The sequence below is a fragment of the Leclercia sp. TB492 genome (assembly GCF_049974505.2).
GTDB classification, from domain to species: Bacteria; Pseudomonadota; Gammaproteobacteria; order Enterobacterales; family Enterobacteriaceae; genus Enterobacter; species Enterobacter adecarboxylatus_C.
On the sequence record NZ_CM127572.1, the window covers coordinates 969,474 to 1,083,633 of the forward strand.

Sequence of the window (114,160 nt, forward strand, 5' to 3'; positions counted from 1 at the left end):
GCCTCGCCGCCGACGGTGCGCGAGCTGTTCGGCGCGGTGCGTCGCAACTATTTCCGCCTCTATTTCCACTACATGTACTTCAACATCGCCCGCATCCTTTATCTGCAGGTGGATAACGTTTTCGGCTTGTTCCTGCTGTTCCCGTCGATTGTGGCCGGTACTATCACCCTGGGTCTGATGACGCAAATCACCAATGTGTTTGGTCAGGTACGAGGTTCGTTCCAGTATCTGATCAGCTCATGGACCACGCTGGTGGAGCTGATGTCCATCTATAAACGTTTACGCAGTTTTGAACGTGAGCTGGATGGTCAGGATCTACAGGAAGTGACCCATACGTTGAGCTAATACAGGGAGTCGTTATGTCTTTTATCGTACCGCGTGCGTTACCCTTTTCGCTGCTTGCCGCCCTGGTGTTAGCCGGGTGTGCTGAGAGGGAAGCTGCGCCACTGAAAAAGGGCGAAAAGCCCGTCGATGTGGCCAGCGTCGTGCGGCAAAAAATGCCCGCCACGGTGAAAGACCGGGACCAGTGGGCCTCGGCGCTGGCAAAAACCTTTGAGAGCCAGAAGATTGCCCCCACCGAGGAGAATATCTGCTCGGTGTTGGCGGTGGCGCAGCAGGAGTCGCTGTATCAGTCCGATCCGGCGGTGCCGGGGCTGAACAAAATCGCCTGGAAAGAGATCGATCGCCGGGCAGAAAAGCTGCACATCCCGGCGTTCCTGGTCCATACGGCGCTGAAAATCACCTCGCCGAACGGGAAAAGCTACAGCGAGCGGCTGGATACGGTGAAAACCGAGAAACAGCTGAGCGCCATCTTCGACGATATGATCGGTACGGTGCCGATGGGGCAGACCCTGTTTGGCTCCCTGAACCCGGTGCATACCGGTGGGCCAATGCAGGTCAGTATCGCCTTCGCGGAAAAGCATACCGACGGCTATCCGTGGAAAATCGAGAATACGGTGCGTCAGGAGGTCTTTTCCCTGCGCGGCGGCCTGTGGTTTGGCACCTACCATCTGCTGAACTATCCCGCCAGCTACGATGTGCCGCTCTACCGCTTTGCTGACTTCAACGCCGGCTGGTACGCCAGCCGCAATGCGGCATTCCAGAGTGCAGTCAGCCGCGCCAGCGGGGTGAAGCTGGCGCTGGACGGAGATCTGATCGTCTATGGCAGCAGCGAGGCAGGGAAGACGGAACTGGCGGTGCGTAAGCTTAAAAGCAAGCTGGATATGAGCGACAGTGAGATTCGCCAGCAGCTGGCGAAAGGCGACAGCCTGGCATTTGAGAAAACCGAACTTTATCAGCAGGTGTACAAGCTGGCGGAGCAGAAGAGCGGAAAGAAACTCCCGAAAGCGATATTACCGGGCATCCAGCTTGAGAGCCCGAAAATCACCCGCAATCTGACTACCGCCTGGTTTGCCCAGCGCGTTGATGATCGCCGGGCGAAGTGTATGGCGCTAAATTAGCGGTAGCGGCGCCAGCGCCCGACCAGGGCAACGGCGCCCAACACCACCAGCCCCACAAGGAACGGGATCAGCCCGAATACGGTCCCGACGCCCAGCCCAATCTCCACGCGCGGGCGACCGGAGTCTTCGACCTGCATCAGGTGCTCATACACGCCGGGAGCATGCACAAGGATATTCAGCAGCTGTGAGCCTGCCCAGAAGCAGAACAGCACAAACAGAGCGTATGCGATATTTCCTGCCGTGGAGGTCTTAGGTTGTCTGGTGCTGAAAATCGGCTTCGACATAGTAAAGTCTGCCATAACTACCTCCGGAATGTTCTGCCTGGCTATATGCCTGTTGTACACGCTGAGTTTGACAGCTCATGGCGGATGTCAATATCGGAATGATGGTAATTTGGCCTGGAGAATTCTCCTGGATGTGCGATTTTTGCCGCGCATCACAGATTTTTTACTTAAGTGAAATTCACTCTCATTTCAGATTTTCCGCATACGCCGCAGACCTGACGACAAAACTGTGCGAGGATAGATTTTTTCTTCTGGAGCGACCATGAAACTGCCTGCCAAAATCCGCCGTGACTGGCACTTCTATGCCTTTGCTATTGGGCTGATTTTTATTCTGAACGGGGTGGTGGGGCTGCTGGGCTTCGAAGCGAAGGGCTGGCAAACCTATGCGGTAGGGCTGGTGACCTGGGTTATCAGTTTCTGGCTGGCAGGGTTTATCATTCGCCGTCGCCCGGAAGAGACGACGGCGAACGACGCGGATTAACCGTTAACGGAAATCTGTAGCGCGCTGTCAGCGGCATGTCGCTCCAGCGCCAGTTCAATCAGGCGGGTAATCAGATCCGGGTAGCTGAGGCCGCTGGCTTGCCACAGTTTCGGGTACATGCTGATGTTGGTGAAGCCTGGCAGCGTGTTGATTTCATTGATCACGACGCGATTATCCGATGTTAAGAAGACATCGACACGCGCCATGCCGCGACAGCCCAGCGCCTGATACGCCTCAATGGCAATGGCGCGGATCGTGTCGTTCACCTCTGGATCCAGCGCGGCGGGCACCACCACCTGCGCGCCCTGGTCGTCGATGTATTTGGTGTCGTAAGAGTAGAACTCGCTGTTCAGCACCACTTCACCACAGGTGCTGGCCTGCGGGAAATCATTCCCCAGCACCGCGCACTCAATCTCACGGCCTTTGATTCCCTGTTCCACCACCACTTTGTGATCGAAGGTAAAGGCCAGACGCACCGCGTCGCTGAACTGCGCTTCGCTGTTCACTTTGCTGACGCCGACGGAGGAGCCCTGGTTCGCCGGTTTGACGAACAGCGGCAGGCCAAAGCGGGCGCTGAGATCGGCAAAGGTATGCTGGTCGCGGTTGGCGCGGGTCAGGGTGACAAAGGGGGCCACGTTCAGCCCGGCATCGCGCAGCAGGCGCTTGGTGACGTCCTTATCCATGCAGGCGGCGGAACCGAGCACGTCGGAGCCGACGAACGGCAGGTTAGCCATCCGCAGCATCCCCTGCAGGGAGCCGTCTTCGCCCAGCGTGCCGTGGACAATCGGGAAAATGACGTCGATCTGCGACAGTGTCTGCCCGGTACTGGCATTGATCAGCTGGCCCTGCATCACGCCTGGCACAGTGGCAACGCTAATCTCAGACGGGTTCAGCGCGATGTGCGCCGGATCGTCAGCGTTGAGCAGATAGCTCTGCTCGTCGTTAATGTGCCATTGACCCTGTTTATCAATGCCTAACAGCACGACCTCAAAGCGGCTCTTATCAATCGCGTTAACGATATTTTTGGCCGATTGCAGCGACACTTCGTGCTCGGCTGATTTTCCCCCAAAGACAATACCTACCCGCAACTTCGCCATCACTTCGCTCATCCACTCTGACTCAAAACGCTTACCCTATCACGATGCCCGGCGGAATTCGCCGCCTTCTGCCATAATGTTTTGGCACATTGTTTCAGGAGGGTGAGTGAAAGGGAAAAGCCTGATTATCTGTCTTGCTGTCATTGCTGCGGCCATCGCAAGCTACCGCTGGCTGCCGTCGTATTACAACCCCTTTGCCCCGCTATCTCTCGACGATCCTCCCGGGACCCTGACCCAGTTTAAGCTCAGGCGCCTGTCCCCTGAGCATTGTGAAATACTGCTGGCGCAGGCCAATGCGCGCCAGCTGATCCGCACCCAGACGGTGGCCGACAGCACGGGAGAGTGTCCGCTGAGCGACGTGGTGCGCGTGCGTAGCTTTGGCAGCGTCAGCCTCAGCAGCAGCTTTCTCGCCAGCTGCCCGCTGGCGCTCAGCTCGGCGCTGTTCGTCAACCAGCAGGCCCGGCCCCTTACCCAAACCATGATGGGCAGCAGCCTGTCGCGCATTGACCATCTTGGCAGCTTTGCCTGTCGGAACATCTATCATCGTCCGAATGCCCGGCGCAGCGAGCATGCCAGCGCCGAGGCGCTGGATATCAGCGGCTTTACGCTGGAGAACGGGCAGCGGATCTCGGTCCTGCGCGGCTGGCAAAACGCCACCACCCAGCCATGGCTGCGGGCGCTGCTGGGGGCCAGCTGCGGCTACTTCGGCAATGCCCTCGGCCCGGATTACAATGCCGCCCACGCCAACCATTTTCATCTGGGCATGCGCGGTTTTGGCTACTGCCCGCAAAGTATAAACCACCAGACAAAAGGCAAAAATATGTGACATGTTTCACAGATATGATGACTGGGAAGATAAAACACCGAAGTCGCGGCAGGCGCATCTCTGATAACTTTCGGCGCAGCCTGAGTTGGTAATCTGATAGCGAATTCATGCAAAACGAAGACAGTATCCGCCTATGGAATCGTGGAAAGTTAACCTCATTTCGGTCTGGTTCGGTTGTTTTTTCACCGGTCTTGCCATCAGCCAGATTTTACCTTTTTTGCCGCTGTACGTGTCCCAGCTTGGCGTCTCGTCCCACGAGGCGCTGTCGATGTGGTCAGGCCTGACTTTCAGCGTCACGTTTCTGGTCTCGGCCATTGTCTCGCCAATGTGGGGCAGCCTGGCCGACCGCAAAGGGCGCAAGCTGATGCTGCTGCGCGCCTCGCTGGGAATGGCGATTGCGATCCTGCTCCAGGCTTTTGCCACTAACGTCTGGCAGCTGTTCCTGCTGCGTGCGCTGATGGGGCTGACCTCCGGCTATATCCCGAATGCCATGGCGCTGGTGGCCTCACAGGTGCCGCGGGAGCGCAGCGGCTGGGCCATCAGTACCCTGTCGACGGCGCAGATCAGCGGCGTGATCGGCGGCCCGCTGATGGGGGGCTTTCTGGCTGACCACGTGGGCCTGCGCGCGGTATTCCTCATCACCGCCGTCCTGCTGGTGATCAGCTTTCTGGTGACGTTGTTTCTGATTAAAGAGGGGGCTCGCCCGACGACGAGCAAGGCGGAGCGGCTGAGCGGTAAGGCGGTGTTTGCCTCGCTACCCTACCCATGGCTGATGATCAGCCTGTTTATCACCACTATGGTGATCCAGCTCTGTAACGGTTCGGTGGGGCCGATCCTCGCACTGTTTATTCAGTCGATGGCGCCCGACAGCAATAATATCGCCTTCCTCAGCGGGATGATTGCCGCCGTGCCGGGCATCTCCGCGCTGATGTCTGCCCCGCGTCTGGGCAAGCTGGGGGATCGCATCGGCACCGGTCGCATTCTAATGGCGACGCTTATCGTGGCGGTGGTGCTCTTTTTTGCCATGTCCTTTGTTACCACCCCCTTCCAGCTTGGGGTGCTGCGCTTCCTGCTGGGCTTTGCCGATGGAGCCATGCTGCCTGCCGTACAGACGCTGCTGATTAAATACTCCAGCGATCGGGTAACCGGGCGGATCTTCGGTTATAACCAGTCGTTTATGTATCTGGGGAACGTCGCCGGTCCGCTGATGGGGGCGGCAGTCTCGGCGATGGCCGGATTCCGCTGGGTTTTTGCCGCCACCGCGGTGGTGGTCTTACTGAATATAATCCAGCTGGCATGGGCCATGCGGCGGCGACGCCAGCAGGAAGCCAGCATTCGGGGGAATAAGCGGTTGTAGCCTTGCTGTATAATATATTTAAGCAGGGCTGTCATTATCTTTTATTTGAAATGGCGGTTCTGCTTTTATTTTGCACTGCCTCGACGCTTTAATTTAATTTAAAGTGCCTCTTTCCCGGTTGCCCGGCAGATTAATTTATCAGGAGTGTGTTGTCCGGCTAAAAATAGTACTTTTAACTACTTTGCAAGCCTCAGGCATAATGATAACGTCGGAAAAAATCTCATAAGGAAATAGCGCTGTGAAAAATCTCATTGCTGAGTTGTTGCTGAAGCTTGCACAAAAGGAAGAAGAGTCAAAAGAGCTGGTGGCCCAGGTCGAAGCGTTAGAAATTGTGGTAACCGCGCTGTTACGACAGATGGCGCAAAGTGAGCAGCAGGCGCTGATTGATAGCGTGGAAGGCGCGCTGGATGAGGCCCGACCAGACACACAGGTCTCTGAGCAGGACAGCGAAATGCTGCAGCAATACGTAAAAAAGCTGTTACGGCACCCGCGCAACTGAACGGTCATCTGACGTAATTTCATGTCATAGAACCGTCACATCGGTTGCCTATAGTCGCTCTGTTTTATTTTTTTATGTATTTCTACATGGAAAAAATAAGTGAAACAGAGCGCACTTTATATTGCATTACTGTCCCTGTTATTTACCCCCACAATTTATGCTGAAACTGTGGCATCGACCAGGGTTCTGGATAATCGTGCCGCTCAGGGTGATATCACCCAGCCTGCCCCTGACCGGGCAATATATCCACTATGTGCCTGATAAAAAATCCGGCAAGCCAGATGGCGTCACCGACTCCACTGCCCGGCACGAAAAAACACCTAACGGGTGGTTTTTTCAGCAGCACGAACCAGACTTACTGTGATCATCCACAGAAGGAAAGTGCTATGAAAATCACACTGCTGGTTACGCTGCTCTTTGGTCTGTTTTCTCTTACCCCGGTGGGGGCCCAGGATAAACAGCAAACCCCGCAGCAGCAACGTATGACCACTTGCAATCAACAGGCCACCGCCCAGGCGCTGAAGGGCGATTCCCGTAAGACCTATATGAGCGACTGCCTGAAAAACGCCTCCTCTAAACCCGGCGAAAAAAGCCTGACGCCGCAGCAACAAAGGATGCGCGAATGCAACAGTCAGGCGACCCAACAATCCCTTAAAGGCGACGATCGAAATAAGTTTATGAGTGCCTGTCTGAAGAAAAACGGCTAGTTCAAACGGGTGAGCGAGCCCGGTGGCTCACCCGAAATATCATACTTAGCCTTGAGTAAGCCTTTCTATAATTTGGGAAAATGCTTTTGAGTGTTCCCAAAAATTATGAATGATGAAAACTTTTACAGCAAAGTCTATGCCCGGGAAGGAATGAGTCAGGCGCATTCAGCGGATGAGTATCACCGTGCGGGTATCCGACTGGCTCGTCGGCTGCGTTGGCCGCGAGCGGTGGGTCTGGGCATTCTCTTCTTACCGATTGCCAGCGTGCTGGTCGCGCAGCCGGTCAACGGTGTCTGGTGGCTGCTGCTGGTTGGCTGGGCGTTTGTCTGGCCCCATCTGGCCTGGCAATTAGCTGCGCGTTCTACCGATCCCTATAACGGCGAGATGTTTAACCTCAAAGTCGACGCCATTGTGGCCGGGGTCTGGATTGGGGTAATGGGAATTAATGCCATGCCAAGTGCGGCGCTGGTCATGATGATAAGCATGAACCTTATTGGCGTGGGCGGGATCCGGCTGTACGGCCCCGGGGTGATGATGACCGCACTGGCGGCGCTGGTCTCCCTGCAGCTCACGCGCGTGACGCCGGACTACGTCAGCACGCCGCTGGAACTCTGGCTCGCGCTGCCGGTGATCGTCTTTTACCCGATGCTGTTTGCCTGGGTGAGTTTCCATACGACGAGTCGTCTGGTGGAACATAAGCGCCGGCTTGAGCTGATGAGTACTCTTGATGGCATGACGGGGGTGTTTAATCGTCGCCACTGGGAAGTTTTGCTGCGCACGGAATATGAAAACTGCCGCCGCTATCACCGTAGCGCCACGCTCCTGCTGATCGATATCGATCACTTCAAGAGCATTAACGATACCTGGGGCCACGACATTGGCGATCAGGCGATTGTCGCCGTCACCCGGCAGCTACAGCTCACGCTACGCGCCAGCGATATGATTGGCCGCTTTGGCGGGGATGAGTTCGCGGTGATCATGAGCGGCACGCAGGCGGAAAGCGCCATTGCGGCAATGTCGCGGGTACACGAACGGCTGGCAGATTTACATCTGCCGGGATCGCCCCAGGTAAAGATATCCATCAGCGTCGGCGTAGCGCCGCTCACGACGTCGATGGTGCATTATCAGGAGTGGCTTAAAGCGGCGGATATCGCGCTCTACAAAGCGAAAAATGCCGGACGTAATCGCACCGAAGTGGCGGCCTGACGTCCGGCAGTCGGTCAGGACTTACTCAGCAGCTCTGATTTTTCCATGCACTTATTCATGGCTTCAATGACGGCGGCACGGAAGCCGCGCTCCTCCAGCACCCGCACTGCTTCAATAGTGGTGCCGCCCGGGGAACAGACCATATCTTTCAGCTCGCCCGGATGTTTACCGGTTTCGAGCACCATTTTGGCTGAGCCCATCACCGCCTGCGCGGCAAATTTATAGGCCTGCGCGCGCGGCATCCCGCCGAGAACGGCCGCATCGGCCATCGCTTCGATAAACATAAATACGTAGGCGGGCGCCGATCCGCTGACCCCGACCACCGGGTGGATCATCGCCTCGGCAATCACCTCGGCTTCCCCGAAACAGCGGAAAATGTTGATCACATCGGCCACCTCTTCGGCGGTCACCAGCGCGTTAGGGGTGATGGAGGTCATGCCCGCATTGACCAGCGACGGCGTGTTAGGCATGGCGCGGACGATTTTACGATCATGGCCCAGCGCGCGCGCCAGTTGATCGAGGGTGACGCCTGCGGCGATGGAGACCACCAGCGTCTCTTTATTCAGGCTGGAGGTGATATCGCTCAGGACTTTCACCATCATGTTCGGCTTCACTGCCCCGAAGACGATATCGGCTACCTGCGCCACTTCCTGAGCGCTTTGCGCGGCGTTGATCCCGTACTGGTCGTGCAGGGCGGCGACTTTGTCCGGCGAGGGGGTATAGACCCAAATCTGGCCCGGCAGGACCTGACCGCTGGCAATCAGACCGCCGAGAATGGCTTTGCCCATATTACCGCAGCCGATAAAACCGATTTTCTTCTCCATCACGTCTCCCTCTTAAACTTTGTTATGATTGTGGAACTTTAGCCTATCAGGTTTTATTACGCAGCATTATATGCCGGAGAGAGAAGATGGCGATTTGGGTGGATGCCGATGCGTGTCCGAATGTCATTAAAGAGATCCTGTTTCGTGCCGCCGAGCGCGTCCAGATGCCGATGACGCTGGTGGCGAATCAGAACCTGCGGGTACCGCCGTCCCGCTTTATTCGCACCCTGCGGGTACCGGCCGGTTTTGATGTGGCCGATAACGAAATCGTGCGTCTGTGCAGCGCCGACGACCTGGTGATCACCGCCGATATCCCGCTGGCGGCAGAAGTGCTGGAGAAAGGGGCGGCCGCGCTGAACCCGCGCGGGGAACGTTACTCCCCGGCTACCATTCGCGAAAAGCTGACGATGCGCGATTTTATGGATACCCTGCGTGCCAGCGGCGTGCAGACCGGCGGGCCGGACAGTTTATCCCCGCGCGACAGGCAGCTGTTTGCCGCCGAACTCGATAAATGGCTGCTGGAAGTGAAGCGCCGCCAGGGTTAATCATCACCATGACATATGATTTGACCAGGATTACCCCGTTCCGGGGTTGTCAACAGCGGGTGGCTTCAGGTAAGGTGAGCGCACCATTCAGTGCCATTATTTCTTTACAGAATCCCCCTTTGTATATCTGGGGTTGACTGGAATGTCATTTTAATACCACATCTGGTGTAATAATATTTTTACGATTAACTTATGTACTAGTTTAATGGTATCATTGCACGCTTTTCGACTTTACCTACCGCATGTGCGCGGCCTCAAAGGGAACTCCTGGTTATGACCCAGCCTATTTTTTTAATTGGCCCCCGCGGCTGTGGAAAAACAACCGTTGGTCTGGAACTGGCTCGTCTGTGCCAGAGCGAATTTGTCGACACCGATCACTGGTTACAGACCCACGCCGGTCAAAGCATTGCCGAGATCGTTGAGCAGGAAGGGTGGGAGAGTTTCCGCGCCCGCGAAACGGCGACCCTCGAGGCGGTGACGGCGGGTTCCGGCATTATTGCTACCGGCGGCGGCATTATTCTGTCGGCATGGAACCGTCAGTTTATGCGCGAAAAGGGTACTGTGATTTACCTTAGCGCGCCGGTGCCGGTGCTGGTTGAACGCCTCGAAGCCTTCCCGGAAGAGGGCCAGCGCCCGACCCTGACCGGCAAGCCCATCAGCGAAGAGGTGAGTGCGGTGCTGGCAGAGCGCGACGCCCTCTATCGCGAAGCCGCTCACCACGTCGTCGATGCTTCGCTGCCACCGGCCCAGGTGGTACAAAACATCGTAACCGCACTGCATCTGGCATGCGCCAGCTAACTGATGTCTATACTGATAGTTCAGCCATTAAAAAAAGGATGAACTATGCCAACCAGACCTCCCTATCCGCGTGAAGCCCGTATCGTTGCCGTTGAAAAAGGTGCGACGGGCCAGACTGTCACCTGGTATCAGCTGCGTGCTGACCACCCAAAACCCGATTCGCTGATCAGCGAGCACGAAACGGAGCTCGAAGCGCAGGATGCCAAAGTGCGTTACGAAGACCCGGATAAGGCCTGATCAAAATCTGAAAGCGGAAAAAACCGAACGCTAATCACACTATTTAAAAAGCGATAGCCTTAAACGGAGGGTAATGTACAGGTTTTACAGACACATCCTGTCAGGCTCGCGGATCTTTACATTCCGGTACGTTAATCTGCTGCTACGCTTTTCAGCACTTTTTCCTGAACAGCGCACTGTACAGCGAAGCGAGCCTGTCTCTGTGTCACGGTCGGTGGTAGTAAAGAAAGGCGAGAATGATGAAAGCGACGTTGGCGATCCTCACCATTGGGGTAGTCCCGGTAAGCGAAGTGCTCCCGCTCTTAACGGAGCATATCTCTGAACAACAGATCACGCACCACAGTCTGCTCGGTACGCTGAGCAGGGAAGAGGTCATGGAAGACTACGCCCCTGAACCGGGTGAGGCGCTGCTGCCAACCCTGCTCAGCGACGGCGAGCTGGGCAACGTTTCGCTGCCAAAGATCGAACGCGCCCTGCAGAGCGTGATTGAAGTCCTCGATAACCGGGACTATGAGGTGATCCTGTTGATGAGCACGGCGCCTGTCACCGGTCTCGTTGCCCGTAATGCGATCCTGCTTGAGCCGATGCGGATCATCCCGCCGCTGGTGGGATCGATTGTCGACAGCCATCAGGTGGGGGTGATCGTGCCGATCCCCGAACTGCTGGAAAACCAGTCGCATAAGTGGCGTGGGCTGGTGAATACCCCACTGCTCGCCGTGGCCAATCCATTCTGGGACAGCGAAACAAAACTGATCGCCGCCGGGCGCGATCTGCTTGAGCGCGGCGCGGACGTGCTGATGCTCGATTGCCTCGGTTTCCATCAACGTCACCGCGATTTACTGCAAAAAACTCTGGATGTGCCGGTGCTGCTGTCAAACGTGCTGGTCGCCCGGCTGGCCTCGGAATTGCTGGTCTGATGATTTTGCGTGACAGGCATGGAGCGTCACCCCTATATTGGATTCACATCCAATGACAATAAGGACCCGTCCATGCTTCAGAGTAATGAATACTTTTCCGGTAAAGTGAAGTCCATTGGTTTTACCAGCAGCATTACTGGCCGTGCCAGTGTTGGCGTGATGGCGGAAGGGGAGTATGCCTTCGGTACCGCGCAGCCTGAAGAGATGACCGTGGTCAGCGGTTCACTGAAAGTGTTATTGCCGGGGGAAACCGAGTGGAAGGTCTATAACCCGGGCGATGTTTTCAACGTGCCAGGCCACAGCGAATTCCATCTGCAGGTGGCTGAGCCTGCGTCCTATCTGTGTCGTTATCTGTAAAAAAAAGAGCCGGGTTAACCCGGCTCCTGTTTCTGGCATAAAGCCTGGCATGAAGCATTAACGCTGTGCTTCGCCGCCTAGCCCTTCCACCACGCTCTGAATCAACGCCGCCAGTTCACCCGTCATCAGAATGAAATCAGCATCAAAACGCTGGGCATAGTCGTCCCGGTCGATATCGTCGTTCTGATCGCGCAGCTCATCGGAGAACTTCAGGCGCTTGATGGAGCCATCGTCACACATCATGAACTGAATACGCTGCTGCCAGTCGAGTGCCAGCTTGGTCACCAGCTTGCCGGCTTCGATATGCACCGCGATCTCGTCGCTGACCAGCTCCTGCTTCTTGGCGCGGATCACGCCGCCGTCTTCAAGGATCGCTTTCAGCTCGGCTTCGTCCAGCAGCTGGAAACCCTGCGGGACGTTGTTGGCCCGCACCCACTCGGTGAGGGTCAGCTCGATCGGGTTTTCCATCGTCAGCGGCACCACCGGCAGCGAACCGAGGCTTTTACGCAGCAATGCCAGCGTATCTTCCGCTTTTTTGGCGCTGGCGCAGTCGACCATAATCAGGCCGTTAACCGTGTCGATCCACATCATTGTCTGGCTGAAGCGGCTAAAGGCACGCGGCAGCAACGAATGCAGAACTTCATCTTTCAGCGAATCTTTTTCCGTTTTTTTCAGCTTACGGCCCTGTTCGGCTTCCAGCTTGAAAATTTTGGCTTCCAGCGCCTGTTTCACTACCGGCGTCGGCAGGATCTTCTCTTCCTTACGCGCGCAGATAATGATTTGACCATTGGTGGTGTGGGTCAGCGCATCGCTCTGTGATCCCATAGGCGGAACCCATCCGGTTTTCGCCATGTCCTGGCTACCACACGGGGTAAATGCGTAAAGGTCTAACTGTTTTTCCATCTCGTCGGCACGCAGCTCGATGTCGCGGCTGAGACGGTAAACCATCAAATTTTTGAACCACAGCATGATAATTTCCACGGTCTTGTCGTTTAATTCAGCGGGCATGATAGCGAATTGTCGCATCGCTTGCATTGCTAATCGGGTAGCAGGCTTCTACTCTGTTGATAATCAAAAAAATGAGGAACGTCCTGTGCGAATTGGTATTGATCTCGGCGGCACCAAAACAGAAGTCATTGCCCTGGGCGAGCAGGGGGAACAGCTGTTCCGCCATCGCCTGCCGACCCCGCGCGATGATTACCGGCAGACCATTGAAACCATTGCCAGCCTGGTGGAGATGGCCGAAAAGGCCACCGGCCAGACGGGCACGGTGGGCATGGGCATTCCAGGTTCGATTTCGCCCTATACCGGGGTGGTGAAAAATGCTAACTCCACCTGGCTTAACGGCCAGCCCTTCGACCGCGATTTAAGCCAGCGCCTGAACCGGGAAGTACGGCTGGCGAACGACGCCAACTGCCTGGCAGTATCGGAGGCGATCGACGGCGCGGCAGCGGGGGCGCAGACGGTATTCGCGGTAATCATCGGCACCGGCTGTGGGGCAGGCGTGGCCTTGGGTGGCCGGGCCCATATCGGCGGCAACGGCACCGCAGGCGAGTGGGGACATAACCCGCTGCCGTGGATGGATGAGGACGAGCTGAAGTACCGCGCCGAAGTGCCGTGCTACTGCGGAAAACAGGGCTGTATCGAAACCTTTATTTCCGGCACCGGCTTCGCCACCGATTACCGTCGTCTGAGCGGACATCCGCTGAAAGGCAATGAGATCATGCGTCTGGTGGAAGAGCAGGACGCCGTTGCGGAGCTGGCCTTCAGCCGCTACGAAATGCGGCTGGCTAAATCGCTGGCGCACGTAGTGAATATTCTCGATCCGGACGTGATCGTGTTGGGCGGCGGGATGAGCAACGTGGATCGCCTCTATACCACCGTACCGCAGCTGGTGAAGCAGTGGGTGTTTGGCGGCGAATGTGAAACGCCGATCCGCAAAGCGGTACACGGCGACTCCAGCGGCGTGCGCGGCGCCGCCTGGTTATGGCCACACTGATCGTGCGAATGCCGGGCGGCGCTGCGCTTGCCCGGCCTACGAAACGGCAAATTCTTTATCCAGTCTGCTGTACCCCAGCCCGTTAATTTTCTTCACTTTGATCTGTACCGGAATGCGCTCTTTCATCGCCTCGACGTGGCTGATGACGCCGATGGTTTTGCCGCTGGCATTCAGCGCATCCAGGGCATCCAGAGCGGTATCCAGCGTTTCGCTGTCCAGGGTGCCGAAACCCTCATCAAGGAACAGCGAGTCAATCTGCGTTTTGTGGCTCACCAGGTCGGAGAGCGCCAGCGCCAGCGCCAGACTCACGAGGAAACTTTCGCCGCCGGAAAGGGTGCGAGTATCGCGCACGGCATCCGCCTGCCAGGTATCTACCACTTCCAGCTCCAGCGCGTCGCTGGCCTTGCGTTGCAGGAGGTAGCGGCCATGCAGGCGGGTCAGCTGCTGGTTGGCGAGCCACACCAGGTTGTCGAGGGTTAAGCCCTGGGCAAACTTACGGAAGCGATCCCCCTCTTTAGAACCGATCAGCGCGTTGAGATAACCCCAGTCATCCGCCAGCCGGGCTGCGGCCGCAATTTCCTGCATCAGCGCCTGCTGGTGCAGGCGGTTATCGCTGTCCTGCTTGAGCTGCTGGCGGATCTCCCCCTGGCGGGTGGTGTTTTCACGCAGCTTCTGCACGAGCTGCTGTAGCTGCGCCTGTAAAAGCTGCACGTCTGTCGTCAGGTTGTCCGGGCGATGTTCCAGATGTTCCTTCAGCCGTTGGCCGGCCTGCTGGAGCAGCGCCGTGGCCTGCTGGATCTGATTCTCGAGGGTCTGCTTCTGCTGCTCCAGGCGGTGAAGGGTCGCGTCATCCAGCAGGGCCGCGAGAAACGCCTCGCGATCGCGGAAGACGCTGGCGGCCAGCGCGGCGGCAAACTGTTCCTGGGCGTGTTGCAGGCGTTCGCTTTCCAGCCTGAACTGCTGTTGCAGGGTGGCAAGCTGGCTGTGCAGGGAGACGCACTCGGTATGAATTTCGCGCCAGTTCTCAGGAATAACGCTTTCTGCTTCAATGGACTCCGCCGCCGGAAGGGTCTCCAGCAGCGGCGTCAGGGCAGCCATGCGTTCCCGCAGGGCGCTATGCTGGGACTGCAACGCCTGCCAGTGCTGCGCCTCTTTTTCACGTTCCGCGAGCCAGGCCGGCTCCCCGCCGTCCTCAGGCATCGCCAGCGACAATTCCTGGAGGGATTTCTCCATCGCGGTGCGGGTTGCCGCCAGCTGCTGGAGATAGCTTTGCTCCTGGGCTTCCTCATCTGTTAGCTGGTTTTGCAGCGCCAGGCGCTGGCTAAGCTGGTAAAGCTGCTGTTCGTACTGCTCCTGCTGATTCAGCCAGGGGGCGATATCATCCTGAATATTCAACGTCACCGTCAGGGAAGCGCAAACCTGCTGCCACTCCTCGGTGAGCGCCTGCGCGTCCCGGGCCAGCGTCTGCGCCTCGTCTGTTTCCCGCTGCAGCTGGGTGGTGAGGGCATTCACCTGGCCCAGCAGCAGCAGGCCTTCCTCTTTGAGGGCGGCGACCTCTTTTTCCATCGCGTCCCGGCGGCGCTGGTTTTCCGTGAGCGCTAAGGCCTGGTACTGCGCGATCGCCGGATGTTCGGTGGAGCCACAGAGCAGGCAGGGTTTTCCGGATTCCAGTTCGGCCCGATAGCTCTCCAGCTTCTTGATCTTCTCTTCCTGCTCGCACAGGACTTTCAGATCGAGATAGTGCTGGTTTTTCTCTTTGTACTGCTGGCGGCGCAGCGTCAGCGTGTCGTTGAGTTTTGCCAGCTCGCCCTGCGCCTTTTGCAGGCTTTCGTTATTCTGGCTGAGGCGCTTTTGCAGAGGCTGATAGCGGGCATGCAGGGTGGTCAGACGCTGGCGCGCCGCGCGGGCCTGGTTTTGCAGCGCCATTTCGGCGGTGACTTGTTCCGCCGTGAGCGTCAGCCTGTTTTCCGGCAGACCTGCCAGCTTCTGCCGTAATTCCGCAATACGCCGGGTCAGCGTCGCGAGCTGCGTTTTATCGCGATTCAGCTGGGTAAAGTGTGCACGCCAGCCTGCCATCTCCTGACCCCACTGGCGCAAGCGGTCGTGGTCGGCCAGCCACTGCGTCAGGGTGGTGAGCTCGGTCTGCAGCTGTTCCTGTGCGCGCAGCGCTCCGTTGCGGATCCGCGCGCGCAGCGCCTCGCTGGACTGTAAGCGAGTATTCACATCCAGCATCTGCTGTTCCGTTTGCGCCAGGCGGATGCTCTGCTCCTGCTGCCGCTCCCACTGCGGACGCAGCAGGGCGGCGGGCTGGGCCAGATGCAGCTTTTCCAGCTCTGGGGTAGCGTCGGCCAGGGCCTGCTGCGCCTGCTGCCGGGCGGCCATCGACCGCTGCTGCTCGCGCAACAGCTCATCGTGACGGGTCAGCCAGTGAAAATCTTTCTGCTGCGCTTCCTGTTGAGCCAGCAGCTGTTGTTCTTCGTCAGTGAGTACCTGCAAACCTTGCTGAAGTTGCAGTTGCTGCTCGTCGCTGAGTAATACCACGCCAGCGGCCTGGGCTTCACGCCTCTCCAGCTCGCTGCGCGCCGCTTTGTGTTTTTCAAACACCATCGCTGAGATCTGGCCGTAAATTTCGGTGCCGGTCAGCTCCTCCAGCAGCTCGGCGCGCTCTTTCGGCCTGGCGTTGAGGAAAGCGGCAAATTGCCCCTGGGAGAGCAGCATCGAACGGGTAAAGCGGTCATAGTCCAGCCCGGTCAGCGAGGCGACAAGCTCCAGCTTATCTTTCACTTTATCCGCGAGGATTTTGCCGTCCTCGCACTGGGCCAGCTCCACGCGCGGCACCTGGAGATTACCGTCCGGCTGATTGCGCGCCCGGTTCTGACTCCAAAAGGCGCGATAGGCCACCCCTTTCACCTCAAACTCCACCTCCGCCAGACACTCGGCGGTGTCGCGGGTCATCAGATCGTTCTGCGATTGCGAGACGGTGTTGAGGCGCGGCGTCTCGTGGTAGAGCGCGAGGCAGATGGCATCCAGCAGGGTGGTTTTCCCGGCACCGGTAGGGCCGGTGATGGCAAACAGGCCGTTGCTGAGAAAGGGCTCGGCGGTAAAATCGATTTTCCATTCGCCCTTGAGCGAGTTGAGGTTTTTCAGGCGCAGGCTGAGAATTTTCATGCGTTATCCTCCTCGTTATCCAGGGCGTGCAGCGCATGGCTGAACAGCTCGTTTAACCGGGTTCGCTGGGCGTCGTCGAGGGTCTCCTGCGCCAGGCGGCGTTCGAACACCTCTTCCACGCGCAGCTCACTGAGGGTTTCACGCAGGCTGTTGGCGAGGAGCTTCTCGCGCAGCTCGCGACTGCGCCGTACCAGCAGCACCTCCACCGGCAGATCTTCCGTCAGGCGCTGAATCTTACGCTGCATGTCGTGCAGGTACTCCTCGGTGGCAATTTCGATATCCAGCCAGACGGGGGGCGTCTGCTCCACGCCGCGCCACTGCTCCAGCTGGGCGGCGATGGCCGCCAGATCGCCCTTCAGCACTGCCAGCGGTTGGGTGATGGGCACCTCCAGAGATTCAACGGCGCTGAGCTTACCCTGGTCAAAACTCACCAGATGCACGCATTTGCTTTTGCCGGTTTCATCAAAGCTGAGGGGGATAGGGGAGCCGCAGTAGCGAATGTGGTCGCAGCCGCCAATCTTCTGGGCGCGGTGGATATGGCCCAGCGCGATATAGTCCGCCGCCGGGAAATGCTGGGCGGGGAAGGCATCCAGCGTCCCGATATAGATGTCACGTACTGCGTCACTTTTACTGGCACCGACGGTAGTGAGGTGCCCGGTGGCGATAATCGGCAGGACGCTGTCGCCGCGAAGCTGACAGGCGGCGGTATACTGATCGGCATAATAGTGGGTGATGGCGGCTAACAGCTGCTGCTGTTTCTCCATCCCCGAGAGGCCCGCCTGGCTTTTCATCACGTCGCGAGGACGTAAGAACGGGATCGGACAGAGCACCGCTCCGGGGGTACCGTCGCGTTTGCGCAGAATTTGCGGTCCGTGACCGGCGCAGGCGACCACGGTGGTGTTGAGAAACGCCAGAATCTCACGGGATTCATTCAGCGTGGCCACGGAATCATGATTGCCGGCCACAATCACCAGATGGCAGCCGGTCTTCTGCAGGTTGACCACGAAACGGTTATACAGCTCTCGCGCATAGCTGGGCGGCGATCCGGTGTCGAAGATGTCCCCGGCCACGAGGATGGCGTCCACCTGGTGGGATTGCGCCATCTCAAGCAGCCAGTTGAGGAACGCTTCATGTTCGGCGGCGCGGCTTTTACTGTAAAAGTTTTGTCCCAGATGCCAGTCCGAGGTGTGAAGTATGCGCATAACAGATCCGTGGCAAAAAAAAGTAAGCGGGATTATAAACATTCAGGGGAAGGAAGATAACCGCTACAATCAGGGCGGCCAGAAAACAACGGCTTGCCTTTATTGGTGGGCAGGTTTTTCATAAATCTGTCATAAATCTGACGCATAATGACGCCGTATTACAAACATGTAACCTAAATAAGACAGGGCTAAGTATGGCGAGACGTATTCTGGTCGTAGAAGATGAAGCACCCATTCGTGAAATGGTCTGTTTCGTGCTCGAACAAAATGGCTTTCAACCGGTGGAAGCCGAAGATTACGACAGCGCGGTGAATCAGCTCAACGAACCCTGGCCCGATCTGATCCTGCTCGACTGGATGTTGCCCGGCGGCTCTGGTCTGCAATTCATCAAACATATCAAACGTGAAGCCTTAACCCGCGATATCCCGGTGATGATGTTGACGGCCCGCGGCGAAGAGGAAGATCGCGTTCGCGGTCTGGAGACCGGGGCGGATGACTACATTACCAAACCTTTCTCCCCGAAAGAGCTGGTGGCGCGTATCAAGGCGGTGATGCGCCGTATTTCACCGATGGCGGTGGAAGAGGTGATTGAGATGCAGGGCCTGAGCCTGGATCCCACTTCGCACCGCGTGATGACCGGTGAAAATCCCCTCGATATGGGACCGACGGAATTCAAACTGCTGCACTTCTTCATGACCCACCCGGAACGCGTCTACAGCCGCGAGCAGTTGCTCAATAATGTCTGGGGCACTAACGTGTATGTTGAAGACCGGACGGTGGATGTGCATATTCGTCGTCTGCGTAAGGCCCTGGAAACCAGCGGTCACGATCGCATGGTACAGACCGTCCGCGGCACGGGTTATCGTTTCTCAACCCGTTTCTGAACAATGACAGGAGTGTGACGCGTGCTGGAACGTCTGTCATGGAAAAGGCTCTGTTTTGAACTGGTCCTTTGCTGTATCCCGGCCCTGATCCTCGGGGCCGTTTTCGGTTATTTACCCTGGTTTTTGCTGACAGCAGTCACGGGATTGCTGATCTGGCACTTCTGGAATCTGCTCCGCCTCTCATGGTGGCTGTGGGTTGACAGAAGTATGACCCCACCGCCGGGCAGCGGCAGCTGGGAACCCCTTCTGTATGGCCTGCACCAGATGCAGATGCGTAATAAAAAACGCCGACGCGAGCTGGGTAGCCTGATCAAACGCTTTCGCAGTGGTGCGGAATCTCTGCCGGATGCGGTGGTGCTCACCACCGAAGAGGGAGCGATGTTCTGGTGTAACGGACTGGCGCAACAGCTGCTGGGCCTGCGCTGGCCTGACGATAATGGACAGAACATCCTCAACCTGCTGCGCTACCCCGAGTTTGCGCAGTATCTGAAGAAACGCGATTTCACCCGCCCGCACAATCTGGTGCTGAACAACGGTCGCCATCTGGAGATCCGCGTCATGCCCTACAGCGACAAACAGTGGCTGATGGTGGCACGCGATGTGACGCAAATGCACCAGCTGGAAGGGGCGCGGCGCAACTTCTTCGCCAACGTCAGCCATGAGTTACGCACCCCACTGACGGTGTTGCAGGGCTATCTGGAGATGATGCAGGAGCAGACCCTGGAGGGCGCGCCGCGGGAAAAAGCGCTCCAGACCATGCGCGAGCAGACGCAGCGAATGGAAGGGCTGGTGAAGCAGCTGCTGACCCTCTCCCGTATTGAGGCTGCGCCAACCCTGGCGCTCAACGAAACCATCGACGTGCCGATGATGTTGCGGATGTTAGAGCGCGAGGCGCAAACCCTGAGCCAGCAGCAACATCAGCTCACCTTCGAGGTGGATAACAGCCTCAAAGTGCGCGGCAGTACCGATGAGCTGCGCAGCGCCATCTCCAACCTGGTTTATAACGCGGTGAATCACACTCCGGCGGGCACCCACATTACCGTGCGCTGGCAGCATGCGCCCACGGGGGCGGAGTTCAGCGTGGAAGACAATGGCCCGGGTATCGGTCCGGAGCACATTCCCCGTCTTACCGAGCGTTTTTATCGGGTGGATAAAGCCCGTTCCCGCCAGACGGGCGGCAGCGGACTGGGGCTGGCTATCGTGAAGCACGCCATCAATCACCACGACAGCCGTCTCGATATCGTCAGCACGCCGGGCAAAAGTACGCGTTTCAGTTTCGTGATCCCGGAACGTTTGATTGCCAGTAACAGCGCCTGACGACCCTCCTGTAATCAGATATTGCCACAGGCCAGCGTAAGCTGGCCTGTTTGCTTTGCAGTCAACCGAAGCGCGGGTAAATTTTATACGCCTGATGCTTTTTTGTTCGCATGATTAGCCATGGGTTTTTCTGATAATTGGTGTAATGTTTCAGGTCTTACTTTCAACCTGGCATATTGTTCTGGTTTTGCGATCCCATATTGCCTTTAAACGTTATAAGCGTTTAAATTGCCCTCCTGATATTGTCGGACAGACTGTATTTGCGTGGTAAATCGAAAAAATATTCCTGACCACGGCAGCAGGGGAGCATTTCCCGCTGAAATTGCACATTTTTTCCGCTGTTTTGTTCCGCATGGGATAGCGAAAAATTCAACGTTTTCAACACCACATCCACAGGCAGTAAGGTTTTATGACCCATCAATTGAAATCGCGCGATATCATCGCACTGGGCTTTATGACATTTGCGCTGTTCGTTGGCGCGGGCAACATCATCTTTCCACCAATGGTGGGTCTGCAGGCGGGTGAACACGTCTGGACCGCGGCGATCGGCTTTCTGATCACCGCTGTGGGCCTGCCGGTACTGACCGTCGTGGCGCTGGCGAAAGTAGGCGGCGGCGTCGACAGCCTCAGCGCGCCAATTGGTAAAGTCGCCGGGGTGATGCTGGCCGTGGTCTGCTACCTGGCGATCGGTCCGCTGTTTGCGACCCCGCGTACCGCGACCGTCTCCTTCGAAGTGGGAATTGCCCCGCTGACCGGCGATGGCCCGCTGCCGCTGTTTATCTACAGCCTGGTCTATTTCGCCATCGTGATCCTGGTGTCGCTCTATCCTGGCAAGCTGCTGGATACCGTGGGCAACTTCCTGGCCCCAATGAAGATTCTGGCCCTGCTGGTGCTGGCTGTAGCGGCGATTGTCTGGCCTGCTGGCCCGCTGAGCTCCGCCACCGAAGCCTATCAGAACGCCGCTTTCTCTAACGGTTTCGTGAACGGTTACCTGACCATGGATACGCTGGGCGCAATGGCATTCGGTATCGTGATCGTTAACGCTGCGCGTTCCCGCGGCGTGACCGAAGCGCGTCTGCTGACCCGCTACACCGTCTGGGCTGGCCTGATGGCGGGCGCTGGGCTGGCGCTGCTCTATCTGGCGCTGTTCCGTCTGGGTTCCGACAGCAGCGTGCTAGTTGACCAGGGCGCGAACGGTGCGGCTATTCTGCATGCCTACGTTCAGCACACCTTTGGCGGCGCGGGCAGCATGATGCTGGCTATCCTGATCTTCCTGGCCTGTCTGGTGACGGCGGTTGGCCTGACCTGTGCCTGTGCGGAGTTCTTTGCTCAGTACGTTCCGCTCTCTTACCGTACGCTGGTGTTTATCCTCGGCGGCTTCTCGATGGCGGTGTCGAACCTGGGGCTGAGCCATCTTATTCAGGTCTCTATTCCGGTGCTGACCACCATCTACCCGCCGTGCATCGTGCTGGTGGTGTTGAGCTTCACCCGCGGCTGGTGGAATAATTCCACACGAATTATCGCTCCGGCCATGTTTATCAGTCTGCTTTTTGGTATGCTTGACGGTATTAAGGCATCGGCAATCAGCGCCATGCTGCCCGCCTGGACACAGCGTCTGCCGCTGTCTGAACAGGGTCTGGCGTGGCTGATGCCTACCGTTGTTGCACTGGTACTGGCTATTATCTGGGATCGTGCTGCAGGGCGTCAGGTTACATCGAACGCGCACTAATCAACGGCTGAATGTTAAACCACGGGGCGTAATGCCCCGTGGTTTTTTGTTTTTTTTAGTCTGAATGGCATGACAACAAATGGAAAGCACTAACAAACTCAAGCGTGGATTGAGCGCCCGCCACATCCGCTTTATGGCGCTGGGTTCTGCAATCGGCACCGGTCTTTTTTATGGCTCGGCAGATGCCATCAAAATGGCCGGTCCCAGCGTTCTGCTGGCTTATCTTATCGGCGGTGTTGCCGCCTACATCATCATGCGTGCGCTGGGGGAGATGTCCGTTCATAACCCGTCGGCCAGCTCCTTCTCCCGCTATGCCCAGGAAAACTTAGGCCCGCTTGCCGGGTATATCACCGGCTGGACCTACTGCTTCGAAATCCTGATTGTGGCCATTGCCGACGTGACGGCCTTTGGCATCTATATGGGCGTCTGGTTCCCGACCGTGCCGCACTGGGTCTGGGTACTCAGCGTGGTGCTGATCATCTGCGCCATCAACCTGATGAGCGTGAAGGTGTTTGGCGAGCTGGAGTTCTGGTTCTCCTTCTTTAAAGTCGCCACCATCATCATCATGATTGCTGCCGGTATTGGCATCATCATCTGGGGAATTGGCAACGGCGGACAACCGACCGGGATCCATAATCTGTGGAGCAACGGCGGCTTTTTCAGTAACGGCTGGATAGGCATGGTGATGTCGCTGCAGATGGTGATGTTTGCCTACGGCGGGATCGAAATCATCGGCATTACCGCCGGTGAAGCGAAAGATCCAGAGAAGTCTATTCCGCGCGCCATCAACTCGGTGCCGATGCGTATTCTGGTCTTCTACGTGGGGACGCTGTTCGTGATCATGTCCATCTACCCGTGGAACCAGGTTGGTACTAACGGCAGCCCATTTGTGCTCACCTTCCAGCATCTGGGGATCACCTTTGCCGCCAGCATCCTTAACTTTGTGGTGCTGACCGCCTCGCTCTCCGCCATTAATGCCGATGTCTTTGGCGTGGGGCGTATGCTGCACGGCATGGCAGAGCAGGGCAGCGCGCCGAAGGCCTTCGCCAAAACCTCCAGCCGCGGCACGCCGTGGGTGACGGTGCTGGTGATGACCGTTGCGCTGCTGCTGTCGGTCTATCTGAACTACATCATGCCGGAGAACGTCTTCCTGGTGATTGCCTCCCTAGCGACCTTCGCCACCGTCTGGGTGTGGATCATGATCCTGATGTCGCAGATTGGCTTCCGTCGTCGTCTGTCGCCTGAAGAGGTAAAAGCGCTGAAGTTTAAAGTGCCGGGCGGCGTGGCAAGTACCGTTGGCGGTCTGATCTTCCTGGTCTTTATTATCGGCCTGATTGGTTACCACCCGGAAACCCGCATCTCGCTGTATGTCGGCTTCGCGTGGATTGCCCTGCTGCTGGTGGGCTGGGTATTTAAACGCCGCCGCGAGCGCCAGTTAGCGGAAGTGCAGTAATCAGAATGCCCGGCAAAAGCCGGGCATTTTTCTCCTCCCCCTTCCTCCTCCCCCAATAAACCTCTTCGTGAGGAGTGAACATCAACTACCCTGTGGCAAGGTGACCTCATTTCTGGGAAAGGGGATAAGAGATGTTGAATGCATGGCACCTGCCGGTTGCCCCATTTGTTAAGCAAAACAACGATAAACTCGTCATCACGCTGTGGCTGACGGGTGAGCACCTGCCTGAGCGGGTGACAATGCGCGCTGAATTCGATAATGAAGAGACCTCGCTGCCAATGCACAAGCTGCGCAGCCAGCCGCAGCCCGGCGTCACCGCCTGGCGGGCGACCATCGACACAACCAAAGGGCAGCCGCGCCACCGCTACAGCTTTAAAATGCTCTGGCATAACCGCCAGCTGTGGTTCACCCCGCAGGGGTTCAGTCGCTTTCCTCCCGCCCGGCTGGAGCAGTTCGCCGTCGACTACCCGGATGCCGGGCCAGAGTGGGTGGTGGAACAGGTCTTTTATCAGATCTTCCCGGACCGCTTCGCCCGCAGCCAGCAGCGCGATCCGGAGCGGGACAAAACGCACTATCACCATGCCGCCGGCCACGAGACCATCTTCCATGAATGGGATGAACCGGTCACCGCCCAGGCGGGGGGCTCAACCTTTTACGGCGGCGATCTGGACGGCATCAGCGAGAAGCTGCCCTACCTGAAAAAACTCGGCGTTACGGCGCTGTACCTCAACCCGGTGTTTGTCGCTCCCAGCGTGCATAAGTACGACACCGAAGATTACCGTCACGTGGATGAGCAGTTTGGCGGCGATGAGGCCCTGTTACGCCTGCGGGAAAACACCCACCGGGAAGGGATGCGCCTGATCCTGGACGGCGTGTTTAACCACAGCGGCGATTCCCACGCCTGGTTCGACCGTCATAACCGCGGAACCGGCGGCGCCTGCCATAACCCGGACTCGTCCCAGCGGGACTGGTACAGCTTTGACGACGAGGGCCGCGCCCTCGACTGGCTGGGCTATGCCAGCTTACCGAAGCTGGATTACCAGTCCCCGACGCTGGTAAACGAGATCTACGGCGGCGAGGACAGCATCGTCCGCCACTGGCTGAAAGCGCCGTGGAATATGGACGGCTGGCGGCTGGATGTGGTGCACATGCTGGGGGAAGGGGGCGGGGCACGCCATAACCTGCAGCACGTGGCCGGGATCACCCGTTCCGCGAAGCAGGCCCGACCCGATGCCTTCGTCTTTGGCGAGCACTTTGGTGACGCCCGCCAGTGGCTGCAGGCCGACGCGGAAGATTCGGCGATGAACTACCGCGGCTTCACCTTCCCGCTGTGGGGCTTCCTCGCCAATACCGATATCTCCTACGATCCGCAGCATATCGACGCTGAAACCTGCATGAAATGGATGGATAACTATCGCGCCAGCCTGTCGCATCAGCAGCAGCTCCGCATGTTTAACCAGCTCGACAGCCATGACACCGCTCGCTTTAAGTCGCTGCTCGGCAAGGATGTCGCGCGCCTGCCGCTGGCGGTCACCTGGCTGTTTACCTGGCCTGGCGTGCCGTGTATTTACTACGGGGACGAGGTGGGGCTGGACGGCAATAACGATCCGTTCTGCCGCAAGACCTTCCCGTGGGAGACTGAAAAGCAGGACCCGGTACTGTTTAAGCTCTATCAGCGGCTGATTAAACTGCGTAAACAGAGCCAGGCGCTGCGCTACGGCGGTTGCCAGGTGCTCTACGCCCATGACAACGTGGTGGTGTTTATGCGCGTCTACAACCAGCAGCGGGTGCTGGTGGCCATCAATCGGGGCGATGCCTGTGAGGTGGTGATCGACGATTCGCCGCTGCTGAAGGTCAAACAGTGGCAGCTAAAAGAGGGGAAAGGGGTGGCGCAGGAGGGCGTGCTCTCCCTGCCAGCGATCTCTGCCACCGTCTGGTTCGGCAATTAATCCTTTGCATTGCCGGGCGGCACTGCGTTTGCCCGGCCTACTAAGACGGGGGCTCCTAAACCGCCTCCATAAAAAAGGCCCGCATCTGCGGGCCTTTTTCGTAAACCTTGCCGATTACAGGCTGGATACGTTCTCGGTCAGGTATTTAGCAACGCCTGCTGGAGAAGCGGCCATACCTTCTTTACCTTTTTCCCACTGAGCCGGGCACACTTCGCCGTGCTCTTCGTGGAACTGCAGCGCGTCAACCATACGCAGCATTTCGTCGATGTTACGACCCAGTGGCAGATCGTTCACGACCTGGTGACGCACGATACCGTTAGCGTCGATCAGGAAGGAGCCGCGCAGGGCAACGCCCGCGTCCGGATGCTCGATACCGTAAGCTTGCTGGATTTCACGTTTGATGTCCGCAACCATCGCGTATTTCACTGGACCGATGCCGCCGTTGTCGACAGGGGTGTTACGCCATGCGTTGTGTACAAACTCAGAGTCGAAGGAGACGCCAACCACTTCCACGCCACGCTTCTGGAATTCTTCGTAACGCTTGTCGAACGCGATCAGTTCAGACGGGCAAACGAAGGTGAAGTCCATTGGCCAGAAGAACAGAACGGTGGCTTTACCGTTGGTGTGCTGTTTGAAGTTGAAGTTCTCAACGATTTCACCGTTGCCCAGAACGGCTGCAGCTGTAAAATCCGGGGCCGGACGAGTTACCAGAACCATATGATTCTCCTGTAGATACTAAGGTTATTTGGAACGCAACGCGGGCCAGTATAGAGAGTGTTCGCCCTAAAGACAAAGAGGCGCTGACAATCGTTAATCCAGCTTTTACCTATCAATCGCGGTTGTATTAAAGCTGCTTAGATTTCGCCTGCTCCATCATTCGCGGATAGAACTGCCAGAAGCGGGTCTCCAGCGCGTCGTAGTGGGCATCCAGATCCTGCCAGGAGTCGCGCAGGGCGTCGAGACGCGGGCGGCGGCTGGCCATCCCGTTAAGCACCCGCTGAATGAAGTCCATCTCGCTATAGCGCTCAAGCCAGCGCTCCGACCACAGGTAATTATTCAGATTCACAAAGCGCGGGGGAGAGTCCGGGAGAATGATTGCCACCTGGGCGTGGGCATAGCGTACGAACGCCGGCAGGGGCATCTCCGGGGAGAGCTGTTCCCAGTGGCGGGAGACGAAGTGATCCCACATCACATCCAGCGTAATGGGGGCGACACGGCGGGTCTCCGGGCGGAACCATTCCTTCGCTTCTTTTACTTCGGGCAGATTGTCGGTCATGACGTCGATCCGGCGATGCATAAAAATGCCCTCTACGACATCGGCGGGGTAATCCTCGGCGGGATTGCCGCGCACAAAATCGGCCAGCAAATTGCCGGAAAGAGAGCTGTCAGCGAGATGAGCGAGGTGCAGGTGAGCGAGAAAATTCATGCGATTCGTTATCCGGGGTCGGCTAGTTGTTGCAGCAAAGAGGTGTGAGCACTAGACTAAGCCGCCTGTTTTTAAGTCACGAGTATATGCCATGCGCGTCGCCGATTTCTCCTTTGATTTACCCGAGTCCCTGATTGCCCACTATCCTATGCCTGAGCGCAGTAGCTGCCGCTTATTGTCGCTGGATGGGCCGACGGGTGCGCTGACGCACGGTACTTTCACCGATTTGCTCGACAAGCTCAACCCAGGCGACCTGCTGGTGTTCAACAACACCCGGGTGATCCCGGCCCGTCTGTTCGGCCGCAAAGCCAGCGGCGGCAAGATCGAAGTGCTGGTCGAAAGAATGCTCGATGATAAACGTATTCTGGCACATATTCGCGCCTCCAAGGCGCCAAAGCCGGGCGCGGAGCTGCTGCTGGGCGATGACGAGAGCATCAACGCCACCATGGTGGCGCGCCACGACGCGCTCTTTGAAGTTGAGTTTAATGACGAGCGTACGGTGCTGGATATTCTGAACACCATCGGCCACATGCCGCTGCCGCCGTACATTGAGCGTCCGGATGAAGAGGCTGACCGCGAGCTGTATCAGACCGTCTACAGCCAGAAGCCTGGCGCGGTAGCTGCGCCGACGGCGGGCCTGCACTTTGATGAACCTTTGCTGGAAAAGCTGCGTGCAAAAGGCATTGAGATGGCGTTTGTGACCCTGCATGTGGGTGCAGGCACCTTCCAGCCGGTGCGGGTGGACAGCATTGAAGACCACATCATGCACTCCGAGTACGCCGAAGTGCCGCAGGAGGTTGTGGATGCCGTGATGGCGGCGAAAGCGCGCGGTAACCGCGTCATTGCAGTCGGTACCACCTCGGTTCGCTCGCTGGAAAGCGCTGCCCAGGCTGCCAAAAACGATCTGATCGAACCCTTCTTTGGCGACACACAAATCTTCATCTACCCGGGTTATCAATATCAGGTAATCGATGCGCTGGTGACCAACTTCCACCTGCCGGAGTCGACTTTGATCATGCTGGTGTCGGCTTTTGCTGGTTATCAAAACACCATGAATGCCTACAAGGCTGCGGTAGAACAAAAATATCGGTTTTTTAGCTACGGTGACGCGATGTTTATCACGTACAATCCGCAGGCTTTGAATGAACGTGTCGGGGAATAACGCCGCGGCACTGGTCTAACGCGCCGGACTGTTTTTCTGACGCTGGAGAAAAAATGAAATTTGAACTTGATACCACCGATGGTCGCGCTCGCCGTGGCCGTCTGGTGTTCGATCGCGGCGTAGTAGAAACGCCTGCTTTCATGCCTGTGGGTACCTACGGCACCGTAAAAGGAATGACGCCGGAAGAAGTTGAAGCCACAGGCGCGCAAATTATCCTCGGCAACACCTTCCACCTGTGGCTGCGCCCGGGCCAGGAAGTGATGAAGCTGCACGGCGATCTGCATGACTTTATGCAGTGGAAGGGCCCAATCCTGACCGACTCCGGCGGATTCCAGGTCTTCAGCCTCGGTGACATCCGTAAGATCACCGAAAAAGGCGTCCATTTCCGAAACCCTATCAACGGCGACCCGATCTTCCTCGATCCGGAAAAATCGATGGAGATTCAGTACGATCTCGGTTCCGATATTGTAATGATCTTCGACGAATGTACGCCATACCCGGCGGACTGGGACTACGCTAAACGCTCGATGGAGATGTCACTGCGTTGGGCGAAGCGCAGCCGCGACCGCTTTGATGGCCTCGGTAATAAAAATGCGCTGTTTGGTATTATTCAGGGCAGCGTTTACGAAGATTTACGCGATATCTCTGTTAAAGGTCTGGTAGAGATAGGGTTTGATGGCTACGCTGTCGGCGGTCTGGCTGTGGGGGAACCGAAGGAAGATATGCACCGTATTCTGGAGCATGTTTGCCCGCAAATTCCAACAGATAAGCCTCGATACCTGATGGGCGTCGGCAAGCCAGAAGATCTGGTTGAAGGCGTACGTCGCGGCATTGATATGTTCGACTGCGTTATGCCGACCCGCAACGCCCGTAATGGTCACCTGTTCGTGACCGACGGCGTGGTAAAAATCCGTAATGCGAAGCATAAAAGCGATACCAGCACGCTCGATGCCGAGTGCGATTGCTATACCTGTCGCAATTATTCTCGTGCCTATTTGCATCATCTTGATCGTTGTAATGAAATACTGGGCGCGCGTCTCAACACGATTCATAACCTTCGCTATTATCAGCGCTTAATGGCTGGTTTACGCAAGGCTATTGAAGAGGGTAAATTAGAGAGCTTCGTGGCCGATTTTTACCAACGACAGGGTCGGGATGTTCCACCTTTGAACGTTGATTAATTTATTTAATGAGGGAATTTTAATGAGCTTTTTTATTTCTGATGCGGTAGCGGCAACAGGTGCACCGGCGCAGGGCAGCCCGATGTCTCTGATTCTGATGCTGGTGGTGTTCGGTCTGATCTTCTATTTCATGATCCTGCGTCCACAGCAGAAGCGCACCAAAGAGCACAAAAAGCTGATGGACTCCATCGCGAAAGGCGATGAAGTGCTGACTAACGGTGGTCTGGTCGGTCGTGTGAGCAAAGTAGCAGATAACGGCTACATCGTTATCGCGCTGAACGATACTACTGAAGTAGTGATTAAACGTGACTTCGTCGCTGCCGTTCTGCCGAAAGGCACCATGAAAGCGCTGTAATTAACTTTTCCCAAAGGGAACTGCCGTGTTAAACCGTTATCCTTTGTGGAAGTACGTCATGCTGGTCGTCGTTATTGTCGTCGGCCTGCTGTATGCGCTTCCCAACCTGTATGGTGAGGATCCGGCTGTTCAAATCACTGGCGCGCGCGGCGTCGCCGCCAGTGAGCAAACGCTGATCCAGGTCCAGAAAACTTTACAAGAAGAAAAAATTACCGCTAAGTCTGTGGCACTGGAAGAGGGCGCTATTCTTGCTCGCTTCGACTCCACCGACACGCAGCTCCGCGCTCGTGAAGCGCTGATGGGCGTGATGGGTGATAAATATGTCGTGGCGTTGAACCTTGCTCCTGCAACCCCGCGTTGGTTAGCTTCTATTAACGCGGAGCCGATGAAACTCGGTCTCGACCTGCGTGGCGGTGTGCACTTCCTGATGGAAGTGGATATGGAAACCGCGCTTGGCAAACTCCAGGAACAAAACATCGACAGCCTGCGTAGCGATCTGCGCGACAAAGGCATCCCTTACACCACCGTGCGTAAGGAAGAGAATTACGGGATGAGCATCGCGTTCCGCGACAGCAACGCCCGCGATCAGGCGATGGATTACCTGACCCAGCGTCATCGTGACCTGGTGCTCTCCTCTCAGGGTAGCAACCAGCTGCGTGCGGTGATGACCGATGTGCGTCTGAAAGAAGCGCGTGAATATGCGGTTCAGCAGAACATCAACATCCTGCGTAACCGTGTAAACCAGCTTGGCGTTGCCGAACCGCTGGTGCAGCGTCAGGGGGCTGACCGTATCGTGGTTGAGCTGCCGGGTATCCAGGATACCGCGCGTGCGAAAGAGATTCTGGGCGCGACTGCGACCCTGGAATTCCGTCTGGTGAACACCAACGTCGATCAGTCTGCTGTTGCCTCTGGCCGCGTACCGGGCGACTCTGAAGTGAAACAGACCCGTGAAGGCCAGCCGGTTGTGATGTACAAGCGGGTGATCCTGACCGGTGACCACATCACCGACTCGACCTCCAGCCAGGACGAATACAACCAGCCGCAGGTTAACATCTCGCTGGATAGCGCGGGTGGTAACATCATGTCTAACTTCACTAAGGACAACATCGGCAAACCGATGGCGACCCTGTTCGTGGAGTACAAGGACAGCGGTAAAAAAGATGCTAACGGTCGCTCCATCCTGGTGAAAGAGGAAGAGGTGATTAACATCGCCAACATCCAGTCTCGCCTGGGTAACAGCTTCCGTATCACCGGTATCAACAACCCGAACGAAGCACGTCAGCTCTCGCTGCTGCTGCGTGCCGGTGCGCTGATTGCGCCGATTCAGATTGTTGAAGAGCGTACCATCGGTCCAACTCTGGGTATGCAGAACATCACTCAGGGTCTGGAAGCCTGCCTGGCAGGTCTGATTATCTCCATCATCTTTATGATCTTCTTCTATAAGAAGTTCGGCCTGATTGCGACCAGTGCGCTGATCGCTAACCTGGTGCTGATTGTGGGCATTATGTCCCTGCTGCCGGGGGCGACGCTCACCATGCCAGGCATTGCGGGTATCGTTCTGACCCTTGCGGTGGCGGTCGACGCCAACGTACTGATCAACGAACGTATTAAAGAGGAACTGAGCAACGGTCGCTCTGTCCAGCAGGCGATTGACGAAGGTTACCGTGGTGCCTTCAGCTCCATCTTTGATGCGAACGTAACAACACTGATTAAGGTTATTATCCTGTATGCAGTGGGTACCGGCGCGATCAAGGGCTTTGCTATCACCACCGGTATTGGTGTGGCAACGTCAATGTTTACCGCTATCGTCGGCACCCGTGCCATCGTGAACCTGCTGTACGGCGGCAAGCGCGTTAAAAAGCTGTCTATCTGAGGAGTGCGTTGTGGCACAGGAATATACTGTTGAACAATTGAACTACGGCCGTAAAGTCTGGGACTTTATGCGCTGGGACTACTGGGCCTTTGGCATATCAGGTTTTCTGCTGATTTTGTCCATCGCCATTATCGGTGTGAAGGGCTTTAACTGGGGTCTCGATTTTACCGGCGGTACGGTCATTGAGATCACCCTGGAAAAACCGGTCGATATGGACCAGATGCGTCTGTCGCTTGAGAAGGCGGGCTTTGAAGAGCCGCTGCTGCAGAACTTCGGCAGCAGCCGTGACATCATGGTGCGTATGCCGCCAGTGAAGGATGCCAACGGCAGCCAGGAGCTGGGCAGCAAAGTCGTTAACGTGATTAACGAAACCACCAGCCAGGAAGCGACGGTAAAACGTATCGAGTTTGTTGGCCCGAGCGTGGGTGCGGATCTGGCCCAGACCGGTGCGATGGCACTGCTGGTCGCGCTGCTCTGTATCCTGGCGTATGTCGGTTTCCGCTTCGAGTGGCGTCTGGCGGCCGGGGTGGTTATCGCTCTGGCGCACGACGTGGTGATCACCATGGGCGTTCTGTCGCTGTTCCATATCGAGATCGACCTGACCATTGTGGCCTCGTTGATGTCGGTTATCGGTTACTCGCTGAACGACAGTATCGTGGTATCGGACCGTATTCGTGAAAACTTCCGTAAGATCCGTCGCGGTACGCCGTACGAAATCTTTAACGTGTCGTTGACCCAGACGCTGCACCGTACCTTGATCACCTCCGGGACGACCCTGATGGTGATCCTGATGCTGTATCTCTTCGGCGGCCCGATTCTGGAAGGCTTCTCGCTGACCATGTTGATCGGTGTCTCCATCGGTACAGCCTCGTCTATCTACGTGGCATCCGCACTTGCACTGAAACTGGGCATGAAGCGCGAGCACCTGCTCCAGCAGAAAGTGGAAAAAGAGGGGGCGGATCAGCCGTCCATTCTGCCGTAAGACACTGTCTTTCGTGTTAATAAAATCCCGGTCAATTGGCCGGGATTTTTTTTGCCTGCTCCTGACAACACTCCTGACAGTATGCTGTCAGGAGGCCTGTCGTAGACTCCTTCTGAACCCAAACAACAGGCAGGAGGATGTATGAAAAGTGTGATTAACTGGTTTGAAATTCCGGTCGCGGATATGGATCGTGCCATCAAATTTTACGAGCCGGTGATGCAGGTGGCGCTGCGGCGCGAGAAAATGGACGTTGCAGAGCTGGCCGTTTTTCCCCATGAGGATCCGGCCACCGGCGGCGCGCTGGCAAAATTTGACGGCATTACACCCTCGTCGCACGGCGCTATTATTTACCTGCATACTGACAATCTGGCGGCCACGCTGGATCGCGTGGCGTCAGCCGGCGGCGCGTGCGTGTTTGGCCCGCTGGCGCTGCCGCACGGCATTGGCACTATTGCGTTGTTTACCGACAGCGAAGGCAACCGGGTTGGGCTGCATCAACCCGCCTGATTTTCACCTGTAAAGCGAAGAACCGATGACCCGACGCGCCGACCGTTTGTTCCAGATTGTGCAGATCCTGCGTGGCAGGCGACTGACCACCGCTGCGCATCTGGCAGAGAGGCTCGGCGTTTCTGAGCGTACGGTGTATCGCGATATCCGGGATCTGTCGCTCTCTGGCGTGCCGGTGGAAGGGGAGGCGGGGAGCGGCTATCGCCTGATGTCGGGTTTTGACCTGCCGCCGCTGATGCTGACCAACAAGGAGTCCGAGGCGCTGATGGTGGCGATCCGCCTGCTCAAAACCTGGGGCGGAGAGTCGCTGTCGCGTGAGCTGGAGTCGGCGCAGGAAAAAGTGCTGGCGATCCTGCCGGAGGAGAGCCGTCGCAAGGCGGAGCAGACGCGAATTTATGCGCCAGATATTGCTCTACAGCCGCATTCACGCAGCGGTTTCGATGTGATTCATCAGGCGATTTCTGCTCAACGGGTGCTGGGTCTGCATTATCGTGATGAGAGCGGGCAGCTCTCTTCGCGCGATGTCCAGCCGCTGGGGCTGTTCTTCTGGGGCGAGCACTGGCTGCTGGCGGCATGGTGTGAACGGCGGGATGACTATCGCTGTTTCCGGCTCGACAGGTGCCTGAATATCACCCTGACGGACAGGCGCTTTAGCGAAAGCGCGGATCGATCGCTGGCGGATTTTTTACGCAAGGTGAAGCAATAAAAAAGCCAGCTATTAAGCTGGCTTTTATGCCGTTATCAAGTTTTGTAGGCCGGGTAAGGCGTAGCCGCCACCCGGCACAACCTCAGAATCAGAAGTTGTAACCCACAACCAGGTAACCACCCCAGCCGGTAGAACGGACGCTGAAGTCGCCGTCGCCGAAGTTCAGGCTGGCGTCGTCATTCCACTGACCACCGTTGTGCCAGTAACGTGCCACAACAGAGTAATGCCAGTGATCGTAGTTCAGCGCCAGGATGTGGCTGGAGGCGATGGAGTCGTTGGTGCGCGCTTTCTTACCGTTCAGATCGCGGAAGTCGTTGTCGCCCAGGTCTGAACCCCAGTCAAAGTTGGTAAAGCCGATGTAGCTCAGGTTACCGCCCCACAGCTGGGTGATTGGCACAAAGTATTTCACTTTGAAACGGTAGCCATCCCACTCGTTTTCGTTCGCTGCGCCGTAGTTCTGCCACTGGTATTTGGCATACACGTTCATGGACAGGCTCATCGGCAGACCGGTGTCGATGTCAGTACCCAGACCCATGTACCAGGTGCTCTGGCGACCGGACTTGTTGCGGCCCATGTCGTAGATGTAGTTGTTTGCGAAGTACCACTCTTTGAACGGACCAAATGCCAGGCTGGTGCCGGTCAGCTTATCAATGGAGAAGCGTGGTTCGATCTCCATGAACAGCGGAGAACCGTGGTTCCAGATACCTTTCGCATCAGTGTTACCCCCGAAGAAGACCGGCGCATCCATGTAGCCGTAGAAATCAAACCAGTCTTTCTTGGCGAACGCTTCGTATTCCAGGTAGGTATCGTTGCGGATCTGTGGTCCAAAACGGGTGTGGTAGCTGCCGACGACGTTGACGCTCTGGTGCCACCAGTCGGAAACGTACTCTGGTTTATCATTTTCAGCTGCCTGCACAGCGAAAGTAGAGGAGAGTGCCAGCGCTGCACCGGCTGCCAGTAATGTTTTTTTCATAATAATGCCACTGATTTGAAATCCCTTACGGGAGTGAAAAAGGCGCGAATTGCGTTTCTAAATATTTCGTGTTTCTGGGAGCCTATTATAGGAATCCTTGCTCACAAAAATATGTGTTGTTTCACAGTTCTCTCACATACGTAATCGATTGCGTTCACGTTTGCGTATTTTTGACGGAGCGGATTGTAATGGCAAACATTTCTGTTGCCAATGTTTGTAACCAAAGAGGAGGGCGGAACATGTAACATGTTCCGCTGAGTGATTATTGCGTGACGGGCTGAATATCGTGGATACGGATAAAGCCGAGCTGATCGGGCGTCATGCCGTTTAGCTGTAGCGGAATGTCGACATCGCTGGGTGCCAGCACACTGGCCGGGGCATTAATCAGCTGGGTCTGGACATTCAACTCCTGGAAGCTATCGGTAGTGCCCTGAATCTGGCCCCACTCAACGGTGGCGCTGAAGGCCGGCAGCGGATCGTTTGATTCCCCCTGAATGCGCAGCGTGGCGCGGGTGCCGTCGGCGTTGGGCGCGACATTGACCAGCGACATCTTCAGCGTACCAATCTGACTGTTCAGTCGGGCAGGGGTGTTGGATCCCGTCAGCAGATAGACGCCGCTGGTGGATTTGGCGTTCAGCGCATTCTGCTGGGTAATCTTGACGGTTTCCTGATTCAGCTTGTTCATGGTCGTGTTCAGTGAACTGATGCTCTGGTTCATCTGCCGTACTTCGCTTTGCTGGGCGCAGGCGCTGAGGCTGAAAAGGCTTCCCAGTACCAGAACATGAAGGTAACGTCTTGTCATGGCGATTATTTCCCTGAAATAACGGATTCTGCTAAGGGTAGTCAACGAAGCTGACCTGCGTATAGATCCTTTATCTCAAAAACGCTCCTTCTTTGTTGTCAGCCCAGTTCAGGGTAAAATGGAGTTCAGTCAACCCGATAGCCAGGACACCGTATGCATTGCCCATTCTGTCTCGCCGTGGATACTAAAGTAATCGACTCCCGACTCGTGGGAGAGGGCTCATCCGTACGCCGCCGCCGTCAGTGCCTGGTGTGTAACGAACGCTTCACCACCTTTGAAGTGGCGGAGCTGGTCATGCCCCGCGTCGTGAAAAGTAACGACGTCCGCGAACCCTTCAACGAAGAAAAGCTGCGCAGCGGGATGCTAAAAGCACTGGAAAAACGGCCAGTCAGCGCAGATGACGTCGAAATGGCGCTTAATCACATCAAAACCCAGCTGCGCGCCACTGGCGAGCGCGAGGTGCCGAGCAAAATGATCGGTAACCTGGTGATGGAACAGCTTAAAAAGCTCGATAAAGTCGCCTATATCCGCTTTGCCTCTGTTTACCGCAGCTTCGAAGACATCAAAGAGTTCGGTGAAGAGATCGCCCGTCTACAGGACTAAGCACATGCAGGATGAGATTTACATGGCGCGAGCGCTGAAGCTGGCGCAACGCGGGCGGTTTACCACCCATCCCAATCCGAACGTCGGCTGCGTTATCGTTAAGGATGGCGAGATCGTCGGGGAAGGTTTTCACTATCGTGCCGGTGAGCCGCATGCTGAAGTCCATGCCCTGCGCATGGCTGGAGAGAAGGCGCGCGGCGCAACCGCCTACGTCACGCTGGAACCCTGCAGCCATCACGGGCGCACGCCGCCGTGCTGCGATGCCCTTATTGCGGCGGGCGTTGCACGGGTTGTTGCGGCGATGCAGGATCCCAATCCGCAGGTCGCCGGTCGCGGTCTTTATCGCCTGCAGCAGGCGGGCATTGAGGTCAGCCACGGCCTGATGATGAGTGAAGCCGAACGCTTGAACAAAGGTTTCCTCAAGCGGATGCGGACCGGTTTTCCCTATATCCAGCTGAAGCTGGGCGCCTCCCTGGATGGCCGCACGGCGATGGCCAGCGGCGAAAGCCAGTGGATCACCTCCCCGCAGGCAAGGCGCGATGTGCAACGTCTGCGCGCGCAAAGCCATGCTATCCTCACCAGCCATGCCACCGTGCTGGCCGACGATCCTGCGCTGACCGTGCGCTGGGATGAGCTAAACGCAGATACCCAGGCGCTCTACCCGCAGGAGAATTTACGCCAGCCGCTGCGGATTGTGGTTGATCGGCAGAATCGGGTCACCCCTGAGCACCGCATTGTGCAGCAGTCGGGCGAGACCTGGTTTGCCCGCACCCGGGAAGACGCGCGCAGCTGGCCGGAAGGCGTGCGCAGCATTCTGGTGCCGGAGCACAATGGGCATCTGGATCTGGTAGTGCTGATGATGCTGCTGGGTAAACAGCATCAGATCAACAGCATCTGGGTTGAAGCCGGCCCAACGCTGGCTGGGGCTCTATTACAGGCCGGGCTGGTGGATGAGCTGATTGTCTATCTGGCGCCTAAACTGTTAGGCAGCGACGCACGCGGCCTGTGCGTGTTGCCAGGGCTGGAAAAACTGGCGGATGCGCCCGCGTTTAACTTTAGCGAGATACGCCCGGTTGGACCGGATCTCTGTCTCCACCTGACCACCGCGTAAGGCTTGCCTAAATAGGGAAGCAGTGCGCAAAATATTATGATAAAATCCGCCCCCCTGCGGGGCCACCAAATGAACCCGTTAAGGAAGAGTATGAACATTATTGAAGCAGCCGTTGCTACCCCGGACGCTCGCGTCGCCATCACCATTGCGCGTTTCAACAACTTCATCAACGACAGCCTGCTGGATGGCGCGATTGACGCCCTGAAACGTATCGGCCAGGTGAAAGACGAAAACATTACCGTTGTCTGGGTTCCGGGTGCTTACGAACTGCCTCTGGCAGCGGGCGCACTGGCGAAAACCGGCAAGTACGATGCGGTTATCGCGCTGGGTACCGTGATTCGTGGCGGCACCGCGCATTTTGAATATGTTGCGGGTGGTGCAAGCAACGGTCTGGCGCACGTGGCACAGGATGCAGAAATTCCTGTCGCTTTCGGCGTACTCACCACTGAAAGTATTGAACAAGCCATCGAACGCGCTGGCACCAAAGCCGGTAACAAAGGTGCAGAAGCTGCACTGACCGCGCTTGAAATGATCAATGTATTGAAAGCCATCAAGGCCTGATTTTTTTGTAAGGGGAATTCCGTGAAACCTGCTGCTCGTCGCCGCGCCCGTGAATGTGCCGTCCAGGCACTTTACTCCTGGCAGTTGTCCCAGAACGACATCGCTGATGTTGAATACCAGTTCCTGGCGGAACAAGACGTCAAAGACGTTGACGTCGTGTACTTCCGTGAACTGCTGTCGGGAGTGGCGACTAATAGCGCGTATCTCGACGGTCTGATGAAGCCGTACCTGTCCCGTCTGCTCGAAGAGCTGGGCCAGGTTGAAAAAGCTGTGCTGCGTATCGCACTGTTTGAGCTGTCGAAGCGTGATGATGTGCCTTACAAAGTGGCCATCAACGAAGCGATCGAACTGGCGAAAACCTTCGGTGCTGAAGACAGCCATAAATTTGTGAATGGCGTGCTGGATAAAGCTGCACCTGCGATCCGTCCCCGTAAAAAGTGATCCGCAAGCCGGAGTTTCGTATCGCCTTCGGGCGGTGCGGGCTCCGGTTTTTTTATTTTCTTTGCTGAGGCATAACGTATGGCATGTGGCGAATTTTCCCTGATTGCCCGTTATTTTGACCGAGTCAGAAACTCGCGTCGCGATGTAGAAACCGGCATCGGCGACGACTGTGCACTTCTCAATATCCCCGAAAAACAGACCCTGGCGATCAGCACTGACACCTTAGTGTCGGGGCATCATTTCCTGCCGGATATCGATCCTGCCGATCTGGCGTATAAAGCGCTGGCGGTGAACGTGAGCGATCTGGCGGCGATGGGGGCCGATCCAGCGTGGTTAACGCTGGCGCTGACCCTGCCGAAGGTCGATGAATGCTGGCTTGAGGCCTTTAGCGACGCGCTGTTTGAACAGCTTAACTATTACGATATGCAGCTGATCGGTGGCGATACCACCGCCGGACCGCTGTCGATGACCCTGGCGATCCACGGCTATGTGCCGGTGGGGCGGGCGCTGAAACGCTCGGGCGCGAAACCGGGCGACTGGATTTACGTCACCGGTACGCCGGGTGACAGCGCGGCAGGGCTGGCTATATTGCAGAAGCGCCTGGCGGTCGATAACGACCGGGATGCGGCTTATTTTGTGCAACGCCATTTGCGCCCGACGCCGCGGATACTGCACGGCCAGGCGTTGCGCGATCGCGCCAGTTCAGCTATTGACCTCTCGGATGGCCTGATCTCCGATCTCGGCCATATCCTGAAAGCCAGCGGCGTGGGCGCGCGCATTGACCTGGATCTGTTCCCGCTCTCTGACGCGATGCGCAGGCACGTGGAGCCCGAACAGGCGCTGCGCTGGGCGCTCTCTGGCGGTGAAGACTATGAGCTGTGCTTTACCGTTCCCGAGCTGAACCGCGGCACGCTGGATGTGGCCTTAGCCAATCTTGGGGCCGGATTTACCTGTATCGGCCAGATTATGCCGGAAAGCGAAGGGATGCAGTTCGTGCAGAACGGCTCGCCGGTGACGCTCGACTGGAAGGGTTACGACCACTTTGCGTGATGCCGGGGGCGCTGCGCTTGCCCGGCCTAAAAAACCATGCACGCACCGTAGGCCGGGTAAGGCGAAGCCGCCACCCGGCTTTTTTATTACTTAAATCCCACCACCGGATGCTGCTTGTACGGCGTCTCCAGCTCGGCTATCTGTTCCGGGGTAAGGGTGATATCCACGGCGTTGATCAACTCGTCCAGCTGCTCTTCGCGCGACGCACCGATAATCGGTGCAGCAACGCCCCGCTTGCTCAGCACCCATGCCAGCGCCACCTGAGCGCGCGTTACCCCAAGCTCCTCTGAAATCCCGGTTAAACGCTCGGCAATCTGCGCGTTATTGGCTTCGGTTTCGTCATACAGCGTTTTGCCAAACTCATCCGATACCGAGCGGGCAGTGGTCTCTCCCCACGGGCGGGTTAACCGCCCGCGCGCCAGCGGACTCCACGGGATCACCGCCACGCCGTGCTGATAGCACAGGGGCAACATCTCGCGCTCTTCTTCGCGATAGATCAGGTTGTAGTGATCCTGCATGGTGACAAAGGGCGCCCAGCCGTGCTGTTCCTGCAGCGCCAGCGCTTCGGCAAACTGGGCGGCATGCATCGAGGAGGCGCCGATATAGCGCGCTTTGCCTGCTCTGACGACGTCGTTCAGCGCTTCCAGCGTCTCTTCAATTGGGGTGTTGTAATCCCAGCGGTGGATCTGCAGTAGATCGACGTGATCCATGTTCAGCCGTCGCAGGCTGTCATCAATGGAGCGCAGGATCTGCGCCCGGGAGAGGCCTTCCGGCAGATCGCCCACCTGATGGTAAACCTTGGTGGCGACCACCACCTCGTCGCGGCGGGCGAATTCGCGCAGTGCCCGGCCAACGATCTCTTCGCTGCTGCCGTCGGAGTAGCTGTTGGCGGTATCAAAGAAGTTAATGCCGCCCTCAAGGGCGTGTTTGATGATCGGACGGCTGCTCTCTTCCGGCAGCGTCCAGGCGTGCTTACCCCGGTCCGGTTCGCCAAAGGTCATGCAGCCCAGGCAAAGACGGGAAACCTTAAGATCCGTTTTTCCTAATGTATTGTATTGCATGGTTCCACTCCTGCTGATTACTTAAAACGTACCGTTAAGCATAGCAGGAGCGGAAAGGGGAGGGATTATGCCAGCCAGGCGTTAATACGGGATTCGATACCGGCAGCATCCAGGCCGATGTCGGCGCGGGCTTCGTCCTGCGTACCCTGCGGGATAAAGTGATCCGGCAGGCCGAGGTTCAGCACCGGCACGGCTTTACGCTTCGCCATCAGTACTTCATTCACACCGCTGCCTGCGCCACCCATAATGGCATTCTCTTCCAGCGTGATCAGCGCCTCGTGCCGTGACGCCATCTCCAGAATCAGCGCCTCATCGAGCGGCTTCACAAAGCGCATATCCACCAGCGTCGCGTTAAGGGACTCTGCCACTTTTGCCGCTTCCGGCATCAGCGTACCGAAATTCAGGATCGCCAGCTTCTCACCGCGACGTTTGACAACGCCTTTACCAATCGGCAGTTTCGCCAGCGGCTCCAGGGTGACGCCAACCGCGTTACCGCGCGGATAACGCACGGCGGTAGGGCCATCCTGATAGTGATAGCCGGTGAACAGCATCTGACGACATTCGTTCTCGTCGCTTGGGGTCATCACCACCATGTCCGGGATACAGCGCAGGAAGGAGAGATCGAACGCCCCCTGGTGCGTCTGGCCGTCGGCGCCGACAATACCCGCCCGGTCAATGGCAAACAGCACCGGCAGTTTCTGAATGGCGACGTCATGGATCACCTGATCGTAGGCGCGCTGCAGGAAGGTGGAGTAGATTGCCACGACCGGCTTGTAACCGCCAATCGCCAGGCCTGCGGCAAAGGTCACCGCATGTTGCTCGGCAATAGCGACATCAAAATATTGCGTCGGGTATTTGCGGGAAAACTCGACCATACCGGAGCCTTCGCGCATCGCCGGGGTCACGGCCATCAGTTTGCTGTCTTTAGCCGCGGTTTCGCACAGCCAGTCGCCGAAGATTTTAGAATAGCTCGGCATCCCGCCGCTGCTTTTTGGCAGGCAGCCGCTGGTCGGGTCGAATTTGGGTACCGCGTGGAAGGTGATCGGATCTTTTTCCGCCGGTTCGTAGCCCCGGCCTTTTTTGGTCATGATGTGCAGGAACTGCGGGCCTTTCAGGTCGCGCATGTTTTTCAGCGTCGAGACCAGCCCCAGCACGTCGTGCCCGTCCACCGGACCGATATAGTTAAAGCCCAGCTCTTCGAAAAGCGTACCCGGAACCACCATCCCTTTAATATGCTCTTCGGTGCGTTTGAGGAGCTCTTTAATCGGCGGCACGCCGGAGAAGACTTTTTTGCCGCCTTCGCGCAGGCTGGAGTAAAGCTTGCCGGAGAGCAGATTCGCCAGATGGTTGTTCAGCGCCCCGACGTTTTCGGAAATCGACATTTCGTTGTCATTGAGGACCACCAGCATGTCGGGTTTGATATCGCCCGCGTGGTTCATCGCCTCGAAGGCCATCCCGGCGGTGATTGCTCCATCGCCAATGACGCAGACGGTACGGCGCTGTTTGTTCTCTTTGGCCGCCGCAACGGCTACCCCGATCCCGGCAGAAATGGAGGTGGAGGAGTGGCCGACGCTCAGCACGTCGTATTCGCTTTCGCCTCGCCACGGGAAAGGATGCAGGCCGCCTTTCTGGCGAATGGTGCCAATTTTATCGCGACGGCCGGTGAGAATTTTGTGCGGATAAGCCTGATGGCCCACGTCCCAGATCAGCTGATCGAACGGCGTGTTATAGACATAATGCAGCGCCACGGTGAGCTCCACCGTGCCAAGCCCGGAGGCGAAATGGCCGCTGGAGCGGCTTACGCTGTCGAGCAGATAGCGACGCAGCTCGTCGCACAGCTTCGGCAGACTCTCTTTCGGCAACAGACGTAACTCCTGGGTGGAGTCAACCAACGCCAGTGTCGGGTATTTGGCAATATCAAAACTCATCAGAGACTCATCGTGGTGTTTTCGTTATTTATCACGCTGGATTATATAGTCCGCTAGCGCTTCCAGTGCCGAAGTGTCCAGTGACTGCGCGGCCAGTTGCTCAAGCGACTGGCGGGCATCCGCAATCAGGTCCCGGGCTTTTTGTTGGGCTTGCTCAAGGCCCAGAAGGGCGGGATAGGTACTTTTGCCAAGCTGCTGATCGGCACCCTGACGTTTACCCAATGTTGCAGTATCGCCCACGACATCCAGAATGTCATCCTGAACCTGGAAGGCTAAACCGATACTTTCTGCGTAGCGATCCAGAACCGGCAGGGCTTTGCGACCCTGCTCACCCGCGCTCAGCGCGCCCAGACGAACGGCGGCGCGAATCAATGCCCCGGTCTTGTGGCGATGAATACGCTCCAGCTGTTCCAGATTAACCTGACGACCTTCGGCCTCTAAATCCAGCGCCTGACCGCCGCACATGCCTGCCACCCCGCTGGCCATTGCCAGCTCGGAAACCATCGCCAGACGATCGCGATCCGCCACTTCCACCATCGGCGCATCGCTCAGAATCGAGAAGGCCAGGGTTTGCAGGGCATCGCCTGCCAGAATGGCGTTCGCTTCGCCAAACTTAATGTGGCAGGTCGGCTGGCCGCGACGCAGATCGTCGTCGTCCATCGCCGGCAGATCGTCGTGGATCAGCGAGTAGGCGTGAATACACTCGACCGCAGCCGCTGGTGCATCCAGCGTATCGGCGCTGATCCCGAACATCCCGCCAGTGGCATACACCAGAAAAGGACGCAGGCGTTTGCCGCCTAACAGTGCGCCATAATGCATGGCCTCAACCAGTGGAGTGTTCTGAAAAGGCTGCGGAGCGATAAAACGGCGCAATGCGTCGTCAGCACGCCCGACGCACGCCTGAAGCTGGTTCGAAAAGTCCATCTACTCGGCATCCGGTGTGAAGGGGGTCGTGGCGGCATCTTCGCTATCGGAGAGCAGGATCTGCACGCGTTGTTCCGCCTGCTGCAGCTTAACCTGACCCTGGCGCGCCAGCTGCACGCCGCGTTCGAATTCATTAAGCGCCTCTTCTAACGGCAGGTCGCCGCTTTCCAGACGGGTAACGATTTGCTCCAGTTCACTCAGCGCAGTTTCGAAACTGGCGGGTGCATCGTTTTTCTTCGGCATAGTGAATGTCTGACTCTCAGTTTTTATATCCCTGATATGGTATCGGACTCAGGGTAATTATCAAATAACGCGCAATGTGCACAGGAGCCACGCTATGGTGGTATACTTCCGCGCCTGGATGCAGCCCTGGAAATGTGGGCTGCTGTACTTTTCCATTACAAGCCTTATCGCTTGCCAAAGAAACATTGCCGCCATGAAGTTTATCATTAAATTGTTCCCGGAAATCACCATCAAAAGCCAATCTGTGCGTTTGCGCTTTATTAAAATTTTAACCGGGAACATTCGTAACGTTCTGAAGCACTACGACGAGACGCTGGCCGTCGTGCGTCACTGGGATCACGTTGAAGTCCGCGCTAAAGATGAAAACAAGCGCCTGGACATTCGTGATGCCTTAACCCGGATTCCGGGTATCCATCATATTCTGGAAGTGGAGGATGTTCCCTTCACTTCCCTGCACGACATCTTCGAAAAAGCGCTGGCGCAGTATCGCGATCTGATCGAAGGCAAAACCTTCTGCGTGCGCGCCAAGCGTCGCGGCAAGCATGAGTTTAGCTCCATTGAAGTTGAACGCTACGTGGGCGGCGGGCTGAATCAGCACGTTGAGTCTGCGCGCGTGCGTCTGACCAACCCGGAAGTGACCGTTAATCTGGAAATCGAAAACGACCGCCTGCTGCTGGTGAAAGGCCGCTATGAAGGTATCGGCGGCTTCCCGATTGGGACTCAGGAAGATGTGCTGTCGCTGATCTCCGGCGGTTTCGACTCTGGTGTTTCCAGCTATATGTTGATGCGTCGCGGCTGCCGCGTGCACTACTGCTTCTTTAACCTCGGCGGCGCGGCGCACGAAATTGGCGTGCGTCAGGTGGCTCACTATCTGTGGAACCGCTTCGGCAGCTCCCACCGCGTGCGTTTTGTGGCGATCAACTTTGAGCCTGTGGTCGGCGAGATCCTGGAGAAAGTGGACGACGGTCAGATGGGCGTAGTGCTGAAGCGCATGATGGTGCGTGCGGCCTCGAAAGTGGCTGAGCGTTACGGCGTGCAGGCGCTGGTCACCGGCGAAGCGCTGGGCCAGGTTTCCAGCCAGACCCTGACCAACCTGCGTCTTATTGATAACGTGTCGGATACGCTGATCCTGCGTCCGCTGATCTCTCACGATAAAGAGCACATCATCGATCTGGCGCGTGAAATCGGTACCGAAGACTTCGCCCGCACCATGCCGGAATACTGCGGTGTGATTTCCAAGAGCCCAACCGTGAAGGCGGTGAAGGCGAAGATCGAAGCGGAAGAAGAGAATTTCGATTTCAGCATTCTTGAGAAAGTGGTGGCTGAAGCCAATAACATCGATATCCGCGAGATTGCCCAGCAGACCGAGCAGGAGGTGGTGGAAGTCGAAACCGTTAACGGTTTCGGTCCTGACGACGTGCTGCTGGATATCCGTTCTGTTGATGAACAGGACGCGAAGCCGTTTGAGCCGGAAGGTGTGGAAGTGGCCTCGCTGCCGTTCTACAAGCTGAGCACCAAATTTGGCGATCTGGATAAGAGCAAAACCTATCTGCTGTGGTGCGAGCGCGGGGTGATGAGCCGTCTTCAGGCGCTGTATCTGCGCGAGCAGGGCTTTACCAATGTGAAGGTGTATCGCCCGTAGTTAAAATGCCCGGTGGCGCTACGCTTACCGGGCCTACAGGTTCGTTGCCCTTTGTAGGCCGGGTAAGGCGCAGCCGCCACCCGGCTTTTTTACACATTACGCTTCGTAATAGTTATAAATTCCTGCCGCCATCACCAGCGATGAGGCCACTTCATAGGCTTTTGCCCGCCCGACCAGCAGTTCAATAATCTTCAGCGCAAAATCAATCGACGTGCCCGGCCCCTGGCTGGTTAACAGGTTAACGCGCGGATCCCAGACCATGCGCTTATCCACCCACTGCTCTTCGGGGATTTTATTCTTCAGCGTCGGGAAACCGGTCATGTTGCCAATCGGGAAAATATTGTGCGGCACCAGTACGGTGGCCGCGGCCGCGCAGATGGCGGCGACAATTCGCCCGGAATGGTGGAACTGCCTGACCGTCTCGACCAGCAGCGGGCTGTCGCGAAAGCACTCCGCCCCCTTAATACCACCCGGCAGAACGATGACATCGTAATCACCGTCGGCGACCTCTACCAGCGGAGCATCGGCCACGAGCTTAACCCCGCGCGAGCAGGTGATGATCAGGTTGCCATCGCTGGCAACGCTTGCCGTCGTGACCTTAATGCCGGCGCGAACCAGCAGGTCGATAGTGGTGACCGCTTCGGTCTCTTCGCTACCAGGGGCGAGGCATACCAGTGCCGACACGCTCATACTCACTCTCCTTACGTTTAACCTGTTCATACAGACGGACATTTTCTGGCACATTGATACCGTGCGCGCGGGCGCGTTTTAGCAGGTAACCGGTAATGTAGTCAATTTCGGTATGACGTAGCCCGCGGATATCCTGCAGCATTGAAGAGATGTTCTGGGCAGTGCTCTCAATGACCTCTTCAACGTAATAGCGAATATCGTCATCCGAGGTGTGAATGCCTTCGCGTTCCACGACGGCAGCCACTTCGGCGCACAAGATCGCCACGGTCTGCGGATGATTTTTAAGCTCACCATTTGGGCAATCCAGCAGAGCGGTCAGCGGATTAATCACGCAGTTCACCGCCAGCTTGCGCCACATTTGCGGGCGGATGTTATCGTGCCAGGCGACATCCGGCAGCACCTGCTGAAAACGATCCGCCAGATAACTGTAGTCCCCCTCCTGTGCTCTGGCCGGGCCGATATGGGTCATCCCACTTGCGACATGGACAATCACGTTGCCGTCACGGCGGGCGGCATGGGTGGTGATGGCCATCAGCAGCGGTTGGGGAACGCTTTTGAGCTCTTCAATGGTGCCCATCCCGTTGTGGACTAACATAATCGGTGAAGAGGGGGGAAGGGTGGACGCCAGCGCCCGCACGGCATCCGAGACCTGCCAGGCTTTCAGGGTAACCAGCAGCAGATCGCTTTGCGCCAGGAAATCAGGATCGTTGGAAGTAAGAGATTCGTTAAAGATACTCCCGTCTTCTTCAATCAGGTTTACACTGCAATAGGGTTGTGGCACGCGCAACCAGCCCTGGACTTCGTGTCCCTGTTTGCAAAGTGCGGCGAGCCAGAGTTGTCCCAGTGCCCCGCATCCGAGCACGGTAATTTTCATCGTTCCTCCTCACCTGCAACTATGCCAGGTGTTACAACATATAGTATAGCGTCGACAACTAAGCTTCTGTTGAGTTATGCCCCGTAGCGGGTATTATGCAACGCAACAAAAGTGAAGGGAGAAGAAAAGATGCCATCTTTCGATATTGTTTCTGAAGTTGATATCCAGGAAGTACGTAACGGCGTGGACAACGCCAGCCGTGAAGTTGAGTCACGTTTCGATTTTCGTGGCGTTGAGGCCAGTTTTGAGCTGAACGACGCAAATAAGACCATTAAAGTGCTGAGCGAGTCCGATTTCCAGGTCACCCAGCTGCTGGACATTCTGCGCGCCAAGCTGCTGAAGCGCGGCATCGAAGGGACCTCCCTCGACGTGCCGGAGACCTTCGTACACAGCGGCAAAACCTGGTTTGTTGAAGCCAAACTGAAGCAGGGCATTGAGAGCGCGATGCAGAAGAAAATCGTTAAGCTCATCAAGGACAGCAAGCTGAAGGTACAGGCACAGATTCAGGGTGAAGAGATCCGTGTCACCGGTAAATCCCGCGACGATCTGCAGGGCGTGATGGCGCTGGTGCGTGGCGGCGATCTTGGCCAGCCGTTCCAGTTCAAGAACTTCCGCGATTAAGAAAAAGCCCGGCGATGCCGGGCTTTTTTTCAGGCTTTCAGCGCCTGCTCAACTTCAAACCGGTTTGTCACTTTACTGTCGATTTTGACATACAGACTGCGCTCTTCCGGCACCAGTAATACCTCGCTGACACCCTCTTTAGCTTCAAGGCGCTGTTTCAATGCCTCACTCACCTCGACATCATGCGGAATTTCAACCCGCAGGCTGCTGACATAACGCGGCTCTTTCATGGTGCTGGCGACTAGCAGCCAGACCGTTGCCAGCAGCGCACCCGCCAGGAATACGGTTTGTGAATCAAACATGCCATCGACCCAGCCTCCGAGAGATCCCCCGATCGCCACGCCGATAAACTGGCTGGTGGAGTAGATCCCCATCGCCGTTCCTTTATAGCCTGCCGGGGACTCTTTACTGATTAGCGATGGCAGCAAAGCTTCCATCAGGTTGAAGGCAAGGAAGAATAACTGCACACCCGCGACCAGTTCCCAGAAGTGCGGACCTGAGCCCCAGAGCACAATTTCGGCAATCAACAGCAGGGCGACGCACGCCAGGAAGACGCGCTTCATCCGGCGCTTCACTTCGGCATAAATAATAAACGGCACCACGGACACAAAAGAGATGAGCATGGTGAACAGGTAGATTTTCCAGTGCTCTGCCGCCGGAAAACCAGCCGCGGCCAGCTGGCCTGGGAGGGCGACGAAGGTAGACATCAGCAGGATATGCAGACACATGATGCCGAAGTTGAGTTTCAGCAGACGCGGTTCCGCCAGCACTTTGCTGAAGCAGCCTTTGACCATCCCCGATTCGCGGTTGAGCACATGATTTTTACTGTCCGGTACAACCCAGATTGTCAGGGCGATACCGAGGGTCGCCAGCACGGCGATCATCCAGAACAGGGCGTTTAGACCCAGCGCATGGGTAATGATCGGGCCGAGAACCATCGCGATAGCAAAGGTCACGCCGAAGCTCACGCCAATAAAGGCCATCGCTTTGGTGCGATTCTGTTCGCGAGTCAGATCGGAAAGCAGCGCCATGACCGCAGCGGCGATGGCGCCGGAACCCTGCAATGCACGTCCGAGAATGATGCCCCAAATGGAGTGGGAGAGGGCGGCAATCACACTACCAAGCACAAATACCAGCAGCCCGCCAACGATAAGCGGTTTACGGCCAACGCGATCGGAGAGCAAACCAAAGGGGATCTGAAAGACCGCCTGAGCCAGACCGTAAATACCGATGGCAAGACCAATTAACGCCTCGCTTGCTCCCTGTAATGCCATGCCATAAGTGGTCAGAACGGGCAGGACCATAAACATGCCGAGCATACGCAATGAGAAAACAGTCCCTAAACCCCAGGTGGCGCGTAACTCGCCTGGCGTCATTTTATAATCGTTCATTACCACCTCAACTCAAAAGCAGGCATTAGTGTAGTGCGGGGAAGGGGCGGGGTAAACAACCTGTTATTTAACAAATATTACATACGTTATTAATGGATTTTATGAATAAAAAAAGGGTGCCGAAGCACCCTTTTTATCTATCCGAATCTTACCAGACGTAAGTCAGCAGATTTTGTGAATCGGGCACCATAAAATCGACGGACATCATCACCGAGAGGGAAGTGATAGCGACAATCGAGAACACAAACAGTTTGCGTGCCCAGACTTTGTCGTCTTCCACTTTATAGCCTCGCAGTGCCATGCCGAGCCACCAGACGCTCACCGCCGCAGCAACCACCAGATATTTGTACCCAGCGTAACCGCCCAGAGAGAGCATCAGCGTAGCAACCGCAAAAGCAATGATGTAGAGCGTGATATGGTTCTTGGCGACGGAAATGCCTTTCACCACCGGCAGAACCGGGATGTTCGCTGCCTGATAATCCTTAAAGCGGAAAATCGCAATGGCATAGGAGTGCGGCATCTGCCACAGGCTAAAGATAGCCAGCAGGATAGCCGCACCGCTGTCGAACTCGTTGGTGACCGCGCAGTAGCCAATCACCGGCGGCGCAGCGCCGGAGAGCGAACCAATCAGCGTACCGTAGACGGAGTGACGTTTCATATACAGGCTGTAGACGCCCACATACACCACGAAACCCATCACCCCCAGCCAACAGGCCAGAGGGTTGGCGCCGAACCACAGCAGCATAAAGCCAGCAATACCCAGCAAGGTGGCGTACACCAGCGAGACGGCAGGGGACATCAGGCCTTTAACCAGCACCCGATTTTTCGTCCTTTCCATCTTCCTGTCGATATCCATGTCGATGTAGTTGTTAAATACACAACCGGACGCAACAACCAGTGACACCCCAATCAGCGTGTTAATAAAGAGGGTGTAATCAATGCTGCCCTTAGAGGCCAGCAGGAACCCTCCGATCACGGAGATCAGGTTGCCAAAGATGATGCCTGGTTTTGTGACTTGCAGGTATTGCTTAAACATACTCGCCGCTCTTAGTGAACCATCATGTTGTAGTTAAGGTTCCACATAATCCAGATGGAGCCGACTACCAGGATTGCGATGATAATCACGGTAAAGATGAATGCCGTCATGTTCCAGCCTTCATCGGACTTAGTGTTCATGTGCAGGAAGCAAACCAGATGCACGAGGATCTGAACGACGGCAGTCACCAGAATCGTGCCCAGAATGACCGCTTTAGAACCAGAACCGTTCATCACCATCCAGAACGGGATAAGCGTCAGGATGATCGACAGGATGAAACCTGTCATGTAGGTTTTTACGCTGCCATGGGAAGCGCCATGATCGTTTGAATGACTCATTACATCGCCCCCATCAGATACACTACAGAGAACACACAGATCCAAACCACATCCAGGAAGTGCCAGAACAGGCTCAGGCACATAATACGGGTGCGGTTAGTGCTGGTCAGGCCGCGACGGGATACCTGGAACATCAGTACCGCCATCCAGATCAGGCCGGAGGTTACGTGCAGACCGTGAGTACCTACCAGCGCGAAGAACGCTGACAGGAAGCCACTGCGGTCCGGACCGAAACCTTCCACGATCAGGTGGTGGAACTCATAGATTTCCATCCCGATAAATCCAGCACCAAACAGCCAGGTCAACGCCAGCCAGGAGACGACCTGGCTCTTGTTGTTCTTATACATGGCAATTGCGGCCATGCCGTAGGTGATGGAGCTGAACAGCAGCAGTGCGGTTTCAACCAGAACGAACGGCAGCTCGAAGATGTCCTTACCGGTCGGGCCGCCCGCTGTGCCGTTCACCAGAACGGCATAGGTCGCGAACAGACAGCAGAACAGGATGCAGTCGCTCATCAGGTAGATCCAGAAGCCGAAGACTTTCATCGGCCCTGTATCATGGTGCCCGTGTTCATGCGCATGGGCAGTCGCGTGGGTTAAAGTATCAGTTGCCATTTTTCAGCCCCGCTTTAGCAATCTCGTCGAAATGCTGTTTTTCCAGGATTTCAACTTCACGGACTGGTACGTAGTAGTCCACGTCCTCATCAAAGCTCTTCACAATCCAGCTGATCACGATGCCAGCGAAGCCGACGATCGCAAGCCACCAGATGTGCCAGATCATAGCGAAACCAAATACCGTAGCGAAGGCGGCGATAACCATGCCCGCTGCGCTGTTTTTCGGCATGTGGATCTCTTCGTAATGCGCTGGCTGCTTGTACGCTTCGCCTTTTTCTTTCATTTCCCAGAATGCGTCACGCTCATGAATGTGCGGCACAACGGCAAAGTTATAGAACGGCGGTGGAGAAGAGGTTGCCCACTCCAGCGTACGGCCACCCCATGGGTCACCGGTCAGGTCACGGTTCTGCTCACGGTCGCGAATTGAGACGTAGAACATATACAGCTGAGACGCGATACCACAGGCAATCAGCGCTGCACCCACGGCTGCAACAACCAGCATTGGGTGGAACTGCGGATCGATCTGCTGGCTCAGACGACGGGTCATACCCATGAAGCCCAGCACGTACAGCGGCATAAATGCGACGAAGAAGCCGATGATCCAGAACCAGAACGCGCGTTTACCCCATTTTTCATTCAGCGTGAAGCCGAACGCTTTTGGCCACCAGTAGGTTACGCCAGCGAAGCAGCCGAAGACGACGCCGCCGATGATAACGTTGTGGAAGTGCGCAATCAGGAACAGGCTGTTGTGCAGAACGAAGTCAGCACCCGGTACAGCCAGCAGTACGCCGGTCATCCCACCTACGGAGAAGGTCACGATGAAGCCGATAGTCCACAGCATTGCTGAGTGGAACTGGATACGGCCCTGGTACATGGTGAACAGCCAGTTGAAGATCTTAACCCCGGTTGGGATCGCGATAATCATGGTGGTAATACCGAAGAAGGCGTTTACGTTCGCGCCCGCACCCATAGTGAAGAAGTGGTGCAGCCAAACGATGAACGACAGAACGGTAATACACACGGTTGCCCACACCAGCGAGGTGTAACCAAACAGACGCTTACGCGAGAAGGTCGCTGCGATTTCGGAGAACACACCGAAGACCGGCAGAACCAGGATGTACACTTCAGGGTGACCCCATGCCCAAATCAGGTTGATGTACATCATCATGTTGCCGCCCATATCATTGGTGAAGAAATGGGTACCCAGATAGCGATCCAGGGTCAGCAGCGCGACGGTAACAGTCAGGATTGGGAAGGAGGCGATAATCAGGATGTTGGCGCACAGAGATGCCCAGGTAAATACTGGCATCTTGAACATCGTCATACCTGGGGCACGCATCTTCAGGATAGTCACGAAGAAGTTAATACCGGTCAGGGTCGTACCGACACCGGAGAGCTGCAGCGCCCAAATCCAGTAATCAACCCCTACACCAGGACTGTATTCAATTCCTGAAAGCGGCGGGTAAGCCAGCCAGCCGGTCTGAGCAAATTCGCCCACACCCAGTGACAGGTTAACCAGAATCACACCGACAACCGTGAACCAGAAGCTCAGGTTGTTCAGGAACGGGAACGCAACGTCGCGCGCGCCGATTTGCAGCGGCACAACCACGTTCATCAGACCGATAACCAGCGGCATCGCCACGAAGAAGATCATAATCACGCCGTGCGCGGTAAAGATCTGATCGTAGTGGTGCGGTGGCAGGAAGCCTGCTTCGCCAGCGGAGGCAAGCGCCTGCTGGCTACGCATCATGATTGCATCGGCAAAGCCACGAATTAACATGACGATACCGACGATGCAGTACATGATACCGAGTTTTTTGTGGTCGACCGAAGTCAGCCACTCATTCCACAGATAGCTCCACTTACCGAAGTAAGTGATCAGGCCAATTAAGGCTGCGCCACCAATGATAATTGCAGCAAGCGTAACCACGATAATTGGTTCATGGTACGGCACCGCATCCAGTGTCAATTTTCCGAACATTTTCTTCCTCGGCCCCTTAGTGAGAGGTTTCCGCGTGGCTCATGTCCATGCCTTCCATCCCTTCGTGCTTGCTATGCTCGCCTTCAGGTTGGGTCACGTCCATGCTCTTGCCGTGGTCCATAAATTTGCCAATAACGTCTTTGAACAAATTCGGTTTCACGTTAGAGAAGTACTCCACCTTGTTGTATTCGCTAGGTGTTGCCACTTTTTCGAACGTAGCCATGTCAGACATGGTGTTCGGAGACTGTTTCGCTTTAGCAACCCACTGGTCGAAAGCGGCACGGTCAGGCGTGGCAATGGCTTTGAACTTCATACCAGAGAAGCCCGGGCCACTGTAGCTGGCGGAGATACCATCATAGGTGCCTGCTTCATTCGCGATCAGGTGCAGGTTGGTCTGCATACCGGCCATCGCGTAAATCTGGCTACCCAGACGCGGGATAAAGAAGGAGTTCATCACGGAGTTAGACGTTACTTTGAACTGCACCGGGACGTTCGCCGGGAAGGCGATTTCATTTACGGTAGCAATGCCCTGTTCCGGGTAGATGAAGAACCATTTCCAGTCCATGGAGACGACTTCGATCGTAATCGGTTTCTCATCGTGAACCAGCGGTTTTGCAGGTTCGAGCGCGTGAGTGGTTTTCCATGTCAGTACGGCAAGGAACAGGATGATCAGAATCGGCACCGTCCAGACCACAGCTTCCACTTTATTGGAGTGTGACCAGTTAGGGCTATACTTCGCATCTTTGTTGCTCGCACGATACTTCCAGGCGAAACCAACAGCCATCAAGATGGCGGGAATCACGACGATCATCATCAGGCCAAAAGCCGTCAGAATGAGCGAACGTTGCTCCAGTCCAATCTGTCCTTTGGGGTCTAGCAGCGCAGAATCACAGCCACTGAGTAATACAGTGCCTGCAAATAACGACAACCATCCCAAACTTTTATTGTATTTCCTAAGTGTCATTTAACGACCTCAATTCCACGGGGACCTGGTGGCGTTTAAAGTGTGGGGGCATTTTACGGGAACGTTACATTACTGTAAACATCATTAGACCTGTGTCAGGAACGTGTTACCAGGTTCTGCCAGGGAAGTCACAGATGTTGCAAATTATAACCGTTTTTCAGACGCAAGCACCGCCAGACGGGCGTTATAACGAAACAGACTCTGTAGGTAGGGTAAAAAGGGCAATTGGTATAACCATTGCTGAAAACAAACAATTCATTAACAAATAATCATCAATAAAGAGACAAATAAAAAACGTAAAATTAATGTTTCGTTTGCTGAATCGGTTAACGAAAAATACCCTATATCCCATGCTCCAATAATTTCCGGAATTCTAAGAGGCACGAAACAACAAATATTATTTTTCCATGACCAAATTTATTTGCCGTTATAATTTACATGGGTGATTACAACGGAAAATAACATTTTGCGCCGGTTTTACACCCTCTGTCTCTCACGCATGGCCAGATAGTCAAGGAGGGCTCCCGTGAGGATCCCACTCAGCGCCAGCAGCGCGCCGATGTCCAGCAGGAGCAGGCTAAACGGCAGTACGAGGGCGGTGGTGGCATTGACGATCGTTACGATGAGCCACAGTGCGAGCGTCAGACATCCCACCAGCAATATTCTTAACGCGAAGCGATAGGCTGACGGGAAACGCGTCCTGACCATAAAGTGTTCCGTCTGCTGGGTATATTCCAGCGAGCGGCGGCATAGTAATAGCAACAGCAGTCCCGGAATGGCCGCAAAGACGGAGAAGAGATAAAACTCAGCCCAACCGTGCGCTTCCACAAACCAGCCCGCGATAGGGCCGACGTAAACCCGCCCCACGGCTGAGAGCGCAGAGAGCAGGGCGAACTGGGTAGCGGAGAAGGATTTGTTGCACAGGGTCATCAGCAGGGCGACAAACGCAGCCGTTCCCATCCCGCCGCACAGGTTTTCAAAGAATACCGCCGCCGCCATGCTGAGCATATGCTTATCGGTGATGGAGAGCAGCCAGTAACCAGCATTCGACACACCCTGCAGAATGCCGAAGATCAGCAGCGCGCGGAACAGGCTTAAACGCTGCATCAGGACTCCGCCATACAGCGCGCCGATAATAGTGGCGATTAATCCCAGCGTCTTGTTGACCACACCCACTTCACCGGCATCAAAGCCCACGCCGCGGATCAGAAAGGTGGTGGTCAGGCTCATGGCAAACGCATCACCGAGTTTATACAGCACAATCAGCAGCAGAATGATCCAGGCATTGTTGCGGCCAAAGAAGTCGCGCAGCGGTTCGGCAACCGCCTGCTCAAGTGAGCGGGGAACGGGAATAACATCGCTCGGTTCCGGCGCCAGGAAGGTCGCGATCATGCACGGGATCAGCAGGGTGGCCATCAGCCAGTACATGCCCTGCCAGCCGAGATAGCGGTCTGCCAGCCATAGCGCAAGCCCACCGGAGACCAGCATACCCAGACGGTAGCCCAGCACGCTGATGGCGGCCCCGGTCCCACGCTCTTTGGCCGAGAGCACATCCGTTTTCCAGGCATCAAAAACGATATCCTGCGACGCGGAGCAGAAGGCAATCACCACCGCCAGCGCGGCCATCCAGCGAAGCTGCGAGGCAGGTTCGAGGAAGCCCATCGCAGCAATCGCCAGCAGCAGCATCGCCTGGGTCATCAGCAACCAGCCACGACGCCTGCCGAGGAAAGGCGGGGTGTAGCGGTCCATCATCGGCGACCATAAAAACTTGAAGACATAGGCCTGGCCGACCAGCGAGAAGAAGCCGATAGTTTTAAGATCGATATCTTCTACGGTCATCCACGCCTGTAACGTGCCCGATGTCAGTGCAAGGGGTAAACCGGAGGCGAAACCAAGGATCAGCAGGATAGCTGATTTAGGTTGCTGGAAAATACGTAGGTATTGACTGGACATGGGCAGGTTAACTGACCCGACCGGAAGTCGGGTCAGCAGGCTGAATTAACGTGCGTTCTGCTTGATGAATTCGTGAATGCTGGTGTCCTGCGCCATATCGGCGATGGTGTCGGTCAGCACGCTGTTTACGGCATTAGCGATATTGGTGTTGGTGGCCTGGAAGGCGCCTTCAACAGAGTAGCTTGCACGGTAGTTCTTATTCATCTTGTTGCCGTTCTTCGCGGTGGCGATGATGGCGATATCCGCTTTGGTCGCGATGTTATAGCGCACGTTGCCCTGAGAGACGTCAGCGTACAGGTTGTTGACGATGATCTGCAGATCAACCGCGCCGCTTGGACCAACCATATAGCCGCGTGCGGTCATTTGCTTCTCAAGCACTTCCTGCAGCAAGAAACGCAGATCGCGAGAGGCCGTCAGGGTCACCAGCTGGTTGTCACGAGTGACTTTCGCCAGCGCCTGGTCTTTACGCTGATCTGCACCGTTGATGCTCACGGTGACGCCCATCAGGCTTGGATCCTGCTGCGGCAGAGAGATCTTCGGAGAAACATCAATGGTGGTGGGTGGGGTTGCACAGCCGGCCAGCATAAACAGGGCGACTAAAGGGAAAAAGAGTTTTTTTAACATGTTCAGGCTCTCAACGAATCGTAAGCATATATAGAAAAAAATTGCCGCCATCATAACATCGCCAACGGCAAGGGGAAGTGGTCAACGCATGTAAATTCATCGCCTTGTCTGAAAACTGACCAACTGAAACGCTTTTCCGTTATTCGGACGACAAAACGACTCCCCCCTTATAGGACTTCATTCGCTTGAATGAGAAAATCAGATGAAAGCTAAATTTTTGTTGTCTTCTTGTTATGCAAGCGGTAAAAGCGGCTAATATTTAAAGGGATGGGTGACATCTCAGCGTTGTCGGAGGAGTAATTTCATGATGATACGTGAACAGATTGAAGATAAGTTAAGGGCGGCCTTTGAACCTGTGTTCCTTGAAGTCGTCGACGAAAGTTATCGTCATAACGTACCGGCAGGCTCTGAGAGCCACTTTAAAGTGGTGCTGGTCAGCGATCGTTTCGCTGGTGAGCGTTTTCTTAATCGTCACCGTATGATTTACGGAACCCTGACGGAAGAGCTCTCGACCACAGTCCATGCGCTGGCGTTGCATACTTATACGATCAAAGAGTGGAAGGGCTTGCAGGATACGATTTTCGCGTCGCCACCATGCCGGGGGGCAGGGACGATCGCGTAACAAATCCTGTTTGCAACAGCGGGAGCTTTTCCAGTATGTTGCATAAAGATTACGTCAAAACGGCCTGAGGGCCGTTTTGTTTTGTCCGGGTTTTGAGCCGGTGGCGCGATTTTAAGGCCGAAAATAGCCTGAATTTGTGAAAAAAGCCGCAGCAACATGCGCCAACCGTTCTCGACTCACTAAAGTGATGCCGCTATAATGCCGCGTCTTAATATGAATGTCTTCGGGATGATTCTGGCGACAGGGAATGTGAATCTGCTAAGAGAGCATCCCGGTATTGCGAGGCAAATTCAGAGTTGACCGAGCACTGTGATTTTTTTGAGGTAACAAGATGCAAGTTTCAGTTGAAACCACTCAAGGCCTTGGCCGCCGTGTAACGATTACAATCGCTGCTGACAGCATCGAAAACGCTGTAAAAAGCGAGCTGGTCAACGTAGCAAAGAAAGTCCGTATTGACGGCTTCCGCAAGGGCAAAGTACCGATGAATGTCGTTGCTCAGCGTTATGGCGCTTCTGTTCGCCAGGACGTGCTGGGTGACCTGATGAGCCGCAACTTCGTTGACGCGATCATCAAAGAAAAAATCAATCCAGCCGGTTCCCCGACCTATGTTCCGGGTGAATACAAACTGGGCGAAGACTTCACCTACGCGGTAGAGTTCGAAGTTTACCCGGAAGTTGAGCTGAAAGGTCTGGACGCGATCGAAGTTGAAAAACCAATCGTTGAAGTGACTGAAGCCGACGTTGACGGCATGCTGGACACCCTGCGTAAGCAGCAGGCGACCTGGAAAGACAAAGACGGCGCTGCGGATGCAGAAGACCGTGTCACCATCGACTTCTCCGGCTCTGTAGACGGCGAAGAGTTCGAAGGCGGCAAAGCGTCTGACTTCGTACTGGCGATGGGTCAGGGTCGTATGATCCCAGGCTTTGAAGACGGTATCAAAGGCCACAGCGCAGGCGAAGAGTTCACTATCGACGTGACCTTCCCGGAAGAGTACCACGCTGAAAACCTGAAAGGTAAAGCCGCGAAATTCGCGATTACCCTGAAGAAAGTTGAAGACCGCGAACTGCCAGAACTGACTGCAGATTTTATCAAGCGTTTCGGCGTTGAAGATGGTTCTGTTGAAGGCCTGCGTGCTGAAGTGCGTAAAAACATGGAACGCGAGCTGAAAGGCGCCGTGCGTAACCGCGTTAAGTCTCAGGCGATCGAAGGTCTGGTTAAAGCTAACGAAATCGAGATCCCATCTGCACTGATCGACAGCGAAATCGACGTTCTGCGTCGTCAGGCTGCACAGCGTTTCGGTGGCAATGAGAAACAAGCTCTGGAACTGCCTCGTGAGCTGTTCGAAGAGCAGGCTAAACGCCGCGTTGTTGTTGGTCTGCTGCTGGGTGAAGTAATTCGTACCCACGAGCTGAAAGCTGACGAAGAGCGTGTTAAAGGCCTGATCGAAGAGATGGCTTCTGCCTATGAAGATCCGTCAGAAGTGGTTGCTTTCTACGGCAGCAACAAAGAGCTGATGGAAAACATGCGCAACGTCGCACTGGAAGAGCAGGCTGTTGAAGCCGTTCTGGCCAAAGCGAAAGTGTCCGAAAAAGCCACTTCTTTCAACGAACTGATGAACCAACAGGCTTAATTCTGCCTGCTTTGTTTAAAGTTTGAGCAAAAAACCCGTTGCCTCCCGGCGGCGGGTTTTTTTTATCACAGTTCCAGGCCGTGAAGCGTGATAAAACGCCTTTTCAGTGTTAGCGTTAAAACAAAAGATTGTTATGCTTGAAATAGGGCTGAGCCGCCCCCATTAGTGGGGAAGCAGTATTAAAGAGACTGGCTGATAATCCGTCCGCAAGGTTACAATCAGTACAGCAGGTATTTTCATTTTTTATCCAGGAGACGGAAATGTCATACAGTGGCGAACGAGATAACTTTGCACCCCATATGGCGCTGGTGCCAATGGTTATTGAACAGACCTCTCGAGGTGAACGTTCTTTTGATATCTACTCCCGTCTGCTTAAAGAACGCGTTATTTTCATGACCGGCCAGGTGGAAGACCACATGGCGAACCTGATCGTAGCGCAGATGCTGTTTCTGGAAGCGGAAAACCCGGAAAAAGACATTTACCTGTACATCAACTCCCCAGGTGGCGTGATCACTGCCGGGATGTCCATTTACGATACCATGCAGTTCATCAAGCCTGATGTGAGCACCATTTGTATGGGCCAGGCGGCATCGATGGGCGCATTCCTGCTGACCGCAGGGGCGAAAGGCAAGCGTTTCTGCCTGCCAAACTCGCGCGTAATGATTCACCAGCCGCTGGGCGGGTATCAGGGCCAGGCGACAGATATTGAAATTCATGCCCGTGAAATCCTGAAGGTAAAAGGGCGCATGAATGAACTTATGGCTCATCATACGGGTCAATCACTAGAGCAGATCGAGCGTGATACCGAGCGCGATCGCTTCCTGTCCGCACCAGAGGCAGTAGAGTACGGCTTAGTCGACTCCATTTTGACCCACCGTAATTGATGCCCACGGCGCGGGTGTGCCGCTATACTATGGTAGGGCGGCACCTGGCTTACGAGCAGCCTGCGTCTGAGAATGGCATTTGCGTCGTCATGTGCGGCACAAAGAACTTAAAAAGAGGTTTTGACTCATGACAGATAAACGCAAAGATGGATCGGGCAAACTGTTGTACTGCTCTTTTTGCGGCAAAAGCCAGCATGAAGTGCGCAAACTGATTGCCGGGCCATCCGTGTATATCTGCGACGAATGTGTCGACTTATGTAACGACATCATCCGCGAAGAGATTAAAGAAGTCGCACCACACCGTGAGCGCAGTGCGTTACCGACGCCGCATGAGATCCGTCATCACCTTGATGACTACGTCATCGGTCAGGAACAGGCGAAGAAAGTGCTGGCAGTGGCGGTGTACAACCACTACAAACGTCTGCGTAACGGGGATAACAGCAACGGCGTTGAGCTGGGCAAAAGTAATATTTTGCTGATTGGCCCAACCGGTTCCGGCAAAACCCTGCTGGCAGAAACACTGGCACGTCTGCTGGATGTTCCGTTTACCATGGCGGACGCCACCACCCTGACCGAAGCCGGTTATGTGGGTGAGGATGTGGAAAACATCATCCAGAAACTGCTGCAGAAGTGCGATTACGACGTCCAGAAAGCCCAGCGCGGTATCGTGTATATCGATGAGATCGACAAAATCTCACGTAAATCCGATAACCCGTCCATCACCCGTGACGTGTCCGGTGAAGGCGTACAGCAGGCATTGCTGAAACTGATCGAAGGGACGGTTGCCGCTGTTCCACCGCAGGGCGGTCGTAAGCATCCTCAGCAGGAGTTCCTGCAGGTTGATACGTCCAAGATCCTGTTTATCTGTGGCGGTGCGTTTGCTGGTCTGGATAAAGTCATTGCTAACCGCGTTGAAACCGGCTCGGGTATTGGCTTTGGCGCGACGGTGAAGGCGAAGTCTGAAAAAGCGAAAGAGGGCGAACTGCTGACCCAGGTTGAGCCAGAAGATCTGATCAAGTTTGGTCTGATCCCTGAGTTCATTGGCCGTCTGCCGGTTGTCGCCACGCTGACAGAACTGAGTGAAGACGCGCTGATTCAGATCCTGAAAGAGCCGAAAAATGCCCTGACTAAGCAGTATCAGGCATTGTTCAATCTGGAAGGCGTTGAGCTGGAGTTCCGCGACGAAGCACTGGACGCGATTGCTAAAAAAGCAATGGCGCGTAAAACTGGTGCACGTGGTCTGCGTTCAATCGTTGAAGCTGCCCTGCTCGATACCATGTACGATCTTCCTTCGATGGAAGAAGTCGAAAAAGTGGTTATCGACGAGTCCGTCATTGCCGGCCAAAGCAAGCCGCTGCTGATTTACGGTACCCCGGAAGCTCAGCAGGCCTCTGGCGAATAATTCACCAGGTCATACAAGCAGTTAATCAAAAAGGGGGGATTTAATCCCCCCTTTTATTTTTCCGTAAACATGGCGTTGAATGTGTGGGAATCATCCCCATATACTGGATTACATGTTAATGGTTGCATGAAGCACAGTCCTGCAACCTGATTACCTGGCGGACACTAAACTAAGAGAGAGCTCTATGAATCCTGAGCGTTCTGAACGCATTGAAATCCCCGTATTGCCGTTGCGCGATGTGGTGGTTTATCCGCACATGGTCATACCCTTATTTGTAGGGCGGGAAAAATCTATCCGTTGCCTTGAAGCCGCCATGGATCATGATAAAAAAATCATGCTGGTTGCGCAGAAAGAAGCATCAACGGATGAGCCGGGTGTAAACGATCTTTTCACCGTCGGGACCGTGGCCTCTATTTTACAAATGCTGAAGCTGCCTGATGGCACCGTGAAGGTGCTGGTCGAGGGGCTGCAGCGTGCGCGTATTACCACGCTATCTGATGATGGCGAACACTTCGCAGCAAAAGCCGAATACCTGGACTCGCCTCAGCTTGACGAGCGTGAGCAGGAAGTGCTGGTTCGCACCGCAATCAGTCAGTTTGAAGGCTATATCAAGCTGAACAAAAAAATCCCACCAGAAGTGCTGACGTCGCTGAACAGCATCGACGATCCTGCACGTCTGGCTGATACCATCGCAGCGCACATGCCGCTGAAGCTGGCTGACAAACAGTCCGTGCTGGAGATGTCCGACGTTAACGAGCGTCTGGAATATCTGATGGCGATGATGGAGTCTGAAATCGATCTGCTGCAGGTTGAGAAGCGCATTCGCAACCGCGTGAAAAAGCAGATGGAGAAATCTCAGCGTGAGTACTATCTGAACGAGCAGATGAAGGCCATTCAGAAAGAGCTCGGTGAGATGGATGACGCACCGGACGAAAACGAAGCGCTGAAGCGTAAGATCGACGCGGCGAAAATGCCGAAAGAGGCAAAAGAGAAGGCCGAAGCAGAACTGCAGAAGCTGAAAATGATGTCTCCGATGTCAGCGGAAGCGACGGTTGTACGCGGCTATATCGAGTGGATGGTTCAGGTTCCATGGAACGCCCGCAGCAAGGTCAAAAAAGACCTGCGTCAGGCCCAGGAGATCCTGGATACCGACCACTACGGTCTGGAGCGCGTCAAAGACCGTATCCTCGAGTATCTCGCGGTTCAGAGCCGTGTTAACAAGCTCAAGGGCCCAATTCTGTGCCTGGTGGGGCCGCCGGGGGTGGGTAAAACCTCCCTGGGCCAGTCCATTGCTAAAGCGACCGGACGTAAGTACATCCGTATGGCGCTGGGCGGCGTGCGTGACGAAGCGGAAATCCGCGGTCACCGTCGAACCTATATCGGTTCAATGCCGGGCAAACTGATCCAGAAAATGGCAAAAGTGGGGGTTAAAAACCCGCTGTTCCTGCTGGATGAGATCGACAAAATGTCCTCAGATATGCGTGGCGATCCGGCTTCAGCCCTGCTGGAAGTGCTGGATCCTGAGCAGAACGTGGCGTTCAGCGATCACTACCTGGAAGTGGACTACGATCTGAGCGATGTGATGTTCGTGGCGACCTCCAACTCCATGAATATCCCGGCCCCGCTGCTGGATCGTATGGAGGTGATCCGTCTTTCTGGCTACACCGAAGACGAAAAACTGAACATTGCCCGCCGTCACCTGCTGTCGAAGCAAATTGAACGTAACGCACTGAAAGAGAGCGAATTGACCGTTGATGACAGCGCGATTATCGGCATTATTCGTTACTACACCCGTGAAGCGGGCGTGCGTAGCCTGGAGCGTGAAATCTCCAAGCTGTGTCGTAAGGCGGTGAAACAGCTGCTGCTCGACAAGACGTTGAAGCACATTGTGATTAATGGCGACAACCTGCACGAATACCTGGGTGTCCAGCGTTACGACTATGGCCGTGCGGACAGCGAAAACCGCGTCGGCCAGGTGACCGGTCTGGCGTGGACGGAAGTGGGCGGCGATCTGCTGACCATCGAAACCGCCTGTGTGCCGGGTAAAGGTAAGCTGACCTACACCGGCTCGCTGGGTGAAGTGATGCAGGAGTCCATTCAGGCTGCACTGACCGTGGTACGCGCGCGTGCGGAAAAACTGGGTATTAATCCGGACTTTTACGAAAAACGCGACATTCACGTTCACGTGCCGGAAGGGGCAACGCCGAAAGATGGCCCGAGCGCGGGTATCGCAATGTGTAGCGCCCTGGTGTCCTGCCTGACCGGCAACCCGGTGCGTGCTGATGTGGCGATGACCGGCGAAATCACCCTGCGTGGCCAGGTTCTGCCGATTGGCGGCTTGAAAGAAAAACTGCTGGCAGCTCACCGCGGCGGCATTAAAACGGTCCTGATCCCGTATGAAAACAAGCGCGATCTGGAAGAGATTCCGGATAACGTTATCGCCGATCTGGATATCCATCCGGTGAAACGTATTGAGGAAGTTCTGACCCTTGCACTGCAGAACGAGCCTTACGGAATGCAGGTTGTAACCGCAAAATAGTGACCTCGCGCAAAGAGCGTCAATAAAAACAAGGCTGGTGAGCGATTTCGGGCTTGCCAGCCTTTTTTTGTATAGCTAATTTAGATTGCTGATTGGGCCAGCCATCAACAACGGGTGTTGTAAGGTCATGGCAGGCCTGATATAACTGCTGCGCGGTCGCGTTTTGAAGGATTCAGGCGCGATATAAATTATAAAGAGAGGAAGAGAAGAGTGAATAAATCTCAACTGATTGACAAAATTGCTGCGGGTGCTGATATCTCCAAAGCTGCGGCTGGACGTGCGTTAGATGCTTTGATTGCTTCTGTTACCGAATCTCTGCAGGCTGGGGACGACGTGGCGCTGGTAGGTTTTGGTACTTTTGCTGTTAAAGAGCGTGCTGCCCGTACTGGCCGCAACCCTCAGACCGGTAAAGAGATCACCATCGCTGCTGCTAAAGTTCCGGGCTTCCGCGCCGGCAAAGCGCTGAAAGACGCAGTAAACTGATCGCTTTCTTACGTCAGGGAAGTCGAAAAGTACAAGGGCGCATCATTTGATGTGCCTTTTTTGTTTGTCCAGGCCTGATTTATGTGAGTTTATGCGAGTTGTGGGCTGACAATCGCCCCGGTTTCTTGTCACAATACGTCTTTACGCGCTGCGGTCAGGATTTCCGCCAGCGTCAGGTCACCAGTCACCTACAGCGGAGTGTGGTTACACCATGATGGACAGCTTACGCACGGCTGCTAACAGTCTCGTGCTCAAGATTATTTTCGGTATCATTATCGTGTCGTTCATTTTGACCGGCGTGAGCGGATACCTGATTGGCGGTAGTGCAAACTACGCCGCAAAAGTGAACGACCAGGAAATCAGCCGTGGGCAGTTTGAGAATGCATTTGCCGGTGAACGTAACCGCATGCAGCAACAGCTGGGCGATCAGTTCTCTGAGCTGGCGGCGAATGAAGGGTACATGAAAAACCTGCGTCAGCAGACGCTTAACCGTCTTATCGACGAAGCGCTGCTGGATCAGTACGCTCGTGAAATCGGTCTGAGCATCAGCGACGATCAGGTCAAAAAAGCCATTTTCTCTACCCCGGCTTTCCAGAATGACGGCAAATTCGATAATACCCGCTATAACGCGATCGTGAATCAGATGGGGATGACGCCGGATCAATACGCTCAGGCGCTGCGTAACCAGTTGACCACTCAGCAGCTGATCAACGCCGTGGTGGGTACGGATTTCATGCTCAAAGGCGAAGCGGATGAGCTGGCGACGCTGGTTTCTCAGCAGCGCATCGTGCGTGAAGCCACTTTCGACGTTAACGCCCTTGCTGCGAAACAGCAGGCGAGCGACGAAGAGGTGAAAAGCTACTACGAGCAGAACAAAAACAACTTTACCTCCCCGGAGCAGTTCCGCGTGAGCTACATCAAGCTGGATGCGGCTGCGATGCAGGAAAACGCAACCGATGCGGAGATCCAGTCCTACTACGATCAGCATCAGGATCAGTTCACCCAGCCACAGCGTAACCGTTTCAGCATCATTCAGACCAAAACTGAAGCCGAGGCCAAAGCGGCACTGGACGAGCTGAACAAAGGCACCGACTTCGCGACGGTCGCGAAAGAGAAATCTACCGACATCATCTCTGCCAAAAACGGCGGTGATATGGGCTGGCTGGAAGAGGGCACCACACCGGACGAGCTGAAAAATGCCGGCCTGAAAGAGAAAGGTCAACTTTCTGGTGTGATTAAATCCTCCGTCGGTTTCCTGGTGGTGCGTCTGGATGACATCACCCCTGCGACCACCAAACCGCTGGCTGACGTTCGCGATGATATCGCGGCGAAAGTGAAGCAGGAGAAAGCGCTGGATGGTTTCTATGCGTTGCAGCAGAAAGTGAGCGACGCGGCCAGCAATGACAACGAGTCGCTGGTCGGCGCTGAGCAGGCTGCGGGTGCAAAAGCGGTGACTACCGGTTGGTTTGGTCATGACAACCTGCCGGAAGAGCTGAACTTCAAACCGGTTGCGGATGCCATCTTCAATGGTGGTCTGGTAGGCGAAAACGGCACCCCGGGCAGCAACTCTGACATCATCACCGTCGACGGCGACCGCGCCTTTGTACTGCGCGTGAGCGAGCACAAGCCTGAAGCGATCAAGCCGCTGGAAGAAGTGAAAGATCAGATTACAGCGCTGGTTAAGCATAACAAAGCCGTGCAACAGGCGAAGCTGGACGCTGAGAAGCTGCTGGCTGAGCTGAAAGCCGGTAAAGGTGACGAGGCGCTGAAAGCGGCTGGCCTGAGCTTTGGCGAGACGAAAACGCTGAGCCGTACCGGTCAGGATCCGATCAGCCAGGCGGCATTCGGTCTGAGCCTGCCGGCAAAAGACAAGCCAAGCTTCGGTATCGCCAACGATATGCAGGGCAACGTAGTGGTTCTGGCGCTGGACGAAGTGAAAGCGGGCACCATGCCGGAAGCGCAGAAGAAAGCAATGGTTCAGGGTATCACCCAGAACAACGCGCAAATTGCTTTCGAAGCACTGATGAGCAACCTGCGTAAAGAAGCCAAAATCAAGCTGGGCGATATCATCACCCAGCAGTAATTACGTTGCTGCTCGCAAATTTGAGCAACGTACTGCAACACTAAAAGGCCGCTTTCGCGGCCTTTTCCATTTCTGCAATCTGCTGTTTGTCCCGCAAAAGCGGCCCGTTTATGGTGAGTGGGCTGTCAACAAACAAGGAGAAAACAGCATGAAACCTGGAATCAAAGCCCTTTTTATTACGCTTGCCCTTGCGTCTGCAGGAATGAGCCACTGCGCGCTGGCGGCGACACCAGCCGCCAAAACGCAGGCCGCACAAGGCAAGTCTGATGCGCCACCCCTCGCCACATCACCCCAGCAGTCGAAAGCGGCGGAAGCGGAGAAGGGGCGGATCAGCATCAATTCTGCCTCGGCGGAGGCGCTGGCGCGGGTGATGAACGGCGTGGGGTTGAAGAAAGCCCAGGCGATCGTCAGCTACCGTGAAGAATACGGCCCGTTTAAAACCCTCGACGATCTCAAGCAGGTGCCCGGCATGGGCGGAGCGCTGGTGGAGCGTAACCTTGCGTATTTGACGCTGTAATCACTTGCACAGTGGCAAAAATTTGCCAGGATAAAGAGGTCATACCAGTTATGACCTCTGAATCTTATAAATAACAACTCTTAAGGCTATTGCGCTATGCAGACCCAAATCAAAGTACGCGGCTACCACCTTGATGTTTATCAACACGTTAATAACGCTCGTTATCTTGAGTTTCTCGAAGAGGCGCGCTGGGAAGGGCTGGAAAACAGCGACAGCTTTCAGTGGATGACCGAGCGGCGTATCGCCTTTGTGGTGGCGAACATTAACATTAACTATCGCCGTCCCGCAGTCCTCAGCGATCTCCTCACCGTCACCAGCCAGCTACAACAGCTGAACGGTAAAAGTGGAGTGTTGAGTCAGGTAGTAACTCTCGAGCCGGAAGGGCAGGTGGTGGCAGATGCGTTAATTACCTTTGTCTGCATTGATCTAAAAACGCAAAAAGCGCTGCCGCTGGAAGGAGAGTTACGTGAGAAGCTGGAGCTGTTAATCAAATAACGCCGCTTCTGATGCCGGGCGAAGCGGAGACTTCCCCCGGCAGACTGGCCCGGATCAGTTAAGACCGGTTTTCTTTTTCAGGGCCGCCATCACACCGGCTTTATCCGCCAGATAGTGGTTAAGGCCGTTGGCACGCAGGTTACAGGCAGCGCACTGGCCACAGCCATCGCCCTGAATGCCGTTGTAGCAGGTCAGCGTTTCGTTACGTATCAGCTCCAGCTTGCCCCAGTAATCGGCCAGCGCCCAGGTCTCGGCTTTATCGAGCCACATCAGCGGCGTTTCGAAGCGGATATCTTTGGCCATCCCCAGATTCACGGCATGGTTAAGGGCTTTCACAAACTCGTCGCGGCAGTCCGGGTAACCGGAAAAGTCGGTTTCGCACACGCCGGTAATGATCGCCTCGGCTTTCACCTGGTAAGCGTAGATGGCAGTCAGGGTCAGGAAGAGAATATTACGTCCCGGCACGAAGGTATTCGGGATCCCTTCGGCATCCGGTTCGTAATCCGGCACCGGAATGCTGTCGCGGGTGAGGCTGCTCACCGCCAGTTCGTTGAGCAGGGTGACATCCAGAACCTTATGCGCCCGTACACCGAGTTTCACCGCCAGTTTCTGCGCGACCTCAATTTCTTCGCTATGGCGCTGACCATAGTCAAAAGTCACACAGTGGACTTCATCATATTGCTGCAGAGCCTGAACCAGACAGGTCGTGGAGTCCTGACCTCCACTGAACACGACAACGGCACGTTTCATAAATCTTCCCAACTTGGACGGTTAAAAACCTATGGTAACGTCTGCCCGTGGCGGCGACCAGCTTCTTCACGTTTTCGGGGCCGGTAGCCAGGCCTCGGTAAAATCAAACCAGCCGCGCGGATTCAGGCGGATGCCGTTTACCCCCGGCGGGGCGCTGATTTGATACTGATAGTTAAAGAGCGGCGTCAGGACGGCACGCTCCATCAATTGGGAGAACACCTCTTTCAACGCCAGATGGCGCGCTGCGGCGTCGGGCAGAATCTGAACCGCATCCAGGGTCGCCATCAGATGCGCAAACTGCGGGGCGCTGAGCAGGTGCGGCCAGAGAGCATCGCAGCGCAACCACTGCTCCAGGGTATATTCCGGGGCCTCGCCAATCAACCTGTCGCCCATCATGATATCGGCATCCGGCAGGGCAGTGCAGCCATCCCAGGTTTTCGCGTCATGAAAAATCACCGTCAGCTGACAGCCTTCATGGGCCAGATAGCGTTTAAGCTGCTCCGCCATGGTGTGTAACTCCACCGGCAGGTGGTAAATCAGGGTGAGCGCCGTCGGCAGAGCGGTGGTGTGCGCCTGCGGCCACTGTGGGATTGACCAGCCCGGCAGCAACTCCTGGGTTGGGGTAATGAGATTCTCGTCCAGCGGTAGCGTATGCAGCAGCGAGGTGTGATGAATGATGTCGATCAGCCTGCGGGCCTGCACCTCGCTTAACCGACCGCTCTGCTTCAGCGTGAGATAACAAAAGCCGAGGCTGATGCTGTTACTGACCAGCCGCAAACTGGCAAGCTCCTCCGGTTCGCCAATGGCGATCTGCACTGGATGACGGCAGCTGGTGCCTAAATCCTGGTCAAAAAGCTGGGGGGTGATCCAGTATTCGATCGCTTTCAGCAGCGGATGTCCCAGATGATACTGCTCGTGGCTTTCCAGCCGGACCAGATCCGCGTCGAAGATCGCCAGCCGGAACGGCCCGCTCCCCGTCAGGGGCTGATCCGGATGGGCAACACGGCTGCAGTAGCTCGCCAGGCGGTGCGCCAGCCAGTAATCCGGCTGCTGTAACACGAAGGTCAGGCATTGCGGATGGGTTACCTCAATTTGCCTGACGCTGTTAAACAGTTTACGCAGCGCGGGCAGGGTGAGCAGACGCGTCAGCTGGCTCTGGAGCTGAGCCGCCTCGACTTTGTCCCCGTTATGCCAGTGCAGCGTGGAGCGAATGTAGAAGTGCCAGCGCAGCCCGTCTGCCGAGATCTCCCAGTGATGTGCCAGGTCGCCCCCCGGCTCGCTGCTGGTGTCGTTGAACCGCGTCAGGCCGGAAAAGATCTGCCCGACCAGATGCTGCTCGGCACGTCCGGGTAAAAAGCCCGGATGGAGCGGATCGAGTGGCCGGTAATAGGGAATGCGTAACGTCGGGGTGTTGTTCTGCCACTGCCCACCGAGAAAAGGATGCAGGAGGGCGCGCAGCGCCTGGGGTGCCAGCTGGGCCAGCTCCAGGGCATTGTGCTGCTGGCCGTTTTTCAGCGCCTGTTCCATCATCGTATTGCGCAATGATTCCGGCGTGACGTGAAAGCGCAGCTCGCCGCGCTTACCGCGCCCGGACTGGGCCTGCCAGCTTAGCCAGCCCGCCTCCTGGGCCTGACGCAAGAGCGTACGCACGTGTCGTTCACTGCAAAAACAGCGGCTGGCCAGTTCAGCCACGCTCACCTGCTGTGGCGCACCGGCTGAGGGTTGCCACAGCCGTTGGTACTGATTAAGTCGATTGAGCTGGCGCATAAGAAACCCGGAACAATAATTTTTATCTATTCAGTATTACTTCCGTATATATCACGCAATACTGATGCACAAGTTAACCCCCTCACATTTTTCGGAGTTCCCATGGCGCGGCTGGCTGCATTTGATATGGACGGCACCTTGTTAATGCCGGACCACCGTTTAGGCGACAAGACGCTGAGCGTGCTTAAGCGGCTGCACGAGCGCGACATTACGCTCACCTTTGCCACGGGCCGACATGTGCTGGAGATGCGCCACCTGATGGGCGCGCTCTGCCTTGATGCCTTTTTGATTACCGGCAACGGGACGCGCATTCACTCTCTGGAGGGGGAGGTGCTCTATCGTCAGGATCTCGCCCCGGATGTGGCGGAGCAGGTGCTGCACACCACCTGGGATACCCAGGCCAGCATTCACGTGTTTAACGACACCGGCTGGCTGACCGGAAAGGAAATCCCGGCACTGCTGGAGGCGCACGTCTACAGCGGCTTCCAGTATCAGCTGACCGATCTGCGCCGTATTCCGGCCCATGCGGTGACCAAAATCTGTTTTTGTGGCGATCACGACGATCTGTGCCGCCTGCGCATCCAGCTTAACGAGGCGTTGGGGAGTCGCGCGCATCTCACCTTCTCGGCGATCGATTGTCTGGAAGTGCTGCCGGTCGGGTGCAACAAAGGTTCTGCCCTGGCGGTGCTGAGCGATCATCTTGGCTTAACGTTGCAGGAGTGTATGGCGTTTGGCGATGCGATGAACGATCGCGAGATGCTGGGCAGCGTGGGCCGCGGCCTGATTATGGGCAATGCGATGCCACAACTGATCGCTGAGCTCTCGCATTTACCGGTTATCGGACACTGCCGCAACGAGGCCGTGTCCCATTTCTTAACCCATTGGCTGGATACACCCGATCTTCCTTATTCCCCCGAATAGTGAGACCCTTCCAGCAAGCCAGACGAGAGTCTGGCTTTTTTTATTTTACCAGCCGGGTAATCTCCGCCAGCCACGGCGTCACGTCGCCAATGTTGGTCTGCACCCACTCTGCATTGTAGTAGGTGTCCAGATAGCGCTCACCGCTGTCGCATAACAGCGTAACGATGGAGCCGGTTTGTCCTGCCTCCCGCATCCGCGCGGCCAGCTGCAACGCGCCCCACATATTGGTCCCGGTAGAGGCCCCAACCTTCCGGCCAAGCTGCGTTTCCAGCCAGTGGGCGGTGGCGACGCTGGCGGCATCCGGCACGCGGAGCATCTCGTCCACTACGTCAGGGATAAACGACGGCTCGACGCGCGGGCGGCCAATCCCTTCGATTTTGCTGCCCACCGGGCTGCGCAGGGCAGGGTCGCGCTGCTGCCAGTAATCGAGAAACACCGAGTTCTGCGGATCCACCACCATCAGGCGGGTATCGTAGCCCTGGCAACGAATATAGCGGCCAATGGTGGCCGAGGTGCCGCCGGTCCCGGCGCTCATCACGATATGGGCCGGCACCGGATGAGGCTCATTTTGCATCTGGCGGAAAATACTGTCGGCAATGTTGTTATTGCCGCGCCAGTCCGTTGCCCGCTCCGCATAAGTAAACTGATCCATATAGTGACCGTTCAGCTCCCGGGCCAGCATCTCTGAGGCGGCATAAATTTCGCAGGCGCTTTCAACAAAGTGGCAGCGGCCGCCGTAAAACTCGATCTGTTCGATTTTGCGTTTTGCCGTACGGGAAGGCATCACGGCGATAAACGGCAGGCCGAGCAGGCGGGCAAACCAGGCTTCCGAGACGGCAGTGGACCCCGAAGAGGATTCGATGATTGTCGAGTCTTCTTTGATCCATCCATTACATAGCCCGTAAATGAACAACGAGCGTGCCAGACGGTGCTTCAGGCTGCCGGTCGGGTGGGTGCTTTCGTCTTTCAGATAGAGCTGAATACCGGCAAAACCCGGCAGGGTCAGGCGAATGAGGTGTGTGTCCGCCGATCGCTGATAATCGGCGTTAATTTCACTGATGGCGTTTTTAACCCAGGCGCTATTCATCTCGGTAATCCGTTTGTCATTTTGTGCCCAGCATAGCGAAAAGCACAGAAAAAATTGTTGCTATCTGGCCTTTAAAATAGAATGTAAGGAGAAAAATTTTCTCTGGAGGGTGGATATGCTAGATAAAATTGACCGTAAGCTGCTGTCCTTACTGCAAAGCGACTGCACCCTCTCTTTGCAGGCGCTGGCGGATGCCGTTAATCTGACCACCACGCCCTGCTGGAAACGCCTTAAGCGACTTGAAGACGAAGGCATCCTGCTGGGACGCGTGGCGCTGCTCGATCCTGAAAAACTGGGGCTTGGACTGACCGCGTTTGTTCTGATAAAAACGCAGCACCACAGCAGCGACTGGTACTGCGGATTCGTCAGCGTAGTATCGGAGATGCCGGAAGTGCTGGGCTTCTGGCGGATGGCGGGCGAATACGACTACCTGATGCGCGTTCAGGTGGCGGATATGAAACGCTATGATGATTTCTATAAACGGCTGGTCAACAGCGTGCCAGGTCTGTCGAATGTCACCTCCAGCTTTGCGATGGAACAGATAAAATACACCACCGCCTTACCCATTGAATAACTTCCCGGCCCTGCCGGAATACGATCCTCAGGAAAAGACCGCGTGCGATTATTTGCTCAGTTAAGCTGGTACTTCCGCCGGGAGTGGCAACGCTATCTCGGTGCAGTGGCCCTGCTTATTATCATTGCCGTTCTGCAGCTCATCCCGCCGAAAGTGGTGGGCTATGTCGTGGATGGCGTAACGGAACAGCATTACACCACCGCACGGGTGATGATGTGGATTGGCACCCTGGTGCTGACGGCGGTGGTGGTCTATCTGCTGCGCTATGTCTGGCGCGTGCTGCTGTTCGGGGCCTCCTACCAGCTGGCGGTGGAACTGCGGGAAGATTTTTACCGCCAGCTCAGCCGCCAGCATCCGGAATTTTATCTGCGCCACCGCACCGGGGACCTGATCGCCCGCGCCACTAACGATGTGGACCGCGTGGTCTTTGCCGCCGGGGAGGGCGTACTGACCCTGGTGGACTCGCTGGTGATGGGCTGCGCAGTGCTGATTGTGATGTCCACGCAGATCAGCTGGCAGCTGACGCTGCTGGCCCTGTTGCCAATGCCCATTATGGCGCTGGCGATCAAACGCTACGGCGACCAGCTGCATGAACGCTTCAAGCTGGCGCAGGCGGCCTTCTCCTCACTCAACGACCGTACCCAGGAGAGCCTGACCAGTATCCGGATGATCAAAGCCTTCGGCCTGGAAGATCGCCAGTCGGCGCTGTTTTCCGCCGATGCCGCGGATACCGGGGCTAAAAACCTGCGCGTCGCCCGCATCGACGCCCGCTTTGATCCGACGATCTATATCGCCATTGGCACCGCCAACCTGCTGGCGATTGGCGGTGGCAGCTGGATGGTGATTAACGGTTCGCTGACCCTCGGCCAGCTGACCAGCTTTGCCATGTATCTGGGGCTGATGATCTGGCCGATGCTGGCCCTGGCCTGGATGTTTAATATCGTCGAGCGCGGCAGCGCGGCCTACAGCCGGATCCGCGCTATGCTGGCCGAAGCGCCAGTGGTCAACGATGGCAGCGAACGTGTGCCGGAGGGACGCGGCGAGCTGAAGGTTGCTATCCGCGCCTTTAGCTACCCGCACACGGAGCAGGCGACGCTCGAAAACGTCAGCTTCAGGCTGCAACCCGGACAGATGCTGGGCATCTGTGGCCCAACGGGCGCCGGAAAAAGCACTATCCTGTCGCTGATCCAGCGCCACTTTGATATTGACCAGGGCGAGATCCGTTTCCACGACATCCCTCTGCCGCAGCTGCAGCTGGATAGCTGGCGCAGCCGGCTGGCGGTAGTGAGCCAGACGCCGTTCCTCTTCTCCGACACTGTCGCCAACAATATTGCGCTGGGTTGCCCGCAGGCGACCCGGGAAGCGATCGAGCACGTCGCCCGTCTCGCTAGCGTGCATGAAGATATTCTGCGCCTGCCCCAGGGCTATGAAACCGAAGTGGGCGAGCGCGGCGTGATGCTCTCGGGCGGGCAGAAACAGCGTATCTCCATTGCCCGCGCGCTGCTGCTCAATGCCGAGATCCTGATCCTCGACGATGCCCTTTCCGCCGTCGACGGCCGCACCGAACATCAGATCCTGCATAACCTGCGCCAGTGGGGGGAAGGGCGTACGGTAATTATCAGCGCCCATCGTCTGTCGGCCCTGACCGAGGCGAGTGAGATTCTGGTGATGCAGCACGGGCATATTGCCCAGCGCGGGCAGCATGAACAGCTGGCGGACCAGCCGGGATGGTATCGCGATATGTATCGCTATCAACAACTGGAAGCGGCGCTGGATGACGTGCCGGACATAAACGAGGAGGCCGCCGATGCGTAGTTTTTCCCAGCTGTGGCCGACCCTTAAACGCCTGCTGGCGTATGGCTCGCCGTGGCGCAAACCCCTCTCGCTGGCGGTGGTGTTGCTGTGGATTGCGGCGATCGCCGAAGTGACCGGCCCGCTGCTGATCAGCTATTTCATCGACAATATGGTGGCAAAGAACTATCTCCCGCTCGGCCTGGTGACCGGGCTGGCTGTGGCCTATGTTGGCTTGCAACTGCTTGCGGCCGGATTGCACTATGCCCAGTCGCTGCTGTTTAACCAGGCCGCCGTTGGGGTGGTACAGCAACTGCGTACTGACGTAATGGATGCCGCCCTGCGCCAGCCGCTGAGCGAATTCGATACCCAGCCCGTCGGGCAGATCATCTCCCGCGTCACCAACGATACGGAAGTGATCCGCGATCTCTATGTCACGGTGGTCGCCACGGTGCTGCGCAGCGCCGCCCTTGTCGGCGCCATGCTGGTGGCGATGTTCAGCCTTGAGTGGCGCATGGCGCTGGTGGCGATGGCCATCTTCCCGGCGGTGATGATTGTGATGATTATCTACCAGCGCTACAGCACGCCGATTGTCCGTCGCGTGCGGGCTTATCTGGCGGATATCAACGATGGCTTCAACGAAGTTATCAACGGCATGAGCGTTATCCAGCAGTTCCGCCAGCAGGAGCGCTTTGGCGAGCGGATGGGCGAGGCCAGCCGCTCCCACTATATGGCCCGCATGCAGACCCTGCGGCTGGATGGTTTTCTCCTGCGCCCGCTGCTCAGCCTGTTCTCGGCACTGGTGCTGTGCGGACTGCTGATGCAGTTTGGTTTTGCCGCTGGCGGCACCATTGAGGTCGGCGTGCTCTATGCCTTTATCAGCTATCTGGGCCGTCTTAACGAGCCGCTGATCGAGCTGACCACCCAGCAGTCGATGCTGCAACAGGCGGTGGTTGCCGGCGAGCGCGTCTTTGAGCTGATGGATCGTCCGCGTCAGGCCTACGGTCATGACAATCGCGACCTGCAAAGCGGCACCATTGAGTTTGATAAGGTCTCTTTCGCCTATCGCGACGATCGGCTGGTGTTGCAGGATATCGATCTGAATGTCCCCTCCCGGAGCTTTGTGGCGCTGGTAGGCCATACCGGCAGCGGTAAAAGTACCCTCGCCAGCCTGCTGATGGGGTACTACCCGCTCACCGAAGGGGAAATTCGCCTCGACGGGCGTCCGCTCTCGACCCTGAGCCACGCCGCGCTGCGTAAAGGGGTGGCGATGGTGCAGCAGGATCCGGTGGTGCTGGCCGATACCTTCTTCGCCAACGTCACGCTCGGGCGGCCGTTTAACGAGGAGCAGGTTTGGGACGTGCTGGAGAAAGTGCAGCTGGCAGAACTGGCGCGTGGCCTGCATGACGGCATTCACACCCGCCTCGGCGAGCAGGGGAATAACCTCTCCGTGGGGCAAAAACAGCTGCTGGCCCTGGCGCGGGTGCTGATTGATACGCCGCAGGTGCTGATCCTCGATGAAGCCACGGCCAGCATTGACTCCGGCACCGAGCAGGCGATCCAGCAGGCGCTGTCCGCGGTACGTGAACACACTACGCTGGTGGTGATCGCCCACCGCCTGTCGACCATTGTTGAGGCGGATACCATTCTGGTGCTTCATCGCGGCCAGGCGGTTGAGCGCGGTACCCATAAGCAACTGCTTGAGGCGAAAGGGCGTTACTGGCAGATGTATCAGCTGCAACTGGCCGGTGAAGAGCTGGCCGCCAGCACGCGCGAAGAGTCGCTCAGCGCCTGATGCACTAAAATTAAGCAACCTGCCAGCCGCTGAATCGGTTGGTGCAAAAATGAAACGCATCATGCACTGTCATGGTGCGTTTTTTTTCGCCTTCTCTACGCCACGCCTCGTCCCCCCTCTCTTTTCAATTCTGGCACACCGCTTGCAATACCTAATCCGTTCGCGAGCCATTACCGAATTCTGACTGGAGAGATATATGAAGCTGGTTACCGTGGTCATCAAACCATTCAAGCTCGAAGACGTGCGTGAAGCACTCTCTTCAATGGGTATTCAGGGACTGACCGTCACCGAGGTGAAAGGCTTTGGGCGACAGAAAGGTCATGCGGAGCTGTACCGTGGCGCCGAATACAGCGTCAACTTCCTGCCAAAAGTGAAGATTGACGTGGCGATCGCCGACGATCAGCTGGATGACGTTATCGACGTGATTAGCAAAGCAGCCTACACCGGCAAAATTGGCGACGGCAAAATTTTCGTTGCTGAGCTGCAACGCGTTATTCGCATTCGTACAGGCGAAGCCGACGAAGCGGCACTGTAAAAAATCAGGCACACAGTGATAGGGATCGAGAAAATGAACACAACAACATTCAAAGCAGGTCTGGGGTCTCTGGCACTGCTGCCGGGGCTGGCAATGGCTGCACCAGCGGTGGCAGACAAAGCCGATAACGCCTTTATGATGATTTGCACCGCGCTGGTGCTGTTTATGACTATTCCGGGGATTGCGCTGTTTTACGGCGGCCTGATCCGCGGCAAAAACGTCCTCTCCATGCTCACTCAGGTGACGGTGACCTTCGCCCTGGTGTGCGTCCTGTGGGTGGTCTACGGCTACTCGCTGGCCTTCGGTGAAGGTAACGCCTTCTTCGGCAGCTTCAACTGGGCGATGCTGAAAAATATCGAGCTGACCGCGGTGATGGGCAGCTTCTATCAGTACATCCACGTGGCGTTCCAGGGCTCGTTCGCCTGTATCACCGTCGGGCTGATTGTCGGGGCGCTGGCGGAACGTATTCGCTTCTCCGCGGTGCTGATCTTCGTCGTGGTATGGCTGACGCTCTCCTATGTGCCGGTGGCGCATATGGTCTGGGGCGGCGGTCTGCTGGGCTCACATGGCGCGCTGGACTTTGCGGGCGGTACCGTGGTTCACATCAACGCCGCAGTGGCGGGCCTGGTGGGGGCATACCTGATCGGTAAACGCGTCGGTTTTGGCAAAGAGGCCTTCAAACCGCACAACCTGCCGATGGTCTTTACCGGCACCGCAATCCTTTACTTCGGCTGGTTTGGCTTTAACGCCGGTTCCGCCAGTGCAGCCAACGAAATTGCGGCGCTGGCCTTCGTGAACACCGTTGTGGCCACGGCGGGCGCTATCCTCTCGTGGATCTTTGGCGAGTGGGCGGTACGCGGTAAACCATCCCTGCTGGGTGCCTGTTCCGGTGCTATTGCCGGTCTGGTGGGCATCACCCCGGCCTGTGGTTTTGTCGGTGTCGGCGGTGCGCTGATCATCGGTATCGTCGCGGGTCTGGCCGGTCTGTGGGGCGTCACTGCGCTGAAACGTGTGCTGCGTGTGGACGATCCTTGTGATGTCTTTGGCGTGCACGGCGTGTGCGGCATCATCGGCTGTATCATGACCGGTTTCTTCGCCTCTACCTCACTGGGCGGCGTCGGCTACGCAGAAGGCGTGACCATGGGACATCAGGTTCTGGTTCAGCTGGAAAGTATCGCCATCACGGTGGTCTGGTCGGGCGTAGTGGCCTTTATCGGCTACAAACTGGCGGACATGACGGTGGGTCTGCGCGTGCCGGAAGAGCAGGAGCGTGAAGGTCTGGACGTCAACAGCCACGGCGAGAATGCGTATAACGCGTAATGTGAGGTATTGCCCGGTGGTGCTACGCTTACCGGGCCTACGGATTATGCTTTTGAAGGCCGGGTAAGGCGAAGCCGCCGCCCGGCTTTTTCACATCATCCCCGATTACGCATCACCCCTTCCTGCACCGTAGAAGCCACCAGCACGCCGTCCTGCGTATAGAACTCACCGCGAACAAACCCACGGGCGCTCGACGCCGACGTGCTCTCCACGCTGTACAGCAGCCAGTCGTTCATATCGAACGGACGGTGGAACCACATCGAGTGGTCGATAGTGGCAACCTGCATCCCTTTTTCAAGGAAACCTACGCCGTGCGGTTGCAGCGCGACCGGCAGGAAGTTGAAATCGGACGCGTAACCCAGCAGATACTGATGGACGCGGAAATCTTCCGGCACCGTCCCGTTGGCGCGGATCCAGACCTGACGCGCCGGCTCGGCGGTATGGCCCTTCATCGGGTTATGGAACTCAACCGGGCGGATCTCCAGCGGTTTGTCGCAGAGAAACTTCTCTTTCACCTGCGGGGGCAGCAGATGCGCCAGCGCGCGGGCAATATCCGTTTCAGACTTTAATTCGTCCGGTGCCGGGGCAGGGGGCATCGTTTTCTGATGCTCATAGCCCGGCTCCGGTGCCTGGAACGACGCCGTCATATAGAAGATCGGCTTACCGTTCTGCACCGCGGCCACGCGGCGGGCGCTGAAGCTGTTGCCGTCACGCAGGACTTCTACGTCATAAACGATTGGTTTCTGGCTGTCGCCAGGGCGCAAAAAGTAGCTGTGAAAGGAGTGCACAAAGCGTTCCGCAGGTACTGTCTCTTTAGCTGCGTAGAGGGCTTGCCCCACAACCTGACCGCCGAATACCTGGCGCAAGCCCAGATCTTCGCTTTGTCCCCGAAAGAGTCCTTCTTCAATTTTTTCCAGGTTTAATAATGTCAGCAGATTGCCTAGTGCCTGACTCATAGTCGTCCTCAATTAAAACGCCGTGGCGAAAGATAGGCAGAGTATAACGCAGAAATGGAAGTGGTCCGATGGGTGCAATAATCTGAATAACAGGGAGATTCCAGGCATAAATAATTGATGTGTGCCACACTTACTCTCGTTAACCTGGTATTAACCACTCATCTGGCGGTATCGATCCCGCTGGTGCATTGATGATAAGGAGAACTCAATGAAACTCGTGCACGCGTTAAGTGGTTTAGCGGTAGCGGTTGCTCTCTCTGCCTGTGCAGATAAAAGTGCAGACATCCAGACGCCAGCGCCAAACCCAAACACTGCTGCCGTGGCGGCTCAACCGACCATTCAGCAGCCAAATGTTTCCGGGACCATCTGGATCCGTCAGAAAGTGGCTTTGCCGCCGGATGCGGTATTAACCGTCACCCTGTCTGATGCCTCTCTGGCCGACTCACCGTCGAAAGTACTGGCGCAGCAGGCGACCCGTACCGAAGGTAAACAGGCTCCGTTCAAGTTTGAACTGCCGTTTAACCCGGCGGACGTGCAGCCTAACGCGCGTATTCTGCTGAGTGCCGCGATCACCATTAACGATAAGGTCGTACTGGTGACCGATATCGTGAAACCGGTAATTAATCAGGGCGGGACCAAAGCCGATCTGGTGCTGGTGCCGGTACAGCAGACCGAGTTGCCGTTACAGCCTGGCGGCGGTGCGCCCACGACCGTACCTTCCACTTCGCCAACTCAGGTGAGCCCGTCTACGGCCACCCCGGCACCTACCCAGCTTTAATGTCGCCAGCCCCTCTCGCCTGAGAGGGGCTGTTTAATACCGCCAGCGGTATTGCTGCAAATCAATCTCCCCGCTACCTGATACCTGTACCCCTTCGCTGAGCAAGGCCTGACGCTGACGCTGTAAATCAGGGCCGGTTAAGGAGATCGCCCCGTGGCGGTTCACCACCCGATGCCAGGGCAGGGTACTGCCTTCCGGTAGCCGTTTAAGTACGCCGCCTACCTGCCGTGCAGCGCGTGGAGAACCTGCCAGGCGTGCTACTTCGCCATAGGTGGTGACGCTACCTTCGGGAATTGAGGCTACTATCTGCCAGACCCGCTGAGGAAAAGAGTCGTGCTCATCCATTTTTTGCTCCTGTGTTGAGGGCATAATAAAGATTACCCGGCAAGACAGGAAGAAAGCGTGCACTCTGTAAACGCTTTGCGCAATAAACCATCACCCGGACGCCGTTAACTTGCAATTGCTATCTGGTACAGTGATAATGCGCCAGCGCGTTGGTTAACAACGCTCTCAATGGGGGCTCTGTTGGTTCTCCCGCAACGCTACTCTGTTCACCAGGTCAGGTCCGGAAGGAAGCAGCCAGGGCAGACGACGTGTGTGCCGGGATGTAGCTGGCAGGGCCCCCACCCATTTCTGCCTTCCGCAAAATTTTTCGTCTTCTCCCATCATTCAGCACTTTCATGCCACAGGCCCAACTTCTTTTCGTTTACCCATAGCAACCCTAAGCACATTATATATTTCTGAACTGACCTGTTTATTTCGTTAATTGTCATCATACTGAAATGTGGTTGTCATTATTCTGTCATAAATGTTGTGCAGGGTAAGTGTGACATTTTTATGATATATAAGCAGGCAATATATATCTGGATAATAATGATAACTTCGTGTATTAATTTAACAAATTGATGTCAAGGACGTAGCCACCATGACCACTGCCGTGCTGAATGTAAAAATCGACGAAGCGCTGAAAGAGAAGCTTCGTCATTACGCAGAAGTGAACAATGAGAATCTCAGCGTTACCACAGAGAAACTGCTGCAAATGGCCTTTGCTGTAGCAGACGAGGCGGGAGTAACGGAAGAGGATATCGACAATCAACATACGGAAGAAGAGAACGTAGCACCTTTTACTCCTAAAGAAATCAAAGCATTAAGAAAAATTCTGAAGAAGAAAAAATGAAACAATATCAGCAATCCACCGCCAGCAGCTACTCGGAAGCCTGCACGCTTCTGCGCTCTGGCTATGTCAAACATGTCCGCCTGGGCTGGGATGTTGGCAGTGATGAGTTCTTTCGAATTGCGTCTGACTGGTGTGATACCGGCGCAAAAATAAAGAAAGAAGGCGATAGTTTTGTTATTTCCCTGAAAGGTTTCCCTATCCCTGCTCAGCACTGACTTCTTTCCTGCTGAAAATGTCTGACTGTAACTATTACAGTCAGACATTTTTAAATCGTCGTTTTTACGCCGTTATTTGTGCGCCCGCTCACTTCTTCCCGGTAATAAATGTCGCTGTTACAGTCGCTCCTTTGCAGGCAGACGATTATACCAGGGGGCGTTTTAACTCTTGTCCGCTTTCATTCAACGCCAGCCACAGCGGCTTGATCCGCACCAGCGCGCTTTCCAGCTCCGCCGGCTCCAGCGAAAAGGGCATCCGCAGATAGCGATCAAAGGCCCCGGAAAGACCGAAGCGCGTACCGGTTCCCAGATGAATACCTGCCGCTTCGGCGCGGGTAGCCAGTTGGGTGGCTAACATATCCGGCAGCTCCACCCAGTAGGAGAGCCCACCTTCCGGCATCTGGAAACGCCACTGGGGAAAATGTTCCCTCAGTAACGTCGCACAGCGATCGCGGTGTTCACGCAGCATTTGACGCCGCGCCGGTAAAAATGCGTCGCCGTTCTCAATCAACCACAGGGTTGCCAGCTGCTCCAGCAGCGGCGAGCCGAGATCGAGGGTATCGCGGGTTTGCGCCAGGGTTGCGATAGTGCGCGCCGGGGCGCGAATCCAGCCCAGACGCAGGCCTCCCCAGAAACTTTTTCCCGCCGAGCCCAGCGTAATGACATTGCCGTTCGGGCAGAAGGCCGCCAGCGGCGGCGGTGGGGGAGCGTCGAACCAGAGATCGGCCATGGTTTCATCCACCACTAGCGTGGTGCGGGCCCGGGCAGCAATGGCGGCAATGGCCTCACGGCTGGCCGCGTCCATGCAGCGGCCGGTGGGATTGTGAAAGTCCGGCATCAGGTACGCCAGGCGAGGCGCGGTCTGGGCGAGGGTGGCGGCAAAGCCGTCGATATCCCAGCCGGTCTGCGGCAGCGACACACCAACTGGCCGGCAGGATGCTCCCTGAATGGCGGCGATAGCCAGCGGGTAGGTAGGGTGATCCACCACCACCCTGTCGCCGGGTCCGGTGAACATCCGCAGCACCAGCGCCAGCCCGCTGACCGCGCCGTTCACCACCATCACCTCTTCCGCCCGGGTAGGCAGTCCTCGTGCCCTGTAGCGCGCAGCAATGGCCTCGCGCAGCGCCAGCAAACCCAGCTGGTCGTAGCCGGTTTGCGTCAGATGCTGCGTAATAGCGGTCAGGGCGTGGGTATAGGCCTGATGGATCTCCGGTCCGGCGCCCAGTGCAGCAGTGGAGAGATCCAGCGCCGCGCTGGCATTGGCGCGGGTCGGAGGCGTGCGGCTGTCGGGCAGGATTACCCGGGATCCACTGCCATGGCGACTTTCGAGATAGCCTTCATCGCGCAGATGCGCAAGCGCGCTGCTGACGGTGGTACGGCTCACCTCCAGGGTTAAGGCCAGTTCGCGCTCGCCCGGCAGGCGCGTATCCAGCGCCAGCCTGCCGTCGAGGATCAGCAGGCGTAACGCATCGGCCAGCTGACGCCATAGCGGGGTACGGGAGGGCTCCTGCTGCCAGTGGCCCAACAGGCGAACTAATGACTGGCTTCCAAATCGACGCGATGACATAAGCAGTCCACTTTTTCAAAACTGGACATTAATCATAGTGCCATTTCAGGTAATGATGAAAGCACCGCTAACCGGAGAAAGATCATGTTGCGTCGATTAGTTCAGCTTTACGTCGGATTAAGCCTGTATGGCCTGTCAACGGCGATGTTTATACGATCGGATCTGGGGGCCGATCCCTGGAATGTCTTCCACCTCGGGGTGGCAAAACTGCTGGCCATGGATATTGGCACCGTCATCATCCTGACCGGCGTGCTGGTGCTGCTGCTGTGGATCCCGCTGCGACTGCGCCCGGGTCTCGGTACCATCAGTAACGTGATTGCCATTGGCCTGGCGGCCGACGTCGCACTGACGTTTATCCCGGCTATCGACTCCCTGGTGGCGCGCAGCCTGTTACTGGTGAGCGCGGTGATCGTCAATGCGCTGGCGACGGGCATGTACATTGGCGCCGGGTTTGGCGCCGGGCCGCGCGACGGCCTGATGACCGGGATCAACGCCCGTACCGGCTGGTCGGTACGCAGCGTGCGCACGGCGATTGAGGTTTCAGTCCTGCTGTTTGGCTGGGTGCTGGGAGGCACTTTTGGTGTGGGAACCGTGCTGTATGCCTTAAGCATCGGCCCGCTAATCCAGATTTGTCTGCCGTGGTTTCGTCAGAAGCCGCGCCTCTTAGCTCCGCAGCCTGAGCGCGTTATCTGATTTTGCGAAGCGCTCACATGCTTTACGCGATGGGTTATGACAGAATACGCGCATCAGTCATTGCAACGCGACGCGCATGAAAGCCATAACCCTTTACGATGTTGCCCGCCTGGCGGGCGTTTCCTATCAAACCGTCTCGCGGGTCATTAATGATGCGGCGCATGTCTCCGCCCGGACCCGGGAAAAAGTGCTCCAGGCGATGGCCGAATTGCACTATGTCCCCAACCGCGGGGCCCAGCAGCTGGCCGGAAAGCGCACCCGCACCCTGGGGCTGATCACCACCGACCTTGCCCTGCATGCCCCCTCGCAGATTGCCTCGGCGGTCAAGACCCGCGCAGGCGAGCGCGGGGCGAGCGTGCTGATCTCCATGGTCGAAAATCCGCAGCAGTGTCTTGCGGCAGTGCAGGAGCTGCTGGCGCAGCGCGTGGAGGGATTGCTGGTCAACGTACCGCTGGAGGACGAGCTGGCAGAAAGTTTGCAGGCGCAGGCCGCCCCGGTACCGGTGTTATTTCTTGATGTCTCGCCCACCGCCCGGGTGCACAGCCTGGTGTTTGATGCCGAACAGGGCGCAACGCTCGGCGCGCATCATCTGCTGGCGCTGGGCCATCAGCGGATCGCCCTCCTCGGTGGGCCACGAAGTTCCGTTTCGGCGCGTGCCCGTCTTGCGGGCTGGCTGTCCACTCTGGAGGCGGCAGGGGTAGAGCCCTGCGCCATCGCCCAGGGTGACTGGAGCGCTGCCTCGGGTTACGAGAAAGGCCATCAGCTGTTGGCCGGCGCCACGCTCCCGCAGGCGATTCTGGTGGCAAACGATCAGATGGCGCTCGGCGTGATGCGTGCCTGCGCCGAAAAAGGCATTACCGTGCCGGGCCAGCTCTCGGTGGTAGGGTTTGACGATACCACCGACAGCGCGTGGTTCACCCCGCCGCTGACCACCGTTCGCCAGGCCTTTCGCGAGGCCGGGCTGCGCAGCGTGGAGTGGCTGCTGGGACAGCAGGGTCACGCCGGGCAGGAGCCCGCACAAATCCGTCTCCCTGTCACCCTGGTCGAACGACACTCCACCGCCCGGGAAGGGATCCCACAGGGGAGTGAAGATCTCGCTCAGCAGCTAAAATCCCTGGCCCTGCTGGCTGAACAGCTGGCGCGCCGTTAACGCTTTTGTGATCGCCATCGCTTCATGACGCTCTCCTGCTTTACCCTGTCCTCCAGGCAGGGCATTGTAATAAAAATTGTGAGCGCTTCGCAAAGAGGTAATTATGTCCCATCCCGCTCCGCTGATTCTCAGCACTCTGCTTGCCCGTCGTGACTGGGAAAACCCCGGCGTCACCCAATGGAATCGACTCCCTGCCCACGTGCCCCTCAGCGGCTGGGGCGACGAGCAGACTGCGCGGGAGGAGGGCGACTCCTCCTCCATCCGCTCGCTGAACGGCGACTGGCAGTTCAGCTTCTTTGCCGCGCCGGAACAGGTTCCCGATAGCTGGACGCAGGAAGATTGCGCTGATGCGGTCGTGATGCCTGTTCCCTCCAACTGGCAGATGCAGGGCTTTGACACTCCGATCTACACCAACGTCACCTATCCCATCGCGGTCAATCCACCGTTCGTACCGGCAGAGAACCCGACTGGTTGTTACTCGCTCACATTCGACATGGATGCCAGCTGGCTGGAGAGTGGGCAGACGCGCCTGGTGTTTGAGGGCGTTAATTCCGCGTTTTACCTGTGGTGCAACGGGCAGTGGGTGGGCTATTCCCAGGACAGCCGTCTGCCTGCGGAGTTTGACGTTTCCTCGTTCCTGCGCGTGGGCAGCAACCGCCTGGCGGTGATGGTGCTTCGCTGGTGCGACGGCAGCTACCTTGAAGATCAGGACATGTGGCGCATGAGCGGCATCTTCCGGGATGTGACCCTGCTGCACAAACCTGGCACCCATATTGCCGATTACCATGTCGTGACCGAGCTGAACGCCGATTACGACCGCGCCCAATTGCAGCTGGCGCTGACCCTCGGTGGGGCCGGCTACAAGGACTGCGAGGTCAGCGTCAATCTTTGGTGGGCAGGGGAGTGTATCGCCAGCACCACCGGCACGCCTGGCTCGGCCATTGTCGACGAGCGTGGCCACTGGCAGGAGAGGGTGAATGTCTCTCTGAAGGTGGATCAACCTGCGCTGTGGAGCGCGGAGATCCCCGCCCTGTACCGCTTAACCCTTGTGCTGCGCGACAGGCAGGGCCAGGTGCTGGACGTTGAAGCCTGCGACATCGGTTTCCGCCGGGTCGAAATCAGCAACGGACTGTTGAAGCTTAACGGTAAGCCGCTGCTGATCCGGGGCGTGAACCGTCACGAACATCACCCTGAGCGCGGGCAGGTGATGGATGAAGCCACCATGCGCCGCGACATTGAGCTGATGAAGCAGCACAACTTTAATGCCGTCCGCTGCTCGCACTACCCTAACCACCCTCTCTGGTATCGCCTGTGCGACCGCTACGGGCTGTACGTGGTGGATGAGGCCAACATCGAAACCCACGGAATGGTACCGATGAGCCGTCTGGCTGACGATCCCCGTTGGCTGCCTGCCATGAGCGAGCGCGTCACCCGTATGGTGCAGCGCGACCGCAATCACCCGTCGATCATTATCTGGTCCCTGGGCAATGAGTCCGGTCACGGGGCCAGTCATGATGCCCTTTACCACTGGGTGAAGGCGACCGATCCCACCCGTCCGGTACAGTATGAGGGGGGCGGGGCCAATACGGCTGCCACCGATATCGTCTGTCCGATGTATGCCCGCGTCGATCAGGATCAGCCCTTCCCGGCGGTACCGAAATGGTCACTTAAAAAGTGGATCGGTATGCCGGATGAGACACGTCCGCTGATCCTCTGCGAATATGCCCACGCGATGGGCAACAGCTTTGGCGGATTCGCTAAATACTGGGACGCTTTCCGCAAACATCCTCGCCTGCAGGGCGGTTTTGTGTGGGACTGGGTGGACCAGGCCCTGACGAAGCATGACGAACAGGGCAACCCCTTCTGGGCCTACGGCGGCGATTTTGGCGATAAACCTAACGACCGACAGTTCTGTCTGAACGGGCTGGTCTTCCCCGACCGCACGCCGCATCCGGCCCTGTATGAGGCCCAGCGCGCGCAGCAGTTTTTCACTTTTACCCTGATCAGCCACTCGCCGCTGGTGATAGAGGTGCACAGTGACTATCTCTTCCGTCAGACCGATAACGAGCAGCTGCGTTGGTCGGTGATGCGTGATGGCGAGGTGCTGGCTTCTGATGTGGTGGTGCTCAATATCGCGGCGCAAAGTACACAACGGCTGGAGATCGCGCAGCCGCAGTGGGCGGCGGCCCCGGGCGAACTGTGGCTGAACGTTGAGGTATTCCAGCCCGCGGCCACGCCGTGGTCTGCGGAAAATCATCTCTGCGCCTGGGATCAATGGTCGCTTCCCGCCCCGTTACTCATTGCTCCGCCGAAAGTTGCCGGGTTAACCCCTCAGCTCACGCGTGAAGATGATGCGTTGGTAGTCACCCATCAGCAGCAGCGCTGGCAGTTTAACCGCGCCAGCGGCGACCTGACCCAGTGGTGGCGCGAAGGGGAGGCGACGCTGCTCGCGCCGCTGACCGACAACTTTACCCGCGCTCCGCTGGATAACGATATCGGCGTCAGCGAAGCGACCCGTATCGATCCGAATGCCTGGGTGGAACGCTGGAAGGCGGCCGGGATGTACAGTCTGTCGCCACGCCTGCTGCAGTGCGACGGCGAGCAGTTGGAGCAGGCAGTGGTCATCACCACCCTGCATGCCTGGGAGTACAACAACCAGGTGCTGTTCCTGAGCCGAAAATGCTGGCGCATCGATAACCATGGCGTGCTGCATGGCGATGTTGAGGTGCAGGTGGCAAGCGACATGCCGGAGCCCGCGCGTATCGGGCTGACCTGTCAGCTGGCGCTGGCACCGCAAACGGTGAACTGGAGTGGGCTCGGTCCCTGGGAGAACTACCCGGATCGCAAGCTTGCCGCCCGCCAGGGACGCTGGGAACTGCCGCTGGCGGCGTTGCATACTCCTTACATTTTCCCAACCGAAAACGGCCTGCGCTGCGATACCCGCCAGCTGAAGCTGGGGCAGCATCAGTTCGATGGCAACTTCCACTTCGGGGTGAGTCGCTATAGCCAGACGCAGCTGCGCGAGACCACCCATCACCATCTGTTACGGGAAGAGCCCGGCTGCTGGCTGAACCTGGATGCGTTTCATATGGGGGTCGGGGGCGACGACTCCTGGAGCCCCAGCGTGTCGCCGGAGTTTATCCTGCAGGGGAAAAAGGTGCGTTACGCCTTTAGCTGGCAACAGAACTAAACTTAATCGCTGATGCGGCCACACCATGTGGCCGCACATTCACTTCGGAGGTTTATCTGATGAAGTATGTCGATGGTTTTGTGGTTGCCGTTCCTGCGAATAATAAGGAGGCTTATCGCGAGATGGCAGCGAAAGCAGCGCCGCTGTTTAAGGAGTTTGGCGCGCTTCGCATCGTAGAGTGTTGGGCAGATGATGTACCCGACGGCAAATTAACGGACTTTCGCCTGGCAGTGAAGGCGGAAGAGAACGAAGAAGTGGTCTTCAGCTGGATCGAATATCCTTCAAAAGCGGTTCGCGACGAAGCGAATCAGAAGATGATGAACGATCCCAGAATGAAAGAATTTGGCGAATCGATGCCGTTTGACGGTAAACGGATGATTTATGGCGGCTTCTCGCCGCTGCTGGACGAATAGGCGTGGTGCCCGGCGGCGCTTCCCGCCGGGCGTTATTCGTATGATTCCGGGTCGAGATTCTGTTCAGCCCACTGAATAAAAGCCTCTTTTGGCAGCGCCTTACTGTAAAACCAACCCTGACCGTACTGCACACCGTGGCGGCGCAGCCAGGTCAGCTGACCTTCGGTTTCAATCCCTTCCGCCACCATCGCCAGATTGAGCGATCGGGCCATCTCAATGATATGCGGCGTCACGTTTTTATACTCCAGCGCGTCGACGAATGATTTATCAATTTTCAGGGTATCGATGTCCAGATCCTGCAGGTAGCTGAGACTTGAGTAGCCGGTGCCGAAATCGTCAATATAGACAGAGTGTCCTGCGCGCCGGAACCCGGCAATAGCGGGGGCACTGACGGTGGGGTCGGCAAAACCCCGCTCGGTAAGCTCCAGCGCAATCTGCGACGGCGGGAGCTGCCATTGATTCAGAAGACGGCTCAATAGCGGGGGCACTGCACCCGAGATCAAATCCGTGGGGGCAAGGTTAATCGAGATATGCTGGTCCGGATGCTGGCGTAGCCATTCGCCCATCTCCTCAAACACTTTTTCAACGATCAGGGCGGTTAACTGATTTATCAGGCCCGTCTGCTCCGCCAGAGAGACGAAAATATCGGGAGACAGATAGCTGCCGTCCTGCTGTGGCCAGCGGGCGAGCGCTTCCGCTCCGGTCAGTCTGCCGCTGTTCAGCGCGACAATTGGCTGAAAATGGACCTGGAATTCCCGGGCATTGATAGCATCCTGCAGGCGATGCCGGGGGGATTGCAGGCGGCGTAACACGCGCAAGACAAACCATGCCGTCAACAAACTGATCAACACGCCAAAAGGCAGCCAGAAATAGAGCTGGTGATGCCAGCTCTCTTTTAACGGCTTTAGGGAAGCCCACGCCACGATGGCAAACCCCAGGTCGGGCACATTATGCACATCATACATAGCGCCGTTATGTTGGAAGTGCGAGCTGCCATTGCGCTGCATTTCATTGAACACCTGCATATCCAGGCTGTTACTGCTGGCGAAAACAATATTTCGACGGATACCCACCAGCGCAACGTCGATCGGCCAGGATCCAAAGGGGATCACGTCGATCAGCGAGGCGGGGTCGATCATCACGATATAGTGGCCTGTACCAATGGCGGCCATATAACGTTTAAGATTCAGATCGTTGTGCGAGGTAACCCAGGCCCGATAGCCGTCGGGGGTGATGCGTAATGCTGGCGGAAAGGGGGCGGCGTGGCTCTCCTGTTCCAGGGAGGAACAGCGTGGCTTGAGATCGTCAACGTAGATCACTTCCTGGATATAGCGCCAGGAGAAAGAGGCGCGGCGCATTACCAGCGCATGTTCGCGACTACAGGGAATGCCTTTGAAGGATTGCATTTCGTTCAGAGCGGATTTGGCCTGGGTAATCACTCTGTCAGTACGGATCTGGACGCGGGCAGAGTAATCGTTCAGGTCATCAACAAACTTATCTTCCGCATTACGATGCGCCAGCCAGACGCTCAGGCAGACAGGAACAAGCACTGCAATAATCAGTACGCAGGTCACCACACTAACCAGGTGTCGGGTTGTCATGCTCCTGTTTCCTTTTTATAACGCCGGGCGTGGGGCGCACAAGTCGATGACATTAAAACGGAAAGCTATGCTGAAGTGTAGAACTATTTTAGATGAGTTTACGTGCCGCTTATTCGCCCTGAGTTGTTTTTCCACCGCCACTCGGATATGCTAATTGTTATGTTATAACAAATCATATTTGTAAGGGGTAAACATGCAGGTTCTTAATTCATTGCGCAGCGCAAAACAACGTCATGCGGATTGTCAGATCGTCAAACGTAAGGGGCGGCTGTATGTGATATGCAAATCCAATCCGCGCTTCAAGGCGGTGCAGGGGCGTAAGAAGAAACGGTAGGCCAGAACAGGAAGCTTGCCGCTAACAGCGAGGCTGTCGGCGGCAGGTCAGAGCGGACTTCAGGCAGCCACGCGGGCAAGGGTAAAGACGTCGTAGAAAGAGAGTTCGCCTTTGGTGGCGATCATTTTTTGCAGTTTCTCTTTTTGCTGGGATTCAACCTGAGGTGAATGCAGGATGCTGTCGATCAGCTGGTTGGGCACATAGCGCGTGTTGTACCACTCACCGTTGTAGCAGACGCGAAAATCGAGCACATCAATATCCTCATAGCGGTAGCGCGGATTAACGTCGAAGAAGAAGAAGGCGTTAAAGACGACGAATAATACCACCAGGAGCCAGACGGAACCGATCAGCGTGTCCGACTGCAGCATCACCACCAGCGTTGCCAGCCAGGCGGCATACATGGCAACAAACAGGCCCGGATGTTTGCGAATAAAGCTGATGCTAAAGCGCGGTTTGTTGTCACGCTTTTCGCGTACATTGAGGTCATCAATGGTCTCGGTAAGCAGGCGTTGTATCTCGGTCATCTTCTGCCCTTTCTCAAATCAACTTAAAACGGGGGATCCGTGTATTTTAAGTGACCACAATGTTTGTGGAAAGTAACAGTTACGCTAAGAAAAAACATAACAGTTGCCAGGAAAGGGCGGGTCAGATAATGCGGTGGATCTCTTCGGTATGACGCAGCGTCTCCGCTGGGCGATAAAACGGTCGCCCATCCGGGTGAGGAGCTGCATGCTGGTGGTCTAAAACAGCGTCTAAACGTCTAATGCGGTGTGATGTCCTCTGAAGTGTGTCACCCAATCAGCGTACGAATTTCCACACGGCGGTAGGAATTTTATCGTACAGCTTATTCATCGTGAGTTCAGCCAGGCGATGATCCGCTGCGGAATAGAATACCGCTAACTCATTATCAGAAAGCTCGTATTTATTTTTCTCAATCACACGTTCAAGGGTGTCAATTGACTGACAGCGTCGCAAACGCATCAAATAATCTGTCTTGGTTAATGGTTTATCAGACATAAATTCACCTAATTGTTTGTAATAATTTTAACCGGAGAAGCTAACGGGTTAGCCCTGCTTGCATTGACAAAACAACGAAAAAGCCGATTGCCCGATTTACGCCATTTCTGCAAATCCTGCGCGTTAATGCCGTAGCTGCTGAATAACATAAAAGTGTCATCCAGGTATTCGTCAATTTGCTCAATCAACTTATTATCTTCGTTATACTTAATTTTATAATTAAGGGCGAAGGTTGCTATATGCTCAATCAACTCGTTTAGCTGCAAATTAATGGCAGAAGTAGGGTCATTGACCCAGCCATGGTTGCTTTCATCGAGATTGGAAAGGCAGTCATGGTACAGGGATTCACAAAGGAATTTCAACTGTGCAATATCTTGCCTTTTGGGCGAGTATTCGTCCATAGCGCATCCCCTTTTTGAGTGATTTTTTACTCACCGAACATCGTTGTCGGGAAGGGTACATCTGACTTAACGTCAACGACTACTGTTATGCCTCTTGCCTTTAACTATAATCTACTCTGAATAGGATTTCACCGCGCTATTACGAAAAATTACAATTACGCAGCATCTTAAAGGGTTTCCCGAGCACTATGTTATATATTGTTTTATCCCGAGGCGGAGCGCTCTTATCAGCAGGCAACATTTTTCTACCGTTTCTATAATCGCTACCAGGCGCGATCATATACAAAAAAACACCAGGAATACTCTTAATAACTAAGAAGCCGCGCAACAATTTGAGAGTTTGTGTAAGAAGAATGGGCTAAATATGATAAGTCGTTTAAAGGTGACATAAAATATATAAACCGCCAATAAGCTTATTTTATGATTTTCAATTGCCAAAAAAAAGGCCGCATTAGCGGCCTTTTTAGCTGTTAACAGCAGGATGCTGGTCTCTTACACCGAATGTTTGTGTTCGATATCGTCGTTTTTACGGCTGAAACGGCGACGTACTACCACAAAGAATACCGGAACAAAGAAGATAGCCAGTACGGTTGCGGTAACCATCCCGCCCATTACGCCAGTACCTACGGCGTTCTGTGAACCGGAGCCTGCACCCGAACTGATTACCAGAGGCATAACCCCGAGGATAAACGCCAGGGAGGTCATCAGAATCGGACGCAGACGCATACGGACCGCCTCTAGCGTCGCTTCAATCAGCCCTTTGCCCTCTTTATCCATCAGATCCTTGGCGAATTCCACGATCAATATCGCGTTCTTCGCCGACAAGCCAATGGTTGTCAGCAGGCCCACCTGGAAGTAAACGTCATTACCGAGGCCACGGAACGTGGCTGCCAACAGGGCGCCAATGACCCCCAGCGGTACAACCAGCATAACGGAGAACGGAATAGACCAGCTCTCATACAGCGCTGCCAGACACAGGAATACCACGATCAGGGAGATGGCATACAGGGCAGGGGCCTGGTTGCCGGACAGACGTTCCTGATAGGACATCCCCGTCCAGTCGTAGCCGATGCCTGCTGGCAGTTTACCCGCCAGCTCTTCCATCAGGTTCATGGCCTCACCGGTACTTCTGCCCGGTGCCGCCTGACCGAGGATCTCCATCGATGGCAGACCGTTGTAACGTTCCAGACGCGGTGAGCCATATTCCCAGCGTGAGGTGGAGAAGGCGGCGAATGGCACCATCTGCCCGTTACTGCCGCGGACGTACCAGTTATTGATATCGTTCGGCAACATACGGTATTGCGCTTCAGACATCACGTACACCTTCTTCACGCGACCGCGGTCGATGAAGTCGTTGACGTAGCTACCGCCCCAGGCTGCGCCCAGCGTGGTATTGATGTCACTGATAGAGACGCCCAGCGCCTGTGCTTTTTCCTGATCGATATCCACTTTAAACTGCGGCGTATCTTCCAGGCCGTTAGGACGCACGCCCACCAGCAGCTCAGGATGTTTTGCCACCTCACCAAACAGCTGGTTACGCGCCTGAGTCAGTTTTTCATGGCCCAGACCGCCCTGGTCGATAAGCTGGAAGTCAAAGCCAGTTGCCGTACCCAGCTCGACGATCGCTGGCAGGTTAAAGGCAAAGACCATCGCATCTTTAATCTGCGAGAAGGTGCCCATCGCACGGCCAGTAATGGCTTCAACTTTATTCTCTTCGCCCGGACGCTCAGCCCAGTCTTTCAGAGAAACGAAGGCAATACCGGTGTTCTGGCCACGACCCGCAAAACCAAAGCCGTTAACCGCAAACACCGATTCAACGTTGGCTTTCTCTTTAGTGAGGTAGTAATCCGTCACCTCATCCAGCACTTTCTGGGTACGTTCCTGGGATGCGCCTGCTGGCAGCTGGGCCATGGTCAGGAATACGCCCTGGTCTTCGTCCGGCAGGAAGGAGCTTGGCAGACGAACAAACAGGTACGCCATACCGACCACGATGATGATATAGAGCAGCAGATAACGACCGGTGCTGCGCAGGATATTGCCCACGCTGTCGGTGTAGTGATGCGTGCTCTTATCGAACATGCGGTTAAACCAGCCGAAGAAGCCTTTTTTGCCTTCGCCGTGATCGCCTTTGGCTACCGGTTTCAGCATGGTGGCGCACAGTGCCGGGGTCAGGATCAACGCAACCAGTACCGACAGGGCCATTGCCGAGACGATAGTGATGGAGAACTGACGATAAATCGCACCGGTAGAGCCACCGAAGAAGGCCATCGGGATAAATACGGCGGACAGCACCATCGCGATACCGACCAGTGCGCCCTGGATCTGACCCATCGACTTACGGGTGGCTTCCTTCGGCGGCAGCCCCTCTTCGGACATCACACGCTCGACGTTTTCCACCACCACGATGGCGTCATCCACCAGCAAGCCTATCGCCAGTACCATCCCGAACATCGTCAGGGTGTTTATCGAATAGCCAAAGATCGACAGTATCGCAAAGGTACCCAACAGAACGACCGGAACGGCAATGGTAGGGATCAGCGTCGCGCGGAAGTTTTGCAGGAACAGATACATCACGATGAATACCAGGATGATCGCTTCGACCAGCGTTTTCACTACTTCGTGAATCGAGATCTTAACGAACGGCGTGGTGTCATACGGGTAAACGATTTTCAGACCTGACGGGAAGAAAGGTTCCATTTTCTTCAGTTCGGCACGGATCGCTGTTGCTGTATCCAGGGCATTAGCGCCGGTCGCCAGTTTAATCCCCAGACCGGAAGCCGGCTGGCCGTTAAATTTGGCGATAACGTCGTAGTTTTCACCGCCCAGCTCCACCTTCGCAACGTCACGCAGGCGAACCTGTGAACCGTCCGGATTCACTTTCAGCAGAATTTTACTGAACTCATCTGCTGAGGTCAGACGGGTCTGCGCGATGATCGAGGCGTTAAGCTGCTGGCCTTTAACCGGCGGCGTACCGCCTAACTGACCGGCTGCAACCTGGGCGTTCTGCGCTTTGATGGCGGTGATCACGTCTACCGGCGTCAGCTGGAAGTTGTTCAGTTTGTTCGGATCCATCCAGATACGCATCGCGTACTGGGAACCGAACAGCTGCACGTCACCCACGCCTGAAGTACGGCTGATGGCATCCTTCATGTTGGCGCCCACGTAGTCGGAAATATCCTCCTGCGTCATGGTGCCGTTGGTGTTGATAACGCCGACAACCATCAGGAAGCTACTGGAGGATTTCTCCACGCTCACGCCCTGCTGTTGTACTTCCTGCGGCAGTAACGGCATCGCCAGCTGCAGTTTGTTCTGCACCTGAACCTGAGCGATATCCGCATCTGTACCGGACTCAAAGGTCAGCGTGATCTGCACCGTACCGGTTGAGTCACTGTTGGAGGACATGTACATCAGGTTATCGATACCGTTCATGTTCTGTTCGATAACCTGGGTTACGGTGTCCTGCACCGTTTTGGCATCAGCCCCAGGGTAGGTTGCGGCGATTGAAATTGCTGGCGGCGCAATGGTTGGATATTGCGCGACAGGCAGCTTCAGGATCGCAAGTCCCCCGGCTAGCATGATGATTATGGCGATCACCCACGCAAAAATGGGGCGATCGATAAAGAAATTAGGCATGTCTTAACGGCTCCTGTTTAAGTTAAGACTTAGGTTGTTCTGACTGGCCGCCTGCGGAGGCTTGTTGTTGATTGTCAGACTTGACCTCTTGCGCTTTAACCTGGGCGCCCGGGCGAACTTTTTGTAAACCGGTAATGATGACGCGATCGCCATCTTTCAGACCGTCAGTGACCAGCCATTTGTCACCAATCGCCTGGGTGGCGGTGATCTGACGGACTTCGACTTTGTCTTCAGCGCCAATAACCATTGCACTGGCATCGCCGCGCGGCGTACGGGTCACACCCTGCTGTGGAACCAGCAGTGCGGTTGGGTTAGTCCCTTCTTCCAGGCTTGCACGAACGAACATACCCGGTAACAGCGTATGGTTCGGGTTCGGGAAGATGGCACGCAGGGTGATAGAACCGGTGGTCTGATCGACCGTCACGTCAGAGAACTCGAGGCTGCCGGCCTGTGGGAACTTAATACCGTCGCTGGTGACCAGTTCCACTTTCGCTTTGCCATTTTCCTGCTTCAGGGTGCCGTTCTCCAGCTCCTGTTTCAGACGCAGGAAATCATTGCTCGACTGGGTAACATCGACATAGATCGGATCAAGCTGCTGCACGGTAGCCAGCGCGTTGGTCTGGCCGCTCTGCACCAGGGCACCTTCGGTCACTGACGATTTACCAATGCGACCGCTGATAGGCGAGGTCACTTTGGTATAGGCCAGGTTAATGCGTGCAGTTTCTACCGCGGCTTTCGCAGCGGTAACGGCGGCGTTAGCCTGTTGAGCATCTGCCTGGGCGCTATCGTATTCCTGTTGGCTGATGTACTGGGTACCCAACAGTTTCTGATAACGGCTGACGGTCAGCTGGGCAATTTTTGCCGCAGCCTGGGCTTTAGCCAGATCGCCTTTTGCACTTTCGTAATTAGCCTGATAGGTAGCGGGATCAATCTGATACAGAGAATCACCTGCTTTAACATCACCACCTTCCGTAAAATTACGTTTCAGGATGATGCCACTCACCTGTGGACGCACTTCAGCAATGCGGTAAGCGCTGGTTCGGCCGGGTAATTCTGTTGTTATCTGGAGAGGTTCGGATTTGAGCGTCACGACGCCAACTTCTGGCACCTGCTGAGCCCCTTGTTGAGCCTGTTTTTCGTCACATCCTGTAAGCGCTAAGCTGCCTGAGAGCATCAGAACGATCGCCAGAGGCGTTAACCCTCTGTTTTTGTTCATATGTAAACCTCGAGTTTCCGATTTCAAATTGATCAATGGATCACGCGTCCACAAACCCATTGCTGCGTTTATATTATCGTCGTGCTATGGTACATACATTCATAAATGTATGTAAATCTGACTCCTGTAAATTCACCAAGGTATGGCACGAAAAACCAAACAACAAGCACTTGCGACACGCCAGCACATCCTTGATGTTGCTTTGCGCTTGTTTTCGCAACAGGGGGTCTCTTCCACTTCGCTGGCACATATTGCTCAGGCGGCTGGGGTAACCCGGGGAGCGATTTACTGGCATTTCAAAAATAAGTCAGATTTATTTGGTGAAATTTGGGAGCTTTCAGAATCCAGTATTGGAGATCTCGAGACTGAGTATCGGGCAAAATTCCCCGACGATCCACTCTCAGTTTTAAGAGAGATTCTGGTCTATATCCTTGAGGCGACTGTTATTGAAGAGCGTCGCCGCCTGATGATGGAGATCATTTTCCACAAATGCGAGTTTGTCGGGGAAATGGCCGTTGTGCAACAGGCACAGCGCAGTTTATGTCTGGAAAGTTACGACCGTATTGAACAGACCCTGATGCATTGTATTAAAGCTAAAATGTTGCCCGCTAATTTGCTGACCCGTCGCGCCGCTATCCTGATGCGCAGCTATATTTCCGGCATTATGGAAAACTGGCTTTTTGCCCCCCAGTCTTTTGATCTGCAACGGGAAGCTCGTGATTACGTGGCCATCCTGCTGGAGATGTACCAGTTCTGCCCGACGCTGCGCGCGCAGCCAGAGTCGCTCCCGGCCTGACTCCCAGGAATTGTCCAGGAGCCGACAGTTGATGCTATTTTGCACCCGATTGCCGTGATATTCTTCACGCCGGTCTTTTTTCGTCATTCATCACACGAATTACACATAACTATGTTGCACTACACACGCAAACAGCATCCTCTCCTGGCATTTATTCTGGTTTTCTTTTTCGCATTGATGGCTTCACCGGCTGCGTTGGCGCGTGCCGATAATAGCAACGACACGCCAACGCGGGCAGATATCCAGAGCCAGCTTGATGCCCTGAGCAAACAGAAAGAGCTCACTCCGCAGGACAAGCTGGTTCAGCAGGATCTGACGGAAACCCTGGAGACCGTCGACAAGCTCGAGCGGGTCAAAGCCGAAACCACGCAGTTACGCCAGAAGGTGGCTCAGGCACCGGAAACGATGCGCAAGGCGACCGAGAGCCTCAACGCGCTGGGCGATGTCGATAACGATGCGGAAACCCGCAAAACACTGGCGACCCTGTCCCTGCGTCAGCTGGAACTGCGCGTGGCGCAACTGCTCGACGATTTACAAACTGCGCAAAGCGATCTCGCCACCTACAATAGCCAGCTGGTATCTCTGCAAACTCAGCCGGAGCGCGTGCAGAATGCGATGTACACCGCGTCTCAGCAGCTGCAGCAGATCCGCAATCGTCTGAACGGGACTTCCGCGGGTGAGGCGGCGTTACGTCCCACGCAGCAAACGTTACTGCTGGCGCAGCAGCAGCTGCTGAATGCGCAGATTGAACAGCAGCGTAAGAGTCTGGAAGGCAACACCGTGCTGCAGGATACCCTGCAAAAACAGCGCGACTATGTCACCGCCAACATCAACCGTCTGGAGCATCAGCTGCAGCTGTTGCAGGAGGCGGTCAACAGCAAGCGACTGACCCTGACGGAGAAAACCGCGCAGGAGGCCGTTAACCCGGACGAAACCGCGCGTATCCAGGAAAATCCGCTGGTGAAGCAGGAGCTGGATATGAACCATCAGCTCAGCCAGCGTTTGATTACCGCCACCGAAAACGGTAACTCACTGGTTCAGCAGAACATCAAAGTCAAAAACTGGCTGGATCGTGCCCTGCAGTCTGAACGCAACATCAAAGAGCAGATTGCCGTCCTGAAAGGCAGTCTGCTGCTGTCGCGTATCCTTTATCAGCAACAGCAGACCTTACCTTCCGCCGATGAGCTGGAGGATATGACCAACCGCATTGCGGATCTGCGCCTGGAACAGTTTGAGGTCAACCAGCAGCGCGACGCCCTGTTCCAGAGCGATGCCTTTGTTGCGAAAGTGGAAGAGGGGCACAGCAGCGAGGTGAATGGTGAAGTTCACGATGCGCTGCTGCAGGTCGTGGATATGCGCCGCGAGCTGCTCGACCAGCTGAATAAACAGCTGGGCAATCAGCTGATGATGGCCATTAACCTGCAGATCAACCAGCAGCAGCTGGTGAGCGTCTCCAAAAGCCTGCAGGAGATCCTCACCCAGCAGATCTTCTGGGTAAACAGCAACAAGCCGATGGACTGGGACTGGATCAAATCCTTCCCGGGTATGCTGAAAGACCAGATTAAAGGGATGAAAATTACCGTTAACTGGGAAAAAGCCGGTCCGGCGGTGGCCTTTGCCTTCCTGGCGGGCCTGCCGCTGTTGCTGATTGCCGGGTTAATCCGCTGGCGTCTCGGCTGGCTGAAAAAGTACCAGGCGAAGCTGGCGAATGAAGTGGGGCAGTTGCGTAATGACAGCCAGCTTCATACGCCGAAAGCCATTCTAATCGATCTGATCCGCGCCCTGCCGGTCTGCCTGTTGATTCTGGCTGCGGGGCTGATCCTGCTCACCATGCAGCTCAACGTCAGCGATCTGCTGTGGGCCTTCAGTAAAAAACTGGCGCTGTTCTGGCTAGTGTTTGGCCTGTGCTGGAAAGTGCTGGAGAAAGACGGCGTGGCGGTAAGCCACTTCAATATGCCTGCCCAGCTCACCAGCCACTGGCGACGCCAGATTGTGCGCATTAGCCTGGCGCTGTTGCCGCTGCACTTCTGGTCGGTGGTGGCGGAACTCTCCCCACTGCATCTGATGGACGACGTGCTGGGTCAGTTCGTCATTCTGCTGAATCTGCTGCTGATCAGCGTCCTGATGTGGCCGATGTGCCGTGACAGCTGGCGCGATAAAGAGTCGCACGCTATCCGCCTGGCGACGGTCACCGTGCTGTCCATTATCCCGCTGGCGCTGATGGTGCTGACGGCCACCGGCTATTTCTATACCACCCTGCGTCTGTCGGGTCGCTGGATTGAAACCGTCTATCTGGTGATCCTCTGGAACCTGCTGTACCAGACCGTCCTGCGCGGGCTGAGCGTTGCCGCTCGTCGCATCGCCTATCGCCGCGCCCTGGCGCGTCGGCAGAATATGGTGAAAGAGGGGGCGGAAGGCGCTGAGCCGCAGGAGGAGCCGACCATCGCTCTGGAGCAGGTGAACCAGCAGACGCTGCGTATCACCATGCTGGTGATGATCGCCCTGTTCGGCGTGATGTTCTGGGCCATCTGGTCTGATTTAATCACCGTCTTTGCCTATCTCGACAGCATTACCCTGTGGCACTACAACGGCACCGAAGCGGGTGCGGCGGTGGTGAAAAACGTCACCATGGGCAGCCTGCTGTTTGCGCTGGTCTCGTCGATGGTGGCCTGGGCCTTGATCCGCAACCTGCCTGGCCTGCTGGAAGTGCTGGTGCTCTCGCGCCTGAATATGCGCCAGGGGGCCTCGTACGCCATCACCACCATCCTCAACTATGTGATTCTGGTAGCCGGGGCGATGACCGTCTTCGGTTCGCTCGGGGTTTCGTGGGATAAACTGCAGTGGCTGGCGGCGGCCCTGTCGGTCGGTCTCGGGTTCGGTTTGCAGGAGATCTTCGGTAACTTCGTTTCGGGTCTGATTATCCTGTTCGAACGTCCGGTGCGTATTGGCGATACCGTGACTATCGGCACCTTCTCGGGAACCGTCAGCAAGATCCGTATCCGTGCGACCACCATCACCGACTTCGATCGCAAAGAGGTGATTATCCCGAATAAAGCCTTCGTGACCGAGCGGTTGATCAACTGGTCGCTCTCCGACACCATCACCCGCGTGGTGATCCGTCTGGGCGTAGCCTACGGCTCCGATCTGGATGCGGTGAAAAAAGTGCTGCTGAAAGCGGCGATGGACCACCCGAAAGTGATGCACGATCCGGAGCCAGCCGTGTTCTTCACCACCTTCGGGCCGAGCACGCTGGATCATGAACTGCGTCTGTACGTACGTGAACTGCGTGACCGCAGCTACACGGTTGATGAACTGAACCGCACCATCGAGCGTCTGTGCCGGGAAAATAACATCAACATCGCGTTCAACCAGCTTGAAGTGCATCTGCGCAACGAGAAGGGTGACGAACATACGGAAGTGAAACGTGAAGTGAAGGGTGATGACCCGACGCCGGCGTAACATTACCCCTTGATCTGGCCCTCTCCCTTTTCAGGGAGAGGGCAGGGGAGAGGGGATTTTCCCCTCAAAATCCCGCTTCACAATCTCCAGCGCCTTCAGCACCGTCTCGGCCGGGATCGCATGATTCTCCAGCAACATGATCAGATCCACGGCCAGCTTTATTTCATCGGGGGCGTTTTCCAGTGACACACACTACTCCTGTTAACGGGTCAGACGCGCAATCACGCGCTCAATATCATCCAGTGCCTTACGACAGCGTTCCAGCCGCCCCTCCAGCGCGGTAATTTCGCGCATCAGCATCTGCTGCTCTTCCAGCGTTTCGGCCTGGTTCAGCCGCGTCTCGCGTTCAGACTTCATCTCACACAGCCGCCGCTCAAACTCCTGATGCTCCAGGCGCTTGCGCTGCCATTTTGTCGCTCCCGCAGAAGGGCTGTCCCAGACCCGTAAAGGCCAGGCGGCGATCTCCCGGTGCAGGGCGGCGATCTGTTCCGCCAGATGGGTAGCCAGCCAGTTGACCTGCTCCGTTTGCGCTTTCTCCACCGCGTGACCCAGCTCATCCAGATTGTGCTGGGCTTCATCCAGATAATCTTTAATGAGGGTGCTGCGGGTGCGGAACAGCTGCCGGTCAAAACGCGGCTTCAGGGTGGCGTGCTGCATCAGAGGGGCGGCCTGGGTTCGCAGGGCCGTCAGCTGATTTTGCAGCGTCTGTAAAAGCAAGGCTGTTTTCAATCCGCTCTCCAGTGGTACAGTAGCCGTTCAGTTTGATAACGATTCGCATTATGCAGCGTACTATTTTAATCATCATTGGCTGGCTTGCGGTAGTGCTCGGCACGCTGGGCGTCGTTTTACCCCTTCTGCCGACCACGCCCTTTATATTGCTGGCGGCCTGGTGCTTCGCCCGCTCCTCGCCGCGTTTTCACCACTGGCTACTGTACCGCTCATGGTTTGGCGGCTATCTGCGCCACTGGCAACAGTACCGTGCCATGCCGCCCGGGACCAAGCCGCGGGCTATTGCGGTGATCCTCGTGACCTTCGCCTTCTCATTATGGATGGTAAAAATCATGTGGGTGCGGATCCTGCTGCTGGCGATCCTCTCTTGCCTGCTGATTTTCATGTGGCGGATCCCCGTAGTTGATGAAAAGCAACAAAAGCAATAATCCGCTGACTGGCTGTTGCAATTCTTGTGCGCAGCCAGTAAATTCGACCGTTTTCGAGCACGGGCACGCCTGGTCAAAGGTTAAACAATTGTTACTTTGACCAATACTCTATCCGCTCCGTGAGTAACACCGTTTTCATCAGGCATCCATTTATGACCGCAACTGCGCAGCAGCTTGAATACCTTAAAAACAGCATCAAAAGCATCCAGGACTATCCGAAGCCTGGCATTCTTTTCCGTGATGTCACCAGCTTGCTGGAAGACCCGAAAGCGTATGCGCTCAGCATTGAACTGCTGGTCGAGCGTTATAAAAACGCCGGGATCACCAAAGTTGTCGGCACCGAAGCCCGCGGCTTCCTGTTTGGCGCTCCGGTAGCGCTGGCAATGGGCGTTGGTTTTGTGCCGGTGCGTAAGCCGCGCAAACTGCCGCGTGAAACCATCGCCGAGAGCTACGAGCTGGAGTACGGCACCGATCAGCTTGAGATCCACATTGATGCGATCAAGCCTGGCGACAAAGTGCTGGTGGTTGACGATCTGCTGGCAACCGGCGGCACCATTGAGGCGACCGTGAAGCTGATCCGTCGTCTGGGTGGCGAAGTGACCGATGCGGCCTTCATCATCAACCTGTTCGATCTGGGTGGCGAACAGCGCCTGGATAAACAGGGCATCACCAGCTACAGCCTCGTGCCTTTCCCGGGACATTAATCCCCCGCCCGCAACCTCGCCCAACGGGTGAGGTTGTGTTAGCATTACCCCCCTGAATATCCACCTTCCAGCGTTGCAGAGCCTGCCCATGAGTTATCAGGTGTTAGCCCGTAAATGGCGACCCCAAACCTTTGCTGACGTTGTCGGCCAGGAACATGTGCTGACCGCCCTGGCGAACGGCTTATCGCTAGGACGTATCCATCACGCCTATCTTTTTTCCGGCACCCGTGGCGTCGGTAAAACCTCTATCGCCCGTTTGCTGGCGAAAGGCCTCAACTGCGAAAGCGGGATCACCGCCACGCCGTGCGGCGTGTGCGATAACTGCCGTGAAATCGAGCAGGGGCGCTTTGTCGATCTGATTGAGATCGATGCCGCCTCGCGCACCAAAGTCGAAGATACCCGCGATCTGCTGGATAACGTCCAGTACGCCCCGGCGCGTGGCCGCTTCAAGGTCTATCTGATCGATGAAGTGCACATGCTGTCGCGCCACAGCTTTAACGCCCTGCTGAAGACGCTGGAAGAGCCGCCTGCACATGTCAAATTCCTGCTGGCGACCACCGATCCGCAAAAACTGCCGGTGACCATCTTATCCCGCTGCCTGCAGTTCCATCTGAAGGCGCTGGACGTCGGGCAGATCCGCGATCAGCTCGAACATATTCTGAATGAAGAGCAGGTGGCGCACGAACCGCGTGCCCTGCAGCTGTTGGCGCGTGCCGCCGACGGCAGCCTGCGCGATGCTCTCAGTCTCACCGATCAGGCGATTGCCAGCGGCGACGGACAGCTGACCACGCTTGCGGTCAGCACCATGCTCGGCACCCTGGACGACGATCAGGCCCTGTCGCTGATTGAGGCGGTGGTCGAGGCCAACGGCGAGCGGGTGATGGCGCTGATTAACGCCTCGGCGTCACGCGGCATCGAGTGGGAAGCCCTGCTGGTTGAGATGCTCAGCCTGCTGCACCGCATTGCGATGGTGCAGCTCTCCCCGGCGGCGCTGGGTCCGGACATGGCCGCGATTGAACAGCGGATGCGCGAACTGGCGCGAACCATTCCGCCGACGGACGTGCAGCTCTACTATCAGACCCTGTTAATCGGCCGTAAAGAGCTGCCGTTTGCCCCCGACCGACGTATGGGGGTTGAAATGACCCTGTTGCGCGCGCTGGCGTTCCATCCGCGCATGCCTCTGCCGGAGCCCGAGGTGCAGCAGCCGTCGTTTGCGCCAGTCGCGCCAACGGCAGTGCTCACGCCGCCGCAGGTGCCCGCGCAGCAGAGTGCGCCTCCACCGCCGCGCCACGATGCGCCGCTGTCGGATGCCACCAGTTCGGTGCTCGCCGCCCGCAGTCAGTTGCAACGCGCGCAGGGAGCAACCAAACCAAAAAAGAGTGAACCGGCAGCGCCTGCAAGAGCGCGGCCGGTAAATAACGCCGCGCTTGAACGTCTGGCCTCGGTCTCGGATCGCGTACAGTCGCGTTCTGCCTCGGCCACGCCTGAGCCGCAGGCTCCGGCGAAGAAAGAGGCCTATCGCTGGAAAGCCACCACCGTCGTCGAAGAAGTGAAGGTGGAGGTCGCCACGCCGAAGGCGCTGAAAAAGGCGCTGGAGCATGAGAAGACGCCGGAGCTGGCTGCCAAGCTGGCCGGGGAGTCCCTTGAGCGTGATGCCTGGGCGGCAGAGGTCAGTCAGCTGAAGCTGCCCAAGCTGGTGGAGCAGGTTGCCCTGAACGCCTGGCGTGAACAGGACGGCAACCGGGTCTGCCTGCATCTGCGGCCGGGCCAGCGTCACCTGAACTCGGCGAGCGCGCAACAGGTGCTGACTGAGGCACTCTCCACATTACAGGGCGCGCCGGTTGAATTGACCATCATTGAAGATGATAATCCGGCGGTGCGAACGCCGCTGGAGTGGCGCCAGGCCATTTATGAAGAGAAACTCGCGCAGGCGCGTGAGTCGATTATCGCGGATAATAACATTCAGACCCTGCAGCGTTACTTTGATGCAGAACTGGATGAAGAGAGTATTCGACCCATTTGATCGTGAGTCTGACTTACGGTTGTTATCTTTAACGTGAAAGAAGAGAGAAGCCTATGTTTGGTGGTAAAGGCGGTCTGGGTGGTCTGATGAAGCAGGCCCAGCAGATGCAGGAAAAAATGCAGAAGATGCAGGAAGAGATCGCGCAGATGGAAGTCACCGGCGAATCGGGCGCAGGTCTGGTCAAAGTGACCATCAACGGCGCACATAACTGCCGTCGCGTGGAGATCGACCCAAGCCTGCTCGAAGACGACAAAGATATGCTGGAAGATCTGGTCGCCGCTGCATTCAACGATGCTGCGCGCCGTATCGACGAAACCCAGAAAGAGAAAATGGCTTCTGTATCCTCCGGAATGCAGCTGCCACCGGGCTTTAAGATGCCATTCTGATGCAAACCAGTCCGCTGCTCACGCAGTTAATGGAAGCGCTACGCTGCCTGCCGGGCGTAGGCCCTAAGTCAGCGCAGCGCATGGCGTTTACCCTGCTGCAGCGCGATCGCAGCGGCGGCATGCGTCTGGCGCAGGCCCTGACCCGCGCCATGTCAGAAATCGGTCACTGTGCGGACTGCCGCACCTTTACCGAGCAGGAGGTGTGTAACATCTGCGCCAATCCGCGCCGCCAGGAAAACGGTCAGATCTGCGTGGTGGAGAGTCCTGCGGACATCTACGCCATCGAACAGACCGGGCAGTTTTCCGGCCGCTATTTTGTGCTGATGGGCCACCTGTCGCCGCTGGACGGTATCGGGCCGGATGATATCGGTCTGGACCGTTTAGAACAGCGTCTGAAATCGGAAACGATTTCTGAGGTGATCCTCGCCACCAACCCAACGGTGGAAGGGGAGGCGACCGCCAACTACATCGCCGAGCTGTGCGCCGAGTCCGGCGTGGACGCCAGCCGTATCGCGCATGGCGTTCCGGTGGGCGGCGAGCTGGAGATGGTGGACGGCACCACGCTGTCACACTCTCTGGCCGGACGTCACAAGATTATTTTCTGACCAAACGGAGGCTGCACCTGTGGCCTCCGCTTGAAAACCTTCTCGCTTATCCCCATCTCTCCCTCAACGCTTTTAAACCCCATTAAATGGCATTGTTGAGGTCGACTTAGTATGAAAGGACAAGAAACCCGCGGTTTCCAGTCAGAAGTAAAACAACTTCTGCACCTGATGATCCATTCTCTTTATTCCAATAAAGAAATCTTCCTGCGCGAGCTTATCTCTAACGCCTCTGATGCGGCAGACAAGCTGCGTTTCCGCGCGCTGTCGAAGCCAGAGCTGTATGAAGGTGACGGCGAACTGCGCGTGCGCGTCTCGTTTGATAAAGAGAACCGCACCCTGACCATCGCGGACAACGGCATCGGCATGACCCGCGATGAAGCCATTGACCACCTCGGCACCATCGCCAAATCCGGCACCAAAGCCTTCCTGCAGTCGATGGGTTCCGATCAGGCGAAAGACAGCCAACTGATCGGCCAGTTCGGCGTCGGCTTCTACTCGGCGTTCATCGTGGCGGATAAAGTCACCGTGCGCACCCGTGCGGCAGGCGAAAGCGCTGAAAGCGGCGTGTTCTGGGAATCCCACGGCGAAGGCGAATACACCGTGGCGGATATCACCAAAGCCGATCGCGGGACCGAGATCACCCTGCACCTGCGCGAAGGGGAAGACGATTTCCTCAACGACTGGCGCGTGCGCTCTATCATCAGCAAATACTCTGACCATATCGCCCTGCCGGTAGAGATCGAAAAACAGGAAGAGCAGGACGGCGAAACCGTTATTTCCTGGGAGAAGATCAACAAGGCGCAGGCGCTGTGGACGCGCAACAAGTCTGAGATCAAAGACGAAGAGTACACCGAGTTCTATAAACACATCGCCCACGACTTTACCGATCCGCTGACCTGGAGCCACAACCGCGTGGAAGGGAAGCAGGAGTACACCAGCCTGCTCTATATCCCGGCGCAGGCGCCATGGGATATGTGGAACCGCGATCACAAGCACGGCCTGAAGCTGTACGTCCAGCGCGTATTCATCATGGACGAAGCCGAGCAGTTCATGCCGAACTACCTGCGCTTTGTGCGTGGTCTGATAGACTCCAACGACCTGCCGCTGAACGTCTCCCGTGAGATCCTGCAGGACAGTACCGTGACCCGCAACCTGCGTACTGCGCTGAGCAAACGTGCCCTGCAGATGCTGGACAAGCTGGCGAAAGACGACGCGGAAAAATACCAGACCTTCTGGAAACAGTTCGGCCTGGTGCTGAAAGAGGGCCCGGCGGAAGATTCATCTAACGTGGAAGCTATTGCCAAACTGCTGCGCTTTGCCTCCACCCATAACGACTCCTCCGAGCAGACCGTGTCGCTGGAAGAGTACATCTCCCGCATGAAGGAAGGGCAGGAGAAAATCTACTACATCACCGCCGACAGCTATGCCGCGGCGAAGAGCAGCCCGCACCTGGAGCTGCTGCGTAAGAAAGGCATCGAAGTGCTGCTGCTTTCCGATCGCATTGATGAGTGGATGATGAACTACCTGACCGAGTTCAGCGGCAAAGCGTTCCAGTCCGTTGCCAAAGCCGATGAGTCTATCGACAAGCTGGCTGACGAAGTGGACGAAACCGCCAAAGAGGCGGAAAAAGCGCTGGAGCCTTTCGTTGAGCGCGTGAAGACCCATCTGGGCGATCGCGTGAAAGAGGTGCGTTTCACTCACCGTCTGACCGATACCCCGGCCATCGTCACCACCGAAGCCGACGAGATGAGCACCCAGATGGCGAAGCTGTTCGCCGCTGCGGGCCAGAGCGTACCGGAAGTGAAGTACATCTTTGAGCTGAACCCGGATCACGCCCTGGTGAAACGTGCGGCCGAGACGCAGGACGACGCCCGCTTTGCCGAGTGGGTTGAACTGCTGCTGGATCAGTCCCTGCTGGCCGAGCGCGGCACGCTGGAAGATCCAAACCAGTTCATCAAGCGCGTGAATGCGTTGCTGCTGGCTTAATTTCCCCTCACCCCGGCCCTCTCCCACAGGGAGAGGGTGAAAAAGTTCCCTCTCCCTGTGGGAGAGGGGTAGGGTGAGGGCAACAGCCCGCACCCTCTAATAAATTCCCCTCATTAACCGTTTCAGCCTCCCCGCCTTCCTTGAGCCACATCCGTTCTGATGGTATTGTTTAGCGCTTTTGAAAAATTGAACCAACTTTTGAGGGGATTTTCGCAATGCGTATTATTCTGCTTGGCGCTCCGGGCGCGGGTAAAGGAACTCAGGCTCAGTTCATCATGGAGAAATACGGTATTCCGCAAATCTCTACCGGTGACATGCTGCGTGCCGCTGTTAAATCTGGCTCCGAGCTGGGCAAACAGGCGAAAGATATTATGGACGCCGGCAAACTGGTAACCGATGAGCTGGTGATCGCTCTGGTTAAAGAACGCATTACTCAGGAAGATTGCCGCAACGGTTTCCTGCTGGACGGCTTCCCGCGTACCATTCCTCAGGCTGATGCCATGAAAGAAGCGGGCATCAACGTGGACTACGTGCTGGAGTTCGACGTACCGGACGAGCTGATCGTTGACCGTATCATCGGTCGTCGCGTACACGCCGCTTCCGGCCGCGTTTACCACATCAAATTCAACCCGCCTAAGGTTGAAGGCAAAGACGACGTGACCGGCGAAGAGCTGACCACCCGCAAAGACGATCAGGAAGAGACCGTGCGTAAGCGTCTGGTGGAATACCATCAGATGACCGCGCCGCTGATCGGCTACTACTCCAAAGAAGCGCAGGCGGGTAACACTAAATACGCCAAAGTCGACGGCACTAAGCCTGTCGCTGAAGTGCGTGCAGAGCTGGAAAAGATCCTCGGCTAATCGCACCTCTCTCACCCGGGTCCCCGGGTGAGAAAAATTCTCATCTTACCTCTTACTGCAATTGGTTCCGTTTACGCACTTTTCAGATACACTTATCAGCCTGTTAAAAGGTTATGAGGCGTGAATGAGTCAGGCGAAAACCGGCATCCTGCTTGCCAATCTAGGTACCCCCGAAGCCCCAACCCCCGCAGCGGTCAGCCGTTATCTGCGCCAGTTTCTGAGCGATACGCGCGTTGTGGATACCCCGCGCCTGCTGTGGTGGCCCTTGCTGCGCGGCGTGATCCTGCCGATCCGTTCGCCACGCGTGGCAAAACTCTATCAGTCCGTCTGGATGGAAGAGGGTTCGCCGCTGATGGTCTACAGCCGTCGTCAGGAGAAAGCCCTCGCCGCCCGCCTGCCGGATACGCCGGTCGCGCTCGGGATGAGCTACGGTAAACCGTCGCTGGAAAGCGCCGTTACGGAACTGCTGGCGCAGGGCGTGGACCATATCGTGGTGCTGGCGCTCTATCCGCAATACTCCTGCTCCACCGTAGCCGCCGTCTGGGACGAGCTGGCGCGCATTCTGGCAACCCGTCGCCGCATTCCTTCGGTGACCTTTATTCGCGACTACGCGGATAACGACATGTATATCAATGCCCTTGCCAGCAGCGCGCGCGCGTCCTTTGCAAAACACGGCGAGCCGGATCTGCTCCTGCTCTCCTATCACGGTATTCCGCAGCGATTTGCCGATGAAGGGGATGACTATCCCCAGCGCTGTCGCGATACCACGCGTGAGCTGGTTTCCGCGCTCGGCCTGCCGCCAGAGAAGGTGATGATGACCTTCCAGTCGCGCTTTGGCCGCGAGCCATGGTTGACCCCCTATACCGACGAAACCCTCAAAATGCTGGGCGAGAAGGGCGTGAAGCATATCCAGGTGATGTCGCCGGGCTTTGCGGCAGACTGTCTGGAGACGCTGGAAGAGATCGCGGTGCAAAACCGGGAGTTCTTCCTCGAAGCGGGCGGGGAAAAGTACGAGTACATTCCGGCGCTGAACGACGATCCTGAACACATCGAGATGATGGTCTCCCTGGTGACCAACAGCCGCTAATCGCACTCCGGGCCGGGTTTGTGCTACCATTTCCGGCCCATCCGTCACTCGTAGCCCTGAACATGAAATTTCCCGGTAAACGCAAATCCAAACACTACTTTCCCGTTAACGCCCGCGACCCGCTGTTGCAGCAAATTCAGCCGGAAAATGAGACCAACGCCGCCTGGGTGGTGGGTATCGATCAGACGCTGGTGGATATCGAAGCAAAAGTGGACGATGCGTTTGTCGCGCGTTACGGGCTGAGCGCCGGGCACTCGCTGGTTATCGAAGACGATGTGGCGGAAGCGCTGTATCAGGAGCTGGTGCGGGACAACCTGATCACCCATCAGTTTGCCGGTGGTACCATCGGCAACACCATGCACAACTACTCCGTGCTGGCCGATGACCGCTCCGTTCTGCTGGGCGTGATGTGCAGCAACATCGAAATTGGCAGTTACGCCTACCGCTATCTCTGCAATACCTCCAGCCGTACCGATCTGAACTACCTCCAGGGCGTGGACGGGGCGATTGGTCGCTGCTTTACGCTGATCGGTGAATCCGGCGAGCGGACCTTCGCCATCAGCCCGGGACACATGAACAAGCTGCGGGCAGAAAGCATCCCGGAAGAGGTGATTGCCGGAGCGTCGGCGCTGGTGCTGACCTCCTATCTGGTGCGCTGCAAGCCGGGCGAGCCGATGCCGGAAGCGACCATGAAGGCGGTGGAGTATGCGAAGAAATACAACGTGCCGGTGGTCCTGACCCTCGGCACCAAATTCGTTATCGCCGATAACCCCGAGTGGTGGCAGGCGTTCCTGAAAGAGCATGTCTCGATTCTGGCGATGAATGAAGAAGAGGCCGAAGCCCTGACCGGGGAGAGCGATCCGCTCCTGGCGTCCGACAAGGCGCTGGACTGGGTCGATCTGGTGCTTTGTACCGCCGGGCCGGTAGGCTTGTATATGGCCGGCTTTACCGAAGAAGAGGCGAAGCGCAAAACCCAGCATCCGCTGCTGCCGGGGGCGATTGCCGAATTCAACCAGTTTGAATTCAGCCGCGCCATGCGCCACAAAGATTGCGTCAACCCGCTGCGTATCTTCTCGCATATCGCCCCGTACATGGGCGGGCCGGAGAAGATCATGAACACCAACGGCGCAGGCGACGGCGCGCTGGCGGCGCTGCTGCACGATATCACCGCGAACGCCTTCCACCGCACCAACGTGCCGAACTCCAGTAAACACAAGTTTTCCTGGCTGACCTACTCGTCGCTGGCTCAGGTATGTAAGTACGCGAACCGCGTCAGTTATCAGGTGCTGAACCAGCACTCTCCGCGCTTAACGCGCGGCCTGCCGGAGCGGGAAGATAGCCTGGAAGAGTCTTACTGGGATCGATAGCAGAATTCCCCGGCGGCGTTGCGCCTGCCGGGGCGACAACCAGGCCTGCTAAGCGAAGCGCCAGCAGGCTTTTTTTTTACCCCGTCACCGCCACTTCAACCGGCGGTTTCTCCAGCAGCGACAGCATGGTATTGGCAATCTCACGCTCGCCCATCACCACCTGATTTGCGCCACGCTCCATGATGTATTCCACTTCGTCGTCGTAATGCGCCCGGGCGATAATCTCCAGGTGCGGATATTTTTCGCGGGCGGAAACCACAATCTCACCGGCTTCATAACCATTCGGGATAGTCAGCAGCAGCCAGCGCGCGCAGTCCAGATGCGCCAGGTTCATGATCTCTTCGTTCGCCGCATTGCCCAGCACCGCACGGATCCCGCGCTCGCGCAGCTCGTCCACGCGGGTACGGGAGGTCTCAATCACCACCAGCGGAATACCCTGGGCCAGCAGCTTCTCACCCAGCAGACTGCCGACACGGCCAAAGCCGACCAGCAGGGCATGGTTGCAGATATCCACCGGGATCTGTTTCTCTTCTTCCGTCGCCTCTTCCAGGGTCTGCTCTTCGAGGGTTTCGGTCTTCTCGAGGTATTTTTCCAGCAGCGCGAACAGCACCGGGTTGAGCATAATCGAGAGGATTGCCCCCGCCAGCACCAGGTTTTGTCCGGCCTGCGGCAGCAGATCCAGCGCCATGCCTAACCCGGCCAGGATAAAGGCAAACTCGCCGATCTGCGCGAGGCTGGCGGCGATGGTCAGGGCGGTACGCGGCGAGTGGCCGAACAGGCGCACCAGGAAGAACGCGGCAACCGACTTACCAAAGATGATGATCGCCAGGGTGCCCAGCACCGCCAGCGGCTGCTCAATCAGGATCATCGGGTTAAACAGCATCCCTACCGAGACGAAGAACAGCACCGCAAAGGCATCGCGCAGGGGCAGGGTATCGTGCGCGGCACGGTGGCTCAGCTCAGATTCGTTCAGCACCATCCCGGCGAAGAAGGCACCCAGAGCGAAGGAGACATCAAACAGCTCAACGGCGCCAAAGGCGATACCCAGCGCCAGGGCCAGTACCGCAAGGGTAAACAGCTCGCGGGAGCCGGTAGCGGCGCTGCGGGAGAGGATCCACGGCACCAGGCGGCGGCCCACCAGCATCATGATGGCGATAAAGGCCACCACTTTACCGATGGTGATACTCATATCCAGCGCCAGCGAGGCAAAGCCGACGTTATCTTTTTCGAGCATTCCGGCGACCGCAGGCAGCAGCACCAGAGTTAACACCATCACCAGATCTTCAACAATCAGCCAGCCAATGGCGATCTGCCCTCGCTGGCTGTCAATCAGCTGTCTCTCTTCAAGCGCGCGCAGCAGCACCACGGTACTGGCGGTGGAAAGACAGAGACCAAACACGATACCGGTCATCAGCGGCCAGCCCAGCATCGCTGAAAGCGCCATACCCAGCAACGTCGCCACGGCTATCTGGGCGATCGCGCCGGGAATGGCGATCGACTTTACCGCCATCAAATCCTTCAGGGAGAAATGCAAACCAACACCGAACATCAGCAGGATCACGCCAAGCTCCGCCAGCTCCGGGGCAAGTTTAGTATCAGCAACAAAACCTGGGGTAAAAGGACCGGCTAACACGCCAGCTAATAAATAGCCCACCAGAGGCGAAATGCGAAGTTTGTTGGCAAGCATGCCGAGTATAAATGCGAGAACAAGTCCACCGACAATGGTGGTGATAAGCGGTGTGGCGTGATGCATTCCGTCTCCTTTCGTTGCTGAGTTAATCCATTTTTGGTCCAGAAACCAAAAAGCCGAGTAATAGTTTATGACAAATTTAATGATTATGTTTATGAATAATTATTGAAATTTGCGTAAAACAGCAATAAGGGTTAAACGAAAGCAGAACAGGGCGATTTTCAAGAGGCTGTGCTAAGAAAGGCTTATGGCAGTAGGGAAGGTTGCGGCCAAACCTGGAGTTTAGCCGCAGATAAATCAGGCTTTATGCCGGTTATCAGGCAGGAATATAGTCAACATCCCGAGAAGTGGCAGGAAAGCACAGATTTTGTAGACCAAAAAGATGCTGGTATGGTCCGCAATCAGCCCTAACACGGCTGCGCCAAGGCCGCCCATCCCAAAGGCAAATCCAAAAAACAGCCCGGAAACCATGCCGATACGCCCCGGAAGCAGCTCCTGGGCATAGACCAGAATGGCCGAAAACGCCGAAGCGAGGATAAAACCAATGATCACGGTTAAAACACCCGTCCACCACAGGGTTGCATAGGGCAAAATAAGCGTGAAAGGCGCTACGCCGAGGATAGAGCCCCAAATCACATATTTACGCCCAATTTTGTCGCCTAATGGCCCGCCAATAAACGTCCCTGCGGCCACCGCAAACAGGAAGGCGAAGAGGTGGAACTGGGCGTTTTGTACCGATAATCCGAATTTTTCCATCAGATAAAAGGTGTAATAGCTGCTGATGCTAGCCATATAGAAATATTTCGAGAAAATCAGCATCAGCAGGATGCTGACGGCCAGAATGACCTTGTTACGCGGCAGGGGATTTATCACCGGCGTTTTTGGTTTACCCTTATTGACCTGATGCTGGGCGGCATACCAGCGGCTGATCTGCGCCAGTACCACAATCGCCAACAGCGCGGCGAGCACAAACCAGGCCACGTTGCCTTTACCGTACGGGGCGATAATCACCGCCGCCAGCAGTGGGCCGAGGGAGCTGCCAAAGTTACCGCCCACCTGGAACAGCGACTGCGCCAGCCCGTGACGGCCACCGGAGGCCATACGCGCCACGCGGGACGACTCGGGGTGGAAGACCGACGAGCCGGTTCCCACCAGCGCAGCCGCCACTAATACGCCCTCGAAGCTGCCCGCCATCGCCAGCAGGATCAGGCCGCTCAGGGTAAAGCACATGCCAATCGGCAGCGACCACGGCATCGGATATTTATCCGTCCAGTAGCCCACTACCGGTTGCAGCAGCGAAGAGGCCAGCTGGAAGGTGAGGGTGATCATGCCGATCTGTACGAAGGTAAGGGAGAATTCCGACTGTAATAACGGATAGATCGCCAGAATAAGCGACTGGATCATATCGTTAAGCAGATGCGAAAGACTGATTGCGCCGAGAATACCAAATGAGGTGCGAGCCTTAGCAGCCGACACCGGTGGAGTAGATTCACTGATTGCCATAAATACCACGTCGATTGTTATAGGAAATGCAGGATGTAATTATTATCCGACTAACATACCTTTCCCCGACATTTGAGGAAAGTCGCAATTCTGAAAACAAAGTTGTCTATTCTGCTTACTCGCTGTAATTTTTGCCTTTGTCTATGGATCAGGGAGTGAAGAAATGAAGTTAATGAAGCGAGGCGTCGCGCTGGCAATCATCGCGGCGTGCGGTCTGTTAAGCCTGCCAGCCCAGGCCTGGGAACAGGATAAAACCTATAACATCACCATCCTGCATACCAACGATCATCATGGCCACTTCTGGCGCAGCGAATACGGCGAGTATGGCCTCTCGGCGCAAAAGACGCTGGTGGACGGGATCCGTAAAGAGGTGGCGGCGAAGGGCGGCAGCGTACTGTTGCTCTCCGGCGGCGATATTAATACCGGCGTGCCAGAATCGGATCTACAGGATGCGGAACCCGATTTCCGCGGCATGAATTTGATTGGCTACGATGCGATGGCCGTCGGTAACCACGAGTTTGATAATCCTATTGAAGTATTACGCCAGCAGGAGAAGTGGGCCAAATTCCCGTTCCTCTCCGCCAATATTTACCAGAAAAGTACCGGGGATCGTTTATTTAAGCCCTGGGCTATTTTCAAACGCCAGGATATTAAAATTGCCGTGGTGGGGCTGACCACCGACGACACGGCGAAAATTGGCAACCCGGAATATTTTACCGATATCGAATTCCGTAAACCGGCCGACGAAGCGAAGCTGGTGATCCAGGAATTACAGCATAATGAAAAGCCGGACGTGATTATCGCCACCACCCATATGGGTCATTACGATAATGGCGACCACGGCTCGAACGCCCCGGGCGATGTCGAGATGGCGCGCAGTCTGCCGGCGGGCTCGCTGGCGATGATTGTGGGCGGCCACTCTCAGGATCCGGTCTGTATGGCCTCGGAAAATAAAAAGCAGGTGGACTACGTGCCGGGCACGCCGTGCGCACCGGACAAGCAGAACGGGATCTGGATTGTGCAGGCCCATGAGTGGGGTAAATACGTAGGCCGCGCGGATTTCGAATTCCGCAACGGCGAGATGAAGC

General features: G+C 56.3%; 108 protein-coding genes, 1 other RNA gene, 1 pseudogene and 1 other annotated feature (2 of these 111 only partly in view). Of the genes and pseudogenes, 70 read left to right on the plus strand and 40 right to left on the minus strand.

Annotated features, from left to right (window positions below; translation table 11 throughout):
- On the plus strand, positions 1-345 hold the end of the coding sequence (gene sbmA, locus ACP4QI_RS04455) for a peptide antibiotic transporter SbmA (protein ID WP_142488386.1). The gene continues 876 nt to the left of window position 1, outside the view; the window shows 345 of its 1,221 coding nt (coding positions 877-1,221); its start codon lies beyond the left edge, outside the window; the stop codon is at positions 343-345.
- A 14-nt stretch (positions 346-359) separates the two neighbouring features.
- Positions 360-1,460 carry a DUF1615 domain-containing protein gene (locus tag ACP4QI_RS04460; protein ID WP_142488387.1) on the plus strand — a complete coding sequence of 367 codons (1,101 nt, stop codon included), beginning with the start codon at positions 360-362 and terminating at the stop codon, positions 1,458-1,460.
- On the opposite strand, the gene ACP4QI_RS04465 is transcribed toward ACP4QI_RS04460, so the two are convergent.
- Complete coding sequence (locus tag ACP4QI_RS04465; RefSeq protein WP_285128599.1) at positions 1,457-1,759, minus strand: DUF2755 family protein; 303 nt, start codon at positions 1,757-1,759, stop codon at positions 1,457-1,459. The genes ACP4QI_RS04460 and ACP4QI_RS04465 overlap by 4 nt on opposite strands.
- A 247-nt stretch (positions 1,760-2,006) precedes the next feature.
- Between ACP4QI_RS04465 and ACP4QI_RS04470 the strand changes: the two genes are divergently transcribed.
- A complete protein-coding gene (locus tag ACP4QI_RS04470) occupies positions 2,007-2,225 on the plus strand; it encodes a DUF2754 domain-containing protein (protein ID WP_142488388.1) in 219 nt (72 codons plus the stop codon).
- Here the strand turns inward: ACP4QI_RS04470 and ddlA are convergent.
- Complete coding sequence (gene ddlA, locus ACP4QI_RS04475; RefSeq protein WP_285128677.1) at positions 2,222-3,322, minus strand: D-alanine--D-alanine ligase; 1,101 nt, start codon at positions 3,320-3,322, stop codon at positions 2,222-2,224. The genes ACP4QI_RS04470 and ddlA overlap by 4 nt on opposite strands.
- 106 nt (positions 3,323-3,428) lie before the next feature.
- On the opposite strand from ddlA, the gene ACP4QI_RS04480 reads away from it, so the two are divergent.
- The 6 genes and pseudogenes from ACP4QI_RS04480 (at position 3,429) to adrA (ending at position 7,917) form a co-directional block, all read left to right on the plus strand.
- Entirely contained in the window at positions 3,429-4,148 is a 720-nt protein-coding gene (locus ACP4QI_RS04480; RefSeq protein ID WP_156263063.1) for an extensin-like domain-containing protein, read from the plus strand.
- A 133-nt stretch (positions 4,149-4,281) separates the two neighbouring features.
- The gene (locus ACP4QI_RS04485; RefSeq protein WP_142488391.1) at positions 4,282-5,505 is read left to right on the plus strand and encodes a multidrug efflux MFS transporter; all 1,224 of its coding nucleotides are present in this window, start codon (positions 4,282-4,284) and stop codon (positions 5,503-5,505) included.
- A 238-nt stretch (positions 5,506-5,743) separates the two neighbouring features.
- Complete coding sequence (gene iraP, locus ACP4QI_RS04490) at positions 5,744-6,004, plus strand: anti-adapter protein IraP (RefSeq protein ID WP_142488392.1); 261 nt, start codon at positions 5,744-5,746, stop codon at positions 6,002-6,004.
- A 99-nt stretch (positions 6,005-6,103) separates the two neighbouring features.
- Positions 6,104-6,308: pseudogene (locus ACP4QI_RS04495) on the plus strand (alkaline phosphatase); the annotation flags it as partial.
- A gap of 82 nt (positions 6,309-6,390) precedes the next feature.
- Positions 6,391-6,711: a phosphate starvation-inducible protein PsiF gene (gene psiF / locus ACP4QI_RS04500; protein ID WP_142488393.1), complete on the plus strand. Its 321-nt coding sequence runs from the start codon at positions 6,391-6,393 to the stop codon at positions 6,709-6,711.
- 90 nt (positions 6,712-6,801) lie between these two features.
- Complete coding sequence (gene adrA, locus ACP4QI_RS04505) at positions 6,802-7,917, plus strand: diguanylate cyclase AdrA (RefSeq protein WP_426495160.1); 1,116 nt, start codon at positions 6,802-6,804, stop codon at positions 7,915-7,917.
- 14 nt (positions 7,918-7,931) lie between these two features.
- On the opposite strand, the gene proC is transcribed toward adrA, so the two are convergent.
- Positions 7,932-8,741, minus strand: a complete 810-nt coding sequence (gene proC / locus ACP4QI_RS04510) for a pyrroline-5-carboxylate reductase (RefSeq protein WP_142488395.1) — start codon at positions 8,739-8,741, stop codon at positions 7,932-7,934.
- Positions 8,742-8,827: 86 nt separating this feature from the next.
- Between proC and ACP4QI_RS04515 the strand changes: the two genes are divergently transcribed.
- From ACP4QI_RS04515 to ppnP, 5 genes are all read left to right on the plus strand, one after another.
- The gene (locus tag ACP4QI_RS04515; RefSeq protein WP_156263067.1) at positions 8,828-9,286 is read left to right on the plus strand and encodes a YaiI/YqxD family protein; all 459 of its coding nucleotides are present in this window, start codon (positions 8,828-8,830) and stop codon (positions 9,284-9,286) included.
- Between the two features lie 273 nt (positions 9,287-9,559).
- On the plus strand, positions 9,560-10,084 hold the full coding sequence (aroL, locus tag ACP4QI_RS04520; RefSeq protein ID WP_156263068.1) for a shikimate kinase AroL: 525 nt from the start codon (positions 9,560-9,562) through the stop codon (positions 10,082-10,084).
- A 45-nt stretch (positions 10,085-10,129) separates the two neighbouring features.
- Complete coding sequence (yaiA, locus tag ACP4QI_RS04525; protein ID WP_142488398.1) at positions 10,130-10,321, plus strand: protein YaiA; 192 nt, start codon at positions 10,130-10,132, stop codon at positions 10,319-10,321.
- A 239-nt stretch (positions 10,322-10,560) separates the two neighbouring features.
- Positions 10,561-11,238 (plus strand): AroM family protein, encoded by a 678-nt coding sequence (locus ACP4QI_RS04530; RefSeq protein ID WP_142488399.1) that lies wholly within the window; start codon positions 10,561-10,563, stop codon positions 11,236-11,238.
- A 72-nt stretch (positions 11,239-11,310) separates the two neighbouring features.
- Positions 11,311-11,595, plus strand: coding sequence for a pyrimidine/purine nucleoside phosphorylase (gene ppnP, locus ACP4QI_RS04535; RefSeq protein WP_106992107.1), 285 nt, complete (start codon positions 11,311-11,313; stop codon positions 11,593-11,595).
- Between the two features lie 57 nt (positions 11,596-11,652).
- On the opposite strand, the gene rdgC is transcribed toward ppnP, so the two are convergent.
- On the minus strand, positions 11,653-12,564 hold the full coding sequence (gene rdgC / locus ACP4QI_RS04540) for a recombination-associated protein RdgC (RefSeq protein WP_156263070.1): 912 nt from the start codon (positions 12,562-12,564) through the stop codon (positions 11,653-11,655).
- A gap of 124 nt (positions 12,565-12,688) precedes the next feature.
- On the opposite strand from rdgC, the gene mak reads away from it, so the two are divergent.
- On the plus strand, positions 12,689-13,594 hold the full coding sequence (mak, locus tag ACP4QI_RS04545; protein ID WP_307762157.1) for a fructokinase: 906 nt from the start codon (positions 12,689-12,691) through the stop codon (positions 13,592-13,594).
- 36 nt (positions 13,595-13,630) lie between these two features.
- Here mak and sbcC read toward each other — a convergent pair whose 3' ends face one another.
- Positions 13,631-16,762 carry an exonuclease subunit SbcC gene (gene sbcC / locus ACP4QI_RS04550; RefSeq protein WP_426495159.1) on the minus strand — a complete coding sequence of 1,044 codons (3,132 nt, stop codon included), beginning with the start codon at positions 16,760-16,762 and terminating at the stop codon, positions 13,631-13,633.
- Entirely contained in the window at positions 16,759-17,964 is a 1,206-nt protein-coding gene (gene sbcD / locus ACP4QI_RS04555) for an exonuclease subunit SbcD (protein WP_426495158.1), read from the minus strand. Before sbcD ends, sbcC begins: the two co-directional genes overlap by 4 nt.
- A gap of 194 nt (positions 17,965-18,158) precedes the next feature.
- Between sbcD and phoB the strand changes: the two genes are divergently transcribed.
- The 5 genes from phoB to malZ all read left to right on the plus strand — a co-directional run bounded on the left by phoB (position 18,159) and on the right by malZ (position 25,296).
- Complete coding sequence (gene phoB, locus ACP4QI_RS04560) at positions 18,159-18,848, plus strand: phosphate response regulator transcription factor PhoB (protein ID WP_032616792.1); 690 nt, start codon at positions 18,159-18,161, stop codon at positions 18,846-18,848.
- Positions 18,849-18,869: 21 nt separating this feature from the next.
- Complete coding sequence (gene phoR, locus ACP4QI_RS04565; protein ID WP_142488404.1) at positions 18,870-20,165, plus strand: phosphate regulon sensor histidine kinase PhoR; 1,296 nt, start codon at positions 18,870-18,872, stop codon at positions 20,163-20,165.
- Between the two features lie 409 nt (positions 20,166-20,574).
- Complete coding sequence (brnQ, locus tag ACP4QI_RS04570) at positions 20,575-21,894, plus strand: branched-chain amino acid transporter carrier protein BrnQ (RefSeq protein WP_142488406.1); 1,320 nt, start codon at positions 20,575-20,577, stop codon at positions 21,892-21,894.
- Positions 21,895-21,973: 79 nt separating this feature from the next.
- Positions 21,974-23,347 carry a proline-specific permease ProY gene (proY, locus tag ACP4QI_RS04575; protein ID WP_156263075.1) on the plus strand — a complete coding sequence of 458 codons (1,374 nt, stop codon included), beginning with the start codon at positions 21,974-21,976 and terminating at the stop codon, positions 23,345-23,347.
- A gap of 131 nt (positions 23,348-23,478) precedes the next feature.
- Complete coding sequence (malZ, locus tag ACP4QI_RS04580) at positions 23,479-25,296, plus strand: maltodextrin glucosidase (protein ID WP_285111460.1); 1,818 nt, start codon at positions 23,479-23,481, stop codon at positions 25,294-25,296.
- A gap of 114 nt (positions 25,297-25,410) precedes the next feature.
- Here malZ and ACP4QI_RS04585 read toward each other — a convergent pair whose 3' ends face one another.
- Both ACP4QI_RS04585 and acpH read right to left on the minus strand, forming a co-directional pair.
- Entirely contained in the window at positions 25,411-26,013 is a 603-nt protein-coding gene (locus ACP4QI_RS04585; protein WP_142488409.1) for a peroxiredoxin C, read from the minus strand.
- Between the two features lie 127 nt (positions 26,014-26,140).
- Positions 26,141-26,722 carry an ACP phosphodiesterase gene (gene acpH, locus ACP4QI_RS04590; protein ID WP_231312980.1) on the minus strand — a complete coding sequence of 194 codons (582 nt, stop codon included), beginning with the start codon at positions 26,720-26,722 and terminating at the stop codon, positions 26,141-26,143.
- 91 nt (positions 26,723-26,813) lie between these two features.
- On the opposite strand from acpH, the gene queA reads away from it, so the two are divergent.
- The 7 genes from queA (at position 26,814) to ACP4QI_RS04625 (ending at position 33,488) form a co-directional block, all read left to right on the plus strand.
- Positions 26,814-27,884 carry a tRNA preQ1(34) S-adenosylmethionine ribosyltransferase-isomerase QueA gene (gene queA, locus ACP4QI_RS04595; RefSeq protein WP_156263077.1) on the plus strand — a complete coding sequence of 357 codons (1,071 nt, stop codon included), beginning with the start codon at positions 26,814-26,816 and terminating at the stop codon, positions 27,882-27,884.
- Positions 27,885-27,937: 53 nt separating this feature from the next.
- Positions 27,938-29,065 (plus strand): tRNA guanosine(34) transglycosylase Tgt, encoded by a 1,128-nt coding sequence (gene tgt / locus ACP4QI_RS04600; RefSeq protein ID WP_426495157.1) that lies wholly within the window; start codon positions 27,938-27,940, stop codon positions 29,063-29,065.
- A gap of 22 nt (positions 29,066-29,087) precedes the next feature.
- Positions 29,088-29,420, plus strand: a complete 333-nt coding sequence (gene yajC, locus ACP4QI_RS04605; RefSeq protein WP_032616800.1) for a preprotein translocase subunit YajC — start codon at positions 29,088-29,090, stop codon at positions 29,418-29,420.
- 25 nt (positions 29,421-29,445) lie between these two features.
- Positions 29,446-31,293 carry a protein translocase subunit SecD gene (secD, locus tag ACP4QI_RS04610; protein WP_426495156.1) on the plus strand — a complete coding sequence of 616 codons (1,848 nt, stop codon included), beginning with the start codon at positions 29,446-29,448 and terminating at the stop codon, positions 31,291-31,293.
- A gap of 10 nt (positions 31,294-31,303) precedes the next feature.
- On the plus strand, positions 31,304-32,275 hold the full coding sequence (secF, locus tag ACP4QI_RS04615) for a protein translocase subunit SecF (RefSeq protein WP_426495155.1): 972 nt from the start codon (positions 31,304-31,306) through the stop codon (positions 32,273-32,275).
- Positions 32,276-32,416: 141 nt separating this feature from the next.
- Entirely contained in the window at positions 32,417-32,782 is a 366-nt protein-coding gene (locus ACP4QI_RS04620) for a VOC family protein (protein WP_426495154.1), read from the plus strand.
- Between the two features lie 25 nt (positions 32,783-32,807).
- A complete protein-coding gene (locus tag ACP4QI_RS04625) occupies positions 32,808-33,488 on the plus strand; it encodes a helix-turn-helix transcriptional regulator (protein WP_426495153.1) in 681 nt (226 codons plus the stop codon).
- 88 nt (positions 33,489-33,576) lie between these two features.
- Here the strand turns inward: ACP4QI_RS04625 and ACP4QI_RS04630 are convergent, their stop codons facing one another.
- Complete coding sequence (locus tag ACP4QI_RS04630; protein WP_039032359.1) at positions 33,577-34,461, minus strand: nucleoside-specific channel-forming protein Tsx; 885 nt, start codon at positions 34,459-34,461, stop codon at positions 33,577-33,579.
- A 262-nt stretch (positions 34,462-34,723) separates the two neighbouring features.
- Positions 34,724-35,263 (minus strand): SadB/YajI family lipoprotein, encoded by a 540-nt coding sequence (locus tag ACP4QI_RS04635; protein WP_426495152.1) that lies wholly within the window; start codon positions 35,261-35,263, stop codon positions 34,724-34,726.
- Positions 35,264-35,416: 153 nt separating this feature from the next.
- Here ACP4QI_RS04635 and nrdR point away from each other — a divergent pair, with 153 nt between their 5' ends.
- The 5 genes from nrdR to thiL all read left to right on the plus strand — a co-directional run bounded on the left by nrdR (position 35,417) and on the right by thiL (position 39,029).
- Complete coding sequence (gene nrdR / locus ACP4QI_RS04640) at positions 35,417-35,866, plus strand: transcriptional regulator NrdR (protein ID WP_032616812.1); 450 nt, start codon at positions 35,417-35,419, stop codon at positions 35,864-35,866.
- 4 nt (positions 35,867-35,870) lie between these two features.
- On the plus strand, positions 35,871-36,977 hold the full coding sequence (ribD, locus tag ACP4QI_RS04645) for a bifunctional diaminohydroxyphosphoribosylaminopyrimidine deaminase/5-amino-6-(5-phosphoribosylamino)uracil reductase RibD (protein ID WP_426495151.1): 1,107 nt from the start codon (positions 35,871-35,873) through the stop codon (positions 36,975-36,977).
- A gap of 90 nt (positions 36,978-37,067) precedes the next feature.
- Positions 37,068-37,538 (plus strand): 6,7-dimethyl-8-ribityllumazine synthase, encoded by a 471-nt coding sequence (ribH, locus tag ACP4QI_RS04650; protein WP_039032362.1) that lies wholly within the window; start codon positions 37,068-37,070, stop codon positions 37,536-37,538.
- A gap of 21 nt (positions 37,539-37,559) precedes the next feature.
- Positions 37,560-37,979, plus strand: coding sequence for a transcription antitermination factor NusB (nusB, locus tag ACP4QI_RS04655; protein ID WP_032616814.1), 420 nt, complete (start codon positions 37,560-37,562; stop codon positions 37,977-37,979).
- Between the two features lie 78 nt (positions 37,980-38,057).
- Positions 38,058-39,029 carry a thiamine-phosphate kinase gene (thiL, locus tag ACP4QI_RS04660; RefSeq protein ID WP_142488420.1) on the plus strand — a complete coding sequence of 324 codons (972 nt, stop codon included), beginning with the start codon at positions 38,058-38,060 and terminating at the stop codon, positions 39,027-39,029.
- Positions 39,030-39,115: 86 nt separating this feature from the next.
- Here thiL and ACP4QI_RS04665 read toward each other — a convergent pair whose 3' ends face one another.
- From ACP4QI_RS04665 to xseB, 4 genes are all read right to left on the minus strand, one after another.
- Complete coding sequence (locus tag ACP4QI_RS04665) at positions 39,116-40,090, minus strand: aldo/keto reductase (protein WP_426495150.1); 975 nt, start codon at positions 40,088-40,090, stop codon at positions 39,116-39,118.
- A 65-nt stretch (positions 40,091-40,155) separates the two neighbouring features.
- On the minus strand, positions 40,156-42,018 hold the full coding sequence (dxs, locus tag ACP4QI_RS04670) for a 1-deoxy-D-xylulose-5-phosphate synthase (protein WP_426495149.1): 1,863 nt from the start codon (positions 42,016-42,018) through the stop codon (positions 40,156-40,158).
- A gap of 24 nt (positions 42,019-42,042) precedes the next feature.
- Positions 42,043-42,942: a (2E,6E)-farnesyl diphosphate synthase gene (ispA, locus tag ACP4QI_RS04675; protein ID WP_142488423.1), complete on the minus strand. Its 900-nt coding sequence runs from the start codon at positions 42,940-42,942 to the stop codon at positions 42,043-42,045.
- Positions 42,943-43,185 carry an exodeoxyribonuclease VII small subunit gene (xseB, locus tag ACP4QI_RS04680; protein WP_156263086.1) on the minus strand — a complete coding sequence of 81 codons (243 nt, stop codon included), beginning with the start codon at positions 43,183-43,185 and terminating at the stop codon, positions 42,943-42,945.
- 193 nt (positions 43,186-43,378) lie between these two features.
- Here xseB and thiI point away from each other — a divergent pair, with 193 nt between their 5' ends.
- Entirely contained in the window at positions 43,379-44,827 is a 1,449-nt protein-coding gene (gene thiI, locus ACP4QI_RS04685) for a tRNA uracil 4-sulfurtransferase ThiI (protein WP_142488425.1), read from the plus strand.
- 96 nt (positions 44,828-44,923) lie between these two features.
- Here thiI and yajL read toward each other — a convergent pair whose 3' ends face one another.
- Together yajL and panE are read right to left on the minus strand one after the other, a co-directional pair.
- Positions 44,924-45,517: a protein deglycase YajL gene (gene yajL, locus ACP4QI_RS04690; RefSeq protein WP_426495148.1), complete on the minus strand. Its 594-nt coding sequence runs from the start codon at positions 45,515-45,517 to the stop codon at positions 44,924-44,926.
- The gene (panE, locus tag ACP4QI_RS04695) at positions 45,480-46,391 is read right to left on the minus strand and encodes a 2-dehydropantoate 2-reductase (protein ID WP_426495147.1); all 912 of its coding nucleotides are present in this window, start codon (positions 46,389-46,391) and stop codon (positions 45,480-45,482) included. Before panE ends, yajL begins: the two co-directional genes overlap by 38 nt.
- A gap of 129 nt (positions 46,392-46,520) precedes the next feature.
- Here panE and ACP4QI_RS04700 point away from each other — a divergent pair, with 129 nt between their 5' ends.
- Positions 46,521-47,012 carry a YajQ family cyclic di-GMP-binding protein gene (locus ACP4QI_RS04700; protein WP_333851047.1) on the plus strand — a complete coding sequence of 164 codons (492 nt, stop codon included), beginning with the start codon at positions 46,521-46,523 and terminating at the stop codon, positions 47,010-47,012.
- Between the two features lie 29 nt (positions 47,013-47,041).
- On the opposite strand, the gene ACP4QI_RS04705 is transcribed toward ACP4QI_RS04700, so the two are convergent.
- The 8 genes from ACP4QI_RS04705 to ACP4QI_RS04740 all read right to left on the minus strand — a co-directional run bounded on the left by ACP4QI_RS04705 (position 47,042) and on the right by ACP4QI_RS04740 (position 55,913).
- Entirely contained in the window at positions 47,042-48,403 is a 1,362-nt protein-coding gene (locus ACP4QI_RS04705; RefSeq protein ID WP_426495146.1) for an MFS transporter, read from the minus strand.
- A gap of 148 nt (positions 48,404-48,551) precedes the next feature.
- A complete protein-coding gene (cyoE, locus tag ACP4QI_RS04710) occupies positions 48,552-49,439 on the minus strand; it encodes a heme o synthase (RefSeq protein ID WP_142488429.1) in 888 nt (295 codons plus the stop codon).
- Between the two features lie 11 nt (positions 49,440-49,450).
- Positions 49,451-49,777 (minus strand): cytochrome o ubiquinol oxidase subunit IV, encoded by a 327-nt coding sequence (locus ACP4QI_RS04715; protein ID WP_142488430.1) that lies wholly within the window; start codon positions 49,775-49,777, stop codon positions 49,451-49,453.
- A complete protein-coding gene (locus ACP4QI_RS04720) occupies positions 49,777-50,391 on the minus strand; it encodes a cytochrome o ubiquinol oxidase subunit III (RefSeq protein WP_142488431.1) in 615 nt (204 codons plus the stop codon). The genes ACP4QI_RS04715 and ACP4QI_RS04720 overlap by 1 nt, the downstream gene beginning before the upstream one ends.
- Positions 50,381-52,372, minus strand: a complete 1,992-nt coding sequence (cyoB, locus tag ACP4QI_RS04725; protein ID WP_142488432.1) for a cytochrome o ubiquinol oxidase subunit I — start codon at positions 52,370-52,372, stop codon at positions 50,381-50,383. Before cyoB ends, ACP4QI_RS04720 begins: the two co-directional genes overlap by 11 nt.
- Positions 52,373-52,388: 16 nt before the next feature.
- Positions 52,389-53,336, minus strand: coding sequence for a cytochrome o ubiquinol oxidase subunit II (gene cyoA / locus ACP4QI_RS04730; protein ID WP_142488433.1), 948 nt, complete (start codon positions 53,334-53,336; stop codon positions 52,389-52,391).
- A 477-nt stretch (positions 53,337-53,813) separates the two neighbouring features.
- Positions 53,814-55,289, minus strand: coding sequence for a muropeptide MFS transporter AmpG (gene ampG, locus ACP4QI_RS04735; protein ID WP_426495145.1), 1,476 nt, complete (start codon positions 55,287-55,289; stop codon positions 53,814-53,816).
- Positions 55,290-55,334: 45 nt separating this feature from the next.
- Positions 55,335-55,913, minus strand: coding sequence for a lipoprotein (locus ACP4QI_RS04740; protein ID WP_142488435.1), 579 nt, complete (start codon positions 55,911-55,913; stop codon positions 55,335-55,337).
- Between the two features lie 304 nt (positions 55,914-56,217).
- Between ACP4QI_RS04740 and bolA the strand changes: the two genes are divergently transcribed.
- The 9 genes from bolA (at position 56,218) to ACP4QI_RS04785 (ending at position 66,568) form a co-directional block, all read left to right on the plus strand.
- Positions 56,218-56,535, plus strand: coding sequence for a transcriptional regulator BolA (bolA, locus tag ACP4QI_RS04745; protein WP_039032378.1), 318 nt, complete (start codon positions 56,218-56,220; stop codon positions 56,533-56,535).
- 331 nt (positions 56,536-56,866) lie between these two features.
- Positions 56,867-58,165: a trigger factor gene (gene tig / locus ACP4QI_RS04750; protein ID WP_142488437.1), complete on the plus strand. Its 1,299-nt coding sequence runs from the start codon at positions 56,867-56,869 to the stop codon at positions 58,163-58,165.
- A 260-nt stretch (positions 58,166-58,425) separates the two neighbouring features.
- Positions 58,426-59,049 carry an ATP-dependent Clp endopeptidase proteolytic subunit ClpP gene (gene clpP / locus ACP4QI_RS04755; RefSeq protein ID WP_032616835.1) on the plus strand — a complete coding sequence of 208 codons (624 nt, stop codon included), beginning with the start codon at positions 58,426-58,428 and terminating at the stop codon, positions 59,047-59,049.
- 127 nt (positions 59,050-59,176) lie between these two features.
- Positions 59,177-60,451: an ATP-dependent protease ATP-binding subunit ClpX gene (clpX, locus tag ACP4QI_RS04760; RefSeq protein WP_032616836.1), complete on the plus strand. Its 1,275-nt coding sequence runs from the start codon at positions 59,177-59,179 to the stop codon at positions 60,449-60,451.
- Between the two features lie 184 nt (positions 60,452-60,635).
- Positions 60,636-62,990: an endopeptidase La gene (gene lon / locus ACP4QI_RS04765; protein WP_142488438.1), complete on the plus strand. Its 2,355-nt coding sequence runs from the start codon at positions 60,636-60,638 to the stop codon at positions 62,988-62,990.
- Between the two features lie 210 nt (positions 62,991-63,200).
- Entirely contained in the window at positions 63,201-63,473 is a 273-nt protein-coding gene (gene hupB / locus ACP4QI_RS04770) for a nucleoid-associated protein HU-beta (RefSeq protein WP_002444653.1), read from the plus strand.
- A gap of 211 nt (positions 63,474-63,684) precedes the next feature.
- Positions 63,685-65,556: a peptidylprolyl isomerase gene (gene ppiD / locus ACP4QI_RS04775; RefSeq protein WP_426495144.1), complete on the plus strand. Its 1,872-nt coding sequence runs from the start codon at positions 63,685-63,687 to the stop codon at positions 65,554-65,556.
- A 148-nt stretch (positions 65,557-65,704) separates the two neighbouring features.
- Positions 65,705-66,073, plus strand: a complete 369-nt coding sequence (locus ACP4QI_RS04780; protein WP_142488440.1) for a helix-hairpin-helix domain-containing protein — start codon at positions 65,705-65,707, stop codon at positions 66,071-66,073.
- A 96-nt stretch (positions 66,074-66,169) separates the two neighbouring features.
- A complete protein-coding gene (locus tag ACP4QI_RS04785; protein ID WP_156263093.1) occupies positions 66,170-66,568 on the plus strand; it encodes a YbgC/FadM family acyl-CoA thioesterase in 399 nt (132 codons plus the stop codon).
- A 54-nt stretch (positions 66,569-66,622) separates the two neighbouring features.
- On the opposite strand, the gene queC is transcribed toward ACP4QI_RS04785, so the two are convergent.
- Entirely contained in the window at positions 66,623-67,318 is a 696-nt protein-coding gene (gene queC / locus ACP4QI_RS04790; protein ID WP_426495143.1) for a 7-cyano-7-deazaguanine synthase QueC, read from the minus strand.
- Positions 67,319-67,384: 66 nt separating this feature from the next.
- Positions 67,385-69,085 (minus strand): SgrR family transcriptional regulator, encoded by a 1,701-nt coding sequence (locus ACP4QI_RS04795; protein ID WP_426495142.1) that lies wholly within the window; start codon positions 69,083-69,085, stop codon positions 67,385-67,387.
- 102 nt (positions 69,086-69,187) lie between these two features.
- Between ACP4QI_RS04795 and cof the strand changes: the two genes are divergently transcribed.
- Complete coding sequence (cof, locus tag ACP4QI_RS04800) at positions 69,188-70,006, plus strand: HMP-PP phosphatase (protein WP_142488444.1); 819 nt, start codon at positions 69,188-69,190, stop codon at positions 70,004-70,006.
- Between the two features lie 40 nt (positions 70,007-70,046).
- On the opposite strand, the gene ACP4QI_RS04805 is transcribed toward cof, so the two are convergent.
- Positions 70,047-71,093, minus strand: coding sequence for a PLP-dependent cysteine synthase family protein (locus tag ACP4QI_RS04805; protein ID WP_426495141.1), 1,047 nt, complete (start codon positions 71,091-71,093; stop codon positions 70,047-70,049).
- 115 nt (positions 71,094-71,208) lie between these two features.
- Here ACP4QI_RS04805 and ACP4QI_RS04810 point away from each other — a divergent pair, with 115 nt between their 5' ends.
- The 5 genes from ACP4QI_RS04810 to amtB all read left to right on the plus strand — a co-directional run bounded on the left by ACP4QI_RS04810 (position 71,209) and on the right by amtB (position 77,108).
- Positions 71,209-71,667, plus strand: coding sequence for an Lrp/AsnC family transcriptional regulator (locus ACP4QI_RS04810; protein WP_106992153.1), 459 nt, complete (start codon positions 71,209-71,211; stop codon positions 71,665-71,667).
- Positions 71,668-71,709: 42 nt separating this feature from the next.
- On the plus strand, positions 71,710-73,482 hold the full coding sequence (locus tag ACP4QI_RS04815; protein ID WP_426495140.1) for a SmdA family multidrug ABC transporter permease/ATP-binding protein: 1,773 nt from the start codon (positions 71,710-71,712) through the stop codon (positions 73,480-73,482).
- On the plus strand, positions 73,475-75,253 hold the full coding sequence (locus ACP4QI_RS04820; protein ID WP_426495139.1) for a SmdB family multidrug efflux ABC transporter permease/ATP-binding protein: 1,779 nt from the start codon (positions 73,475-73,477) through the stop codon (positions 75,251-75,253). The genes ACP4QI_RS04815 and ACP4QI_RS04820 overlap by 8 nt, the downstream gene beginning before the upstream one ends.
- Before the next feature lie 196 nt (positions 75,254-75,449).
- A complete protein-coding gene (glnK, locus tag ACP4QI_RS04825; protein ID WP_142488449.1) occupies positions 75,450-75,788 on the plus strand; it encodes a P-II family nitrogen regulator in 339 nt (112 codons plus the stop codon).
- Positions 75,789-75,821: 33 nt separating this feature from the next.
- A complete protein-coding gene (amtB, locus tag ACP4QI_RS04830) occupies positions 75,822-77,108 on the plus strand; it encodes an ammonium transporter AmtB (RefSeq protein ID WP_142488450.1) in 1,287 nt (428 codons plus the stop codon).
- 95 nt (positions 77,109-77,203) lie between these two features.
- Here the strand turns inward: amtB and tesB are convergent, their stop codons facing one another.
- A complete protein-coding gene (gene tesB, locus ACP4QI_RS04835; protein WP_106992157.1) occupies positions 77,204-78,064 on the minus strand; it encodes an acyl-CoA thioesterase II in 861 nt (286 codons plus the stop codon).
- A 208-nt stretch (positions 78,065-78,272) separates the two neighbouring features.
- Between tesB and ACP4QI_RS04840 the strand changes: the two genes are divergently transcribed.
- Positions 78,273-78,842: a YbaY family lipoprotein gene (locus ACP4QI_RS04840; RefSeq protein ID WP_156263098.1), complete on the plus strand. Its 570-nt coding sequence runs from the start codon at positions 78,273-78,275 to the stop codon at positions 78,840-78,842.
- A 33-nt stretch (positions 78,843-78,875) separates the two neighbouring features.
- Here the strand turns inward: ACP4QI_RS04840 and ACP4QI_RS04845 are convergent, their stop codons facing one another.
- Positions 78,876-79,187 carry an MGMT family protein gene (locus ACP4QI_RS04845; RefSeq protein WP_142488452.1) on the minus strand — a complete coding sequence of 104 codons (312 nt, stop codon included), beginning with the start codon at positions 79,185-79,187 and terminating at the stop codon, positions 78,876-78,878.
- 178 nt (positions 79,188-79,365) lie between these two features.
- Between ACP4QI_RS04845 and ffs the strand changes: the two genes are divergently transcribed.
- The 3 genes from ffs to ACP4QI_RS04860 all read left to right on the plus strand — a co-directional run bounded on the left by ffs (position 79,366) and on the right by ACP4QI_RS04860 (position 80,234).
- Positions 79,366-79,462: signal recognition particle sRNA small type (gene ffs, locus ACP4QI_RS04850), an RNA gene on the plus strand.
- 305 nt (positions 79,463-79,767) lie between these two features.
- Positions 79,768-80,019, plus strand: coding sequence for a hypothetical protein (locus ACP4QI_RS04855; RefSeq protein WP_142488453.1), 252 nt, complete (start codon positions 79,768-79,770; stop codon positions 80,017-80,019).
- A complete protein-coding gene (locus tag ACP4QI_RS04860) occupies positions 80,016-80,234 on the plus strand; it encodes a hypothetical protein (protein ID WP_142488454.1) in 219 nt (72 codons plus the stop codon). Before ACP4QI_RS04855 ends, ACP4QI_RS04860 begins: the two co-directional genes overlap by 4 nt.
- A gap of 145 nt (positions 80,235-80,379) precedes the next feature.
- Here the strand turns inward: ACP4QI_RS04860 and yczR are convergent, their stop codons facing one another.
- A complete protein-coding gene (gene yczR / locus ACP4QI_RS04865; RefSeq protein ID WP_426495138.1) occupies positions 80,380-81,801 on the minus strand; it encodes a MocR-like transcription factor YczR in 1,422 nt (473 codons plus the stop codon).
- Between the two features lie 84 nt (positions 81,802-81,885).
- Between yczR and yczE the strand changes: the two genes are divergently transcribed.
- The 4 genes from yczE (at position 81,886) to ACP4QI_RS04885 (ending at position 87,247) form a co-directional block, all read left to right on the plus strand.
- Complete coding sequence (yczE, locus tag ACP4QI_RS04870; RefSeq protein ID WP_426495137.1) at positions 81,886-82,494, plus strand: membrane protein YczE; 609 nt, start codon at positions 81,886-81,888, stop codon at positions 82,492-82,494.
- A 76-nt stretch (positions 82,495-82,570) separates the two neighbouring features.
- Positions 82,571-83,644 carry a LacI family DNA-binding transcriptional regulator gene (locus ACP4QI_RS04875; protein ID WP_426495136.1) on the plus strand — a complete coding sequence of 358 codons (1,074 nt, stop codon included), beginning with the start codon at positions 82,571-82,573 and terminating at the stop codon, positions 83,642-83,644.
- A 103-nt stretch (positions 83,645-83,747) separates the two neighbouring features.
- On the plus strand, positions 83,748-86,834 hold the full coding sequence (locus tag ACP4QI_RS04880; RefSeq protein ID WP_426495135.1) for a beta-galactosidase: 3,087 nt from the start codon (positions 83,748-83,750) through the stop codon (positions 86,832-86,834).
- A 59-nt stretch (positions 86,835-86,893) separates the two neighbouring features.
- Positions 86,894-87,247: a DUF1428 domain-containing protein gene (locus tag ACP4QI_RS04885; RefSeq protein ID WP_142488459.1), complete on the plus strand. Its 354-nt coding sequence runs from the start codon at positions 86,894-86,896 to the stop codon at positions 87,245-87,247.
- A 32-nt stretch (positions 87,248-87,279) separates the two neighbouring features.
- Here ACP4QI_RS04885 and ACP4QI_RS04890 read toward each other — a convergent pair whose 3' ends face one another.
- The gene (locus ACP4QI_RS04890; protein ID WP_426495134.1) at positions 87,280-88,848 is read right to left on the minus strand and encodes an EAL domain-containing protein; all 1,569 of its coding nucleotides are present in this window, start codon (positions 88,846-88,848) and stop codon (positions 87,280-87,282) included.
- A gap of 193 nt (positions 88,849-89,041) precedes the next feature.
- Between ACP4QI_RS04890 and ykgO the strand changes: the two genes are divergently transcribed.
- The gene (gene ykgO, locus ACP4QI_RS04895; RefSeq protein ID WP_142488461.1) at positions 89,042-89,182 is read left to right on the plus strand and encodes a type B 50S ribosomal protein L36; all 141 of its coding nucleotides are present in this window, start codon (positions 89,042-89,044) and stop codon (positions 89,180-89,182) included.
- 59 nt (positions 89,183-89,241) lie between these two features.
- Here ykgO and ACP4QI_RS04900 read toward each other — a convergent pair whose 3' ends face one another.
- From ACP4QI_RS04900 to acrA, 5 genes are all read right to left on the minus strand, one after another.
- Positions 89,242-89,706: a YlaC family protein gene (locus ACP4QI_RS04900; protein WP_142488462.1), complete on the minus strand. Its 465-nt coding sequence runs from the start codon at positions 89,704-89,706 to the stop codon at positions 89,242-89,244.
- Positions 89,707-89,980: 274 nt separating this feature from the next.
- Positions 89,981-90,199 carry an HHA domain-containing protein gene (locus ACP4QI_RS04905; protein ID WP_032616864.1) on the minus strand — a complete coding sequence of 73 codons (219 nt, stop codon included), beginning with the start codon at positions 90,197-90,199 and terminating at the stop codon, positions 89,981-89,983.
- Between the two features lie 8 nt (positions 90,200-90,207).
- Positions 90,208-90,600: an Hha toxicity modulator TomB gene (gene tomB, locus ACP4QI_RS04910; RefSeq protein WP_142488463.1), complete on the minus strand. Its 393-nt coding sequence runs from the start codon at positions 90,598-90,600 to the stop codon at positions 90,208-90,210.
- Between the two features lie 492 nt (positions 90,601-91,092).
- Positions 91,093-94,233, minus strand: a complete 3,141-nt coding sequence (gene acrB / locus ACP4QI_RS04915) for a multidrug efflux RND transporter permease subunit AcrB (RefSeq protein ID WP_142488464.1) — start codon at positions 94,231-94,233, stop codon at positions 91,093-91,095.
- A 22-nt stretch (positions 94,234-94,255) separates the two neighbouring features.
- On the minus strand, positions 94,256-95,449 hold the full coding sequence (gene acrA / locus ACP4QI_RS04920) for a multidrug efflux RND transporter periplasmic adaptor subunit AcrA (RefSeq protein ID WP_142488465.1): 1,194 nt from the start codon (positions 95,447-95,449) through the stop codon (positions 94,256-94,258).
- A gap of 142 nt (positions 95,450-95,591) precedes the next feature.
- Here acrA and acrR point away from each other — a divergent pair, with 142 nt between their 5' ends.
- Positions 95,592-96,245: a multidrug efflux transporter transcriptional repressor AcrR gene (gene acrR, locus ACP4QI_RS04925; RefSeq protein ID WP_142488466.1), complete on the plus strand. Its 654-nt coding sequence runs from the start codon at positions 95,592-95,594 to the stop codon at positions 96,243-96,245.
- A gap of 111 nt (positions 96,246-96,356) precedes the next feature.
- Positions 96,357-99,704 (plus strand): mechanosensitive channel MscK, encoded by a 3,348-nt coding sequence (gene mscK / locus ACP4QI_RS04930; protein WP_142488467.1) that lies wholly within the window; start codon positions 96,357-96,359, stop codon positions 99,702-99,704.
- A 30-nt stretch (positions 99,705-99,734) separates the two neighbouring features.
- On the opposite strand, the gene rsmS is transcribed toward mscK, so the two are convergent.
- Both rsmS and priC read right to left on the minus strand, forming a co-directional pair.
- Positions 99,735-99,893: a pleiotropic regulatory protein RsmS gene (rsmS, locus tag ACP4QI_RS04935; RefSeq protein WP_142488468.1), complete on the minus strand. Its 159-nt coding sequence runs from the start codon at positions 99,891-99,893 to the stop codon at positions 99,735-99,737.
- Positions 99,894-99,905: 12 nt separating this feature from the next.
- Positions 99,906-100,433 (minus strand): primosomal replication protein N'', encoded by a 528-nt coding sequence (priC, locus tag ACP4QI_RS04940; RefSeq protein WP_142488469.1) that lies wholly within the window; start codon positions 100,431-100,433, stop codon positions 99,906-99,908.
- A 50-nt stretch (positions 100,434-100,483) separates the two neighbouring features.
- Between priC and ACP4QI_RS04945 the strand changes: the two genes are divergently transcribed.
- The 9 genes from ACP4QI_RS04945 (at position 100,484) to ACP4QI_RS04985 (ending at position 109,879) form a co-directional block, all read left to right on the plus strand.
- Positions 100,484-100,861 carry a DUF454 family protein gene (locus ACP4QI_RS04945; protein WP_426495133.1) on the plus strand — a complete coding sequence of 126 codons (378 nt, stop codon included), beginning with the start codon at positions 100,484-100,486 and terminating at the stop codon, positions 100,859-100,861.
- A 152-nt stretch (positions 100,862-101,013) separates the two neighbouring features.
- Positions 101,014-101,565 (plus strand): adenine phosphoribosyltransferase, encoded by a 552-nt coding sequence (gene apt, locus ACP4QI_RS04950; protein ID WP_142488471.1) that lies wholly within the window; start codon positions 101,014-101,016, stop codon positions 101,563-101,565.
- A gap of 88 nt (positions 101,566-101,653) precedes the next feature.
- A complete protein-coding gene (gene dnaX, locus ACP4QI_RS04955) occupies positions 101,654-103,588 on the plus strand; it encodes a DNA polymerase III subunit gamma/tau (RefSeq protein ID WP_285111497.1) in 1,935 nt (644 codons plus the stop codon).
- Positions 102,918-102,982: a sequence feature (DnaX frameshifting element), on the plus strand. (Overlaps the previous gene by 65 nt.)
- A gap of 53 nt (positions 103,589-103,641) precedes the next feature.
- On the plus strand, positions 103,642-103,974 hold the full coding sequence (locus ACP4QI_RS04960) for a YbaB/EbfC family nucleoid-associated protein (RefSeq protein ID WP_032616874.1): 333 nt from the start codon (positions 103,642-103,644) through the stop codon (positions 103,972-103,974).
- Positions 103,974-104,579: a recombination mediator RecR gene (gene recR / locus ACP4QI_RS04965; RefSeq protein ID WP_142488473.1), complete on the plus strand. Its 606-nt coding sequence runs from the start codon at positions 103,974-103,976 to the stop codon at positions 104,577-104,579. Before ACP4QI_RS04960 ends, recR begins: the two co-directional genes overlap by 1 nt.
- Positions 104,580-104,690: 111 nt before the next feature.
- Positions 104,691-106,565, plus strand: coding sequence for a molecular chaperone HtpG (gene htpG / locus ACP4QI_RS04970; RefSeq protein ID WP_426495132.1), 1,875 nt, complete (start codon positions 104,691-104,693; stop codon positions 106,563-106,565).
- Between the two features lie 215 nt (positions 106,566-106,780).
- Positions 106,781-107,425, plus strand: a complete 645-nt coding sequence (adk, locus tag ACP4QI_RS04975) for an adenylate kinase (protein WP_106992193.1) — start codon at positions 106,781-106,783, stop codon at positions 107,423-107,425.
- A gap of 124 nt (positions 107,426-107,549) precedes the next feature.
- A complete protein-coding gene (gene hemH, locus ACP4QI_RS04980; RefSeq protein ID WP_142488475.1) occupies positions 107,550-108,512 on the plus strand; it encodes a ferrochelatase in 963 nt (320 codons plus the stop codon).
- Between the two features lie 62 nt (positions 108,513-108,574).
- Positions 108,575-109,879 (plus strand): inosine/guanosine kinase, encoded by a 1,305-nt coding sequence (locus tag ACP4QI_RS04985; RefSeq protein ID WP_156265068.1) that lies wholly within the window; start codon positions 108,575-108,577, stop codon positions 109,877-109,879.
- A 76-nt stretch (positions 109,880-109,955) separates the two neighbouring features.
- On the opposite strand, the gene ybaL is transcribed toward ACP4QI_RS04985, so the two are convergent.
- Both ybaL and ACP4QI_RS04995 read right to left on the minus strand, forming a co-directional pair.
- Positions 109,956-111,632: a YbaL family putative K(+) efflux transporter gene (gene ybaL, locus ACP4QI_RS04990; RefSeq protein ID WP_285111498.1), complete on the minus strand. Its 1,677-nt coding sequence runs from the start codon at positions 111,630-111,632 to the stop codon at positions 109,956-109,958.
- 234 nt (positions 111,633-111,866) lie between these two features.
- Positions 111,867-113,072, minus strand: coding sequence for an MFS transporter (locus ACP4QI_RS04995; protein ID WP_426495131.1), 1,206 nt, complete (start codon positions 113,070-113,072; stop codon positions 111,867-111,869).
- 163 nt (positions 113,073-113,235) lie between these two features.
- Between ACP4QI_RS04995 and ushA the strand changes: the two genes are divergently transcribed.
- Positions 113,236-114,160 carry the 5' portion of a bifunctional UDP-sugar hydrolase/5'-nucleotidase UshA gene (gene ushA, locus ACP4QI_RS05000; protein ID WP_426495130.1) on the plus strand. 728 nt of this gene lie beyond the right edge of the window, so only the first 925 of its 1,653 coding nucleotides appear in the window; it begins with the start codon at positions 113,236-113,238; its stop codon lies beyond the right edge, outside the window.

Excerpts from the sequence above, each read along its gene's own strand:
- ACP4QI_RS04460 (WP_142488387.1), top strand. The coding sequence starts at position 360 with ATGTCTTTTATCGTACCGCGTGCGTTACCCTTTTCGCTGCTTGCCGCC.
- ACP4QI_RS04465 (WP_285128599.1), bottom strand. The coding sequence starts at position 1,759 with ATGGCAGACTTTACTATGTCGAAGCCGATTTTCAGCACCAGACAACCT.
- ACP4QI_RS04470 (WP_142488388.1), top strand. The coding sequence starts at position 2,007 with ATGAAACTGCCTGCCAAAATCCGCCGTGACTGGCACTTCTATGCCTTT.
- ddlA (WP_285128677.1), bottom strand. The coding sequence starts at position 3,322 with ATGGCGAAGTTGCGGGTAGGTATTGTCTTTGGGGGAAAATCAGCCGAG.
- ACP4QI_RS04485 (WP_142488391.1), top strand. The coding sequence starts at position 4,282 with ATGGAATCGTGGAAAGTTAACCTCATTTCGGTCTGGTTCGGTTGTTTT.
- psiF (WP_142488393.1), top strand. The coding sequence starts at position 6,391 with ATGAAAATCACACTGCTGGTTACGCTGCTCTTTGGTCTGTTTTCTCTT.
- proC (WP_142488395.1), bottom strand. The coding sequence starts at position 8,741 with ATGGAGAAGAAAATCGGTTTTATCGGCTGCGGTAATATGGGCAAAGCC.
- ACP4QI_RS04515 (WP_156263067.1), top strand. The coding sequence starts at position 8,828 with ATGGCGATTTGGGTGGATGCCGATGCGTGTCCGAATGTCATTAAAGAG.
- aroL (WP_156263068.1), top strand. The coding sequence starts at position 9,560 with ATGACCCAGCCTATTTTTTTAATTGGCCCCCGCGGCTGTGGAAAAACA.
- yaiA (WP_142488398.1), top strand. The coding sequence starts at position 10,130 with ATGCCAACCAGACCTCCCTATCCGCGTGAAGCCCGTATCGTTGCCGTT.
- ACP4QI_RS04530 (WP_142488399.1), top strand. The coding sequence starts at position 10,561 with ATGAAAGCGACGTTGGCGATCCTCACCATTGGGGTAGTCCCGGTAAGC.
- ppnP (WP_106992107.1), top strand. The coding sequence starts at position 11,311 with ATGCTTCAGAGTAATGAATACTTTTCCGGTAAAGTGAAGTCCATTGGT.
- rdgC (WP_156263070.1), bottom strand. The coding sequence starts at position 12,564 with ATGCTGTGGTTCAAAAATTTGATGGTTTACCGTCTCAGCCGCGACATC.
- sbcC (WP_426495159.1), bottom strand. The coding sequence starts at position 16,762 with ATGAAAATTCTCAGCCTGCGCCTGAAAAACCTCAACTCGCTCAAGGGC.
- sbcD (WP_426495158.1), bottom strand. The coding sequence starts at position 17,964 with ATGCGCATACTTCACACCTCGGACTGGCATCTGGGACAAAACTTTTAC.
- phoB (WP_032616792.1), top strand. The coding sequence starts at position 18,159 with ATGGCGAGACGTATTCTGGTCGTAGAAGATGAAGCACCCATTCGTGAA.
- brnQ (WP_142488406.1), top strand. The coding sequence starts at position 20,575 with ATGACCCATCAATTGAAATCGCGCGATATCATCGCACTGGGCTTTATG.
- proY (WP_156263075.1), top strand. The coding sequence starts at position 21,974 with ATGGAAAGCACTAACAAACTCAAGCGTGGATTGAGCGCCCGCCACATC.
- malZ (WP_285111460.1), top strand. The coding sequence starts at position 23,479 with ATGTTGAATGCATGGCACCTGCCGGTTGCCCCATTTGTTAAGCAAAAC.
- ACP4QI_RS04585 (WP_142488409.1), bottom strand. The coding sequence starts at position 26,013 with ATGGTTCTGGTAACTCGTCCGGCCCCGGATTTTACAGCTGCAGCCGTT.
- acpH (WP_231312980.1), bottom strand. The coding sequence starts at position 26,722 with ATGAATTTTCTCGCTCACCTGCACCTCGCTCATCTCGCTGACAGCTCT.
- queA (WP_156263077.1), top strand. The coding sequence starts at position 26,814 with ATGCGCGTCGCCGATTTCTCCTTTGATTTACCCGAGTCCCTGATTGCC.
- tgt (WP_426495157.1), top strand. The coding sequence starts at position 27,938 with ATGAAATTTGAACTTGATACCACCGATGGTCGCGCTCGCCGTGGCCGT.
- yajC (WP_032616800.1), top strand. The coding sequence starts at position 29,088 with ATGAGCTTTTTTATTTCTGATGCGGTAGCGGCAACAGGTGCACCGGCG.
- ACP4QI_RS04620 (WP_426495154.1), top strand. The coding sequence starts at position 32,417 with ATGAAAAGTGTGATTAACTGGTTTGAAATTCCGGTCGCGGATATGGAT.
- ACP4QI_RS04625 (WP_426495153.1), top strand. The coding sequence starts at position 32,808 with ATGACCCGACGCGCCGACCGTTTGTTCCAGATTGTGCAGATCCTGCGT.
- ACP4QI_RS04630 (WP_039032359.1), bottom strand. The coding sequence starts at position 34,461 with ATGAAAAAAACATTACTGGCAGCCGGTGCAGCGCTGGCACTCTCCTCT.
- ACP4QI_RS04635 (WP_426495152.1), bottom strand. The coding sequence starts at position 35,263 with ATGACAAGACGTTACCTTCATGTTCTGGTACTGGGAAGCCTTTTCAGC.
- nrdR (WP_032616812.1), top strand. The coding sequence starts at position 35,417 with ATGCATTGCCCATTCTGTCTCGCCGTGGATACTAAAGTAATCGACTCC.
- ribD (WP_426495151.1), top strand. The coding sequence starts at position 35,871 with ATGCAGGATGAGATTTACATGGCGCGAGCGCTGAAGCTGGCGCAACGC.
- ribH (WP_039032362.1), top strand. The coding sequence starts at position 37,068 with ATGAACATTATTGAAGCAGCCGTTGCTACCCCGGACGCTCGCGTCGCC.
- thiL (WP_142488420.1), top strand. The coding sequence starts at position 38,058 with ATGGCATGTGGCGAATTTTCCCTGATTGCCCGTTATTTTGACCGAGTC.
- ACP4QI_RS04665 (WP_426495150.1), bottom strand. The coding sequence starts at position 40,090 with ATGCAATACAATACATTAGGAAAAACGGATCTTAAGGTTTCCCGTCTT.
- dxs (WP_426495149.1), bottom strand. The coding sequence starts at position 42,018 with ATGAGTTTTGATATTGCCAAATACCCGACACTGGCGTTGGTTGACTCC.
- ispA (WP_142488423.1), bottom strand. The coding sequence starts at position 42,942 with ATGGACTTTTCGAACCAGCTTCAGGCGTGCGTCGGGCGTGCTGACGAC.
- xseB (WP_156263086.1), bottom strand. The coding sequence starts at position 43,185 with ATGCCGAAGAAAAACGATGCACCCGCCAGTTTCGAAACTGCGCTGAGT.
- thiI (WP_142488425.1), top strand. The coding sequence starts at position 43,379 with ATGAAGTTTATCATTAAATTGTTCCCGGAAATCACCATCAAAAGCCAA.
- yajL (WP_426495148.1), bottom strand. The coding sequence starts at position 45,517 with ATGAGCGTGTCGGCACTGGTATGCCTCGCCCCTGGTAGCGAAGAGACC.
- panE (WP_426495147.1), bottom strand. The coding sequence starts at position 46,391 with ATGAAAATTACCGTGCTCGGATGCGGGGCACTGGGACAACTCTGGCTC.
- ACP4QI_RS04700 (WP_333851047.1), top strand. The coding sequence starts at position 46,521 with ATGCCATCTTTCGATATTGTTTCTGAAGTTGATATCCAGGAAGTACGT.
- ACP4QI_RS04705 (WP_426495146.1), bottom strand. The coding sequence starts at position 48,403 with ATGAACGATTATAAAATGACGCCAGGCGAGTTACGCGCCACCTGGGGT.
- cyoE (WP_142488429.1), bottom strand. The coding sequence starts at position 49,439 with ATGTTTAAGCAATACCTGCAAGTCACAAAACCAGGCATCATCTTTGGC.
- ACP4QI_RS04715 (WP_142488430.1), bottom strand. The coding sequence starts at position 49,777 with ATGAGTCATTCAAACGATCATGGCGCTTCCCATGGCAGCGTAAAAACC.
- ACP4QI_RS04720 (WP_142488431.1), bottom strand. The coding sequence starts at position 50,391 with ATGGCAACTGATACTTTAACCCACGCGACTGCCCATGCGCATGAACAC.
- cyoB (WP_142488432.1), bottom strand. The coding sequence starts at position 52,372 with ATGTTCGGAAAATTGACACTGGATGCGGTGCCGTACCATGAACCAATT.
- cyoA (WP_142488433.1), bottom strand. The coding sequence starts at position 53,336 with ATGACACTTAGGAAATACAATAAAAGTTTGGGATGGTTGTCGTTATTT.
- ampG (WP_426495145.1), bottom strand. The coding sequence starts at position 55,289 with ATGTCCAGTCAATACCTACGTATTTTCCAGCAACCTAAATCAGCTATC.
- ACP4QI_RS04740 (WP_142488435.1), bottom strand. The coding sequence starts at position 55,913 with ATGTTAAAAAAACTCTTTTTCCCTTTAGTCGCCCTGTTTATGCTGGCC.
- bolA (WP_039032378.1), top strand. The coding sequence starts at position 56,218 with ATGATGATACGTGAACAGATTGAAGATAAGTTAAGGGCGGCCTTTGAA.
- tig (WP_142488437.1), top strand. The coding sequence starts at position 56,867 with ATGCAAGTTTCAGTTGAAACCACTCAAGGCCTTGGCCGCCGTGTAACG.
- clpP (WP_032616835.1), top strand. The coding sequence starts at position 58,426 with ATGTCATACAGTGGCGAACGAGATAACTTTGCACCCCATATGGCGCTG.
- clpX (WP_032616836.1), top strand. The coding sequence starts at position 59,177 with ATGACAGATAAACGCAAAGATGGATCGGGCAAACTGTTGTACTGCTCT.
- lon (WP_142488438.1), top strand. The coding sequence starts at position 60,636 with ATGAATCCTGAGCGTTCTGAACGCATTGAAATCCCCGTATTGCCGTTG.
- ppiD (WP_426495144.1), top strand. The coding sequence starts at position 63,685 with ATGATGGACAGCTTACGCACGGCTGCTAACAGTCTCGTGCTCAAGATT.
- ACP4QI_RS04780 (WP_142488440.1), top strand. The coding sequence starts at position 65,705 with ATGAAACCTGGAATCAAAGCCCTTTTTATTACGCTTGCCCTTGCGTCT.
- ACP4QI_RS04785 (WP_156263093.1), top strand. The coding sequence starts at position 66,170 with ATGCAGACCCAAATCAAAGTACGCGGCTACCACCTTGATGTTTATCAA.
- queC (WP_426495143.1), bottom strand. The coding sequence starts at position 67,318 with ATGAAACGTGCCGTTGTCGTGTTCAGTGGAGGTCAGGACTCCACGACC.
- ACP4QI_RS04795 (WP_426495142.1), bottom strand. The coding sequence starts at position 69,085 with ATGCGCCAGCTCAATCGACTTAATCAGTACCAACGGCTGTGGCAACCC.
- cof (WP_142488444.1), top strand. The coding sequence starts at position 69,188 with ATGGCGCGGCTGGCTGCATTTGATATGGACGGCACCTTGTTAATGCCG.
- ACP4QI_RS04805 (WP_426495141.1), bottom strand. The coding sequence starts at position 71,093 with ATGAATAGCGCCTGGGTTAAAAACGCCATCAGTGAAATTAACGCCGAT.
- ACP4QI_RS04810 (WP_106992153.1), top strand. The coding sequence starts at position 71,209 with ATGCTAGATAAAATTGACCGTAAGCTGCTGTCCTTACTGCAAAGCGAC.
- ACP4QI_RS04820 (WP_426495139.1), top strand. The coding sequence starts at position 73,475 with ATGCGTAGTTTTTCCCAGCTGTGGCCGACCCTTAAACGCCTGCTGGCG.
- glnK (WP_142488449.1), top strand. The coding sequence starts at position 75,450 with ATGAAGCTGGTTACCGTGGTCATCAAACCATTCAAGCTCGAAGACGTG.
- amtB (WP_142488450.1), top strand. The coding sequence starts at position 75,822 with ATGAACACAACAACATTCAAAGCAGGTCTGGGGTCTCTGGCACTGCTG.
- tesB (WP_106992157.1), bottom strand. The coding sequence starts at position 78,064 with ATGAGTCAGGCACTAGGCAATCTGCTGACATTATTAAACCTGGAAAAA.
- ACP4QI_RS04840 (WP_156263098.1), top strand. The coding sequence starts at position 78,273 with ATGAAACTCGTGCACGCGTTAAGTGGTTTAGCGGTAGCGGTTGCTCTC.
- ACP4QI_RS04845 (WP_142488452.1), bottom strand. The coding sequence starts at position 79,187 with ATGGATGAGCACGACTCTTTTCCTCAGCGGGTCTGGCAGATAGTAGCC.
- ACP4QI_RS04855 (WP_142488453.1), top strand. The coding sequence starts at position 79,768 with ATGACCACTGCCGTGCTGAATGTAAAAATCGACGAAGCGCTGAAAGAG.
- ACP4QI_RS04860 (WP_142488454.1), top strand. The coding sequence starts at position 80,016 with ATGAAACAATATCAGCAATCCACCGCCAGCAGCTACTCGGAAGCCTGC.
- yczR (WP_426495138.1), bottom strand. The coding sequence starts at position 81,801 with ATGTCATCGCGTCGATTTGGAAGCCAGTCATTAGTTCGCCTGTTGGGC.
- yczE (WP_426495137.1), top strand. The coding sequence starts at position 81,886 with ATGTTGCGTCGATTAGTTCAGCTTTACGTCGGATTAAGCCTGTATGGC.
- ACP4QI_RS04875 (WP_426495136.1), top strand. The coding sequence starts at position 82,571 with ATGAAAGCCATAACCCTTTACGATGTTGCCCGCCTGGCGGGCGTTTCC.
- ACP4QI_RS04880 (WP_426495135.1), top strand. The coding sequence starts at position 83,748 with ATGTCCCATCCCGCTCCGCTGATTCTCAGCACTCTGCTTGCCCGTCGT.
- ACP4QI_RS04885 (WP_142488459.1), top strand. The coding sequence starts at position 86,894 with ATGAAGTATGTCGATGGTTTTGTGGTTGCCGTTCCTGCGAATAATAAG.
- ACP4QI_RS04890 (WP_426495134.1), bottom strand. The coding sequence starts at position 88,848 with ATGACAACCCGACACCTGGTTAGTGTGGTGACCTGCGTACTGATTATT.
- ykgO (WP_142488461.1), top strand. The coding sequence starts at position 89,042 with ATGCAGGTTCTTAATTCATTGCGCAGCGCAAAACAACGTCATGCGGAT.
- ACP4QI_RS04900 (WP_142488462.1), bottom strand. The coding sequence starts at position 89,706 with ATGACCGAGATACAACGCCTGCTTACCGAGACCATTGATGACCTCAAT.
- ACP4QI_RS04905 (WP_032616864.1), bottom strand. The coding sequence starts at position 90,199 with ATGTCTGATAAACCATTAACCAAGACAGATTATTTGATGCGTTTGCGA.
- tomB (WP_142488463.1), bottom strand. The coding sequence starts at position 90,600 with ATGGACGAATACTCGCCCAAAAGGCAAGATATTGCACAGTTGAAATTC.
- acrB (WP_142488464.1), bottom strand. The coding sequence starts at position 94,233 with ATGCCTAATTTCTTTATCGATCGCCCCATTTTTGCGTGGGTGATCGCC.
- acrA (WP_142488465.1), bottom strand. The coding sequence starts at position 95,449 with ATGAACAAAAACAGAGGGTTAACGCCTCTGGCGATCGTTCTGATGCTC.
- acrR (WP_142488466.1), top strand. The coding sequence starts at position 95,592 with ATGGCACGAAAAACCAAACAACAAGCACTTGCGACACGCCAGCACATC.
- mscK (WP_142488467.1), top strand. The coding sequence starts at position 96,357 with ATGTTGCACTACACACGCAAACAGCATCCTCTCCTGGCATTTATTCTG.
- ACP4QI_RS04945 (WP_426495133.1), top strand. The coding sequence starts at position 100,484 with ATGCAGCGTACTATTTTAATCATCATTGGCTGGCTTGCGGTAGTGCTC.
- apt (WP_142488471.1), top strand. The coding sequence starts at position 101,014 with ATGACCGCAACTGCGCAGCAGCTTGAATACCTTAAAAACAGCATCAAA.
- dnaX (WP_285111497.1), top strand. The coding sequence starts at position 101,654 with ATGAGTTATCAGGTGTTAGCCCGTAAATGGCGACCCCAAACCTTTGCT.
- ACP4QI_RS04960 (WP_032616874.1), top strand. The coding sequence starts at position 103,642 with ATGTTTGGTGGTAAAGGCGGTCTGGGTGGTCTGATGAAGCAGGCCCAG.
- recR (WP_142488473.1), top strand. The coding sequence starts at position 103,974 with ATGCAAACCAGTCCGCTGCTCACGCAGTTAATGGAAGCGCTACGCTGC.
- htpG (WP_426495132.1), top strand. The coding sequence starts at position 104,691 with ATGAAAGGACAAGAAACCCGCGGTTTCCAGTCAGAAGTAAAACAACTT.
- adk (WP_106992193.1), top strand. The coding sequence starts at position 106,781 with ATGCGTATTATTCTGCTTGGCGCTCCGGGCGCGGGTAAAGGAACTCAG.
- hemH (WP_142488475.1), top strand. The coding sequence starts at position 107,550 with ATGAGTCAGGCGAAAACCGGCATCCTGCTTGCCAATCTAGGTACCCCC.
- ACP4QI_RS04985 (WP_156265068.1), top strand. The coding sequence starts at position 108,575 with ATGAAATTTCCCGGTAAACGCAAATCCAAACACTACTTTCCCGTTAAC.
- ybaL (WP_285111498.1), bottom strand. The coding sequence starts at position 111,632 with ATGCATCACGCCACACCGCTTATCACCACCATTGTCGGTGGACTTGTT.
- ACP4QI_RS04995 (WP_426495131.1), bottom strand. The coding sequence starts at position 113,072 with ATGGCAATCAGTGAATCTACTCCACCGGTGTCGGCTGCTAAGGCTCGC.